The sequence below is a fragment of the Pseudomonas sp. MD330_10 genome (assembly GCF_042610415.1).
GTDB classification, from domain to species: domain Bacteria; phylum Pseudomonadota; class Gammaproteobacteria; order Pseudomonadales; family Pseudomonadaceae; genus Aquipseudomonas; species Aquipseudomonas rhodesiae.
The window spans coordinates 115344-230686 of sequence record NZ_JBHGZU010000009.1; the positions used below are offsets into that span (position 1 = coordinate 115344).

General features: G+C 61.8%; 98 protein-coding genes (1 of these 98 only partly in view). 41 read left to right on the forward strand and 57 right to left on the reverse strand.

Annotated features, from left to right (window positions below; all coding sequences use genetic code 11):
* From ACFZPT_RS16300 to ACFZPT_RS16335, 8 genes are all read left to right on the forward strand, one after another.
* A protein-coding gene (locus ACFZPT_RS16300; protein ID WP_379555466.1) for a rhomboid family intramembrane serine protease crosses the window boundary here: on the forward strand, positions 1-90 show its 3' portion. The gene continues 783 nt to the left of window position 1, outside the view; 90 of the gene's 873 nt are visible here — the last part of the coding sequence; its start codon lies beyond the left edge, outside the window; its stop codon occupies positions 88-90.
* A 13-nt stretch (positions 91-103) separates the two neighbouring features.
* Entirely contained in the window at positions 104-364 is a 261-nt protein-coding gene (locus ACFZPT_RS16305) for a YeaC family protein (protein WP_034097057.1), read from the forward strand.
* Positions 361-1191: a DUF2797 domain-containing protein gene (locus ACFZPT_RS16310; RefSeq protein ID WP_034113190.1), complete on the forward strand. Its 831-nt coding sequence runs from the start codon at positions 361-363 to the stop codon at positions 1189-1191. The genes ACFZPT_RS16305 and ACFZPT_RS16310 overlap by 4 nt, the downstream gene beginning before the upstream one ends.
* A 13-nt stretch (positions 1192-1204) precedes the next feature.
* Complete coding sequence (pepN, locus tag ACFZPT_RS16315; protein WP_034097059.1) at positions 1205-3862, forward strand: aminopeptidase N; 2658 nt, start codon at positions 1205-1207, stop codon at positions 3860-3862.
* 209 nt (positions 3863-4071) lie between these two features.
* Entirely contained in the window at positions 4072-4788 is a 717-nt protein-coding gene (locus tag ACFZPT_RS16320; protein ID WP_034097060.1) for a YafY family protein, read from the forward strand.
* A 52-nt stretch (positions 4789-4840) separates the two neighbouring features.
* Positions 4841-5176 carry a nuclear transport factor 2 family protein gene (locus ACFZPT_RS16325; protein ID WP_034097061.1) on the forward strand — a complete coding sequence of 112 codons (336 nt, stop codon included), beginning with the start codon at positions 4841-4843 and terminating at the stop codon, positions 5174-5176.
* Positions 5177-5191: 15 nt separating this feature from the next.
* A complete protein-coding gene (gene zapE / locus ACFZPT_RS16330) occupies positions 5192-6304 on the forward strand; it encodes a cell division protein ZapE (RefSeq protein ID WP_034113192.1) in 1113 nt (370 codons plus the stop codon).
* A gap of 164 nt (positions 6305-6468) precedes the next feature.
* A complete protein-coding gene (locus ACFZPT_RS16335) occupies positions 6469-6960 on the forward strand; it encodes a GNAT family N-acetyltransferase (protein ID WP_034097063.1) in 492 nt (163 codons plus the stop codon).
* An 88-nt stretch (positions 6961-7048) separates the two neighbouring features.
* Here the strand turns inward: ACFZPT_RS16335 and ACFZPT_RS16340 are convergent, their stop codons facing one another.
* From ACFZPT_RS16340 to ACFZPT_RS16355, 4 genes are all read right to left on the reverse strand, one after another.
* Positions 7049-7273, reverse strand: coding sequence for a hypothetical protein (locus ACFZPT_RS16340; RefSeq protein WP_034097064.1), 225 nt, complete (start codon positions 7271-7273; stop codon positions 7049-7051).
* Positions 7274-7416: 143 nt separating this feature from the next.
* Positions 7417-9645 (reverse strand): TonB-dependent siderophore receptor, encoded by a 2229-nt coding sequence (locus ACFZPT_RS16345; RefSeq protein ID WP_034113196.1) that lies wholly within the window; start codon positions 9643-9645, stop codon positions 7417-7419.
* A gap of 114 nt (positions 9646-9759) precedes the next feature.
* A complete protein-coding gene (locus tag ACFZPT_RS16350; RefSeq protein WP_034113199.1) occupies positions 9760-11517 on the reverse strand; it encodes a phosphoethanolamine transferase CptA in 1758 nt (585 codons plus the stop codon).
* A gap of 164 nt (positions 11518-11681) precedes the next feature.
* Positions 11682-11861: a DUF6026 family protein gene (locus tag ACFZPT_RS16355; RefSeq protein WP_256203854.1), complete on the reverse strand. Its 180-nt coding sequence runs from the start codon at positions 11859-11861 to the stop codon at positions 11682-11684.
* A gap of 271 nt (positions 11862-12132) precedes the next feature.
* On the opposite strand from ACFZPT_RS16355, the gene gnd reads away from it, so the two are divergent.
* Genes gnd through ACFZPT_RS16370 form a run of 3 tightly spaced genes read left to right on the forward strand, consistent with a single transcriptional unit; the run spans position 12133 to position 15466 of the window.
* Positions 12133-13116, forward strand: a complete 984-nt coding sequence (gene gnd / locus ACFZPT_RS16360; protein WP_034097067.1) for a phosphogluconate dehydrogenase (NAD(+)-dependent, decarboxylating) — start codon at positions 12133-12135, stop codon at positions 13114-13116.
* The gene (gene zwf, locus ACFZPT_RS16365; RefSeq protein WP_034113201.1) at positions 13113-14636 is read left to right on the forward strand and encodes a glucose-6-phosphate dehydrogenase; all 1524 of its coding nucleotides are present in this window, start codon (positions 13113-13115) and stop codon (positions 14634-14636) included. The genes gnd and zwf overlap by 4 nt, the downstream gene beginning before the upstream one ends.
* Entirely contained in the window at positions 14633-15466 is an 834-nt protein-coding gene (locus ACFZPT_RS16370) for a Cof-type HAD-IIB family hydrolase (protein ID WP_034097069.1), read from the forward strand. The genes zwf and ACFZPT_RS16370 overlap by 4 nt, the downstream gene beginning before the upstream one ends.
* A 60-nt stretch (positions 15467-15526) precedes the next feature.
* Here ACFZPT_RS16370 and ACFZPT_RS16375 read toward each other — a convergent pair whose 3' ends face one another.
* Positions 15527-15787 carry a hypothetical protein gene (locus tag ACFZPT_RS16375; RefSeq protein WP_034097070.1) on the reverse strand — a complete coding sequence of 87 codons (261 nt, stop codon included), beginning with the start codon at positions 15785-15787 and terminating at the stop codon, positions 15527-15529.
* A gap of 344 nt (positions 15788-16131) precedes the next feature.
* Here ACFZPT_RS16375 and ACFZPT_RS16380 point away from each other — a divergent pair, with 344 nt between their 5' ends.
* Entirely contained in the window at positions 16132-17454 is a 1323-nt protein-coding gene (locus ACFZPT_RS16380) for a sigma-54 dependent transcriptional regulator (protein ID WP_034097071.1), read from the forward strand.
* A gap of 65 nt (positions 17455-17519) precedes the next feature.
* Here ACFZPT_RS16380 and ACFZPT_RS16385 read toward each other — a convergent pair whose 3' ends face one another.
* The 7 genes from ACFZPT_RS16385 to ACFZPT_RS16415 form a co-directional block, all read right to left on the reverse strand.
* Complete coding sequence (locus tag ACFZPT_RS16385) at positions 17520-18818, reverse strand: hypothetical protein (protein ID WP_034097072.1); 1299 nt, start codon at positions 18816-18818, stop codon at positions 17520-17522.
* Between the two features lie 49 nt (positions 18819-18867).
* Positions 18868-19614 (reverse strand): hypothetical protein, encoded by a 747-nt coding sequence (locus ACFZPT_RS16390; protein ID WP_034113204.1) that lies wholly within the window; start codon positions 19612-19614, stop codon positions 18868-18870.
* A gap of 42 nt (positions 19615-19656) precedes the next feature.
* A complete protein-coding gene (locus ACFZPT_RS16395; RefSeq protein ID WP_034097074.1) occupies positions 19657-20337 on the reverse strand; it encodes a C39 family peptidase in 681 nt (226 codons plus the stop codon).
* Between the two features lie 60 nt (positions 20338-20397).
* Complete coding sequence (locus tag ACFZPT_RS16400; protein WP_034113206.1) at positions 20398-21141, reverse strand: hypothetical protein; 744 nt, start codon at positions 21139-21141, stop codon at positions 20398-20400.
* A 66-nt stretch (positions 21142-21207) separates the two neighbouring features.
* Entirely contained in the window at positions 21208-21756 is a 549-nt protein-coding gene (locus tag ACFZPT_RS16405; RefSeq protein ID WP_034097077.1) for a hypothetical protein, read from the reverse strand.
* Positions 21756-22205 carry a hypothetical protein gene (locus ACFZPT_RS16410; RefSeq protein WP_034097078.1) on the reverse strand — a complete coding sequence of 150 codons (450 nt, stop codon included), beginning with the start codon at positions 22203-22205 and terminating at the stop codon, positions 21756-21758. The genes ACFZPT_RS16405 and ACFZPT_RS16410 overlap by 1 nt, the downstream gene beginning before the upstream one ends.
* 328 nt (positions 22206-22533) lie before the next feature.
* Positions 22534-23529 carry a FecR family protein gene (locus ACFZPT_RS16415; protein WP_034113208.1) on the reverse strand — a complete coding sequence of 332 codons (996 nt, stop codon included), beginning with the start codon at positions 23527-23529 and terminating at the stop codon, positions 22534-22536.
* A gap of 153 nt (positions 23530-23682) precedes the next feature.
* Here ACFZPT_RS16415 and ACFZPT_RS16420 point away from each other — a divergent pair, with 153 nt between their 5' ends.
* On the forward strand, positions 23683-23952 hold the full coding sequence (locus ACFZPT_RS16420) for a PepSY domain-containing protein (RefSeq protein ID WP_034097081.1): 270 nt from the start codon (positions 23683-23685) through the stop codon (positions 23950-23952).
* A 21-nt stretch (positions 23953-23973) separates the two neighbouring features.
* On the opposite strand, the gene ACFZPT_RS16425 is transcribed toward ACFZPT_RS16420, so the two are convergent.
* Complete coding sequence (locus ACFZPT_RS16425; protein ID WP_099313240.1) at positions 23974-29136, reverse strand: dermonecrotic toxin domain-containing protein; 5163 nt, start codon at positions 29134-29136, stop codon at positions 23974-23976.
* A 169-nt stretch (positions 29137-29305) separates the two neighbouring features.
* Here ACFZPT_RS16425 and ACFZPT_RS16430 point away from each other — a divergent pair, with 169 nt between their 5' ends.
* Positions 29306-30340, forward strand: a complete 1035-nt coding sequence (locus ACFZPT_RS16430) for an Ldh family oxidoreductase (RefSeq protein WP_379555467.1) — start codon at positions 29306-29308, stop codon at positions 30338-30340.
* A 42-nt stretch (positions 30341-30382) separates the two neighbouring features.
* Here ACFZPT_RS16430 and ACFZPT_RS16435 read toward each other — a convergent pair whose 3' ends face one another.
* Positions 30383-30703: a YqjD family protein gene (locus tag ACFZPT_RS16435; RefSeq protein WP_034097086.1), complete on the reverse strand. Its 321-nt coding sequence runs from the start codon at positions 30701-30703 to the stop codon at positions 30383-30385.
* Positions 30704-30866: 163 nt separating this feature from the next.
* Here ACFZPT_RS16435 and ACFZPT_RS16440 point away from each other — a divergent pair, with 163 nt between their 5' ends.
* On the forward strand, positions 30867-31121 hold the full coding sequence (locus ACFZPT_RS16440; protein WP_003190904.1) for a hypothetical protein: 255 nt from the start codon (positions 30867-30869) through the stop codon (positions 31119-31121).
* Here the strand turns inward: ACFZPT_RS16440 and ACFZPT_RS16445 are convergent.
* Complete coding sequence (locus tag ACFZPT_RS16445; RefSeq protein ID WP_080758721.1) at positions 31114-32022, reverse strand: LysR family transcriptional regulator; 909 nt, start codon at positions 32020-32022, stop codon at positions 31114-31116. The genes ACFZPT_RS16440 and ACFZPT_RS16445 overlap by 8 nt on opposite strands.
* An 86-nt stretch (positions 32023-32108) precedes the next feature.
* Between ACFZPT_RS16445 and ACFZPT_RS16450 the strand changes: the two genes are divergently transcribed.
* Positions 32109-33035, forward strand: coding sequence for a carbon-nitrogen hydrolase family protein (locus tag ACFZPT_RS16450; RefSeq protein ID WP_099313239.1), 927 nt, complete (start codon positions 32109-32111; stop codon positions 33033-33035).
* A 180-nt stretch (positions 33036-33215) separates the two neighbouring features.
* Here ACFZPT_RS16450 and ACFZPT_RS16455 read toward each other — a convergent pair whose 3' ends face one another.
* Together ACFZPT_RS16455 and ACFZPT_RS16460 are read right to left on the reverse strand one after the other, a co-directional pair.
* Positions 33216-33677 (reverse strand): LEA type 2 family protein, encoded by a 462-nt coding sequence (locus ACFZPT_RS16455; protein ID WP_099313238.1) that lies wholly within the window; start codon positions 33675-33677, stop codon positions 33216-33218.
* 10 nt (positions 33678-33687) lie between these two features.
* Positions 33688-35115: a nucleobase:cation symporter-2 family protein gene (locus tag ACFZPT_RS16460; protein WP_034097093.1), complete on the reverse strand. Its 1428-nt coding sequence runs from the start codon at positions 35113-35115 to the stop codon at positions 33688-33690.
* Between the two features lie 233 nt (positions 35116-35348).
* Between ACFZPT_RS16460 and ACFZPT_RS16465 the strand changes: the two genes are divergently transcribed.
* Complete coding sequence (locus ACFZPT_RS16465) at positions 35349-36974, forward strand: methyl-accepting chemotaxis protein (RefSeq protein WP_034113216.1); 1626 nt, start codon at positions 35349-35351, stop codon at positions 36972-36974.
* 69 nt (positions 36975-37043) lie between these two features.
* Here the strand turns inward: ACFZPT_RS16465 and ACFZPT_RS16470 are convergent, their stop codons facing one another.
* The 10 genes from ACFZPT_RS16470 to ACFZPT_RS16515 form a co-directional block, all read right to left on the reverse strand.
* Complete coding sequence (locus ACFZPT_RS16470) at positions 37044-38021, reverse strand: D-glycerate dehydrogenase (RefSeq protein ID WP_034113217.1); 978 nt, start codon at positions 38019-38021, stop codon at positions 37044-37046.
* Positions 38018-39316, reverse strand: a complete 1299-nt coding sequence (locus ACFZPT_RS16475) for an MFS transporter (protein ID WP_034097098.1) — start codon at positions 39314-39316, stop codon at positions 38018-38020. The genes ACFZPT_RS16470 and ACFZPT_RS16475 overlap by 4 nt, the downstream gene beginning before the upstream one ends.
* Before the next feature lie 48 nt (positions 39317-39364).
* Positions 39365-40306 carry a sugar kinase gene (locus ACFZPT_RS16480; RefSeq protein ID WP_034113219.1) on the reverse strand — a complete coding sequence of 314 codons (942 nt, stop codon included), beginning with the start codon at positions 40304-40306 and terminating at the stop codon, positions 39365-39367.
* Positions 40299-41081, reverse strand: coding sequence for a sugar phosphate isomerase/epimerase (locus tag ACFZPT_RS16485; RefSeq protein WP_034113221.1), 783 nt, complete (start codon positions 41079-41081; stop codon positions 40299-40301). Before ACFZPT_RS16485 ends, ACFZPT_RS16480 begins: the two co-directional genes overlap by 8 nt.
* Before the next feature lie 46 nt (positions 41082-41127).
* Positions 41128-42147, reverse strand: coding sequence for a LacI family DNA-binding transcriptional regulator (locus ACFZPT_RS16490; RefSeq protein WP_099313246.1), 1020 nt, complete (start codon positions 42145-42147; stop codon positions 41128-41130).
* A gap of 109 nt (positions 42148-42256) precedes the next feature.
* The gene (locus tag ACFZPT_RS16495) at positions 42257-42856 is read right to left on the reverse strand and encodes a LysE family translocator (RefSeq protein WP_034113223.1); all 600 of its coding nucleotides are present in this window, start codon (positions 42854-42856) and stop codon (positions 42257-42259) included.
* Between the two features lie 54 nt (positions 42857-42910).
* Positions 42911-43750 carry an AraC family transcriptional regulator gene (locus ACFZPT_RS16500; protein WP_034097104.1) on the reverse strand — a complete coding sequence of 280 codons (840 nt, stop codon included), beginning with the start codon at positions 43748-43750 and terminating at the stop codon, positions 42911-42913.
* 70 nt (positions 43751-43820) lie between these two features.
* Positions 43821-44462: a DUF1345 domain-containing protein gene (locus ACFZPT_RS16505; RefSeq protein WP_034113225.1), complete on the reverse strand. Its 642-nt coding sequence runs from the start codon at positions 44460-44462 to the stop codon at positions 43821-43823.
* Between the two features lie 114 nt (positions 44463-44576).
* On the reverse strand, positions 44577-47669 hold the full coding sequence (locus ACFZPT_RS16510; RefSeq protein WP_034113227.1) for an efflux RND transporter permease subunit: 3093 nt from the start codon (positions 47667-47669) through the stop codon (positions 44577-44579).
* A gap of 2 nt (positions 47670-47671) precedes the next feature.
* Positions 47672-48826: an efflux RND transporter periplasmic adaptor subunit gene (locus ACFZPT_RS16515; protein WP_034113228.1), complete on the reverse strand. Its 1155-nt coding sequence runs from the start codon at positions 48824-48826 to the stop codon at positions 47672-47674.
* 228 nt (positions 48827-49054) lie between these two features.
* On the opposite strand from ACFZPT_RS16515, the gene ACFZPT_RS16520 reads away from it, so the two are divergent.
* The 4 genes from ACFZPT_RS16520 (at position 49055) to ACFZPT_RS16535 (ending at position 52779) form a co-directional block, all read left to right on the forward strand.
* Positions 49055-49756: a response regulator transcription factor gene (locus ACFZPT_RS16520; RefSeq protein ID WP_034097114.1), complete on the forward strand. Its 702-nt coding sequence runs from the start codon at positions 49055-49057 to the stop codon at positions 49754-49756.
* Between the two features lie 3 nt (positions 49757-49759).
* Positions 49760-51064: an ATP-binding protein gene (locus ACFZPT_RS16525; RefSeq protein ID WP_034097115.1), complete on the forward strand. Its 1305-nt coding sequence runs from the start codon at positions 49760-49762 to the stop codon at positions 51062-51064.
* Between the two features lie 66 nt (positions 51065-51130).
* Entirely contained in the window at positions 51131-51901 is a 771-nt protein-coding gene (locus ACFZPT_RS16530) for a class I SAM-dependent methyltransferase (protein ID WP_034097117.1), read from the forward strand.
* 92 nt (positions 51902-51993) lie between these two features.
* A complete protein-coding gene (locus tag ACFZPT_RS16535; RefSeq protein WP_034097119.1) occupies positions 51994-52779 on the forward strand; it encodes a sulfite exporter TauE/SafE family protein in 786 nt (261 codons plus the stop codon).
* Between the two features lie 45 nt (positions 52780-52824).
* On the opposite strand, the gene ACFZPT_RS16540 is transcribed toward ACFZPT_RS16535, so the two are convergent.
* Positions 52825-54063 (reverse strand): acyl-CoA dehydrogenase family protein, encoded by a 1239-nt coding sequence (locus ACFZPT_RS16540; protein ID WP_034113231.1) that lies wholly within the window; start codon positions 54061-54063, stop codon positions 52825-52827.
* 265 nt (positions 54064-54328) lie between these two features.
* On the opposite strand from ACFZPT_RS16540, the gene sfnG reads away from it, so the two are divergent.
* Complete coding sequence (gene sfnG / locus ACFZPT_RS16545) at positions 54329-55414, forward strand: dimethylsulfone monooxygenase SfnG (RefSeq protein WP_034113234.1); 1086 nt, start codon at positions 54329-54331, stop codon at positions 55412-55414.
* Positions 55415-55944: 530 nt separating this feature from the next.
* Here sfnG and map read toward each other — a convergent pair.
* Together map and ACFZPT_RS16555 are read right to left on the reverse strand one after the other, a co-directional pair.
* Positions 55945-56712 (reverse strand): type I methionyl aminopeptidase, encoded by a 768-nt coding sequence (gene map / locus ACFZPT_RS16550; RefSeq protein ID WP_034113279.1) that lies wholly within the window; start codon positions 56710-56712, stop codon positions 55945-55947.
* The gene (locus tag ACFZPT_RS16555; RefSeq protein ID WP_034097124.1) at positions 56712-56912 is read right to left on the reverse strand and encodes a ParD-like family protein; all 201 of its coding nucleotides are present in this window, start codon (positions 56910-56912) and stop codon (positions 56712-56714) included. The genes map and ACFZPT_RS16555 overlap by 1 nt, the downstream gene beginning before the upstream one ends.
* Before the next feature lie 272 nt (positions 56913-57184).
* Here ACFZPT_RS16555 and ilvA point away from each other — a divergent pair, with 272 nt between their 5' ends.
* On the forward strand, positions 57185-58213 hold the full coding sequence (ilvA, locus tag ACFZPT_RS16560; protein ID WP_080758722.1) for a threonine ammonia-lyase, biosynthetic: 1029 nt from the start codon (positions 57185-57187) through the stop codon (positions 58211-58213).
* A gap of 239 nt (positions 58214-58452) precedes the next feature.
* Positions 58453-58722, forward strand: coding sequence for a DUF1652 domain-containing protein (locus tag ACFZPT_RS16565; protein ID WP_034097126.1), 270 nt, complete (start codon positions 58453-58455; stop codon positions 58720-58722).
* Between the two features lie 96 nt (positions 58723-58818).
* On the opposite strand, the gene ACFZPT_RS16570 is transcribed toward ACFZPT_RS16565, so the two are convergent.
* The 9 genes from ACFZPT_RS16570 to ACFZPT_RS16610 all read right to left on the reverse strand — a co-directional run bounded on the left by ACFZPT_RS16570 (position 58819) and on the right by ACFZPT_RS16610 (position 69725).
* Positions 58819-59757 carry a carbohydrate kinase gene (locus ACFZPT_RS16570; protein WP_034113236.1) on the reverse strand — a complete coding sequence of 313 codons (939 nt, stop codon included), beginning with the start codon at positions 59755-59757 and terminating at the stop codon, positions 58819-58821.
* Positions 59758-59769: 12 nt separating this feature from the next.
* Positions 59770-61251 carry a xylulokinase gene (gene xylB / locus ACFZPT_RS16575; RefSeq protein ID WP_034097128.1) on the reverse strand — a complete coding sequence of 494 codons (1482 nt, stop codon included), beginning with the start codon at positions 61249-61251 and terminating at the stop codon, positions 59770-59772.
* A gap of 137 nt (positions 61252-61388) precedes the next feature.
* Positions 61389-62870, reverse strand: a complete 1482-nt coding sequence (locus tag ACFZPT_RS16580; RefSeq protein WP_034097130.1) for a mannitol dehydrogenase family protein — start codon at positions 62868-62870, stop codon at positions 61389-61391.
* An 18-nt stretch (positions 62871-62888) separates the two neighbouring features.
* The gene (locus tag ACFZPT_RS16585; protein WP_034097132.1) at positions 62889-63992 is read right to left on the reverse strand and encodes an ABC transporter ATP-binding protein; all 1104 of its coding nucleotides are present in this window, start codon (positions 63990-63992) and stop codon (positions 62889-62891) included.
* 22 nt (positions 63993-64014) lie between these two features.
* Positions 64015-64845 (reverse strand): carbohydrate ABC transporter permease, encoded by an 831-nt coding sequence (locus tag ACFZPT_RS16590; RefSeq protein ID WP_034097135.1) that lies wholly within the window; start codon positions 64843-64845, stop codon positions 64015-64017.
* 10 nt (positions 64846-64855) lie between these two features.
* Positions 64856-65746 (reverse strand): carbohydrate ABC transporter permease, encoded by an 891-nt coding sequence (locus ACFZPT_RS16595; protein WP_034113238.1) that lies wholly within the window; start codon positions 65744-65746, stop codon positions 64856-64858.
* 154 nt (positions 65747-65900) lie between these two features.
* Positions 65901-67223, reverse strand: coding sequence for a sugar ABC transporter substrate-binding protein (locus tag ACFZPT_RS16600; protein WP_034097138.1), 1323 nt, complete (start codon positions 67221-67223; stop codon positions 65901-65903).
* Positions 67224-67457: 234 nt separating this feature from the next.
* Positions 67458-68363: an AraC family transcriptional regulator gene (locus ACFZPT_RS16605; protein ID WP_034097140.1), complete on the reverse strand. Its 906-nt coding sequence runs from the start codon at positions 68361-68363 to the stop codon at positions 67458-67460.
* Between the two features lie 72 nt (positions 68364-68435).
* Positions 68436-69725: a glycosyltransferase gene (locus tag ACFZPT_RS16610; protein WP_034113241.1), complete on the reverse strand. Its 1290-nt coding sequence runs from the start codon at positions 69723-69725 to the stop codon at positions 68436-68438.
* A gap of 159 nt (positions 69726-69884) precedes the next feature.
* Here ACFZPT_RS16610 and tpx point away from each other — a divergent pair, with 159 nt between their 5' ends.
* The 7 genes from tpx to ACFZPT_RS16645 all read left to right on the forward strand — a co-directional run bounded on the left by tpx (position 69885) and on the right by ACFZPT_RS16645 (position 82640).
* On the forward strand, positions 69885-70385 hold the full coding sequence (gene tpx, locus ACFZPT_RS16615) for a thiol peroxidase (RefSeq protein ID WP_034097142.1): 501 nt from the start codon (positions 69885-69887) through the stop codon (positions 70383-70385).
* Between the two features lie 234 nt (positions 70386-70619).
* Complete coding sequence (locus tag ACFZPT_RS16620) at positions 70620-71918, forward strand: MdtA/MuxA family multidrug efflux RND transporter periplasmic adaptor subunit (protein ID WP_034113243.1); 1299 nt, start codon at positions 70620-70622, stop codon at positions 71916-71918.
* Entirely contained in the window at positions 71915-75016 is a 3102-nt protein-coding gene (locus ACFZPT_RS16625; protein WP_034113245.1) for an MdtB/MuxB family multidrug efflux RND transporter permease subunit, read from the forward strand. The genes ACFZPT_RS16620 and ACFZPT_RS16625 overlap by 4 nt, the downstream gene beginning before the upstream one ends.
* Entirely contained in the window at positions 75013-78120 is a 3108-nt protein-coding gene (locus ACFZPT_RS16630; RefSeq protein WP_034113247.1) for an efflux RND transporter permease subunit, read from the forward strand. Before ACFZPT_RS16625 ends, ACFZPT_RS16630 begins: the two co-directional genes overlap by 4 nt.
* Entirely contained in the window at positions 78117-79568 is a 1452-nt protein-coding gene (locus tag ACFZPT_RS16635) for an efflux transporter outer membrane subunit (protein WP_034113249.1), read from the forward strand. Before ACFZPT_RS16630 ends, ACFZPT_RS16635 begins: the two co-directional genes overlap by 4 nt.
* Positions 79569-79740: 172 nt before the next feature.
* Complete coding sequence (locus ACFZPT_RS16640; protein ID WP_034113251.1) at positions 79741-81837, forward strand: bifunctional diguanylate cyclase/phosphodiesterase; 2097 nt, start codon at positions 79741-79743, stop codon at positions 81835-81837.
* Between the two features lie 56 nt (positions 81838-81893).
* Positions 81894-82640, forward strand: coding sequence for an SDR family oxidoreductase (locus ACFZPT_RS16645; RefSeq protein WP_034113253.1), 747 nt, complete (start codon positions 81894-81896; stop codon positions 82638-82640).
* Positions 82641-82762: 122 nt separating this feature from the next.
* On the opposite strand, the gene mapR is transcribed toward ACFZPT_RS16645, so the two are convergent.
* From mapR to ACFZPT_RS16660, 3 genes are all read right to left on the reverse strand, one after another.
* Entirely contained in the window at positions 82763-84172 is a 1410-nt protein-coding gene (gene mapR, locus ACFZPT_RS16650) for a GntR family transcriptional regulator MpaR (protein ID WP_034097154.1), read from the reverse strand.
* A gap of 92 nt (positions 84173-84264) precedes the next feature.
* Positions 84265-85674, reverse strand: coding sequence for a cytochrome c oxidase accessory protein CcoG (ccoG, locus tag ACFZPT_RS16655; RefSeq protein ID WP_034113255.1), 1410 nt, complete (start codon positions 85672-85674; stop codon positions 84265-84267).
* 184 nt (positions 85675-85858) lie between these two features.
* Positions 85859-86098, reverse strand: coding sequence for a DUF3203 family protein (locus ACFZPT_RS16660; protein WP_034097156.1), 240 nt, complete (start codon positions 86096-86098; stop codon positions 85859-85861).
* Positions 86099-86220: 122 nt separating this feature from the next.
* Here ACFZPT_RS16660 and ACFZPT_RS16665 point away from each other — a divergent pair, with 122 nt between their 5' ends.
* On the forward strand, positions 86221-86718 hold the full coding sequence (locus ACFZPT_RS16665; protein WP_034097158.1) for an MgtC/SapB family protein: 498 nt from the start codon (positions 86221-86223) through the stop codon (positions 86716-86718).
* Between the two features lie 14 nt (positions 86719-86732).
* Here the strand turns inward: ACFZPT_RS16665 and ACFZPT_RS16670 are convergent, their stop codons facing one another.
* Both ACFZPT_RS16670 and ACFZPT_RS16675 read right to left on the reverse strand, forming a co-directional pair.
* Complete coding sequence (locus ACFZPT_RS16670; RefSeq protein ID WP_379555469.1) at positions 86733-87758, reverse strand: M10 family metallopeptidase C-terminal domain-containing protein; 1026 nt, start codon at positions 87756-87758, stop codon at positions 86733-86735.
* A 199-nt stretch (positions 87759-87957) separates the two neighbouring features.
* On the reverse strand, positions 87958-88116 hold the full coding sequence (locus ACFZPT_RS16675; RefSeq protein ID WP_167389888.1) for a hypothetical protein: 159 nt from the start codon (positions 88114-88116) through the stop codon (positions 87958-87960).
* 202 nt (positions 88117-88318) lie between these two features.
* On the opposite strand from ACFZPT_RS16675, the gene ACFZPT_RS16680 reads away from it, so the two are divergent.
* From ACFZPT_RS16680 to ACFZPT_RS16695, 4 genes are all read left to right on the forward strand, one after another.
* Positions 88319-90304 carry an alpha-1,4-glucan--maltose-1-phosphate maltosyltransferase gene (locus tag ACFZPT_RS16680; protein WP_034097159.1) on the forward strand — a complete coding sequence of 662 codons (1986 nt, stop codon included), beginning with the start codon at positions 88319-88321 and terminating at the stop codon, positions 90302-90304.
* A gap of 73 nt (positions 90305-90377) precedes the next feature.
* The gene (gene treS / locus ACFZPT_RS16685) at positions 90378-93725 is read left to right on the forward strand and encodes a maltose alpha-D-glucosyltransferase (RefSeq protein ID WP_034113258.1); all 3348 of its coding nucleotides are present in this window, start codon (positions 90378-90380) and stop codon (positions 93723-93725) included.
* Positions 93722-95953, forward strand: a complete 2232-nt coding sequence (glgB, locus tag ACFZPT_RS16690; RefSeq protein ID WP_034097162.1) for a 1,4-alpha-glucan branching protein GlgB — start codon at positions 93722-93724, stop codon at positions 95951-95953. Before treS ends, glgB begins: the two co-directional genes overlap by 4 nt.
* 139 nt (positions 95954-96092) lie before the next feature.
* On the forward strand, positions 96093-97259 hold the full coding sequence (locus tag ACFZPT_RS16695; RefSeq protein WP_034113260.1) for a diguanylate cyclase: 1167 nt from the start codon (positions 96093-96095) through the stop codon (positions 97257-97259).
* 8 nt (positions 97260-97267) lie between these two features.
* Here the strand turns inward: ACFZPT_RS16695 and ACFZPT_RS16700 are convergent, their stop codons facing one another.
* From ACFZPT_RS16700 to ACFZPT_RS16710, 3 genes are all read right to left on the reverse strand, one after another.
* The gene (locus ACFZPT_RS16700) at positions 97268-99454 is read right to left on the reverse strand and encodes a GAF domain-containing protein (RefSeq protein ID WP_379555470.1); all 2187 of its coding nucleotides are present in this window, start codon (positions 99452-99454) and stop codon (positions 97268-97270) included.
* Between the two features lie 159 nt (positions 99455-99613).
* Positions 99614-100471 (reverse strand): CAP domain-containing protein, encoded by an 858-nt coding sequence (locus tag ACFZPT_RS16705; protein WP_034097167.1) that lies wholly within the window; start codon positions 100469-100471, stop codon positions 99614-99616.
* A gap of 81 nt (positions 100472-100552) precedes the next feature.
* On the reverse strand, positions 100553-101761 hold the full coding sequence (locus ACFZPT_RS16710; RefSeq protein WP_034113264.1) for an MFS transporter: 1209 nt from the start codon (positions 101759-101761) through the stop codon (positions 100553-100555).
* A gap of 113 nt (positions 101762-101874) precedes the next feature.
* Here ACFZPT_RS16710 and ACFZPT_RS16715 point away from each other — a divergent pair, with 113 nt between their 5' ends.
* Both ACFZPT_RS16715 and ACFZPT_RS16720 read left to right on the forward strand, forming a co-directional pair.
* Complete coding sequence (locus ACFZPT_RS16715) at positions 101875-102756, forward strand: LysR family transcriptional regulator (RefSeq protein ID WP_034113266.1); 882 nt, start codon at positions 101875-101877, stop codon at positions 102754-102756.
* A 57-nt stretch (positions 102757-102813) separates the two neighbouring features.
* Positions 102814-103494, forward strand: coding sequence for a GNAT family N-acetyltransferase (locus tag ACFZPT_RS16720; RefSeq protein WP_034097172.1), 681 nt, complete (start codon positions 102814-102816; stop codon positions 103492-103494).
* Here ACFZPT_RS16720 and ACFZPT_RS16725 read toward each other — a convergent pair.
* On the reverse strand, positions 103475-104077 hold the full coding sequence (locus ACFZPT_RS16725) for a TetR/AcrR family transcriptional regulator (protein WP_099313237.1): 603 nt from the start codon (positions 104075-104077) through the stop codon (positions 103475-103477). The two genes, ACFZPT_RS16720 and ACFZPT_RS16725, sit on opposite strands and share 20 nt — an antisense overlap.
* Before the next feature lie 71 nt (positions 104078-104148).
* On the opposite strand from ACFZPT_RS16725, the gene ACFZPT_RS16730 reads away from it, so the two are divergent.
* Positions 104149-104748, forward strand: a complete 600-nt coding sequence (locus tag ACFZPT_RS16730) for an NAD(P)H-dependent oxidoreductase (RefSeq protein WP_034113271.1) — start codon at positions 104149-104151, stop codon at positions 104746-104748.
* Position 104749: 1 nt separating this feature from the next.
* Here ACFZPT_RS16730 and ACFZPT_RS16735 read toward each other — a convergent pair whose 3' ends face one another.
* From ACFZPT_RS16735 to ACFZPT_RS16745, 3 genes are all read right to left on the reverse strand, one after another.
* Positions 104750-105139 carry a hypothetical protein gene (locus ACFZPT_RS16735; protein ID WP_034113272.1) on the reverse strand — a complete coding sequence of 130 codons (390 nt, stop codon included), beginning with the start codon at positions 105137-105139 and terminating at the stop codon, positions 104750-104752.
* A gap of 31 nt (positions 105140-105170) precedes the next feature.
* Positions 105171-106427, reverse strand: coding sequence for a 3-phosphoshikimate 1-carboxyvinyltransferase (gene aroA / locus ACFZPT_RS16740; protein WP_034113274.1), 1257 nt, complete (start codon positions 106425-106427; stop codon positions 105171-105173).
* 91 nt (positions 106428-106518) lie between these two features.
* A complete protein-coding gene (locus tag ACFZPT_RS16745) occupies positions 106519-107073 on the reverse strand; it encodes a UPF0149 family protein (protein ID WP_034113276.1) in 555 nt (184 codons plus the stop codon).
* 185 nt (positions 107074-107258) lie between these two features.
* Here ACFZPT_RS16745 and ACFZPT_RS16750 point away from each other — a divergent pair, with 185 nt between their 5' ends.
* The gene (locus ACFZPT_RS16750) at positions 107259-108071 is read left to right on the forward strand and encodes a crotonase/enoyl-CoA hydratase family protein (protein WP_034113277.1); all 813 of its coding nucleotides are present in this window, start codon (positions 107259-107261) and stop codon (positions 108069-108071) included.
* 5 nt (positions 108072-108076) lie between these two features.
* On the forward strand, positions 108077-108910 hold the full coding sequence (gene nudC, locus ACFZPT_RS16755) for an NAD(+) diphosphatase (RefSeq protein ID WP_034097183.1): 834 nt from the start codon (positions 108077-108079) through the stop codon (positions 108908-108910).
* Here nudC and ACFZPT_RS16760 read toward each other — a convergent pair.
* The 6 genes from ACFZPT_RS16760 to ACFZPT_RS16785 all read right to left on the reverse strand — a co-directional run bounded on the left by ACFZPT_RS16760 (position 108878) and on the right by ACFZPT_RS16785 (position 115238).
* Positions 108878-109657: a TSUP family transporter gene (locus tag ACFZPT_RS16760; protein WP_034097184.1), complete on the reverse strand. Its 780-nt coding sequence runs from the start codon at positions 109655-109657 to the stop codon at positions 108878-108880. The two genes, nudC and ACFZPT_RS16760, sit on opposite strands and share 33 nt — an antisense overlap.
* A 171-nt stretch (positions 109658-109828) precedes the next feature.
* Positions 109829-110545: a phosphatidylcholine synthase gene (gene pcsA / locus ACFZPT_RS16765; RefSeq protein WP_034097185.1), complete on the reverse strand. Its 717-nt coding sequence runs from the start codon at positions 110543-110545 to the stop codon at positions 109829-109831.
* Positions 110546-110692: 147 nt separating this feature from the next.
* On the reverse strand, positions 110693-111607 hold the full coding sequence (locus ACFZPT_RS16770) for a class I SAM-dependent methyltransferase (RefSeq protein ID WP_034097186.1): 915 nt from the start codon (positions 111605-111607) through the stop codon (positions 110693-110695).
* Between the two features lie 93 nt (positions 111608-111700).
* Positions 111701-112189 carry a DUF1289 domain-containing protein gene (locus tag ACFZPT_RS16775; protein ID WP_034113278.1) on the reverse strand — a complete coding sequence of 163 codons (489 nt, stop codon included), beginning with the start codon at positions 112187-112189 and terminating at the stop codon, positions 111701-111703.
* A gap of 87 nt (positions 112190-112276) precedes the next feature.
* Positions 112277-113527: a ribonucleotide-diphosphate reductase subunit beta gene (locus ACFZPT_RS16780; protein WP_379555472.1), complete on the reverse strand. Its 1251-nt coding sequence runs from the start codon at positions 113525-113527 to the stop codon at positions 112277-112279.
* 292 nt (positions 113528-113819) lie between these two features.
* Positions 113820-115238: a PLP-dependent aminotransferase family protein gene (locus tag ACFZPT_RS16785; protein WP_034114937.1), complete on the reverse strand. Its 1419-nt coding sequence runs from the start codon at positions 115236-115238 to the stop codon at positions 113820-113822.
* Positions 115239-115343 lie beyond the last annotated feature (105 nt).

A 115343-nucleotide genomic window follows, 5' to 3' on the forward strand; every position in this document is an offset into this window, starting at 1 on the left:
AACGCGGCCCATGTGGGCGGGCTTGTGATCGGTTGCTTCACCGGCCTGCTGGGCGGGCTCTACAGCCGCCGTAAAACGCCAATTAATTAAAGGAAGAGCCTCCATGTCCTCTTTTGCTGAAATGATCGAAAACATCACCCCGGACATCTACCAGAGCCTCAAGCTCGCCGTGGAAATCGGTAAATGGTCCGACGGCCGCAAACTCACCGCCGAGCAGCGCGAGTTGTCGTTGCAGGCGATGATCGCCTGGGAAATCCAGAACCTGCCGGAAGACCAGCGCACCGGTTACATGGGCCCGCAGGAATGCCAGTCGAAGTCGACCACCGTGCCGAATATCCTGTTCAAGTCGGACGCGATCCATTGATTGAAATCGGTCGCGGTGCAGTCAGCAAAATGTCGGCGAAACTCGGTGAGCCGACCGTTCAATATGCGTTTCGTCTGGGCGATACCGAAGTGCCGGTCAACCCGTTGATTGGCACCCACGTGCGCCTGGAATACCTCGGTGCCATTCATTGCAGCCATTGCGGGCGCAAGACCAAGACCAGTTTCAGCCAGGGTTATTGCTACCCGTGCATGACCAAACTGGCTCAGTGCGACCTTTGCATCATGAGCCCCGAGCGCTGCCATTACGACGCCGGCACTTGCCGCGATCCGAGCTGGGGCGAGCAGTTCTGCATGACCGACCACGTGGTGTACCTGGCCAATTCCTCCGGGATCAAGGTCGGCATCACCCGCGCCACCCAGCTGCCGACGCGTTGGCTGGATCAGGGCGCCAGCCAAGCGTTACCGATCATGCGCGTGGCTACGCGCCAGCAGTCCGGGTTTGTCGAAGACTTGTTTCGCAGCCAGGTGGCCGATAAGACCAATTGGCGGGCATTGCTCAAGGGCGACGCGGTCAGCGTGAACCTCAAGCAGGTGCGCGACGAGCTATTCGCCGCCTGTGCCGAGGGCTTGCAGGGGTTGCAGGAACGCTTTGGCCTACAGGCCATCCAAACCATTGCCGACATCGAACCGATTGAAATCCGCTACCCGGTCGAGCAGTATCCGGCCAAGATTGTCAGCTTCAACCTGGACAAGAACCCAATTGCCGAAGGCACGCTGCTGGGGATCAAAGGCCAATACCTGATCTTCGACACAGGCGTTATCAATATTCGCAAGTACACGGCCTACCAGCTCGCCGTGCATCAGTAGAAGGATGCCCACCATGCGCACCGAACAACCCAAGATGATCTACCTCAAGGACTATCAGGCGCCGGACTACCTGATCGACGAGACGCACCTGACCTTCGAGTTGTTCGAGGACCACAGCCTGGTCCACGCGCAGTTGGTGATGCGCCGCAATCCCGAGCGCGGCGCCGGCCTGCCGCCGCTGGTGTTGGATGGGCAGCAACTGGAGCTGCTGAGCGTCAACCTGGGCGACAAGGAACTGACCGAGGCTGACTACCAGTTGACCGACAGCCACCTGACCCTGCACCCGACCCACGACAGCTTCACGCTCGACACCAGCGTGCGCATCCACCCGGAAACCAATACCGCGTTGGAAGGCCTGTACAAATCCGGCGGCATGTTCTGCACCCAATGCGAAGCCGAGGGCTTTCGTAAGATCACCTATTACCTCGACCGCCCGGACGTGATGAGCCGGTTCACCACCACGGTGATCGCCGAACAGCACAGCTACCCGGTGCTGCTCTCCAACGGCAACCCGATCGCCAGCGGCCCCGGTGAAGACGGCCGTCACTGGGCGACCTGGGAAGACCCATTCAAGAAACCTGCGTACCTGTTCGCCCTGGTGGCCGGCGACCTGTGGTGCGTCGAAGACAGCTTCACCACCATGACCCAGCGTGAAGTGGCGCTGCGCATCTACGTCGAGCCGGAAAACATCGACAAGTGCCAGCACGCCATGACCAGCCTGAAAAAATCCATGCGCTGGGACGAAGAAACCTACGGCCGCGAGTACGACCTCGACATCTTTATGATCGTGGCGGTCAATGACTTCAACATGGGCGCCATGGAGAACAAGGGCCTCAATATCTTCAACTCCAGCGCCGTGCTGGCCCGCGCCGAGACCGCCACCGACGCCGCGCACCAGCGGGTCGAAGCGATTGTCGCCCACGAGTATTTCCACAACTGGTCGGGCAACCGCGTGACCTGCCGCGACTGGTTCCAGCTGTCGCTCAAGGAAGGTTTCACGGTGTTCCGTGACTCGGGCTTCTCCGCCGATATGAACTCGGCCACGGTCAAGCGCATCCAGGATGTGGCCTACCTGCGCACTCACCAGTTCGCCGAAGACGCCGGCCCCATGGCTCACGCCGTGCGCCCGGACAGCTTTATCGAAATCTCCAACTTCTACACCCTGACCGTGTATGAAAAGGGTTCGGAAGTAGTCGGCATGATCCACACCTTGCTCGGGGCCGAAGGCTTCCGTAAGGGCAGCGACCTGTACTTCGAACGCCACGACGGCCAGGCCGTGACCTGCGATGACTTCATCAAGGCCATGGAAGACGCCAACAACGTGAATCTCAGCCAGTTCAAACGCTGGTACAGCCAGGCCGGCACGCCGCGCCTGGCGGTGAGCGAGTCCTACGATGCTGCCGCCCACACCTACAGCCTGACGTTCCGCCAGAGCTGCCCGCCGACTCCGGACAAGATGGAAAAACTTCCCTTCGTGATCCCGGTGGCACTGGGCTTGCTGGACGGCAAGGGCGCCGACCTGCCGCTGCGCCTGGCAGGCGAGGCCGCAGCCGCTGGCACCTCCCGCGTGCTGTCGGTGACGCAAGCCGAACAGACCTTTACCTTCGTCGATATCCCAGAGCAGCCATTGCCGTCGCTGCTGCGCGGCTTCTCGGCGCCGGTGAAGCTGAGCTTCCCCTACAGCCGTGATCAACTGATGTTCCTGATGCAGCACGACAGCGACGGCTTCAACCGTTGGGATGCCGGACAGCAACTGTCGGTGCAGGTGTTGCAGGAGCTGATCGGCCAGCATCAGGCAGGTCAGCCGCTGCAGTTGGATCAGCGTCTGATTGACGCGCTGCGCACGGTGCTGACGGACGAAACCCTCGACCAGGCCATGGTCGCGGAAATGCTCTCGTTGCCGAGCGAAGCCTATCTCACCGAGATCAGCGACGTGGCGGACGTGGACGCCATCCATGCCGCCCGCGAATTTGCGCGCAAGCAGCTGGCCGACCACTTGTTCGACACCCTGTGGCTGCGTTATCAGGCCAACCGCGAATTGTCGCGCCAGACCCCTTATGTGGCCTCGGCCGAACACTTTGCGCGACGTGCCTTGCAGAACATTGCGCTGTCCTACCTGATGCTCAGCGCCAAGTCCGAAGTGCTGGCGGCGACCCTGGAACAGTTCGACGCCTGCGACAACATGACTGAGCGGCTGACGGCGTTGGCGGTGCTGGTCAACTCGCCGTTCGAGGCGGAAAAAGCCCAGGCGCTGGCGGTGTTCGCCGAGAACTTCAAGGACAACCCGCTGGTCATGGACCAGTGGTTCAGCGTGCAGGCGGGCAGCACACTGCCGGGCGGGCTGGCGCGGGTCAAGGCGTTGATGGAGCACCCGGCGTTCACGATCAAGAACCCGAACAAGGTGCGTGCGCTGATCGGCGCCTTTGCCGGGCAGAACCTGATCAACTTCCACGCCGCGGACGGTTCCGGTTACCGCTTCCTGGCGGACCTGGTGATCCAGTTGAACGTCCTCAACCCTCAAATCGCGTCGCGCCAATTGGCACCGCTGACCCGCTGGCGCAAGTACGACAGCGCGCGCCAGGCGCTGATGAAGGCCGAGCTGGAGCGCATCCTCGCGTCCGGCGAGTTGTCCAGCGATGTGTACGAAGTGGTCAGCAAGAGCCTGGCGTAAGGGACCGGTGCGTTGTCATCCCCGTTCGCTCACCCCTTACTGAGATGAGCGGGCTTTTTTTGTGGTGAGCGGGCTTGCCCCGCGCCGGGCTGCGAAGCAGCCCTATCAAAACACCGCAACACCTCAGCAAACCGCAGGCATTTGCTACTGACAAGTTCTGTCAGTAGCAGGTGCTAAACTGCGGCATCTTTTCCCCCTGAGCCATCAACGTGTCCCGCACCACTCGTTTACTGACCTTGCTGCAGGCCCTGCGTGGGCGCAAGCGCCCGGTCACGGCGGCCGCGCTGGCGGCGCAGCTGGAGGTGTCCGAGCGCACGCTGTACCGCGACATCGCTGAGTTGACCGCGCTGGGCGCGCCGATTTTCGGCGAGGCCGGGGTAGGGTACGTGTTGCGCAGCGGCCTGTTCTTGCCGCCCTTGATGCTCAACGCCGAGGAAACCGAGGCGATCGTGCTGGGTTTGCGCTATGTGGATCAGCGTGGCGATGACGTGCTCAGTCGTGCCGCCGCCAACGCCTTGGCGAAAATCGCCGATGTGCTGGACCCTGCCGCTCAAGAAGCCTTGCGCAACCCGACCCTGTTGCCGGGTCCGCCGGGGTTCGGCTATCCGGAAAACCGCGTGCCGCTCAATGTGTTTCGCGAGGCGATCAGCCAGCAGAGCAAGCTGCACATCGATTACGCGGACGCCAGTCAAACCCAAAGCCAGCGCCTGATCTGGCCGCTGGCCCTGGGCTTTCTGAATGAGGTGCGGGTGGTCGTCGCCTGGTGCGAGTTACGCGGCGCCTATCGCACTTTTCGCACCGACCGCGTGGCCAGCGCCGAGGCCCGTGGAGAACGCTATCCGGGCCGCCGCAGTGACTGGTTGCGGGCCTGGCGCAAGCTGATGGAACAGGATGACAGCGGCCGTTTCACTCCTGACAAAAACTGACACAACGCTGGCTTAGCATGGCCTTACAAAATCAACCGACAGGAGTTGTGCCATGCCCCTTAACGAACTGGCCCCGGCCATCGCCACCTATATCGAAGCGACCAATAGCCGCGACATCTCGGTGGTGGCCCAATGTTTTGCCGAAGACGCCAACGTGTTCGATGAAGGCCAGCATCAGGTCGGCACCGCCGCCATTGCGCGCTGGATGGAGGACACGGCCCAGCGCTACCAGCCGCGGGTCGAAGTGCTTAAGGTGCAGCATCGCACGGGTAAGGTGCTGGTCAGCAACGTGGTAACCGGTAATTTTCCGGGCAGCCCGCTGGAGTTGCGCTACACCTTTCGCTTGAATGAGCAGGGAAAGATTTCACGCCTGGATATTTCCGTGTAGGTCATACTGGCGGGCATGACTTTCGACTCGCCTCTAGCGGCCTACCAACACGCCATCACCCAGCAGGGCTTTGTGACCGACGCCGCCCAGCGCCGCGCGGTCGAGGCCCTGCAAGCCTGCCATCAGGCCCTGCATCAGGGCTGCGCGCCGATCAACGGGGTTTACTTATGGGGCCCGGTGGGGCGCGGCAAAACCTGGCTGATGGACCAGTTCTATCAAAGCCTGGGTGTCCCCGCGCGGCGCCAGCATTTTCATCACTTTATGGGCTGGGTGCATCAGCGTCTGTTCCAATTGAGTGGCACACCCGACCCATTGCAGGCTCTGGCGCATGAGCTGAGTCGTGAGGTGCGAGTGCTGTGCTTCGATGAATTGTTCGTCAACGATATCGGCGATGCGATCATCCTGGGCCGTTTGTTCCAGGTCATGTTCGAGGCGGGTGTGGTGATGGTCTGCACCTCCAACCAGCCGCCCGATCAGTTGTATGCCGAGGGTTTCAACCGCGAGCGCTTCCTGCCGGGCATCGCCGCACTCAAGCGGCATATGCAGGTGGTGGCGGTGGACGGTGAAGAGGATCACCGTCTGCACCCTGGCGTCGGCCTGCAGCGTTACTGGGTCAACCAGCCGGAGGCGTTGGCCGAGGTATTTGGGCGTCTGGCCGAAGGGCAGCCGGTGGTCAGTGGGCCGATTGACGTCGGGCATCGCCGCATCCTCGCGGTGCGCGCCAGCGACCTTGTGCTGTGGTGCCGTTACGCCGATCTGTGTGAACAACCCTTGGCGGCGATGGACTTTATGCTGCTGTGCGATCGCTACAGCGCCATCCTGCTCGGCGAAGTCCCTGAGTTGAGCGCCCGCAAGCGGCCTGGCCGGATTGCCCGTGGCACCGAAGATGGTGCCCAGCGCGTGCTGGCCGGTGATCGCGAACTGCCGGCGTTGTCGGTGCACGATGACAGCGTGCGGCGTTTTATCGCCCTGGTGGATGAATGCTACGACCGCAAGGTGCCGCTGTTCATCGAAGCCCGCGTCCCGTTGGAGCGCCTTTACACCGAGGGCTACCTGGAATTTCCGTTCCGTCGAACCTTGAGCCGCTTGCGGGAAATGCAGCTACAGCGTTTCGGCGCGACCCCGTAGGAAAAGCCCCCGAAACCGTCCGGCAGACGCTTTTGATGGGTAAAACCTTCGCGCTTTCATGCGGGGATTTGTAGTTAATCTCCTTCATCTGCGGCTGATGCCGTGCGTACAATCGTGCCTCTCAAAGGGAGCTGATTCCCTTGTTGTTGCTATCGAGGACGGAAATGGACACCCCTGACATCCTGGTGCTGCAAGCCAGCTACACCAATCCCGTGCATGCCGAGGCGATCGCCACGTTACTCAACCATTACGCTGAAGACCCCATGGGTGGCGGCCATGGCCTGCCCGCTGACTTGCTGGAGCAACTGCCGGCGGAACTGGCCAAGCGGCCCCATGCATTCAGCGTGCTGGCATTTGTCGGCGGCGAGCCCGCAGGGTTGATCAACTGTTTTGAAGGGTTCTCCACGTTTGCCTGTCGACCGTTGGTCAATGTGCATGATGTGGCGGTGATGGAGCGTTTTCGCGGGTTGGGGTTGAGTCAGAAAATGCTGCAGAAGGTCGAGGAAATCGCCCGCCAGCGTGGCTGCTGCAAGATCACCCTGGAAGTACTTGAAGGCAATGCCGTGGCGCAGGCGGCTTATCGCAAGTTCGGCTTTGATGATGCGGTGTTTGATCCGGCCCATGGCCGCATGCTTTTTTGGAATAAACCGCTGTAATAAAAAAGGCGCCATTGAATGGCGCCAAGTTAACCATTGCCAAAGGAGCGAAATGACAAAGGGAGCTGCGGATTAACACCCGATTAAATTAACCCTTGGGTTGCTGTTCAATGCCAGATTGTTCGACAGGCGTGTTCTTCAAGTCTCTACCGTCAGCAGCTGCGGTTTGCTGTTGCAGAGGGCCGTGAGTCTGCTCCTGAATAAAGGCGAAGTTGTTGTAGAACTCCTTCGAGCGCTCTGAACCGCCCTCGGCAAAGGCTGCGGCGGAGGTCAACGTCATCAGGCTGGCGAGGATTAGGGTGGAAAGTTTCATGGTGGTGTTCCCATTAAGTGTGATCGGTATTCGCTCGCTCCCTGATCGAATGGATGGGGCAACTATGGGGGCGTGTCATTAAGTGGGAATTAACCTGAGGCACACCCGAAGTTAACTTTTTTTATTAACTTCAGGTGTCGAGATTAAAGCTTCCAGTCTAGGGCCAAGGTAACCGCGCGGGGGTCGCCCCAGTACACGCCGTTATAGAAACCGACGCGTTCGTAGTACTTCTGATCGAATAGATTGTTGATGTTCAACGATGCCGATAGATGCTCGTCGACTTGGTAGCGCGACATCAGGTTGACCACGGTGTAAGCCTGCTGCGTGATCTTGTCGCGGGTAGTGATCAGCTCGCCGTCGGCATTCCGTTCCCCCGTGGGCCGATTACCGAAATCGTAAATCTCGCTCTGCCAATTCACCGCGCCGCCCACGGTAAGCTTGCGCCATGCGCCTGGCAGGCGATAGGCGCTGGACACCTTCAGCAGGTTCAGGGGCTGGCCGGTGTTGTTGCGTGTGCCCGCGCCGTTCACCGAGTGGGTGTAGGTGTAACCCGCCGTGAGGTTCCAGTCCGGCATGATCTCGCCGGCAACCTCCAGCTCGAAGCCGTTGACCTTGTTGCCTTTGCCGCCGGACTTATAGTACTCCTCGCCGGTGGCCGGGTTCGGCGCCACCGAGTAGTCGCGTTCCGCGACGTTATCCTGGGTACTCCAGAAGTACGCGGCGGCCAGGTTCACGCGCTCATTGAGCACGCTGCCCTTGAGGCCGACTTCATAGTTGCTGCCCACCACCGGCTCCAGGTATTTCTTGTTGGCATCCCGCAGGCTTTGCGGTTTGAAGATATCGGTGTAGCTCGCGTAGACGGTGTACTCCGGCGTCAAGTCATAGAGCAGCCCGGCGTAGGGCGTCCACATATCGTTGTGGGTCTGGCGGGTCTTGTCGTTGGCGGTCAGTTGGTTGTTGGCATCGTAGCTCGGGGCCGCGCTTTCCAACTCCCAACTGCCGTAGCGACTGCCCAGTACGGCGTGCAGGCGCTCGGTCAGGCTCAGGCGGGTGGCCAGGTAACCGGCCTTTTGCTTTTTGCTGCTGTGTTCGCCCTTGAGGTCGGTGACCGTGTCGGTGAACTTGGGGATGCCGCCCATGTATTTCCAGTCTTCAATGGTGTAGTAGCTGTCATCCAGGCGGCTGCGCATAAACGGCGACACGTCGCGTTGGGCCGCTTCGCCGTAGCCCATCATCAGTGCATGTTCGCGCCCCAGCAGCGCATAACTGCCGGCCAGATTCAGGTCAACGGCTTCCATTCTCGAAGTGCCGCGCATATGGCTGGCCCAGGCGCTCATGCCGCTGCGGTCGTCGTTGGGGAAGCCCGCGCCGCCGTAGTACACCTTGCCGTCCGTGTCGCTTTGCCGATGGGTATAGGCGGCTTTCAGGTGCCAGTCGCCTGCCAGGCGATGATCCAGGGTCGCGAAAGTGGTTTTGTCGGTCAGCGGCCAGGAGCTCCAGTGCGCCGCCATATTGGTCGAGCGCGGCAGCCTGGCCTTTTCGCCCCGGCTGTTCCAGTATGGTACGGTGCCCCAGGAGGTGCCTTGAACCTGCTTGTCCTGGTAATCGAACCCCACGGCCAGCACGGTATCGTCTGACAGGTCACCTTCAAGAATGCCGTAGCCGACCGAGCGCTGCAGCGCATAGTTATCTCGGAACGACTGGCTGTCGCGGTAAGCCAGCACCGTGCGCCCGCGTAGGCGACCGTCGTACGCCAGCGGACCGCCGACGTCCAGGTAGCTGTAGTAATTGTCATGGCTGGCACCGCTGAGACCGGTTTTTGCCTGCCATTGGGCGGTTGGGCGCTTGCGCACCATGTTCACGGTGGCCGAAGGATCGCCCGCACCGGTGGTCAAGCCCGTTGCACCGCGTACCACTTCGATACGGTCGTAGATGATGGTGTCGGCGTCGGATTTCATATAGCCGAACGTATTGAGCATTCCGTCGATCTGGAAATTGCTGATGCCATAGCCACGGGAAGAATAGGCCACGCGGTCGGAGTCGTTGTGCTGCACGTTGATGCCGGTGGTCTGGCGCAGCACGTCGGTCAAGGTATTGAGGTTGAAGTCGTCCATCTGCTGGCGGGTGATTACCGAGATCGACTGCGGAGTGTCCTTGACGGACAGGTTCAGGCGCGTGGCGGTGTTCATCGAACCGGTGGTGTAGGACCCGGTGTGCTCGGTGGTGGCGCCGAGGCCATCCGCGGTGATGCTGGTGGCTTGCAACTCCAGCGGTGTTGGGTCGCTATCGGTTTCAGCCAGCAAGTCAGGACTCAGCAACAGGCCAAACACGCTGAGCGAAAAGGACATGGAACGGGTGAAGGGCGCGATCATCGCGGAAGACTCCTTGTCGTCTTTGCGGCCTTTTCGGTATGAAAAGGCCATGGCTCAAAGACGAAAGGAGCAGGGCAACTTTAGGCTTAAACGAGAATGATTGTTATCTTTCTGTTACAAGGCCGGTGTTTCCTGTAGCACCACTTCGGTGGTGGCGGCTTTCTTCGGCTTGATCAGGCTGAAGTCGATCAGCGGCTTTTGCTGGCGCTGATAGGGGTCGCCGATCAGCAGCGGGCGCGGTTTGAAGCTGTCACTCACCAGGCTTTTGCTGCGGTCCAGCTCAGTGGAGCTCAACCCGGCCAGATCGGCCCAGGTGTGAATCAACTGTGAGCTGCTGTAGGGCCGCTGCAGGTCACCGGCAAAATTCCAGCTGTGGCTTTCGCGCCATTTCGGCGAGGCGTAGGCCATGAACGGAATGGTGTACATCGGCGCCGTCGGCTTGCCTTCATTGCGGCCCAAAGTGCTGTGGCCGGCGGAGTCGAATACGTCTTCGCCATGGTCCGACAGGTACAGCAGGAAGCCGTTGGGGTCGGTCTTGGCGTAGTCCTTGATCAGGCTCGACACCACGAAGTCGTTGTACAGCACCGCATTGTCGTAGCTGTTGTAGGTCGGCAACTGATCGTCGCTGATGCTCGCAGGCACACCTTCACGGTCGGTGAACTTGTCGAAGCTGGGCGGGTAACGGTACTGGTAGCTCATGTGCGTGCCCAGCAGGTGCACCACGATGAACTTGCGCTCGGCCGGATCGGCCAGGGCCTTGGAAAACGGTGCCAATACATCGCCGTCGTACTGACGGGCGTTCTGGTTGCGGTTGTTGTTCAGGTACACCTGCTCGTCGGCCTGTTCGGAAAAGGTCGTGAGCATGGTGTTGCGCTTGGTCATGGTCTGCTGGTTGGTGATCCAGTAAGTCTTGTAGCCGGCCTGTTTCATCATGCTGACGATGGATGGCGTCTTGAGGTACAGGTCGGGGTTTTCTTCGTCGGCGAAGGTCAGGACCTGCTGCAACGCCTCGATGGTGTAGGGGCGTGGGGTGATGACATTGTCGAACACGGCCAATTGGTCGCGCAGCTTGTCCAGCTCTGGTGTGGTTGCGCGTGGATAGCCGTACAGGCTCATGCGCTGGCGGTTGGTCGATTCGCCGATGACGAGCACCAGTGTCGACGGCTGGCCGGCGGCGGCGTCCTTGAGGTTGGTCAGCGGCGGGATCTGGCTGGCGCTGTGCAGCATGCCCTGCATGTTGTCCAGTTGTTCGGTGTAACGGCGGTAGGCCACGATCATCTGCCAAGGTACGGCCGGCTCGATGCGGGTTTCGAAGCGGTCGATGCCGTCGGCCAAGGTCTCGCTACGGGCAATCTGCTTGACCAGCGGGTAGCCGACAATGGCCACCAGGATCGCGGTTGCCGCCAGTAACGCCTGGCCGCGCGGCAGGTAGACCGGGCGCACGCGGGTCCATAGGAAGATGGCTAAGGCAGTGTGGGCAATGAACGCCAGTACGATCCACCAGGCGAAGTACTGGGTGAGGTATTCACCGGCTTCGGAGATGTTCGACTCGAACATGATAAAGATGACGCTCTGGGAAAATTCCTGCTGATAAACGAAGAAATATCCCAGGCTGGCCATGGAACAGACCCACAGCACCACGCCGATCACGGCGGCGAGTACACGGGTCTGGCGTGGAAAGACCAGCATCGGCGCGAGCCACAGGGCGCTCATGAAAAAGGCTTGGCGAAACCCGCTGAAACCCGAGGTGCCGCTTAGTTGGATCAGCAGTTGGGTAATACCCGAGAAATACCAGAAAAACAGGAACAGCCAGCCAAGGCCAGCCCAATCAAAGCCTTTCGCAGACTTAGTGCTGCGTTTGAACATTGCCATCCGGCGCTCCAACCCAAGAGTTTTCCAGTTGACGCGCAGGGCTGCACGCAACACCGGCCACCCTGGTTTTAAGGGGCGGCCTTTGGGGGCGGGAGTATCGGGATGGGCGTGTGAAAACTTTGTGAGATTTTTGTAGGGGTTATCTTACAAAGCGGTGACAGGGCTCAGCAGAGTGCAGGTTGCGCGCCGGCCGGCTGATCCAGTTGAGCCTGGATGATGTACGAGCGCAGGCGCATGACTTCCTGCTGCAATTGTTCGCGCTCGTCTTTCAACTGACGCAACTCATCGCGACGGATATTGACGTAGAGAGTCTGGGGAGGGCGGGTCATCTGTGCTGTGCTCATTGCTTGCCTCGCAAATAGCCGGTGTGTCGCGGTGTGCCAGAACGCTTGAGTCGAGGTTCTCGGCATCAGTCGGAAGCAATTCTGAATTCTTTTTCACAGCAATGGAACTTTTTTATTTTTGGTGGTCGTGTGACTTTTGCCGCGATGATGGTGAAACGATGGCATCTTTTTTGGCATGAAACTACACGGATCCGCTCTGGACTAACCCTCATTAGCCTCATTGCGCTATAAACTATGTCACACATTTTTTAGTAGTTAGGAGCATCAGCACATGCAACTGGGGATTATCGGACTAGGCCGCATGGGCGGGAATATTGCACGGCGCCTGATGCTCAATGGGCATACCACCGTTGTTTACGACCGTAACGAAGCATTTGTCAAAGGCTTGAGCGAAGAGGGCGCCACTGGCGTTGCCGATCTCAAAGCCCTGGTCGCCGGGCTGCAGCAGCCTCGCGCCGTGTGGGTCATGTTGCCGGCGGGCGACCCCACCGAGAACACCATTCAAGAACTCAGTGAACTGCTGGACAGCGGCGACGTGATCATCGATGGCGGCAACACCAACTACAAGGATGACGTACGCCGCGCCAAGGCCCTGGCGGAAAAAGGTCTGCACTATGTCGACGTCGGCACTTCCGGCGGTGTCTGGGGCCTGGAACGCGGCTATTGCATGATGATTGGCGGCGATACCGAAACCGTGCAGCGTCTGGACCCGATTTTCGCCAGCCTGGCGCCAGGCCTGGGCACCATTCCGCGCACCAAGGACCGTTCCGCCGCCGCCGACCCGCGCGCCGAACACGGTTATATCCACGCTGGGCCGGCCGGTTCCGGGCACTTCGTCAAGATGATCCATAACGGCATCGAATACGGCATGATGCAGGCGTTCGCCGAGGGTTTCGACATTCTCAAAACCAAGAACTCGGAGAACTTGCCCGAAGATCAGCGTTTCGACCTGAATGTGGCCGATATCGCCGAAGTGTGGCGCCGTGGCAGCGTGGTGTCGTCGTGGTTGCTGGACTTGACCGCCGATGCCCTGGCCACCGACCCGAAACTCGACGGCTATTCCGGCTCCGTGGCCGACAGTGGCGAAGGCCGCTGGACTATCGAAGCGGCCATGGAACAAGCCGTGCCGGTGCCGGTGCTGTCCACCTCGTTGTTCGCCCGTTTCCGCTCGCGCCAGCAGAGCACTTACGGTGACAAGATGCTGTCGGCGATGCGCTTCGGCTTCGGTGGTCACGTGGAGACTTCCAAAAAATGACGGCTAACGGCAAAAAACTGAAGGCCGAACCCGCTCCACCTACCACTTTGTTCCTGTTTGGCGCCCATGGCGACTTGGTCAAGCGCCTGCTGATGCCGGCGCTGTACAACCTCAGTCGCGACGGGTTGCTGGGCGACGGCTTGCGCATCGTCGGGGTGGATCACAACGCTATCAGCGATGCCGACTTCGCCAAGAAACTCGAAGATTTCATTCGCACCGAAGCCGCGAGCAAGGTCAAAGGCAATGCCGAGAACGCGCTGGACCCGCAGTTGTGGGCTCAGTTGGCCAAAGGCATCAGCTACGTCGAGGGCGACTTCCTCGACGACAGCACCTACACCGACATCGGCAAGAAAATCGCCGAGAGCGGCACCGGCAATGCGGTGTTCTATTTGGCCACCGCGCCGCGTTTTTTCAGCGAGGTGGTGCAGCGGTTGGGCAGCGCCGGCTTGTTGACGGAAACTGACCACGGTTTCCGTCGCGTGGTCATCGAAAAACCGTTCGGTTCCGATCTGGCCACCGCCGAAGCGTTGAACGCGTGCCTGCTCAAGGTGATGAGCGAGAAGCAGATCTACCGCATCGACCATTACCTGGGCAAAGAAACGGTACAGAACATCCTGATCAGCCGTTTCTCCAACGTGCTGTTCGAAGCGTTCTGGAACAATCACTACATCGATCACGTGCAAATCACCGCCGCCGAAACCGTCGGCGTGGAGACGCGGGGTAACTTCTTCGAAAAAACTGGCACGTTGCGGGATATGGTGCCCAACCACCTGTTCCAGCTGTTGGCCATGGTCGCCATGGAGCCGCCAGCGGCGTTCGGCGCCGACGCGGTGCGCGGGGAAAAGGCCAAGGTGATTGGCGCGGTGCGCCCCTGGTCCCTGGAAGATGCACGGGCCAACTCGGTACGTGGCCAGTACACCGCTGGCGAGATCGGCGGCAAGGTATTGCCGGGTTACCGCGAAGAGGCCAACGTCGCGCCGGACAGCAGCACCGAGACCTTCGTGGCGCTCAAGGTGATGATCGACAACTGGCGCTGGGTCGGCGTGCCGTTCTACCTGCGCACCGGCAAGCGCATGAGTGTGCGCGATACCGAAATCGTGATCTGCTTCAAGCCGGCCCCCTATGCGCAGTTCCGCGATACCGACGTGGATGAACTCAAGCCTACCTACCTGAAAATCCAGATCCAGCCGAATGAAGGCATGTGGTTCGACCTGTTGGCGAAAAAGCCTGGGCCGACCCTGGATATGGCCAATATCCAATTGGGTTTCGCCTACAAGGACTTTTTCCAGATGCAACCGTCGACGGGGTACGAAACCCTGATCTACGACTGCATGACCGGCGACCAGACCTTGTTTCAGCGCGCCGACAACATTGAGAACGGCTGGCGCGCGGTGCAGCCATTCCTCGATGCGTGGAAGGAAGATGATGGCATACAGACTTACAAGGCAGGTGAAGATGGTCCGGCGGCGGCTGACACGCTGCTGGCCCGGGATGGTCGTACCTGGCACACACTCGGATGAGTGATGCCGCGATCCAACCCATCCGTTTTATCCTCAGCGACGTGGATGGCACGTTGCTGCATCCCGACCACAGCCTCAGCCAACGCACGGCCGATGCGGTTCGTGCCTTGCGTGACGCCGGTGTGCTGTTCAGCCTGGCCAGCGGGCGACCGCCCAAGGCCATGTTGCACCTGATTGAAACGTTCGGTATCGATGTTCCGGTGGCGGGCTTCAATGGCGGTACGTTGATCCATCCGGACGGCAGGGTTTTGATGGCTCATCACCTGCCTGCTGAAGCCGCGCTGATCGCCTTGGCGCTGTTTTCGGCCGAGTCGGAGGTGGAAGTCTGGATGTTTGCCGATGGCGATTGGCTGCGCCGTGGTTCGCCCGGCCCGATGGAACCGCGGGAAACCGCTGGGCTGGGTTATGGGCCGCAGGTGGTGGAGAGTTTTGAGCCCTATCTGGATCGGGTCGACAAGATTGTCGCTGCCAGCCTTAACACGCAACTGCTGGTTGAACTGGAGGCGCGTTTGCACCCCAAGGTCGAGGGGCTGGCGCAGGTTTCGCGGTCGCAGCCGGTTTATCTGGATGTGACGGCCATGCTGGCCAATAAAGGCGAGGCGTTAAAAACGTTGGCCGAGCATCTGGGCGTGGCGCTTGAGCACACTGCGGCCATCGGTGATGGCGGCAATGACCCGGCGATGTTTGAGGTGGCCGGGCTGGCGATTGCCATGGGCCAGGCGGAAGAAACCGTCAAACGTCGCGCCAATGTAGTGACGGGCACTAATATTGACGACGGTGCCGCAGAAGCTTTCGAGCGGTTTATTCTGCCGTCACACTCAATACGCTAGTTCAACGGCACAACTTACGATCACGCTTTGTATGGATCGAAAGTTGTGCCGTCGATTTATTTACTTAGGCATTGCCCAGGATTGCAACTGATAGCCGCTTTTATCCAGTTCGGCACGCGCCTGCAACAGCAGGTTTTCCAATTGCGCGGGATCGGTGTAGGCACTCGACGAGAGTTGCTTGCGGCCGATGCGGTTGTTGGTGCGGTCGACGACGCTGAGGCTGAGGGCGCCATTGCCATCGTGCCAGGCCACGCACTGAAAGGGCTGGAAGGCACGGTCTGCGATCAAAAGAGCTTCGTTGATGCGGAGCGGGGCGTTCATTGGGGTCTCTCTCTAAATGCCCAATCAAATGAGTGCCGTCGGTTGGGCGAGCCAGGCGGCGGGTTACTTGTACTGATGCGCGATGGCGGGGTGCGGGTCACATGTTAGAGCAACAAATTTCAACTTTCCGTGATTGAGGTCATGTAAGCGCCTGTTTTGAAAGCTGATTGAAAGTTTCCCCAGTCGGCAACTTTTTAATCGCTGAAGCAAGAAGATGGCTTTTTGCCCCGACTTATAGCGAAACGGTACAAGGCGCGCGTCAATATCTTGCTAGGGTTAGCACCAGTCGTTACAACTGGTTGTTTCTAAATAACTTTAACGATTTTTGACGCCAAGGATCAGTCATGGGTGTGCCTCTCGTCCAACGCCGTTTGCTTGTGGTCGATCCGTGCGATGACTGCCATGGACTGTTGCCCGGGCTGCGTACGGCGGGGTGGGAAGTGGACAGCTGTGCGCTGGAGGACGTGGGGGATCGCTCCTGCGATGTCGGCCTGCTGCGCTTGCAGCCCGAACACCTGAAGAGGCCCGAAGCGGTCAAGGAGCTGATCGGCCGCAGCGGCACTGAATGGATTGCCGTGCTCAGCCAGGATGTACTGCGCTTGCAGAATGTCGGCGACTTCGTTTGCGAGTGGTTTTTCGACTTCCATACGTTGCCGTTCGACGTCTCGCGGGTGCAGGTCACTCTGGGACGCGCATTCGGCATGGCGCGCTTGCGCGGTAAAGGCCACACACCGGTGGATGAGGGGCATGAACTGCTGGGCGATAGCCGGCCCATTCGTGAACTGCGCAAACTCTTATCCAAGCTGGCGCCCACGGAGTCCCCCGTCTTGATTCGCGGTGACAGCGGCACTGGCAAGGAGCTAGTGGCCAAAACCCTGCATCGTCAGTCCCAGCGCCATGCCAAGCCTTTCGTGGCGATCAACTGCGGTGCCATCCCTGAACACCTGATCCAGTCCGAACTGTTCGGCCATGAGAAAGGTGCGTTTACCGGCGCGCACCAGCGCAAGATCGGGCGTATCGAAGCGGCAAACGGCGGCACGCTGTTTCTCGATGAAATCGGCGACCTGCCGATGGAGCTGCAGGCCAACCTGCTGCGGTTTTTGCAGGAGAAGCACATCGAGCGCGTCGGCGGCAGCCAGCCGATCCCGGTGGATGTACGTGTGCTGGCGGCGACCCACGTCAATCTTGAAGCGGCGGTGGCCAAGGGCGCCTTCCGCGAGGATTTGTACTACCGCCTCAATGTGCTGCAGGTGGTCACCGCGCCGTTGCGCGAGCGCCATGGTGACGTGGCGATGCTGGCCAACCACTTTGCGCGTTTCTACAGCCAGGAAACCGGACGCCGCCCGCGCAGTTTCAGCGAAGATGCCCTGGCGGCTATGGCGCAGCATCCGTGGCCCGGCAATGTGCGTGAGTTGGCCAACCGGGTGCGCCGTGGCCTGGTGCTCGCCGAAGGGCGGCAGATCGAAGCCGTTGATCTGGGATTGCAGAGCGAGCAGGCAATCGCGCCACCCTTGGCTACACTCGAAGACTACAAGCACCGCGCCGAACGTCAGGCGCTGTGCGATGTGCTCAACCGTCATAGCGACAACTTGAGTGTCGCTGCCCGTGTGCTCGGCGTGTCCCGGCCTACGTTCTATCGGTTGCTGCACAAACACCAGATCCGCTAGGGCGGGTAAACCGAAAAGCCCCGCAACGACCCTTATCGTTGCGGGGCTTTTCCTTGTGCGTCTGGTTAGAAGTAGTACGGGAATTTCAGGCTGAAGGTGAAGTCCGGCGCATCGTCGGTCATACCGATCGCCAGGTTCGGCACGATCGTCAGGTTATCCGAGGCGGCAATGGTCATGCCCACGTTGAAGTAGCCGGCGTTGGCATCGCTGGAGACCACCGATTGCCAGTCCCCGCCATTGGGTTTGAGGCGACTTTTACGCTGGACCAGGTCAGACACCGAAAACGACATGCTCATTTTCTCATTCAGCGCGAACGCTACGCCCATGCCGACCTGGAAGCTGTCACCCAGGCTGACCTTGCCGCCGACCTTCTGGTTGACGTCGCTGCTGATGTCGTCGAACGAATCTTCGAAGTTGTGGGTGTAGGACAACGAGCCAAACAGCACGGCCGGATCGAAGGTCTTGACCAGGGAGATGCCCGGCGTGATCGACCAGACCCCGTTGCCGGTGGGCAGGCTTTCAGGTACGAACAAGTTGTCGTTGCCGGGTTGGTTGATGAGCTTGATGCCGAACGGTTCCTTGCCCGTCGGCGCCTTGACCCGTACCGACACCACCGCATCCGGCAGGGTGGGGGTCTCGTCGAGGAACTTGTAGGCCACACCGAAGTTGACGTCGCCGATGGTCGGGTCGCGGGTCACCGATGCTTCCGATGTTGCCGTGCCGTTGTTGCCTGCACCGGCCGATTGGTACGTCGATTCGCGGTACACCACCGGCACGTTAACGTCGAACTGCCAGCGGTTGTCGAGGTTGTAGCGGCCGGTCAGGTCCAGGGTCCAGTTGTCCGACTTGATGCGGTCGAGGTTGATATTGCCGAGGAAAATCGAGTCCAGGGCCAGGAACCCATTGAGGGTCAGTTGGCGCGCGTCGTAGCGAGCGTAGGTCACGCCGGTTTCGAAGCTGAACTTGCCATTGCCGAAGAAGCCACTAGCTTCGTTATAAAGGTTGCTGACACTTTGCGCAGGCGCCGAGTCGTCCTTGAGGGACTGCCCATAGGAACTGCCGCCGCCCGCGCCACCGGAGGCCGCAGCGGCGCCAGTGCCGGCCACGGTGGTGCCGCCTTTCTGGAAGTCGGCGGGGGATTTGGCCAGGCGTTTGGGCGCCGGCGTCGCCGGTTGGTCTTCGACCTGACGCACTCGCTGTTCCAGCACCGCCAGGGCCTTTTGCTGCACTTCGTAACGTTGCTTGAGTTCCAGGAGTTCTTGCTTGAGTGTTTCGATATCGGCATCTGGCGCGGCATACAACACGGATGCGGGCAAGAGCGTACTTAAACAGACCACCGCACGAAGCGATAACGATCGATGCATGAAATAAGCCGTCCTTTTTTAATGCGTAAGTGTCGAGGGTCAGCGTAGTTCAATAACCGAGCGTACGTAGGCCTTTGAGTTGGTCCAGGTTGCAATTCAACGCCGGGTTGTTCAGCCCGTTATTGCCCATCACGACGTTAAGTTGAGTGATGTTGTTGACGAAGTTGGTATTGCCGGTCAAGACAGTGCCTTGCAGCACCGTGCCACCGCCAATCTGCTGCAGGCTGTTGCCTTGGTTATGGTTGGCCTGGATCGCCATTTGCAGTCCACCGTTATTGGCCGACACGCTCACTTTGCCGGCCGCGCTGTCACCGGTCACGGTGCCGCCTGCCACCAGCACTTGCCCCGATTGCGCGAGATTGGCCGGCGCCAGGCCGTCCTGACTCACGGTGATCCCGACATTGTTGTTCGCGGTGTTGCCATCGCCGGCTGCGCGCACGCTTTGCGTCACACCCTGGCCGCTGCCCAGACCGGCGCCGCCGACGACATTGCCGGTACCGGTGCTCTGGCCGGTGCCGCTGCCCGCCGAGCCGGTGGTCTGCACATAAAATTGCGGGGTGATCGTGGTTTTATCGACCTGCATGCTGGCCTTGCCGGTGATGCTGTCGCCCATGGCATTGGTCCAGGTGCTGCTCATCACGATACCGAAGCTGATGATGCGCCCCGGCATTACATAACGACCGCGCAGGTCGGCCATTTCCGAGTCTTTCAATTCGATCGGTTTGAAACCCGATGACGCATAAGCGGGCATTGCGGCTGCCAGCCACACAACTGTCAGCCAACGGGAAGTGTTCATCTTCTGCTCCTGGAGCATCCTGGTCCCTTATGGCGCTTCTTATTAAAAGAAGTCGCTCTGGATAAAACCGAAATCCATCAATTCGGCGTCGCCCACGGGCCTGAACTCATTCAACTGGTTCTTGGCGGTCAGGGGGGTAGGGGGCGCGAGCAAGGCGTTGGTCTTGTCGTAACCTTCACCCAGTACGGCGAATACGATGCCATTCCAGCCTTTGACGAAGTCGTCGCGGGTGTAGCGCTTATGGCCCAGCACCGGGTCGCCGATGTAGACCCAGTCTTTGTCGGCACGCTGCATCACCACGAAGTGCTTGTAACCACGGATTTCCAGCAGCACCACAACCGGGATCTTCACGGTCAGCAGGGATTCCGGCGAGATCTTGTAGCCCCGCGCCCGCATGCCGATGCTTTCCAGGTAGCGCTTCATGTCCAGCATGGAAAAGCCCTGGGTGCGCACCAGGTCCTGATCGGCGTTGATCAGCATGCCTTTGATCACATGGTCTTCGTCGACGTCCAGCCAATAGCCCTGACGCAGGATGGTGGCGAGGGCGGCCGCGCCGCAGCTGAAATCGGTTTTCTGTTCCACCAGGTTGGCGAACCGGCGCTCGCGGATACTCTCGACCTTCTTGTAGATCACTGCACCGCCAGGCATGGCGGAGATCGCCATGGTGCCTGCCCAGGTCGGGCCGGTGAGGAGCATCAGCAGGGTGAGGGTCGCGAGGCGCATGATCGAAGTCCGGATGGACACTGGAATAGGAAAGGGCCTTGTTGCCAAGGCCCCGTTGGATCAGAAGCGCACGCCGCTGGCGCAGACGGTGCAACCTTGACCGATTGCCAGGCTGTTGCTGCCCTGGTTGCCGGAGCCGGATTGCAGGTTCACGCCCATGTTGCCGGAGTTGCGGTTAACCGAGTTGTCCAGGCTGGCGTTGTTGGACACATACTGAGGCTTGCCGCCATAGCCATAACCGTGGCTGGTGGCCGCAGCGTTGAGGTAGCTGTTACCGAGGGAGTTTTGCTCGGTATTGGCGGCAGCTGCGATGTTTTTGCCGTCGGCAGTGACGATCGCCAGGTTGTTTTTACCCTGGTTGCCTTGGCCGGCCTGACCGTTGTAACCCACGTTGCCGGAGTTACCGTTGATGGAGTTATCCAGAGACGCGTTGTTCTGGGTGCCTTTGTTGACGTAGGTGTTCAGCACGCTGTTCTGATTCACGTCGACCAGACCGAATACAGTGGCCGCATCGCTTTTGGCGCTGGAGATAGCGGCAGAGTTGTCAGCCTGGTTACCGCTGCCAGCTTGCGCGTTGACACCCGCGTTACCGCTGTTGCTGTTGACCGAATTATCGGCAGAGGCGTTATTTTCGGTCTTGGTATCGTCAAACTTGTTGCCGGCGCTGTTTTGAACGTCAGTGACCACAGCGGCAATAGTGCCGGTAGGTTGAGGCGCAGGGTGCCAGCCACCTGCTTGAGCAGCAGCAGCCATGAGCGCGGCGAGAGCGAAAACCAGAGGTTTCAGAGCCATTTGAGGTTTCATGGTGTTTCTCCTTGCTTCTATTAGTTGGTTAAGTGTTGGTACGGTCTTGCGAGTACTACCAAGTCGTTACTTGATAGTGATGCCCAGGGTGTTAGCCATTCGGTTCCCCACCCCGGCACTCTGGTTCACCTGAATCACTCCTCGGCTGCCTGTGAAGGCCTGGTCGCTGGTAACGACCAGGCGGCTGCCAGTGGTGGGGGTGAGCCCTGAGTCGGTTAATTGCGTCGTGTTCTGTTGCAACAAGACGCTGTCGTCGATGCTTTGCGGGCCAGGGTTGACGCTGATCCGCACGGCGTTGACGGTTTGGTTGTTGGCCCCGGCCGCCTGGTTGACGCCCAACATGCCGTTGCCATTGGTAAAAGAAGCGCCCTGAATCGCAGCCTTGGCGTTCAGAGACGGATCGACCTGACCGTCGAGCCGTTGGATATTCACGGTGGTGGCCTGGCCGCCGAGCGTGACGGCACGGTTATTGGCCTGTTGCTGCTGATTGCCCGCCGCTTGGTTGATCGAAAAGTTACCGCGGTAGTCTTTGCCGCTGTTGTTGATCACAGCGTTGTTGTCGGCCATGGCCGAGGCACTGCCCAGCAGGGCGAGCAAGAGCAAGGTACGGTTCATTATTTGCCCCCCATCATGTTGCCGAGGTTATTCAGAGGGGCCATGCCGCGTTGGATCGAGTCACTGATCTGTCCGCCCATGCTGCTGCCGCTGCCATGCCCGGCGGTGGCGCCGGTGCCGAGGGTAGACATGCTGTTCTGCGTGGCATGCACGCCGGTCAACGTGCTATCGATCTGGCTGGCGCGGGCGAAACTTGAACCGCTGCTGACACCGCTGATAGCCAGGTCACTGAGCTCGCCGGTGGCGCCAAGAACCTCTTGGGTGGGATTGGCATTGGCGGTGGTGGGGTAGGGGTCTTTACCGAAAGCGGCGCGACCGTACATGTGTGCCTGTACGTTGCGGCCCGTCACGATCACACCATCACCGGCAAAGGCTGGTGCACTGATGCCGAGGCTGAGTACACAGCTGGTCAGCAGTACCTTCATCGAGTGTTGTGTGAGTGTGTTCACGGCGGCATGTCCTTATTCTCAGCACTGACCCTAAACAGTGCTATGAGGAATAGAGCAGATGCCGTGCCGCTTTTTGAATTGTCTTGATATTCAATGGTTTGTGAATAACTAGAGGCGCGTCGACGTTGCCGGTGTCTCAGTGCTGAAACACCTGCCCTTCAAGCGCGTGCAGCCCGCTGTGCCACAAACGATTCACCCCTGTGTATCAGCGGCGTAACACCGCACATGACAAAAGCATGAACCCACGCTGTACACGGGCTTCAGGGCAGGCAGGTGTTTCAAAAATGGACACTGCGGGCGCGAACAGGCCCGCACGAATCGGCCGGGCTCAGCCTTTAGGGTTTTTACGCGGGATGGAATTGAGAACGGGGTTGCCGTCCTGGTTCTGCGTCAGATAGACCGGCAGTACCTTGGGCAGCGAGGGGATGAGGTTGTTGACCTCGGTGAGGTTGTAGATGCCGCCTATTCGAATCGCCCCGGTGCTGGCGTCGGCCAGCATCACCGGTTTGCTCAAGTAGCGGTTGATCAGCGGTAACGCGTCGACCAAGGCCAGGTTATCGAGGATCAGCTTGCCCTGGCGCCAGGCCAGTGCGCTGTCATTCGGGCTGAACGGCCTCACGCGCGGAGTGGCATCGCCCGCTTGGTAGCTGGCCTGCATGCCCGGAGTCAGGGGCACGCTACCATGCGTGGCATCGCTGGCGATCTGCACCGAGCCTTCGAGCAGCATCACGCGGACCTGATCGCCATATTTCCATACATTGAATTGGGTGCCTGTCACGCGCACCTGGCCTTCACCGGCGCGCACCACAAACGGATGGGCGCTGTCGTGGCTGACATTGAAAAACGCCTCGCCTTTCTTCAGCGTGACCCGGCGCTGATCCTTGTAGTTGCTATAGACCAGTTCGGTGCCCAGGTTCAGCTCTACCTGGCTGCCATCGCTCAAGGTCACCTGACGCAAGCCCTGGGTCGCCTCGAAACGTTCATAGGAATTGGGCAGCCACCCGGCCTGCCACCCGGTGAACGCCGCCAGCGGCAGGGCCGCCAGGCATAGCGCCGCCGCCACGGCATAACGACGTACGCGGCTGCGCGATTTGAACGCCAATACCGGTGCGGTGGGCGCGGTGCGCGGCAAGTGATCGGCGACGTCCCAGATTTCCAGCATCGCGGCGTATTCAAAGGCATGCAGGGGATGGGCGTCATGCCATTGTTGAAAAGCCTGACGTTCAGCCGGTGTGCAATCACCTGCATGCATGCGCATGCACCAGTGCGCTGCGGCATCGGTGATGGTGTCGTATTCGGCTTCTGAAACAGACTTTTCGGTCATTTACGCATCCTGATTTCCCACATTCTAACCTCCGCGGGCCGATGGGGAGAACAGCCATCATGGCGATTGCACATCAATTGGAACTTATTCTTATTTGCCAGTACCTAAAAATTTCAGGACACGCGTCCGTTATTCCCACTATGGAGTTCCGTTATGTTGAAGAAAACCTTAGTCGCCCTGTGTGCAACCTCCGCGCTGCTCAGTGCCGGTGCCGCCCTGGCCGATAAGCCGGGCGCAGGCTGGATCACTATCGAAAAGGCCATCGAAGTGGCCAAGACCAAGGCCGGCTACGTTGAAGTCTATGCCGCCGAAGCCGACGATAACGGCTACTGGGAAGTCAAAGGGCGCAAGTCTGACGGCACCGTGTATGAAGCGCGCATCGACGGCGCCTCGGGCAATATCCTGCGTGACCAGAAAGACTGACGTCTCGCGCCGGGAGCCGGTTCAGGCTCCCGCATCCAATTCCCTGCCGAGCTGGCTGATCAGGTAAGTCACCGAATCGGCGTTGGCCAAAATCGTATCGATTCGCTTGTTGGCGTCACTCATAAACACCGTCCGCGCATCGTCCAGGGTTCGCGTCCCGGTAGTACTCAACACCTTGTCCTTTTGCGGCGAAGTCCCACGACTGGCTCCAAAGTCTTCCCATTGCTGGGTGAACTCGTCCCACGTTCTGAACAGCATGGTGGCCGGGGTGAGTGTGGAGAGCGCGGTATCGCGCAAGTCGGCCAGATCCGTGTGCATTCGCCTGGCGCCACTGACGTTGAGGTTAATCAGGTCGTGGAACGGCCGCATGCTGTCGAGGTACGCCAGGTCTTCGGTCAAGGACTTGAGGTGGGTGATCTCGTGAATCAACGTGGTGGCGCGGGCATGGGCAGAGATGTTGAAGGGTGTCGTGAGGCGATTCTGATAGATGTCCAGCGGCGGATCGAAAAAGCGGTCCACCAGGTAGATTTTCTGTTCCCGGTCCTCGGGTAGCACAAAAGCGAAAGTGTTTTGCGGGCTGTAGCGATGGGTGCCGCAGACAAAGCGCTGGGAGTCCGGGCCGACCAGGGTATGGTTGATCAGCTCATCGAGCACTTCGTCGACGCGTCGCTCAATTCGTTGCACCTGCTCGCCGGTCAGCGTAACCACGCCGAACAACTCACTGAAGAACCGTCCCAGCCGGCTGCCGGGTTCGCGCAGCGGTGCAAAGTGCAGCAGGTTGCGTTTGCACGTCACCGCGTAATAGGTCGCGACGTTGAGCGCTTCGTCGATGCACTGGGCCTTCCAGCTCGACAGGGCGGCAATTTCGCGTATGCCCACCGCCTCGATATTGATAGCGTCGCGCTCCGCCGCCCAGGTTTGCATTTTGCCCGCGTAGCGGCTCAGGGTTTTGCCGTAGCGCGGATGATGGCGGTCCAGGTCCAGGGTCCATTCGCCCTGGGCGTTGGCTCGCACATAAGGGCCGTGCTGCTCGTCGCGGCTCAGGCGCCAGCGTTCCCCGGCTTTTCTCACCGAATACACCTTTCCCGCCAATGGCACGAAATGTGCGCGCGTGTCGTTGTCGGTGTACACGAAGGGTGGCGCGCTGCGCTCCAGGTCGCTCAGGGCAACCTGGTGATTTTCGAAGGCTTGCAGGGCGGTTCGCCCAGGTGCGGTCAGGTCCAGCTCGTCCAGGCTGGCGGCCACGGGGGCAGGGGCATCTAGCCAGTCGTCAAAGGGCAGCGGCTGTTCGCTGGGTGGAGTTGGCGGCAGCCACTGGTCCAGCGCTTTGCGTAAAGAGGCAAGCTCGGCCACGCCCGCGACAAAGGTTTTGAGCGAGTGCTGCCAACGGTGCTCCTGTAAGTCTTCGGCCGATGTTTTGAACAGTTGGTAGCTGCGCCACACCGTCAGCGGGTAGGTCAGTTTGCCCGCCATAAATTGCAGGCTCTTGGGAATGCCCTTGCTCAACAGGCTGGTCACCGCGTCCCAATGGGTCTTGCCTGACGCGCAAAACTGGCCGGCCAGCATCTGCAGCAGCAGCTGGGTATTGTCGTCGAACAGTCGGTTGAGCAGATTGCCGGCGATGGGCGAGTCACCCAGGCGGATGTCCGAGAGATCCGGGCGCCAGCGCTCACTCAGCAGATTGCGGTAAGTGGCTTGATGGGGCGCTTGCAACTGCCCGATCACCCATTCCTGTAGCGCCCCGGGGCTGGTGAATTCGTGCAGGAGCGCCGCCTCGCTGGGGAACTCTTTCAACAAATGTTTAGGGCTGTACGGTGCATACAGCACCAACGGCCCGGACGCGCCGGGCTTGGGGCCGATCAGGTAACAGCCCAATGCCTTGGCCTGACTGGCGCCGGCGGTGGCGATCAGCTCCAGCGGGCGGATCATCGCCGTGACCCCATGCACCGCCGCGCGGGCCACTGCGTCGGGCATGTCGAAGACTTGCCGGATAAAGCCCCAGGCCGTGGCGGACAGCCGTTCAGTGAGGGTTTGTTCATGGGCGTACTGCAACAATTGCCACGGCAGCTGCCGGCAGAATAGGCGGCGCCGCTCACGCGCGTCGTCGCTCTGCCCCTGGAGCAGGCCGCTCAACACTTGGCGGTACAGCGTTTTCAAATCCAGTTGTCGCACCAATTGCACGATGGCCGCGCCGTCGAGTGTCTCCGGCAGTGGGACGCTGGTGCGCGAGCGCGGGCGGATCGTCTCGGCGCGCAGATCGGGCAGGTGCCGCAACGCGAAGTCCGTCAGGGTCTGGGTGTGGCCTTCGAGGTCGATACGTCCGGGAATCAGCACGTGATCCGGGTTGTACACCTGGCCTGGGAACCGCGCGCCGAGCAGGGTTGAGAGGGTACTGAAGATGTGTTCGCGCATCGGCACGATGCTGTGCAGATAGTCCCGTTCGTCAGGCGCACTGACGCGATATTGCTCAAGCAGCTCGGCCTGCAGGATCTGTTCGTGGGGCCGCGCCATGCCCAGCCAGACTGGCAGCGCTTGTTGGTGGATCAGGGCGCGCGCCAGGGTGATCGACCTGGGCAGATTGGACGGAGTTTGACGCCTGATCAGCCGGTCCATGCAGTCCTGGAAGCGCGTGGCGCTGAGCCCCATCGCCAGCACCTGGTCGATTTCGTCGCGGGTGAAGTCGCTGTAGCTCTGCTGACGGTTGTGCAGCAGGTGTTCGTCGATTCGCTGCAAGGGCCCCAGGCGACAGGCCTGGTGAGGGATGCGCCGCGACACCGGCAGGTTCTCCAGCAGGGGCAGACGCTGCACGGGGTTTTGCAAGCGCTGTTCGAGCTTGTCGCGCAGGGCCTGGATCGACGCAAACGCCTCATAGCCACCCCGTGGGGTCCACAGCAGGGCGGTGCCCGAGTGGATGGGGTCGATGCCACCGCGCTCGGTCAGCACAAAGGCATTGGCCAGGGGCTGAGGCTCGGTAGCGGTGCCCAGGAACAGGCTCAGGCTGAACGCATCCGGAATAAACCCATTCAGGCCATGGCGGGTCAGCCGGCTCATGCCGTCGGCATTGAGGGCGCTATCGAGTAACGCCAGGGCAGGGGGCGGCAGGCTATGGTCCAGGCGCCTCAATTCGGTTTCGCCGCGCAGCCCCTGCAACATGCCCTGGCTCAGGTGCGCCCGGTTATTCTCCAGCAGCAAGTGGGGCAGGGTACGCAGGTCCCGTTGCGCGAACGTGCTGAGCACCTGTTCGATGACGGCGTTGAAACTGTCGATGGTCAGGTTGTGCAACTGGTAGGCCACGCCGGCGCTCTGTTCTGTGTAGAACCAGGTCAGGGCCGACTCGGTGAGCCGATCGGCTTGCCCGGCCAGACGCGCGATAAAGTACTCGACCATGCTCAATGACGTATGGGGCGCCCGCTCTTCACGCTCTGCAGCGGGGGTGACATAGGTGTTGAGATAGACGTGCTCGGCCTTGAGATCGAGCAGACGCTTGGCCAACTCGGTGTCCAGTGCATGGGCGACCAGGCTGCGCAAGGTCGGCTGCCGGTTACGTTCCAGCGCCATGGCCGCGTCCACCGCCTGCAAACGTTCCAGGTGCACCTTGGCCTTCTCCGATTGCACGGTAGTAGGGCGGCCATTGCCGCTGGTGATGGGGTGAAGGGTCCAGCGCCCATCGGCCTCCTGCTCCAGCAGCCGCGTGTCGAGCATGCTGCGCACGTCCAGTGCAGTGTCGAGCAGCGCGGCCAGGTCGATCACGCCGTTGCTGCGCCGATAGAGCCCCAAGGCATAGTCCAGATTGTCGGACTGCTTGGTGACAATGTCCTCGATCATTGCCTGGAACACATCGCCCGCGATGGGCTTGCCGGTCACTTGGATATGTTCCATGCCCACGAACGCACTGCGTTCATCCACCGACAGAAAGTGCAGCAGTTCGTCCTCGTGGCCCGCCGTTCTGAGCATCTGCAACAAGGCATCTTTGAGGTCGCTCAGGTTTTTGAGTACCTGCAACCCCCGCGATTGGGTGTAGAGGTAGGCCTGGCTATCGCTGATCATCAGCGTGCTGGCCAGCTCCACATAGTGTTGGAACGGGGCATGCACCCGGACCTTTTCTATCCTCAGATGGCTGGCATAGGCGCTACGCGCCGCCTGGTCGGGAAGGAACAGCGCACGCAGATCCAGGCTTTCCTGGCTGGACAGGACTAGGCCCTGCTGCTTGAACAGCAGATCGGCGCGAAACTTGTCGCTCATGACCCGCGCAAAAAAACGCAGGCGCGACTGACCGCGGTTGAAATCTTCATTCCAGTAGGTTTGCAGCAGGCTGTTCAACAGCTTCGAGAGGATGCCGCTGGTCTGTTCGACCACACTGTCCCAGCGCTGGTGGTCCTGGGCCCTCTGTTGCGCGGTGTGTGCGCTGTCGTCATGGCCCACATTGAAATACGTGTGAGTCTGGTTCGCCGGCCAGGCTTGCTTGACGTAAAACTGCAGCAGCGCATCGCGCAATGACTCGGAGGCCACCCAGCGACTCTCCTCCACAGGCGTGGGCTGGGTAAAAAAATTCACCCGCGTGTCGCGCTGGTCCAGGCCCGGAAAGTACGAGCGGGCCATGATGCCCAGCAGGGTGTCGAGCATGCCGCGCAGGTCGGGGAGCTTGCGCAGTTCCTCCAGCATCGCAGAGACGTTGTGTTGCTGGCCGGCCAGGATGGTTTGTTCCTGGTCTTGCATCACCGCGCCTGGAATCACCGCGCCCGTTGTCTTCAGCGGTTCTGTGCTGGGCAAGCCGTCGCGTTCGACAATCGCCAGAAATTGCAGGAGTTCAGCGCGCCGGCTTGGCTGCGTCAGGCGTTCATCCACCTTATGGAGCAGCGCGGCCCGGCTGTCGAACAGTTCCAGGCCGCCGTAGGGGGTAAACAGCACCGCTTTGTGGTCATCGGGTGTCGGGCTCATCATGAACACACCCGCCAGGGGCACGGGGGCGTGGTCGGGCCGGTTGACCGACAAGCGTTCGACGTGCATCGGGTAACGCTGCACGCTGGGGTCGATACGCGCGGTGTGGGTGGCGTAGTACAGCGTGTGCAGCCAATCGAGGTCTCTGACCGAGAACCCGAGCGCGCGCTCGCGGGGCGTGGGGGTCTTGCGTTTGACGTTTTGCAGGAACTCATCGAAGAAATACGGGGGCGTGAGGTTCGCCATGGTGCGCTCTCCAGCAAGGCGGCGGGATAAGGCTTCACGGTAGGCGGCGCGGCGGCGCGGATGGCGGTAGATAACTGGGGGCGCCCGTTGACAGCAGGCACATGGGGCGTTGTTTAATCGGAGGGCTGGATTCTTGTTGTCTCTTCCAATTATAAAATCGGAGCTACAGATGTCTGCCCAGTCCCCGATCGTCGACAGTCCCCATACCCTTATCGGCTTCACCGAACTGGTGGCGTTGCTGCACAGGGTGTTCGTCCAGCACGGCACGTCGCCGGAAGTGGCCGCGATCCTTGCGCACAATTGCGCCAGTGCCGAACGCGACGGCGCCCATAGCCACGGCATCTTCCGTATCCCCGGTTACCTCAGCACCCTGGCCAGCGGCTGGGTCGACGGCAAGGCCATTCCGGTGGTCACGGACGTGGCGTCCGGGTTTGTGCGGGTGGATGCCGGCAATGGGTTCGCCCAGCCGGCACTGGCGGCGGCCCGGCCACTGCTGGTGAGCAAGGCGCGCAGTGCCGGCATCGCCTTGCTGGCGATTCACAATTCCCATCACTTCGCGGCGCTGTGGCCGGACGTTGAGCCGTTCGCCGAAGAGGGGTTGGTGGCGCTGAGCGTGGTCAACAGCATGACCTGCGTGGTGCCCCACGGCGCCGATCGCCCGTTGTTCGGCACCAACCCTATTGCGTTCGCGGCGCCGCGCGCCGACGGCCCGCCGATTGTCTTCGACCTGGCCACCAGCGCCATCGCCCATGGCGACGTGCAGATCGCTGCGCGCAAGGGCGAACGTTTGCCGCCTGGCATGGGGGTGGACAGCCTCGGTCAGCCCACCACCGATCCCAAGGCCGTGCTGGAGGGCGGTGCGCTGTTGCCGTTCGGCGGGCACAAGGGCTCGGCCCTGTCGATGATGGTCGAGCTGCTGGCGGCTGCCCTGACCGGCGGGCACTTTTCCTTCGAATTCAACTGGGCCGATCACCCTGGCGCGCGTACGCCGTGGACCGGGCAACTGTTGATTGTTATCGACCCGAGCAAAACCGCCGGGCAAAGCTTTGCCGAGCGCAGCCAGGAACTGGTGCGGCAGATGCATGCCGTAGGGTTGCGGCGGTTACCGGGGGATCGGCGCCATTGCACACGGGCGAAGTCGCTGGGGCAGGGGGTTGAAGTGGAACTTCAGGCGTTGAATCAGTTGCGTGACTGGGCCAACTGACATTGAAACGCCGCTGCGTGGCAGCGGCGCGACGGGCGACGTTTAGTTGCGACGACCCAGCAACAGGCCAACCACCAGGCCAAAGCCGGCCGAGATGGCGACGGTCTGCCACGGGTGGCCACCAATATAGGTTTCGGTCGCGTCGACCATCGGTTGGGTGCGCTCACGTACGTTGGTCACGGAGTCCATGGCTTGTTTGAGCTTTAGGGCGACCTGCTCACGCAGGGTCTCTCCTTCTTCGCCCACCAGGTTGGCGCTGCTCTTGAGCAACTTGTCGGACTCTTCGATCAGCGCGGCGAGCTCACTGAAAGCTTGGTCCTTGATTTGGTCGGCGGCGGTTTGCGCGGCGGTTTTGCGGGCCATGGGGTGACTCCTTGCAAGTGAATGTAACAGTGAACAATGGAGTACCCGGCGCCCTTAAAAGTTGCTTTTTTTTTGCTGGGGCGCAGTGCCGGGCAAAATCCGAATCAGGAAATTTCGACCTACAGTGTAAGATGCCACCTATTTGTGCAGCAGGTAATTCAACATGAGCTTCAATCTCGCCAACAAGACCCTCGCCGAACGCGCCGAGCTGGAAGATGAAAAGTCGCGCCTCTACGACCTGTGGCAAACCAATCTGGGCAAGGCCAAGGGCGAAGCCGCGCGGTTGTTCGGCGAGCGCGCCAAGCGCAAGGGCAAATGGGCCGAGTGGGTCCGTGCGGAACTGGACGGCATGTCGCCGCCGGAGTTTTCCAACATGGTGCGCAGCGAAGTCAACAAACTGATGGCGGCGGCTAAGTAAAGCTCGCCACAATCGCTTCGCGGACTTTCAGCAACATCGGATCGAGCTGAGCCTGGGTGCGCCATCCCAGTTCCACCGGGTAGCGCGGCAGCGCCAACGGGCAGGTCAGCACGCGCAGGCCGGTCATCTCGGCGATGGCCTGCGCCGCATGCCCGGGGATGGTGGCAACGGCCTGGCTGCCCTTGAGCAAAAACGGCAGCGCGGCGAAGTGGCTGGTGGAGGCGCACACATGGCGGCTCAGCCCCTGCGCCGCCAGCCCCTCGTCGGTGATCCCGATAAACCCGCCGGACGACACCAGCACATGGGCGCGGCGAACGAACTCGTCCAGATCGATACTTCGCTGACCGGGCGCCAGGCTGTCCGGGTCCACCAGGCAGCGGTAATCCCCTTCGCCCAACACCTGTCGGCTTAACCGGCCCTGGGCAAAACCGCCGGCGGTGATCGCCAGGTCCAGTGTGCGGTCGAGCAGCGCGCCGGCGACAATCTGGCTATGGGTCTGGCGAAAGATCACGCGCAATTGCGGCAGGCGTTGTGCGATCTGCGTCATCAACCGACGGCCGTAGGCGATTTCAAAGTCATCGGATAAACCCACCACCACCGAACGCCCCAGGTACTGCTGATTGACCGGGTCGACCATGGCCAAGCTCTGACGGCAACGGTCCAGCGCTTCACTGATCACCGGTTTGAGTTGGTTGGCCCGCAACGTCGGCGCCAAGCCACGACCGGTGCGCACGAACAACGGGTCGCCGTACACCTGGCGCAAGCGCCGCAGCCCAGCGCTGATGGCCGATTGGGTCACGCCCAGGCGCAAGGCGGCGCGGCTGGCGCTGGACTCGTCATGGAGTGCTTCGAAGGTTTTGAGCAGGTTAAGATCGACCTGGGCGATATTCATTTGGCTCATATCATTCAGTACTGAAGTGGGCTTTATTCATGATCCGGGGTGGCGGGAGAATGGGCAACCCCCAGCCAATCATCGGAGTGAACGTTATGCCTATTTCTACCGTCGCGGCCTTGCAAATCGGCTCCCTACCGGGCGGCAAGGCCGACACCCTGGAACAGATCCTCGGTTATGAAGACCAGATCCGCCGCAGCGGCGCGCAATTGGTGGTGATGCCCGAGGCGCTGCTCGGTGGCTACCCCAAAGGCGAAGGGTTCGGCACACAACTGGGTTATCGCCTGCCCGAAGGGCGTGAAGCCTTCGCCCGTTATTTTGCCAATGCCATCGATGTACCTGGCGCGGAAACCGACGCCCTGGCCGGGTTGTCGGCGCGCACGGGCGCCAGCCTGGTGCTGGGCGTGATCGAGCGCAGCGGCAATACCTTGTACTGCACCGTACTGTATTTCGAACCCGCCGGCGGCCTGGTGGCCAAGCACCGCAAACTGATGCCTACCGGCACCGAGCGGCTGATCTGGGGCAAGGGCGATGGCTCCACCTTGCCGGTGATCGATGCCGCGGTGGGCCGTATCGGCGGCGCGGTGTGCTGGGAAAACATGATGCCGCTGCTGCGCACCGCGATGTACGCCAAGGGCGTGGAAGTCTGGTGCGCGCCCACCGTGGACGAGCGCGAGATGTGGCAGGTGAGCATGCGCCATGTAGCCCATGAAGGCCGCTGCTTCGTGGTCAGCGCCTGCCAGGTGCAGGCGTCGCCCGAAGCCCTTGGCGTGGAGATTGCCAACTGGCCTTCGGACCGCCCGTTGATCGCAGGCGGCAGCGTGATTGTCGGCCCCATGGGCGACATCCTGGCCGGGCCGCTGGTGGGCGAAGCGGGGCTGGTGACGGCGCAGATCGATACCGACGACCTGGTGCGCGCGCGGTATGACTACGACGTGGTGGGGCATTACGCACGGCCGGATGTGTTCGAGCTGGTGGTGGATGAACGCGCCAAACCCGGCGTGCGCTATATCACGGACTGAAGCAGTAGCGGGAAGGCTGGGGGGCTCGCCCCGATGGCGCAGAGCCAGCCAGTCGATATGTTGACTGCGCCACTGCCATCGGGAGCAAGCCCCCTCCCACAGGGGGGCTGTGTGCGTCCAAATTTGCCCATGGGCCAACATGTGGGAGGGGGCTTGCCCCCGATGACAGTGGCGCAGGCTTTACCACGTCGCGCCGTTAGGCATGTCCAACGTACCCCGGTCAACGAAGCGCATGGTGCCCAACAGCCCCCCGGCCAGTTTGCCCCGCAGCACATAGGGCAGGTTGTTCAAACTCTGGGTCTGACTCAGGCCCAGGGTTTGACGCAACACCGAAAATGCCGAGACGCTGACCGGCACCGTCAGAACGGTCTCGGAGAAGCGTGGGATGCTGCCGGCCTGGTCGCTCACACCTGAGGCCAACGGTCGGCCGTTGACTTCCAGATCGAGAGCCACACCGTTGTAGTCAATCGCCGTTTCGTTGGGGTTCTGCACCCGCAGTTTGACGGCGAAGCGCACTTCCAGGTCCTGGCTTTGCAGCGGTTCGATGCCCACCACGTTGATGTTCACCGGGTCGCGGTTCGGAAACAGCGCGCAGGCGCTCAGGGTCAGTAGCAGCAGCGATAGCACCATGAGCTTGCGCATGTGAGGTCTCCTAGTTCGTGACGTCCGGGTCTTGCATCACCTTGAGGGTAGAGGACTCCGGATCGAATTCATCTTCTTCCAGCTCTATGAACTCTTCGGGCAGGAAAATGTTCAGCAGGATGGCACAGAACGCTCCTACGGTGATTGGCGACTCGAAGATGTTATGCAGCGCCTTGGGCAACTCGCGCAGCACTTCCGGCACGGCGGCGACGCCCAGGCCCATGCCCAGGGAAATCGCCACGATCAGTACGTTGCGCCGGTGCAGGCCGGCTTCGGCGAGGATCTTGATACCGGCCACCGCCACGGTGCCGAACATGATCAGCGTGGCGCCGCCCAGCACCGGTTTGGGCATCAGTTGCAGCACCGCGCCGATCATGGGGAACAGCCCCAGCAGCACCAGCAGGCCGGCGATGAAGTACGCCACATAGCGGCTGGCCACGCCGGTCAGTTGGATCACCCCATTGTTCTGGGCAAAGGTCACCATCGGCAGGCTGTTGAACGTGGCGGCCATCGCCGAGTTGAGGCCGTCGGCCAGCAGGCCGGACTTGATGCGTTTGATATACAGCGGGCCCTTTACCGGCTGCTGGGAAATCATCGAGTTGGCTGTCAGGTCGCCGGCGGCTTCCAACGGCGAAATCAGGAAGATCACCGCCACTGGAATAAACGCCACCCAGTCGAACGAAAACCCGTACTTGAACGGCACCGGTACGCTGATCAACGGCACCTGGGGCAGCGCCGCCATATCGACGCGGCCCAGCCACCAGGCCACCACAAAGCCCAGGGTCAGCCCGATCACGATCGAACCCAGGCGCAGGAACGGGTTATTGAAGCGGTTGAGCACCACGATGGTCAGCAACACCAGGGCCGCCAGGCCCATATTGCCGGCCGCGCCGAGGTCGCTGGCGCCGAAGCCGCCGGCCATGTCGGTGACGGCCACCTTGATCAAGGACAGGCCCATCAAGGTGATGATGGTGCCGGTCACCACCGGGGTGATGAGTTTGCGCAGTTTGCCGATGAACTGGCTGAGCACCACTTCGATAAACGCTGCAAAGAAGCAGATGCCGAAGATCGTCGAGAGAATTTCATCGGTGCCGCCGCCGCGGGCCTTGACCATAAAACCGGCGCTGAGAATCACGCTGATAAACGAAAAACTGGTGCCTTGCAGGCACAGCAAGCCCGAGCCGATGGGGCCGAACGTACGCGCCTGGACAAAGGTGCCCAGGCCCGAGACGAACAGCGCCATGCTCACCAAGTACGGCACTTCGCTTTCCAGGCCGAGTACGCCGCCGACGATCAGGGTCGGGGTGATGATGCCGACAAAACTGGCCAGCACATGCTGCAGCGCAGCGAAGATCGCCGCGCTGAAGTGCGGACGGTCTTCCAGGCCGTAGATCAGGTCGGATTTATAGCGGGGGCGGGGGGCTTGAGCGTCAGACAAAATATGGGCTCGGGTCGGAAAAGGGAGGCGCAGGATGCCAGAAAGCGCCGATGCTCAGAAGTGTAAAAAAATATTTATAAGCGCCCTGCATAAAATCCCAATCCTTGCCGATACTGCTTACAGGCCCACCTATTAAAAACAACAGTGGCGTCCAAGGTCAGGCAGCGCGTTGCCGCTGATTGATCGTTTCGCGGCAGGGATTGCGCGCAGGCACTCACTTCGGGAACACGTCTATGTCGCTTCGTCATTTGAATATCGCCCCTCGCGCTTCGCTGGGTTTCGCCTTTATCGCGTTGTTAGTGGTGCTGTTGGGTGGGTTCGCGGCCAACCGTATGACCTTGATTCGTCAAGCATCGGTGGACATGAACACCAATCAACTGCCCAGTGTGACGTTCCTGGGGCAGGTGACCGAGAACGTGTTGCGCATGCGCATTCTGTCGTTTCGCGTATTGGTCAACCGCGAACCTGCGGCGCTCAAGGAAGCCGAAACCCGCATTGGAGTGTTGGTCGACAAGGCCAAAACGGCCCAGGCCGCCTACGCGGCTTTGCCTGCAGGGCCGGATGAAGCGGCGCTGTTCAAGACGTTCTCCAGCACGCTGGACACCTATCTGAAAGCCCAGGCCGATATGCTCAGCCTGTCCCGGGACGGCAAGGTCGAAGAAATGCGCACCCTGATCAACACCCGGATCAAGGACGGCACCGACCAGATGGGCGAGCAACTGAACAAACTGATTGCGATGAACGGCGCGGCGGCCAAGCAAGCCAATGATGTAGCGGGCCAGAGCTATAACAGCGCCATCACCGGCATCGTGGTGGTGTCGGTCGCCGCCGCGTTGTTGACGGTGCTGCTGGCCTGGCTGCTGACCCGCAGCATCGTCACGCCGCTGCGCAAAGCCGTGCAGGTAGCCGAGACCATCGCCGGCGGCAACCTCAGCAGCGTGATTGAGGACGACGGCAGGGACGAGCCGGCACGCCTGCTCGGCGCGTTGTCCACCATGCAGACCAACCTGCGCCAGACCATCCGCCATATCGCCGGTTCGGCCACTCAACTGGCCTCGGCGGCTGAAGAGTTGAGCGCGGTCACCGAAGAAGCCTCTCGCGGCCTGCAGCAACAGAACGACGAAATCGACCAGGCCGCCACGGCGGTCAATGAGATGACCGCCGCGGTGGAAGAAGTGGCGCGCAACGCGGTTTCTACTTCCGAAGCCTCGCGCCAGTCCAACCAGGCTGCGCGCGAAGGCCGCGATCGCGTGGTGCAAACCGTCGACGCGATCCAGACCATGACCCACGACGTGCAAAGCACCGCTGTGATGATCGAAGGTCTGGCCACCCAGGGGCGTGACATCGGTAAGGTGCTCGACGTGATCCGCGCGATTGCCGAGCAGACCAACCTGCTGGCCCTTAACGCCGCGATCGAAGCGGCCCGCGCCGGTGAGGCCGGGCGCGGTTTTGCGGTGGTGGCTGACGAAGTTCGGGCCTTGGCCCATCGCACCGCGCAGTCGACCCAGGAGATCGAGAAAATGGTCGCCGGCATCCAGAATGGCACCGGCGAGGCCGTGCAATCGATGCAGCAGAGCAATCAACGCACCCAGGACACCCTGGAAATGGCCCGCGCCGCCGGTGTTGCGCTGGAGCAGATCACCCAGTCCATCAGCCTGATCAACGAGCGCAATCTGGTAATCGCCAGCGCCTCGGAAGAACAGGCCCAGGTGTCCCGCGAAGTGGACCGCAACCTGGTCAATATCCGCGACCTGGCGTCCCAGTCCACCTCCGGCGCCAACCAGACCAGCGCCGCCAGCCATGAACTGTCGCGCCTGGCCGTGGACTTGAACGCGATGGTGGCCAAGTTCGTGATCTGACCCTGCCCGGTGGGAGGGGGCTCTACACCCCCTCTCATCAAAGCTGATCTGTGTTTGCCTTCAGTGTGCCTATTGCCTAAAGGCGGTCGGGTTGACCAGGTTTTTCGGCTTCTCGCCCGCCAGAGCGGCCAACAGATTATCCACCGCACAGGTGGCCATGGCCTCGCGCGTTTCGTGGGTCGCCGAGCCGATGTGGGGCGTGGCTACTACGTTGTTCAGCCGCAGCAGCGGCGAGCTGTGATCCAGCGGTTCCTTCTCGAACACATCCAGCCCCGCCGCGCGGATCGTGCGTTGCTGCAACGCCTCGATCAGCGCCGCTTCGTCCACCACTTTGCCGCGGGAAATATTGATAAAGATCGTGTCCGGGCCCATCAACGCGAACTGCTCGGCGCCGATCAGCTTTTCGGTCTCGGCGGTCAGCGGCAGGGTCAGGCAGACAAAATCGGCCTGTTGCAGCAAGTCTTCAAGGCTGCGGTACTGCGCGCCGAAGCGCTCTTCGACCCGTGGCTTGGGCGAGTGGCTGTGGTAGAGCACCGGCATGCCGAAGCCGAAATGCCCGCGCTGGGCCAGGGCTTCGCCGATGCGGCCCATGCCGATGATGCCAAGGGTCTTGCCGTGCACATCGCTGCCGAAATGCGCCGGGCCAATGTTCTTATGCCATTGCCCGGCGCGGACCATATCGGCCAGTTCCACCACGCGGCGGGCACTGGCCAGGATCAGCGCGAAGCCGGTGTCGGCGGTGGTTTCGGTGAGTACGTCCGGGGTGTTGCTGAGCAGGATGCCGCGTCGGGTGAGGTAGTCGATGTCGTAGTTGTCGACCCCCACCGAAACGCTGGCCACCGCTTCCAGTTGCGGCGCCAGGTCCAGCAACTGCGCGTCCAGGCGCAGGCTGGCACCGAGCAGGCCATTGGCGTTCGGCAGGGCGTCGCGCAGCTTGGCCAGGCCGGTGTCATCCAGAGCTTCGATCAGTGTGACGTCCACCTGCTCGTGCAGGCGCGCCATCAGCGGCGCGGAGAGTTTTTTGTACAGCACCACAGACTTTTTCATTGGGCTTTTACCTTCAATTCAAGGGGTGGCAATGGCGCGCGTTGACGGTCGCTGGCGCCGGGCTTGAGGAAAATCGTCAGCACCACCGACAGCATCAGCGCGCCGCTCATCAACAGGTACGAGGCGCCGGGCGAGCCAGTGCTGCTGTTGAGGTAACCCACCAGGTACGAGCCGCCGAACGAGCCGAGGGCGCCCATGCTGTTGATCAGCGCCATGGCGCCGCCGGCGACGTTGGCCGGCAGGATTTCCGGCACGATGGCGAAAAACGGGCCGTAAGGCGCATACATGCACGCCCCGGCAATCACCAGCAGGGTGTAGGACCACCAGAAATGTTCGGCACCGAGCACGTAGGAGGCATAGAACGCAATGGAGGCGATCAGCAGCGGTGGCCACACAAAGCGTTTACGTTTTTGCAGCTTGTCCGAGCCCCAGCTCACCAGCAGCATGCCGATCACCGCCGCCAGGTAAGGCAATGCCGACAGCCAGCCGGCCTCGACCATGTCCATCTGCAGACCTTTTTTGAGGATCGACGGCAGCCACAGCACAAACCCGTACACCCCGATGCTCCAGCAAAAGAACTGCAAGGCCAGGATGATCACCTTGGGCGAGCGGAAGGCTTCGGCGTAATTCTTCACTGCCTTGATGCCGACCTGTTCGGCGGCCAGGGCAGTTTCCAGTTCCTGCTTTTGCCCGTCGCTCAGCCAGTTGGCGTCCTTGGGACGTTCATCGGCCAGCTTCCACCAGATAAACGCCCACAGCACCGCCGGCAGGCCCTCGATGATAAACATCCAGCGCCAGCTGAAATGTTGAACCAGGTAGCCCGACACCACCGACATCCACAACATGGTCACCGGGTTGCCGAGGATCAAAAAGGTATTGGCCCGCGAGCGTTCGGCGCGGGTGAACCAGTGGCACAGGTACACCAGCATTGCCGGCATCACCGCCGCTTCCACCACGCCGAGCAGAAAGCGGATGGCGATCAGCATATAGGCGTTGGACACCACGCCGGTGAGGGTGGCAAGGCCGCCCCACAGGATCAGGCTGACAAAAATCAGTTTCTTGACGCTGCGCTTTTGCGCATAGATCGCCCCCGGCACCTGGAAGAAAAAGTAGCCGAGGAAGAACAGCGCTCCCAGCAGTGACGACATGCCGGGGGTGATCATCAGGTCTTCGGCCATCCCGGAGGCGGCGGCGAAGCCGTAGTTGGCGCGGTCCAGGTACGCCAGGCTGTAGGTGATAAACACGATAGGCATGATGTACCACCAGCGGCGGGTGGCGAGTTTCACGGTTTCCATGGGCTTGCTCCTGAGCTTGTTGTAGTTGTGGCAACAGGGTGTTGGGGATCAGGCGACGGATCGACCGAGCAGTTCGGCGCGGGTGGGCAGGCCTTCCATGTCGCCGCGACTTTGCACGGCGCGGCTGCCGACCCAATTGCCGCGACGCACGGCTTCGGGGAAGCTGAGTTTTTCCAGCAGGGCACTGATCATGCCCACGGCAAAACCGTCGCCGGCACCCACGGTGTCGACGACTTTTTCCACCGGCACGGCGGCGATAAAGCCCTGGTCCAGCTGGGTGCGGTAGTAGGCACCGTCCGCACCGAGCTTGATCGCCACGGCTTCGGCACCCTGGTCGAGGTAGAACGCGGCAATGTCGGCCGGGTCATCGAAACCGGTGAGCAGACGACCTTCGCCCAGGCCCGGCAAAACCCAGTCGGCCAGGCCGGCGAGGGCGTTGATCTCGGCAATCATCTGCGCCTGGCTGGCCCACAGCGACGGGCGCAGGTTGGGATCGAACGACACGCTGTGCCCGGCTTGGCGCATTTGCGTCATTAGCGCGCGGGACAGCTCGCCGGTGGCTGCGGATAACGCTGGCGGGATCCCGGTGGCATGCAGATGGCGGGCCTGTAGCAGCGCGGGGCTGATGTCGGCGACGGACAGATGGCTGGCGGCGGAGCCCTTGCGGAAATATTCCACCTGGGGATCGGCACCGGCTTCTTCGCGGGATTTGAATTGAAACCCGGTGGGGTGCAGCGGGTCGACGGCCACGTGCCGGCAGTCCAAGCCTTCGCGGCTGAGGGTCTCCACCACAAAGCGGCCCAGGGAATCATCGCCCACCCGGCTCAGCCAGGCCACGTTGAAGCCCAGCCGCGACAGGCCGATGGCGACGTTGCTGTCGGCCCCGGCGATGCGTTTATGAAACTGGCTGACCTGGGCCAGGTCGCCGGTCTGTTCGGCGACGAACATCGCCATGGTTTCCCCAAACGACAACACATCGATCTCAGACATGGGCGTTCTCCGCGAGAGGTTGGCCAAGCACGGCGAGGCTGGCGACCTGGCGTGCGGTGACATCGAGCAGGTCGTCGCCGTGCAGCGGAAATTCCACTGCCCGTGTAATGCCTTGAGTCATGTGGGAGAGCAGTTGTTCCCACTGATGCAAATCGGTGGCGCCAGGCGGCAGCGCCACCAGCTTGCCGTCCGCGCGACGGCTCACGGCCTTGCAGTGCAGGTAGTCCACATGCCGGCCCAGCAGGCGCGCGGCGGTGAGGGCGGACTGGTCCTGCCATTGCCAGTTGCCGATATCGAAGGTCATTTTGATTGGCAGACCCAAGCGTTCGACTTCGCTGAAAAAGCGTTGCATGGGTTCGATACGGCCGCCGTGCAGGGTCTGGTCGTTTTCCACCAACAGGTGCACCGGGTGACGCCGCAGCAGTGCGTGCAGGCTTTCCAGGTCGTTGGTGTCGGTGAAGTAGCCCAAGGAGACTTTCAGCCAGCGCGCGCCGAAGGCCTGGGCGCGATCCAGCGTCGCGCTCAGTTCAGCATTCGGCTGGGCGCGACCGGCGACCCACAGTTCCAGCGGTGATGAAAACACCGCTTCCAGGCCCTGTGCCGCGACGGCCTGGGCCAGCTCGGCGGGTTGCTCGACGGTCAGCAGTTCTTCACGCCACTCGATGCGCTGGGCACCGGCCTGGGCCAGCAATTGGACGAAACTCAACTGGCCTTGCTGGCGCACCAGCTCAGCGCCGTAGCTGGAGAGGCTGATGGAAACGGGGTATGTGTGCATTGTTTTGTCCCTCTGAAACCGGTTTCATTTTTGTTCAAAAAAACACTCATCCCTGCCGGCGCGTGGTGGAGCCGCGGATGATGAGTTGGGGCAGGAAATCCAGGGTGCGGGTCGGCTCGGTGTCGCCGCGCAAGCGCTTGAGTAGGCAGTCGAACGCGCTGGCGCCGATGGCCTCGGTGGGTTGGGCGAGGGCGGTGATGCCGTTGCCTACCAGCGGGTACCAGTCCAGGTCATCCAGGGCGATCAGGCCGATGTCGTCAAATAGGTGGCAGCGCAAATTCTTGAGCGCGCGGGTGCAGGCCAGCGCGGCAACGCCGTTGGCGCAGAACAACGCCTTGGGGCCCGGCGTGGCGAGAAAATTGCGCAGGTGGGTTTCAAGGGCGTCGTCCAGCTCCAGCACGGCGCCACTCAACGCCGGGCGGCGAGCGATCTCGGCTTTGAAACTGGCCAGGCGCTCCAGGCGCGAGCTGGTGCCGTCGGTGGCTTCGCTGACCAGCAGCAAGTCGCGGTAGCCCTGTTGTTCCAGGTGTTCCACCGCCATGCGCACCGCCGCCGGGTTGTCCAGCCCCACCAGGTCGCTGTGCAGCGGCTCGACCTTGCGGTCCACCAGCACCAGGGGCATTTCCCGTTGCAATTCCAGCAGTTGGTCGAGGTGATGGCCGAGGGTGTTCACGATCAGGCCTTCGATGTTGTACGAGCGTAGGGCCGCCAGGTGCTGGCGTTCCTGTTCATCGTCGCGGTCGGTGTTGCACACCACCAGGCTGTAGCCGTGCTGGCGGCAGGCGGTTTCGACGCCGTGCATCACCGCAATGGAATAGGGGTTACGGATATCCGCCACCAGCATACCGATCAGGCGCGTGCGGCCACGTTTAAGGCCGCGGGCCATCTGGTTGGGACGGTAACCGAGTTGTTCGATGGCTTGCTCGATGCGCAGGGCGATCGCATCGGAGAGCAGGGCGCGGTCTTCGCCGATAAAACGCGAGACGCTGGCTTTGGACACGCCGGCGTGCCGGGCAACATCAAGCATGGTCACGCGACTGCGTTGGGCGGCGGAAAAAGTGTTCACGGTCATCGACCTTCTATTTTTATTGGAATGACTGAAACCGGTTTCAGGAAACCACTAAAGTACGAAAGTCGTCAAGAAGTTGTAGGACACCGTCGGATGGCCGGCGTGCTCAGATCCACACACTCAGCCATGTCGCACTCAACAAGAACAACGCCATGCCACGGTTGAGCCGCTGCATCGCCAGCCCCGAACCGAGCACCCGCGCAGAACCAGCGCCCAGCAAGGCCCAGACACCGAGGCAGGGGATCGAGATCAGAAAAAACACCAGAGACAGGTAGATCACCTGGCTCTGGCGCTCAACGCCATTACCGGCGAACACGCTGACCACCGCCAGGGCCATCATCCAGGTTTTGGGGTTGACCACTTGCAGGCCGGCGGCGCCGATCAGGCCCAAGGGTTTCTGGCTGGCGTCCACTTCGACACCTTGGGGCGGTGCGCGGTAAATTTTCCAGGCCAGGTAGCTCAGCCACGCCACCCCGGCCCATTGCATGACGGCTTGCAGCTTGGGGGCCTGTGTCAGCGACTGGCCGACCCCCGAACCCACCACCAGCACAAGCCCCGCCGCGCCGGCGCATGCGCCGAGAATGATCGGCAGCGCGGCTTTGATGCCGTAACGCGCGCTGTTGCTCAGCACCAGGATATTGGTGGGCCCCGGGGTGATGGACGCGACAAAGGCAAACAGCATGAACGGCAGTAAGGTGGACAACATGGCAAGTGACTCAGATAAACCCGATTAAGGATTCGATGTTCACCAGTTGGGGCGTTATCTGTCTGGAAGAATTGTGCAGCGCTTGCGGTACGCCGCCGGTGTCAGGCCATAGGCGCGCACAAACCAGCGGCCCAGGTGGCTTTGGTCGGCAAAGCCCAGGGTAATCGCCACATCGGCCGGCAGTTCCCCCTTGGCCAACAAGTGCCGCGCACGCGCCAGGCGCAGTTGTACCAGGTAGGCATGGGGCGGCAGGCCGAACGCGCTCTTGAAGGCGCGGCTCAAGCGAAAGCGGTCAACCCCGCAGGCCAGTGCCAGCTCGTCCATGCCCACGTCGTGGTGCAGATGAGCATGCAGGTATTCCCGGGCCTTGTGTGCCACCCATGGCAGGCGCGGGTCCTCGCCATAGCGTCGGCGCCAGTGCAATTGGCCGGTGAGGCGTTCGAGCAATTGATCCATAGCGCGCTGACGCACGATACGCAGTTCGCCGCTATGCAGGGTGCGGAAGGCCTGGCTGGTGGCGAGGGCCAGGCGCGGATCGTCGGCCAAGGTGCTGGCAAACCCCAGCTGGCTGTTGATCGGTGCTTCTTCGAACACCGCGCTGACTTCCCGTGTCAGCCATTGCGGGTCGAGGTAGAGCATGTGGTAGGTGAACCCGTCCGCCGTAGGCGCGTCGCCGTCATGCAGCTCGCCGGGCTCCACCAGGAACACCTGGCCCGGCACGCTGTTGTGACGGGCGCGGCGGCAATTGAATTGCTGCACGCCTTGCTCGGTGACGCCGATCAAGTAGCTGTCATGCCAGTGGGGGTCATAGGCGTGGCCCTCGAAATGCGCGCGCAGCGTTTCGATGCCGGTGTCGGCGTCCTGGGCCAGGTCGATCCAATTGTGCGCGGCCATATCCCCCTCGGCGACGATAAAACCCCATTAGCGCCCCTCGCGGTGTGAGCGTCTAGAAGGTTTGTGCAGCCTAGCCGAAGAGGCCGGCGGCGATGTTGATCGAAAACCCCAGGATCGCCGTGTTGAACAAGAAACCGATCAGCGATTGCCCCAACACCACTTTGCGCATGGCTCGGGTCGCCACGCCCACGTCGGAGGTTTGTACGGCCACGCCGATGGTGAAGGAGAAGTACAGAAAGTCCCAGTAGTTGGGCGTGAGCAAGCCCTCGGCAAAGCGCAACGCCGGTTCCTTGCCGGTCCAGGTGTAATACAGGCGGGCGTAATGCACGCTGAAAATCACCCCGATCAGCAACCACGAGCCGATCACTGTCAACCCGGTAAACCCGTAGTGCAGCAGGCGCTCCGAGGTGGCCAGGTCTTTGCTGCCTACCAGCTCGAACGTGATGGTGGCCAGACTGGCGATGGCGGCGATGCACACCGTGAACAGCACCAGCCCGGCGTTCTCGTCCTCTACCTCGGCGATGCGCTTGACGTCCTCGGCCTTGGCTCGGCTGGTCAACCACAGCATCAGCAGCAGGTAGGTCCACACCCCGGCGTTCCAGCCAATCAGGATTTTGCTGACCAGGCTGTCGGCTGGCGCCAGGATGCCTACGGCAAGGCCAAGGACGGCGGCGGCGGAGAGACGCGGATGGGTGCGGGCAAGGAAGGGCATGGCGCTCACGATTCGGGGGAATAGTGAGCAACATAGGTTGAGCAGCTGCAGGCTGCAAGCTTCAAGCGGCAAGCTGAAGCAAGGGTGCTCTGGCTGGCCGCTTGAAGCTGACAGTCAGCGACTGCGCTTGCGCACCAGCTTCATCACCACCACAAAGAACACCGGCACAAACACCACCGCCAATGTCGCAGTGATCATGCCGCCGATCACCCCTGTACCAATCGCCTGCTGGCTCGCCGAGCTGGCCCCGGTGGCAATCGCCAGCGGCACCACGCCGAGGATGAAGGCCAGCGAGGTCATGATGATCGGCCGCAACCGCAGGCGCGCGGCCTTGAGGGTGGCGTCGATCAGGTCTTCGCCCTGGTCATACAGTTCCTTGGCGAATTCGATGATCAGGATCGCGTTCTTCGCCGACAGGCCGATGATGGTGATCAGGCCCACCTTGAAAAACACATCGTTGGGCATGCCGCGCAAGCTCACCGCCAGTACCGCGCCGAGCACGCCCAGCGGCACGACCAGCAATACCGAGGTCGGGATCGACCAGCTTTCATACAGCGCCGCCAGGCACAGGAACACGATCAGCAGCGACAGCCCCAGCAGTATCGGCGCCTGTGAGCCGGACAAGCGTTCCTGCAGCGACAGGCCGGTCCATTCCTGGCCCAGGCCCGCCGGGAGTTGGCCGACCAGGCGCTGGATCTCGGTCATCGCTTCACCGGTGCTGTAGCCTGGCGCCGCCTCGCCGGAAATCGCGATGGCCGGGTAGCCGTTGTAGCGCGTCAACTGCGCCGGGCCTTGGGTCCATTTGGCCTGCACGAAGGCGGACAGTGGCACCATCTTGCCGGCGTCGTTGCGTACGTGGATCTTCAGCAGGTCCTCGACCTGGCTGCGCCGGTCGCCTTCGGCTTGCACCACTACGCGCTGCATGCGGCCTTGGTTGGGGAAGTCGTTGACATAGGCCGAGCCAATCGCCGACGACAGCACATTGCCCACCTCGGCGAAGGACACCCCCAGCGCGTTGGCTTGTTTGCGGTCGACTTCCAACTGCACCTGGGGCGCCTCGGCCAGGGCGCTTTCGCGCACATTGGCCAGGATCGGGCTTTTCTCCGCCAGGGCCAGCAGTTCGGTGCGCGCCGCCATCAATGCCGCATGGCCGACGCCGCCGCGATCCTGTAGGCGGAACTCGAAACCGCTGGAGGTGCCCAGGCCATCCACGGGCGGCGGCAGGACCGAGTAGGCAATCGCATCTTTAAGCTCGCTGAACGCGCCATTGGCACGCTCGGCAATCGCGGCGGCGGCATCCTCGCTGCTGCGCTCCGACCAGTCCTTGAGCGTGGTAAACGCCAGCGCTGCGTTCTGCCCGGAGCCGGAGAAACTGAAGCCCATAATCATGGTGGTATCGCCCACCCCCGGCTCGCCGGCGTTGTGCGCTTCGATCTGCTCGGCCACCTGCACCGTGCGGTTCTTGCTGGCGCCCGGCGGCAGTTGGATATCGGTGATGGTGTAACCCTGGTCTTCCACCGGTAGGAACGAGGAGGGCAGCCGCGTGAACAATAGCCCCAGGCCCGCCAGCAGCACCAGATAGATCAGCAGGTAGCGGCCGCTGCGCTTGAGGGCGTAGGCCACCCAGCCGGTATAGCGCTCGGTGAGCCGCTCGAAACGCTGGTTGAACCAACCGAAGAAGCCGCCTTTGGCATGGTGCTCGCCCTTGGCGATCGGCTTGAGCAAGGTGGCGCACAGGGCCGGGGTCAAGGTCAGGGCGAGAAACGCCGAGAACAGAATCGAGGTGGCCATCGACAGTGAAAATTGCTGATAGATCACCCCCACGGACCCGGCCATGAACGCCATCGGCAGGAACACCGCCACCAGCACCAGGGTAATGCCGATGATCGCGCCGGTGATCTGCCCCATGGCCTTGCGCGTCGCTTCCTTGGGCGGCAGGCCCTCGGTGACCATGATCCGTTCGACGTTCTCCACCACCACGATGGCATCGTCCACCAGGATACCGATGGCCAACACCATGCCGAACATGGTCAGCACGTTGATCGAGAAACCCAGCAGCAACATGGTGGCGAAGGTGCCCATCAGCGCGATCGGCACCACCAGGGTCGGGATCAGCGTGTAGCGCACGTTCTGCAGGAACAGGAACATCACCGCGAACACCAGCGCCATGGCCTCCAGCAGGGTGTAGACCACCTTGGTGATCGAGACTTTGACGAAAGGCGAGGTGTCGTACGGGATCTTGTATTCCACATTGGCCGGGAAATAGCGCGACAGCTCGTCCATCTTCGCCCGCACCAGGGTCGCGGTATTCAGCGCATTGGCGCCCGGTGACAGTTGCACACTCACGGCGGTGGAGGGCTTGCCATTCAGGCGCGTGGAGAACTGGTATTCCTGGCTGCCGATTTCCACCCGCGCCACATCGCCGATGCGCACGGTGGAACCGTCCGGGTTGGCCTTGAGCACGATGTCGGCGAATTCCGCCGGGGTCGACAACTGGCCTTTGACCAGGATCGCGGCGGTGATTTCCTGGGTATTGGTGCCCGGCAAGTCACCGATGCTGCCGGCCGAGACCTGGGCGTTCTGCGCAGCAATGGCGGCATTCACGTCGGCCGGGGTGAGGTTGAAACCGATCAGCTTCTGCGGGTCGATCCAGATGCGCATAGCGCGCTCGGCCCCGTACAGCTGGGCCTTGCCCACCCCGTCCAGGCGCTTGAGTTCGTTCATCACGTTGCGCGCCAGGTAATCGCTGAGCGCAACGTCATCGAGCTTGCCGTCGTTGGAGGTGAGGGTCACCAGCAGCAGGAAGCCCGCGGAGACTTTTTCCACCTGCAGGCCCTGCTGAGTCACGGCCTGGGGCAAGCGCGGCTCCACGGCTTTGAGGCGGTTCTGCACATCCACCTGGGCCATCTCCGGGTTGGTGCCGGGTTGGAAGGTGGCCGTGATCGTCGCCGACCCCAGGCTGCTCTGGGACTCGAAATACAACAGGTGATCGGCGCCGTTGAGTTCCTGCTCGATCAGGCTTACGACGCTCTCATCCAGGGTCTGCGCCGAGGCACCGGGGTACACCGCGTAAATTTCGACTTTCGGCGGCGCAACGTTCGGGTATTGCGCCACTGGCAACTGAGGGATGGCCAATAGGCCGGCCAACAGAATGAACAGCGCTACCACCCAGGCGAAGATCGGGCGGTCGATAAAGAACTGCGGCATGCTCAGGAATCCTTGTTGGTCAGCTTGGCTGGGCTGTCGTCCACCTGGACTTTCTCACCGGGCCGCGCGTGTTGCAGGCCTTCCACGATGATGCGGTCACCGGGTTTGAGGCCTTGGCTGACCACCCAGCGATCACCGATCACCGCGCCCAGCTCCACCGGTTGCTGGCTGACGGTCTGTTCGGCGTCCAGCAGTAGCACCATGGGGACGCCGGCGCTGTCGCGGGTGATGGCGCGCTGCGGCACGCTCAGGCCCTGGGTATCGACTGCCTGCTCCAGGCGTACGCGCACGAAGCTGCCGGGCAGCAGGTCGAGGTCCGGGTTGGGGAACTCGCTGCGCAGAACGATTTGCCCGGTGCCTGGGTCGACGCTGATTTCAGCGAACAGTAATTTGCCTGGCAGCGGGTAGAGGCTGCCGTCGTCCTGGATCAACGTGGCCTTGGCCTGGTCCTGACCGACCTGCTTCAGGCTGCCGGCGCGGAAGGCGCGGCGCAGGTCGTTCAGCTCGCGGGTGGATTGGGTGAGGTCGGCGTGGATCGGGTCCAGTTGCTGGATGATCGCCAGCGGTGTGGCCTCGTTCTGGCCGACCAGGGCGCCTTCGGTGACCAACGCCCGGCCGATGCGCCCTGAAATCGGCGCGGTGACGGTGGCGTAGCCGAGGTTGAGCTTGGCGCGTTCAACGGCGGCTTTATTGGCGGCGACTTCGGCGTTGGTCTGGCGCACGGCGGCGCGGGCGTTGTCGTAGTCCTGGCCGCTGATGGCGTTGCCTTCCACCAACTGGCTGTAGCGCTGCTCTTGCAGGCGCGCCTGGAACGCGTTGGCCTCGGCCTTGCTCAGGTTGGCCTTGGCGCTGTCCAGATCGGCCTTGAAGGGGGCCGGGTCGATGCGAAACAACACGTCGCCCTGTTTGACGTCATGGCCCTCCTTGAACACCCGCTGCAGCACCACGCCGGCTACCCGCGCGCGCACTTCGGCAATGCGTGGCGCGGCGATGCGCCCGCTCAATTCGCTGCTGATGGACAGGGGCTTGGCTTGCAAGGTCTCGATGCGAACCTTGGCCAGGGGGATTTCCGGCGCTTCGGCGGCCGACTGGTCACAGGCACTCAGTGCCAGCGTCAGGGCCAGCAGGCAAAACGGCGCAAACAGATTCTTCGACATGCTCTTATCCCAATAATGACTGGCGCATCCTAAAGTCACCGGCGCCTCGGTGCTGTGAAGCTGTGTAGCAGGTGTGTGAAGAAATGTAAGGTGCGGCGCGCGAGGCACCGAGGGCGTATATCCTTGCACAATCTTGCAACCACTAAGTATCCAATGCAGGAGGGCGTTTGCACCCTCCGGCATTGGGTGTGTGTACGACACATCACTGTATTTTCTGGAAACACCTTCATGCCCAACATCCTCCTGGTCGAAGACGACGCCGCGCTCTCCGAGCTGATTGCCAGCTACCTGGAGCGCAACGGCTACCACGTCAACGTGCTCAGTCGTGGCGATCTGGTGCAGGAACGCGCGCGCCGTGATCCCCCGGACCTGGTAATCCTCGACCTGATGCTGCCCGGGCTTGATGGCCTGCAGGTGTGCCGCCTGCTGCGCGCCGACTCGGCCTGTCTGCCGATCCTGATGCTCACCGCCCGCGACGACAGCCACGATCAGGTACTTGGCCTGGAAATGGGCGCCGATGACTACGTCACCAAACCCTGCGAACCCCGCGTGCTGCTGGCACGGGTGCGCACCTTGCTGCGCCGCAGCAGTTTGTCCGAACCCCAGGTGGCCAATGATCAGATCCTGATGGGCAACCTGTGCATCGACCTGTCGGAGCGCACCGTGACCTGGCGCGACCAGGCCGTGGAGCTGTCCAGCGGCGAATACAACCTGCTGGTGGTGCTGGCGCGGCACGCCGGCGAGGTGCTCAGCCGCGACCAGATCCTGCAGCGCCTGCGCGGTATTGAGTTCAACGGCACCGATCGCTCGGTGGACGTGGCCATCTCCAAGCTGCGGCGCAAGTTCGACGACCATGCCGGCGAAGCGCGCAAGATCAAAACGGTATGGGGCAAGGGTTACTTGTTCAGCCGTTCCGAGTGGGAATGCTGACCCATGTTGCGCGTGCTGATTCGCCTCTTTTTGATCACTATCGTTACCTATAGCGCCGCGATCTACCTGATTCCCAAGCTGGTGATCCAACTGTTTGAACACCGCTACCTGAATTACAACATCGAGCAGACCCGCGGCCAGCAACACCTGATCGTCAAGCAATACCAGCGCGCGCCGGTGGAGCGTTGGTCTCAGGTAACCGAGCAGCTGGGGCGGGAGTTTGCGCCGCTGCATGTGCAACTGCTGCTGCGTCAGGACGCCAGTTATACCCTCGAAGAAGCGCGCTTGCTGGAGCAGGGCAAACCGGTGGTGCGCCTGGGCGAGTGGGGCTGGATGGAAGAGATCAGCTCGCCGATCAACGATCAGTTTGTGGTCAAGCTGACCATCCCGCCGGACCCGCTGGACATGAACTTGCTGTACTGGGCCATCAACGTGTTGATTGTCGCCGCGCTGCTGGTGTGCCTGCTGACCTGGCTGCGCCCGCACTGGCGCGACCTTGAGCGCTTGAAAAGCACCGCCGCGCAGTTGGGCCAGGGCAATCTGACAGAGCGCACGGGAATCTCGGCCCGTTCCAGTATCGGCAGCCTGGCCGCGGTGTTCGACACCATGGCCGACGACATCGAGCACCTGCTCAACCAGCAGCGCGACCTGCTCAACGCGGTCTCCCATGAACTGCGCACGCCCCTCACGCGTCTGGACTTCGGCCTGGCCCTGGCGCTGTCCGAAGACCTGCCCCAGGCCAGCCGCGAACGTCTGCAAGGCCTGGTGGCGCATATCCGCGAGCTGGACGAGTTGGTGCTGGAATTGTTGTCCTACAGCCGTTTGCAGAACCCGTCGCAACTGCCGGAGCGGGTGGACGTGGTGCTCGATGAATTTATCGACAGCGTGCTAGGCAGCGTCGATGACGAACTGGAAAACCCCGAGATCGTCATCGATGTGGCGCTCGATTGTGCCGTCGAGCGCTTCAGTCTCGACCCACGCCTCACCGCCCGCGCGTTGCAGAACCTGCTGCGCAACGCCACGCGCTACTGCGAAAAACGCATCCAGGTGGGCGTCAAGGTATGCCCCAAGGGCTGTGAGATCTGGGTAGACGATGACGGCATCGGCATTCCGCTGGAGCAGCGCGAGCGCATCTTCGAACCCTTCTACCGTCTCGACCGCAGCCGCGACCGTGCCACTGGCGGCTTTGGTCTGGGCCTGGCGATCAGCCGGCGTGCGCTGGAGGCTCAGGGCGGGACGTTGACCGCCCAGGCTTCACCGCTGGGCGGCGCGCGGTTTCGGGTGTGGTTGCCCAGCAGCGCGAGCTGATCGGCCTGCAAGCAGGCGGGCAAAAGAGCATACTGTGGCCCCGTTTTACCCGAGGAGAGATTGACCATGACCGCCGTTCACGCGTCTGCTCAACTAGGTTTCTCAACCCAGGCCGCCACTTACGCCCAGGGGCGACCGGATTACCCCCGCCAGCTCACGGGCTGGCTCAGCGAGACGCTGGGGGTTACCGGCCAGTCGACGGTGGTCGACCTAGGCGCCGGCACCGGCAAGTTCACCCGCTTGCTCAGTAGCCTGGCGCCGACGCTTATCGCCGTGGAACCCGTGGCGCAGATGGGCGAGCAACTGCTCAAGGCATTGCCCGGTGTACGTCTGGTTTCCGGTACCGCCGACGCCATGCCCCTGGACACTGCAAGTGCCGACGTCGTCGTGTGCGCGCAGGCCTTCCACTGGTTCGCCACACAGGCGGCATTGGCGCAAATTCACCGTGTTCTCAAGCCCGATGGGCGCCTGGGCCTGGTGTGGAATGTGCGCGACGAGTCGGTGGACTGGGTGGCGGCGATCACCGAGATCATCACGCCTTATGAAGGCGACACACCACGGTTCCATACCGGCCGTTGGCGTGATGCCTTTCGCGGCGAGTATTTCTCCATGCCCGAACTGACCTGTTTTGCCTACCAGCACGTAGGCAGCCCCCAGGAAGTGATCATTGATCGCTTCCTCTCGGTGAGTTTCATTGCGGCGCTGCCGGACCCGCAAAAGGCCAGCGTCACCGCGCAACTGCGCACCCTGATCGACACCCATCCCGACCTGCGCGGGCGTGAGACCGTAGCGTTTCCTTACCAGACGCAGGCTTACGTGTGTCACCGGCTGGCGTAAAAGGCATAAAGTCAGATCATATTGGTATAAGTGGTTATAAGAAAAATCGCTATCCTGCGGCCAGTAATTTATATGGCCGCAGGTAGCTGTTAATGGAAGTGGGTAACTTTGGTTTTGTCATTGCCGGCCTGATCGTGGGTTTTATCGTCGGTATGACCGGCGTCGGCGGCGGTTCGTTGATGACGCCGATCCTGTTGTGGTTCGGTATCAACCCGGCCACGGCCGTAGGCACCGACCTGCTGTACGCCGCTATCACCAAGTCCGGCGGCGTGCTGGTGCACAGCAAGAACAAGAACATCGACTGGACCATCACCGGCTGGCTCACCCTCGGCAGTGTGCCCGCCGTGCTCCTGACCCTGTGGTTCCTGGCCACTTTGCACACCGACCCCAGCGCAATGAACGCGGTGATCAAGCAGGCCCTCGGCGTGGTGCTGCTGCTGACCGCTTTGGCGATTCTGTTCAAGAAAACCCTGTTGGCTTTCGCCCAGCGTCATGCCGGCGACAGCTACCACATGAACCCGCGCAACCTGAATGCCTTGACCGTGCTTACCGGCGCGATCCTCGGCACCATGGTCGCCCTGACCTCCATTGGCGCCGGCGCCCTGGGCACCGTGGCGCTGTTTATCCTCTATCCGTTCCTGGCCACGCGCCGACTGGTGGGCACCGAAATCGCCCACGCCGTGCCGCTGACCCTGGTGGCGGGCCTGGGCCATGCCGGTATGGGCAATATGGACTGGCACCTGCTGGGCTTTCTGCTGATGGGCTCGCTGCCGGGGATCTACATCGGCAGCCACATGACCGGCAAGATCCCGGACGGTGTATTGCGCCCGTGCCTGGCGGTAATGTTGATGGCCGTCGGTTACAAATTGGCGTTCTGAGGTGGGAGGGGCAAGCGCCTCCCACAGGGTTCGCCCCATTCTGTTTTAGTCTTTCGCCGGGCCATTGCCGATCTGCCAAACGAACGGCGGTTCGGTGCCATTGATCACCCAATCCCCCACGATCCGCGCCTTGTAGATCACCGGGTTGTGCGAGGACACGGTCCGCGCGTTGCGCCAATGCCGGTCCAAACCCTTGCCTTGGCGCACATCCGAAGCCCCCAGCGCATTGAACAGTTCGCTGGTGGCCCGCTGAATCAATTCCGACACCACCACCTGCGCCGTGGCCGATTCGATTTCGGCCGCCACATTGGCCTCGCGCTCGGCCACTTCATCCCCGCCGAACCGCGCCAGGTACGCTCGTTGCGCCGGCTCCGCAGCCTTCAACGCGCTGGCTTCGGCGGCATACACCAGGGCGGCGACTTCGCCCACCACCTGCTGAATCTGCGCGTCCTGGCTGACATGGGCCGCATTGCCGTGGCTGTAGATGCGCTTGCGGCTGCGTACGTGCTGCGCCACGTCCTTGAGCGCGGCGCGGCCGATCCCGGCGAGACTGGCCAGCAACACCAGTTGATAAAACGCCGTCTGGTATTTGAAGCGGGTGGCAAAGTCGATGAGGTTTTCCGTCTCCACCACGGCATTGGTAAAGCGCGACGTGCCGCTGCCGGTGGTGCGTTGGCCAAAGCCGTCCCAGTCATCGCTGTGCACCACCCCAGGCTGGCGCGCGCGGGTGGCGGCAATCACGTCGCCGCCGGTGTCGCTGCGTTGGGCGTACACATCAATCCAGTCGGCGAAAATGCTGCCGGTGCTGTAGAACTTTTCGCCGTTGAGCGCCCACTGATCACCGTTCGGTGTGACTTGGGTGATCACCTCGCCGATAGCCACTGCGCCGATTTCGGTCCAGGCGCAGCCGACGATGTCGCCGTCGACGAAGCGCTTGAACCACAGGTCACGGCCGGCGCCGGGCGCGGCATTCAGGCGGTCTTCGACAAAGGCAAAGTGCCCGCGCAGGGCCTGGGGCACGTTGGAGTCGGCTTCGGCCAGTTCGATCAGCAGCGCGAACAACTGCGGCAGCGAGGCGCCGCCACCCCCGTATTCCACCGGCACGCGTACGGCGCCAAAACCGGCCTCTTTGAGCCATTGGATCGGCGCGTGGGGCAGGGTGCGGGTGTTTTCCCGTTCCAGCGCGCCCTCGGCGATGCGTTGGAAAATCGGGCGAAAGCGCGCCGCCAGGGCGGCATAGTCGGCGCCGGTAGCCAGCGGATTGATGATGTGGTGTTCGGTCATGGGACGGTCCTGGGCAGTGATCGGTGCAAGGGCAATTGCACACTCCGTGCCGGGCGCCGAGCCCAGTGTTTACGGGGTTTGGAGGGTTAGAACTGTTGCCCTGGCAACAGCGATCCGACAAAACGGCGCGAAGCCCGACACTGGCCGCCAAGGGATCCCCGCCCGTAATATCCCGCGCAACCGCCCTGGCTCGGGGGCTTTGCCCAGGCTGGCACGCTTGCTGCTCAACCCTTCGGTACATCCCTTTTGTGCGAGGTACCGTTCGATGAGTCAGCAAGCCGTGAAATTTGCCTATTGGGTGCCCAACGTCAGCGGTGGGCTGGTGGTCAGCAAGATCGAGCAACGCACCCACTGGGGCATCGACTACAACCGCAAACTGGCGCAACTGGCCGAGGCGGCCGGCTTCGAGTACGGCCTGACCCAGATCCGCTTCACCGCCGGTTACGGCGCCGAGAACCAGCATGAGTCCGTGGCGTTCAGCCATGCCCTGTTGGCCGCGACCACCCAACTCAAGGTTATCGCCGCGATCCTGCCCGGGCCCTGGCAGCCGGCGCTGGCGGCCAAGCAGCTGGCGACCATCGACCAACTCACCAACGGCCGCATCGCGGTGAATATCGTCAGCGGCTGGTTCAAGGGCGAGTTTCAAGCCATCGGTGAGCCTTGGCTGGAGCACGATGAGCGCTATCGCCGCTCCGAAGAATTCATCCGTGCGCTCAAAGGCATCTGGACCCAGGACGATTTCACCTTCAAGGGCGACTTCTACCGCTTCAACAACTACACCCTCAAGCCCAAGCCGCTGGGCCGGCCGGAAGTGTTCCAGGGCGGCAGCTCGCGGGCCGCGCGGGATATGGCCGCGCGGGTGTCGGATTGGTATTTCACCAATGGCAATACCCCGGAAGGTATCAAGGCCCAGGTCGACGACATCCGCACCAAGGCTGCGGCGAACAACCATTCGGTCAAGATCGGCGTGAATGCCTTTGTGATTGCCCGCGACACAGAGGAAGAAGCCCGCGCCGTGCTGGCCGAAATCATCGACAAAGCCGACCCGCAAGCGGTGAACGCCTTCGGTGACGCCGCCAAACAAGCCGGCAAGGCCTCGCCCGAAGGCGAGGGCAACTGGGCCAAGTCCAGTTTTGAAGACCTGGTGCAGTATAACGACGGCTTCAAGACCAACCTGATCGGCACGCCGCAACAAATCGCCGAACGCATCGTCGCGCTCAAGGCCGTGGGCGTGGACCTGGTGCTGGCGGGCTTTCTGCACTTCCAGGAAGAAGTGGAGTACTTCGGCAAGCGGGTATTGCCGCTGGTGCGCGAATTGGAGGCCAAGGCAGGGATCAGGCAGGTGGCGTGAGGACCAACGGGGCCGCTTCGCAGCCCAGCGCGGGGCAAGCCCGCTCACCACATGGCTGGGTGTCAGCCTCTGAGAGTTGTGTAGGCATCCCCAATGAGCATCGGTATCTACATATCTCCGGTAGAAACATAACCTGAGCATATGAGCTTTTTGTGGTGAGCGGGCTGGCCCCGCGCCGGGCCGCGCAGCGGCCCTTTCTCCAGACGCTGCGGTGTGCCTGGCATAAACGGTTGTCAGGTCTTGGGGCCGCTTCGCAGCCCAGCGCAGGGCAAGCCCGCTCACCACATGGCTGGGTGTCAGCCTCTGAGAGTTGTGTAGGCATCGCCGATGAGCATCGGTATCTACACATCTCCGGTAGAAACATCACCTGAGCACATGAGCTTTTTGTGGTGAGCGGGCTTGCCCCGCGCCGGGAAGCGCAGCGGCCCTTTCTCCAGTCACTGCGGTGTGCCTGGCATAAACAGTCGTCAGGTCTTGGGGCCGCTTCGCAGCCCAGCGCAGGGCAAGCCTGCTCGCCACATGGCTGGGTTTCAGCCTCTGAGAGTGGGCGGTCGCTGGAGGGTCAGGACTTCGTAGCCGTCGGCCGTCACCGCCACGGTGTGTTCCCATTGCACCGACAGGCTGTTGTCTTTGGTGACGACCGTCCAGCCGTCCTTGAGGCTGCGCACTTTGGCGCTGCCCTGGTTGAGCATCGGTTCGACGGTAAACACCATACCTTCGCGTAGCTCCAGCCCGGTGCCGGGGCGGCCGAAGTGCAGAATCTGTGGTTCTTCGTGCATCTGCCGGCCGATGCCATGGCCGCAGTATTCGCGCACCACACTGTAGCCATTGGCTTGGGCGTGGCTTTGGATGGCATGGCCGATATCGCCCAGGCGCGCCCCAGGTTTGACCTGGCGGATACCGGCCCACATTGCCTCGAAGGTCATCTCCACCAGGCGCTGGGCTTTGGGCGCGACAGTGCCGATCATATACATCTTGCTGGCGTCGGCGATAAAGCCGCCTTTTTCCAGGGTGATGTCGATATTGACGATGTCGCCGTCCTTGAGCACGTCCTTGGCGCTGGGCATGCCGTGGCACACCACTTCGTTGATTGAGGTGTTGATGCTGAACGGGTAGTCGTACTGGCCGAGGCTGGCGGGGCGGGCCTGCAAGTCGTTGCGGATAAACGCTTCGACGGCGGCGTCCAGCTCCAGGGTCGAGCGACCGGCGGCGACGAAGCCGTCGAGCATGTCGAACACTTGGGCCAGTAGGCGACCGGATTCGCGCATCACAGCCAGTTGGGCGGCGGTCTTGATCATCATTCACGCCCTCGGATCAATTCGGGTTTGTCCAGCAACAGTTTGTTGATTAAGTCGTTGTAGGTCAGGGTGGGGTTCAGTTCGGCGAGCAGGCCGACTTTGATCCAGAATTCGGCCTGAGCGTTGATGGAGCGGTCCATCCTCGCGCTGGCTAGGCGTAATTGTTCGTGCAGTTGGTCGGTGATCTTGACGATGCCCATGGTGTTCACTGTGTAGGGTGGATATACAAAGCGTATATGTTTCGTATATTCGGCGTAAACCCCAGTTGCAAAATCCCACAAGCCGATTGACGGGTCACACGGTAGGCGGTTAGTTTCGTTTCATGACATTTCATACCTGCCTTCGCCAGCCAAGCATTATTACCGCCATTCCTCAGTTGGCGGGATAGCGCACGGCTGTACCCAAACCCGCCCTAGAGGCGGGTTTTGTTTTTCCGTCTCCCGGGCCCAGCACACACCGCCAGGAGACACCGATGAGTACCCCCACAGCCCCCGCGACGTCCGATACACGTTTGCTTGAGCACTATGTAAAAAAGATCCTCGCCGCGCCGGTCTATGACTTGGCCGTGCGCACGCCGTTACAAGCGGCCCCGGCGCTGTCGGCGTTGCTCGGCAACCAGGTGCTGCTCAAGCGCGAAGACCTGCAGCCGACCTTTTCCTTCAAGGTGCGCGGTGCCTACAACAAATTGGTACAACTTTGCGACGCGCAACGCGCTCAAGGGGTGATCACCGCTTCAGCGGGCAACCACGCCCAGGGCGTAGCACTGGCGGCGCGGGAACTGGGGATCAAGGCGCGGATCGTGATGCCTTGCAGCACGCCGGATTTAAAGGTGCAGGGCGTGCGCTCCCGAGGCGCCGAGGCGGTGCTGCATGGGCCGAGTTTTCCGTTTGCCCTGGCCCATGCGCTGGCCTTGGCCGAGGCCAGCGGTGGCACCTTTGTCTCGCCCTTCGACGACCCGGATGTGATCGCCGGTCAAGGCACGGTAGGGATGGAGATCCTGCGCCAGCAACAGGGCCCGCTACACGCGATCTTCGTGCCGGTGGGTGGCGGCGGGCTGATCGCGGGCATCGCGGCGTATGTCAAATACCTGCGGCCCGAGGTGCGCATCATCGGGGTCGAAGCCGAAGGCTCCAGTTGTTTGCTGGCGGCGTTACGTGCCGGCGAACGGGTGGTATTGCCCAGCGTCGATGGGTTTGCCGACGGCACCGCGGTGGCGCAGATCGGCGCCTACGGTTTTGAAATATGCCGCGACTGGGTGGACGACGTCATCACCGTGAGCAACGACGAACTGTGCAGCGCCATCAAACTGATCTACGACGATACCCGCTCCATCACCGAGCCATCCGGTGCGTTGGCGGTGGCGGGAATGCGCAGGTTTGTCGGCCAACGCCGAGTGCAGGGGCAGACTCTGGTAGCGGTCAATTCCGGGGCGAATATCAACTTTGATAGTTTGCGATATGTTGCTGACAGAGTCGGTGCCCAGTTAGCCGTTCAAGCTTAAACCGCCGGTTAAACGTTTAATCCATGCTATTCGCCGATATTTTAAACAGCGGCGAAAAGTTCAAGTTTTAGTTATATAAAACCCAGGGTCGCTTATGAGGAAAGGTTACAACGCAACTCGATTTTGCCGGGTACGCTTGCTCAGTGAAGGCGTCTTCCAAGGCTGGTAAGGCGTCACAGGCGTATGCCTGGCATAAACACAACAATCTGTTGGCAGTCTATAAAAAGGAGAGGTTGACCATGCTTTCGGAACTTGAATTACGCAGCATTATTGAAGGAAGTTTCCTGCCTAAACGGTGCGAATGCACCAAAGCCGAAGATGCTTCGCTGACGATCAAGGTGTATGACGACCGCGACCGTGACCGGGTGGACTTGGAAGTCAAAGGCATCAATGCAGACAAGCTCGACAGCAGTCGCGCCATTTGCAATCTGATCACCGGGTTGCGTGAAGACCTCAAGCACACCCATGCACCTGTACTGCAACGCGCCGGGTCGCGCGGCTACTACTAAGCCGTCGTCTGCGGTTGAACCACCGAAGACCTCTGGGCCTGGATTAACGCCAGGCCCAAAACGGTGGTATGTCCTTGCGCAATTCCCCCTATGCCTTCAACCCAATTGCTGGCGATACGGTAGATCCGGACCGGTCTTGGTGCAGGTTAATGCCGCTGCGCGAATGGCAAAGCCGAGCATCGCGTTAATCTGCTCGCGGCTGAGCTGTTGCAGACCCGCCACCGAATCCAATTGATGCTCCGTCAGCCAAGCAATCAATGCCGCCTGGAAGGTATCGCCGGCGCCCACTGTGTCGGCCATCACAACGTCCACCGCTGGTTGCGACCAGTTGCCATGCTGGCGACTGAATACGCTGGCGCCATCGCCGCTGCGGGTGAGGAACACCAACTGGCAACGGTGCTGCAACCAGCCCTGCAGAACGCTTTCCGGTGATTGGCCGGGGTAGAGCAGGTGCAGGTCTTCGTCGCTGACCTTGATCAAGTCGGCATGCTTGACCAGTTCCGCTACGCGGTCGCGCCACAGTTGGATATCCGGCTGCGGGTTGAGGCGCACGTTGGGGTCGAGGCTGATCAGGCGCTTGCCGCTTTCACGCTGGACCAGGCTCAGCAGGGTGTCGCCAATCGGTTGCACCACCAGCGAGAACGAACCCACATGCAGCCCGCGCACGTTATCGCCCAGCTGCGGCAGGTGACTCACCTGCAATTGGCGGTCGGCGCAGCCTTCGCCGCGAAAGCTGTACTGCGGTGAGCCGTTGGCGCCCACGGCGACCATCGCCAGGGTGGTCGGCGCGGCGAATTCCACCAGGTAATCCTCGCTGACGCCTTCATCCCGCAGCACTTGCAGCAGGCGCCGGCCAAGAAAATCGCTGGAAAGCCCCCCGAACAGGCCGGCCTCGATGCCCAGGCGACGCAGGCCCACGGCTACGTTGAACGGTGAACCGCCGGCAATCGCCGTGTAGTTGACCTTCGACGCCTTGCCGCTGGCGTCTTCCTCGCTGAAGAAATCGAACAGCGCTTCACCACACACCAGATACATAATTGCTCGCTCTTAAAGGGTTGCCACGAGCTGCTGATAGCGCTCGTAAGCCTGTTGATAGGCGCTGACATGGGCTGCCACCGGCACGGTACGGCTGGCCGGGTCGACGCTCACGCATCTGTCGCAGAGGCTGGCCAGGGATTCGCCGGTCTGGCTCCACGCCGCCTGGATCGCCGCGCCCAGGGCGGCGGCTTCGCTTTGTTCGGTGCAGACCACTTCGGTGTGCATGATATCCGCGACCATCTGCCGCCACACCGGGCTTTTCGAACCGCCGCCGATCAAGCGGATGCTCTGGCTTTGTAGGCCGGTCTGGCGCAGCAGGTCGAGGCCGTAGCGCAGGCCGAAGGTCGTGCCCTCGACCACCGCGCGGCACAGGTTGGCGCGGGTCAGGTTGGTCATGGTCAGCCCATGCAGGCTGCCGGTGGCGTGGGGCAGGGCGGGTACGCGTTCGCCGTTGAGAAACGGCAGCATGCTCACGCCGTCGGCGCCGATGGGCGCGCGTTCGACCAAGGCATTGAAGGCAGGCAGGTCCAGCTCGAACAGCTCGCGGATCACCCCGGTGGCGTTGGTCAGGTTCATGGTGCAGATCAACGGCAACCAGCCGCCGCTGGACGAGCAGAACGTCGCCACCGAGGCCTGGGGGCTGACGTTGGGCTGGTCGGCAAAGGCATACACGGTGCCGGACGAGCCCAGGCTCATGGTTATCACCCCCGGCGCGATATTGCCGGTGCCGATGGCGCCCATCATATTGTCGCCGCCGCCGCTGGAGACCACGGCGTTGGGGTTGATGCCCAGACGTTCGGCGATGGCCGGCAGGATAGTGCCCACGCTTTGATCGGCCTCGATCAACGGCGGCAGGGCCCGCTCCAGGCGGCCGCTCGGGTCGATGTGCCGCAGCAGAGCCGTATCCCATTCACGATTGCGCACATTGAAGTAACCGGTGCCCGACGCATCGCCATACTCGGCGACGGCGCGGCCGGTGAGCCAGTAGTTGAGGTAATCGTGGGGCAGCAGGATATGGGCGATGCGGGCGAAGAGGTCCGGGTGTTGTTCGCGGGTCCACAGCAGTTTGGAGACGGTGTAGCCGGGTGCAATGGCCACGCCCAGGCGTTCCAGGGAGCCACGCTCGCCGCCGAGGTGGGCCAACAAGCGGTCGTTCTCGGCGGCGGTTTCGGTATCGCACCATAGCTTGGCCGGGCGCAGCACCTGGCCGTGCTCATCCAGCAGCACCAGCCCATGCTGCTGGCCGGATACGCCAATGCCGAGGATGTCCTGGCCGTCGACGCCGGCCTGTTGCAGGGCGCGATGGGTGGCTTCGGTGAACGCGTCCAGCCATTCCTGGGTGTGCTGTTCGCGGCGGCCATTGGCAGCGCTGATCAGGGTGTGGGCCGCCGCGCCGAGGCCCAGTACCTTGCCGCTGCTCGCGTCGAGGACGATAGCCTTGGTGCCCTGGGTGCCGCAGTCGATGCCGAGGAACAGGTTTTGCTGGGTCATGAGGGGGTGCTCAGCATTATTGTTGGAAGTTAAATGCTATCCCAATGTGGGAGGTGGCTTGCCCCCGATAAGGGGAGGTCAGTTGATGAATCAGTTGACTGACCCAGCGCCATCGGGGGCAAGCTCCCTTCCACATTTCAAGCCGGTTTTTTCAGTAACTGCTGCAGGGTTTTGGTCACACCGTTATCCCGCAAGCTGACAAAACACCGTTCGAACGCTGCCACAAACGCAGGCGAATTGGGAATAGCCGTGCCGAAAATCTCTTCCACCCCCAGCAGGCGCACGCTGATCAGCGCATCGTCAGTTACCAGGCTCTGACAGAACGCTGCGCGCGGGTCGGGAATGTTGTAGCGTGCGCCGTTCTCATCCACACCTTTGAGATACAGGGCCCAGGCGGCCACTACCAGCGCCGCGCGCTCGGTCTCGCGGCCATCGGCAATCAGACGGTTGACGGTCGGCACAGTGAACTTGGGAAACTTCGACGAGCCATCCGAACAGACCCGTTCCAACTGGTCGGCGATGGCCTGGTTGGAGAAGCGATCCACCAGGGTCTGCTTGTATTCGGTCAGGTCGATGCCCGGCACCGGCGCCAGGTTCGGTGTGACGTCCAGGTCCATATAGGCGCGCATATAGGCCACGAACAACGGGTCGTTCATGGTTTCGTGGACAAACCGGTAGCCCTTGAGAAAGCCCAGGTAGGTCAGGGCCAGGTGGCTGCCATTGAGCAGGCCGATTTTCATTTCTTCGTAAGGGGTAACGTCATCGGTGAACTGCACGCCGACCTTTTCCCAGGCCGGTCGGCCGTTGACGAACTTGTCCTCCAGCACCCACTGCACAAACGGCTCGCACACCACCGGCCAGGCATCGTCGATGCCGTGTTCGTCATGCAGTTGCAGACGGTGCGCGGTGCTGGTCATGGGGGTAATGCGGTCGACCATGGCATTGGGGAAGCTCACATTGGCGGCGATCCAGTCATGCAGCTCGGCATCGCGCAGGGCGGCGAAGGCCAGCAGCGCCTTGCGTGTGACCGCGCCGTTGTGCGGCAGGTTATCGCAGGACATCACCGTGAAGGCCGGCGTGCCGGCGGCGCGGCGCTGGGTCAGCGCGGCGCAGATAAAGCCGAACACGGTTGTCGGCGCTTGCGGATGTGCCAGGTCATGCTGGATCTGCGGCAGGTGCGCCATGAATTCGCCGGTGCTGTCGTCGATGCAATAGCCGCCTTCGGTGATGGTCAGCGAAACGATGCGAATCGCGGGCTCGGCCAATTTGTCGATCAGCGCCTGGGCGCCGTCTTCGGCCAGCAGCATGTCGCTGATCGAACCGATCACGCGCACTTCGGTGTCGTCGGTGTCGCCCAGTTCGTACAGGGTGAATAGAAAGTCCTGGCCGGCCAGGTCGTCGCGGGCCTTGCGGTCTTCGGCGCGCAGGCCGACGCCGCAGATGCTCCAGTCCAGGCCCTCGCCGGTATTCATCAGCGCATCGGTGTAATACGCCTGGTGTGCGCGATGAAAGCCGCCGACGCCGATATGGGCAATACCCTGGGAGGTGCTGGCAATGGCGTAGGCCGGCACTTGGATCTCACGCGGCAGTTGGGTGAGGTTCTGTTTATTCAGCTTCATAGCGTAATACTCGCGAAATCAGGCGGCGGCGCGCAGTGGGCGGGCCACGGCGTTGCCATCGGTGTCGAACAGGTGGCAGTGCGTCGGGTCCAGGTGCAGTTGCAGCGTCTCGCCATACTGGCTGGCCATATCGCCACGGATACGCATGGTCAACGGCTCGCCGTTGGCGGTGATGACGTGGCAGAACGTGTCGCTGCCCAGGCGCTCGCCGACATCGGCGGTCACCGTCAGGCTGGTTTGCCCCGGCGTGGCGATTTCCAGGTGTTCCGGACGAATGCCCAGGGTCACCGCGCTGCCGACGCTCAGGCTGGCGCCGCTCAACGGCAACGTGACCAATGTCCCGGCGTCCAGCTGCACGTCGCAGTCCTGGCCGCTGACCCGGCTGACCTGGCCTTTGAGGAAGCCCATCTTCGGCGTACCCAAAAAGCCCGCCACGAACAGGTTGGCCGGCTGGTGATACAGCTCCAGGGGCGAGCCGACCTGTTCGATGCGGCCACTGTTAAGCACCACGACTTTGTCGGCCAGGGTCATTGCTTCGACCTGGTCGTGGGTCACGTAGATCATGGTCGCTTGCAGCTCTTTATGCAGGCGCGCCAGCTCCAGGCGCATCTGCACGCGCAGGGCGGCGTCGAGGTTGGACAGCGGTTCGTCGAACAGGAAGATCTTGGGGTTGCGCACAATGGCCCGGCCGATGGCCACACGCTGGCGCTGGCCGCCGGAGAGTTGCTTGGGCTTGCGCTCCAGCAGCGGGCCCAGTTCGAGGATGCGCGCCGCTTCGCTGACTTTGCTCTCCACCAGTTTCTTATCGACACCGGCCAGGTCGAGGGCGAACGACATGTTCTTGCGCACGCTCATGTGCGGGTACAAAGCATAGGTCTGGAACACCATCGCCAGGTCGCGCTTGGCCGGGGTCACTTCGGTGATGTCGCGCCCGTCCAGTTCGATAGTGCCGTCGCTCACCTCTTCCAGGCCGGCGATCAGGCGCAGCAAGGTGGATTTGCCGCAGCCTGATGGGCCGACGAAGACTACGAACTCTTTGTCATTCACTTCCAGGTCGATGCCTTTGATGATCGAGAAACCTTCGAAGCCTTTTTGCAGATTCTTGATTTTCAGGTTGGCCATGACGGGCCTCCGCTAGGAATTATTATTTAACTGCACCGAAGGACAGACCGCGCACCAGCTGTTTCTGGCTGATCCAACCAAAGATCAGGATCGGCGCGCAGGCCAGGGTCGAAACGGCGGACAATTTGGCCCAGAACAAGCCTTCGGGGCTGGAGTAAGAGGCGATCAGCGCGGTCAATGGCGCGGCGCTGGACGAGGTCAGGTTCAACGACCAGAACGCTTCGTTCCAGCACAGGATCAGCGACAGCAGCACGGTGGACGCCAGGCCGCCCTTGGCAATCGGCAGCAGCACGCGGACCATTTCCTGCCACAGGCTGGCACCGTCCAAGCGCGCGGCTTCGAGGATGTCCTTGGGGATGTCTTTGAAGTAGGTGTAGACCATCCACACCACGATCGGCAGGTTGATCAGGGTGTAGATAATGATCAGCGCGATGCGCGTATCCAGCAGGCCGAAGCTTTTGGCCAGCAGGTAGATCGGCATCAGCACGCCCACCGGCGGCAGCATCTTGGTCGACAGCATCCACAGCAGCGTGCGTTTGGTGCGCTGGGTTTCGTAGAACGCCATGGAGTAGGCCGCGGGCACCGAGATCAGCAGGCACAGCGCGGTGGCGCTGAAGGAAATCAGCACCGAGTTCCATGCATAGCTGAAGTAGTTGCTGCGCTCGTTGATGTGCAGGTAGTTCTCCAGGGTCGGCGTGAAGATGAACTGCGGTGGCGTGGCGAACGCGTCGATTTCGGTCTTGAAGCTGGTGAGCACCATCCAGAAGATCGGGAAGAAAATCACGATCGCGATGGCCCAGGCCAGGGTGCCGAGCAGCAGGCTTTGCAGGCGACGGGATTGTTGAAGCGTCATGGCGCGGCCCTCAAGGCTTGTCAGTCAGGTTTTTGCCGATCATCCGCACCAGGATGATCGCCGCGATATTGGCGATGACCACGGCGATCAAGCCGCCGGCCGAGGCCATGCCCACGTCGAACTGCACCAGTGCCTGGTTGTAGATCAGGTACGCGAGGTTGGTCGAGGCGTAGCCCGGGCCACCGTTGGTGGTGGTGAAGATTTCCGCGAACACCGAGAGCAAAAAGATGGTTTCGATCATCACCACTACGGCAATCGGCCGCGCCAGGTGCGGCAGGGTCAGGTGCCAGAAGATCGCGATGGCGCCGGCACCGTCCAGGCGCGCGGCTTCCTTTTGTTCCTGGTCGAGGGACTGCATGGCGGTCATCAGCAACAGGATCGCGAAGGGCAGCCATTGCCACGACACAATGATGATGATCGACAGCAACGGGTAGTGCGCCAGCCAGTCCACCGGCTCGGCGCCGAACAGTTTCCACACGGCGGCGAGCACCCCGGACACCGGGTGGAAAATCAGGTTTTTCCAGATCAGCGCACCGACGGTGGGCATGATGAAAAACGGTGAAATCAGCAGCACCCGCACCAGGCCGCGACCGAAGAACTCACTGGCCTCCAGCAGCGCACTGATCAACACGCCGAACACCACGCTGATCAACAGCACACTGCCGACCAGCAGCAGGGTATTGGTGGCGCCGGGCAGGAAGCCGGAGTCGGTGATGAAGTAGGTGAAATTCTCCAGCCCCACGAATTCATTCTCGCCGGGGTAGAGCAGGTTGTAGCGAATCAGCGAAAAGTACAGGGTCATGCCCAGCGGCACGATCATCCATAGCAACAGTAGGACAACCGAGGGGCTGACGAGAAACCAGCCGGGGTTGGCCAGGCGGTTTTTGGCAGGTGTATTCATGGTAATTAACGCCAGTGCGGAGCAAGGATCGGAGTGCGGTCACTGTGGGAGGGGGCTTGCTCCCGACAGCGGAGTGTCAGTCGATTAATCAGTTGGCTGATCCACTGCTATCGGGGGCAAGCCCTCTCCCACCTTGACGGTGGTGAGGCTCAGGTTACTTGGGGTAACCGGCCCGCTTCATTTCCCGCTCGGTGGTGGTCTGCGCCGCAGTCAATGCTGCATCAACCGTCTGCTGACCGGTCAGCGCACCGGAGAAGAACTTACCGACCTGGGTACCAATCGCCTGGAACTCAGGAATGGTCACCAGCTGGATCCCGATATACGGCACCGGTTTGAGCGTCGGCTTGGTCGGATCGGCAACTTTCAACGATTCCAGCGTGACCTTGGCGAACGGCGCAGCCTTCATGTACTCATCGCTGTAGGTCGATGTGCGCGTACCTGGCGGTACGTTGGCGATGCCATCGGTCTTGGCCACCAACTGGCTGTATTCCTTGGACGTGGCCCAACTGGTGAATACTTTGGCGGCGTCCTTGGCCTTGGAACTGGTCGGGATCGCCAGGGACCAGGAGTACAGCCACGACGTGCCTTTGTCCGTGGTTTCATGGGGCGCGAAGGTGAAACCGACGTGGTCGGCCACTTTGCTTTGGGTTTTGTCGGTGACGAACGAGCCGGCGACGCTGGCGTCGACCCAGATCGCGCACTTGCCGCTGTTGAATAGCGCAAGGTTTTCGTTGAAGCCGTTGCTGGACGCCCCCGGCGGACCGGATTTCTTCATGTTGTCGACGTAGAAATTCAGCGCGTTCTTCCATTCCGGGCCATTGAATTCAGGCTGCCATTTTTCATCGAACCAGCGCGCACCGTAGCCGTTGGCCAGGGTGGTGATCAGCGCCATATTCTCGCCCCAACCGGCTTTGCCGCGCAGGCACAGGCCGTATTGCTCTTTGCTCTTGTCGGTGAGTTTGCTGGCGAATTCGCCGATCTGGCTCCAGGTCGGGTGCTCAGGCATGGTCAGCCCGGCATCCTTGAACAGGTCGGTGCGGTAATAGGTGATCGAGCTCTCGGCATAGAACGGCAGGGCGTACAGCGAACCCTTGACGGACAAACCGTCACGCACCGAAGGGAACACATCGTCGAGGTCGTAGGACGCCGGCAAGTCCTTCATCGGCTCCAGCCAACCCTTGGCGCCCCAGAGTGCGGCTTCGTACATGCCGATGGTCAAGACATCGAACTGCCCACCCTGGGTGGCGATGTCGGTGGTCAGGCGTTGGCGCAGCACGTTTTCTTCGAGCACCACCCAGTTCAGCTTGATCTCCGGATGCTCGGCCTCGAAGGTTTTCGAGAGCTTCTGCATACGGATCATGTCGCTGTTGTTGACGGTGGCAATGGTCAGGGTCTGCGCGCCAAGGCTGACGGCGCTGAGGGTCATACATGCAGTCATACACGTAGAGGCAAGCAGAGCTTTTGCTGGGAACTTCATCGCGCACTCCATTTCCGCGCCCAGGGGCTACGGAAGGACAGTTATTGTTGTTGTGTCTTCCTACAGAGAGTCAGGAAGAGTGTGCGTTGATTACAGCCTTCAATTGGCGGTGTGACAAATCCTTGGGAACACTGGGACTGATACTTTTTTGCACTCAGCAAGATCGTTCCACGCCCCGCGTGGGAACGATCAGTGCAGTACTTAACCTCTATATCAGCCAGTGAAAAATCACTCTCAGGCCAGGTTCTGCTCGGTCAAGCGTTGTACCGCCAGTCGCCGGTAATGGGACGGGGTCATGCCCTTGAGCTGTTGAAAGCGTCGATTGAAGTTGGAGATGTTATTGAAGCCCGACTCAAAGCACACATCCGTCACGGCCTTATCGCCATCGGCCAGCAGCTCGCAGGACTTGCTGATGCGCAACCGATTGACGAATTCGATAAACGTGCGCCCGGTGGCCTGTTTGAACACGCGGGAAAAGTAAGTGGGTTTCATGCCCAGGTGTTCGGCCACTTCTTCCAGCGGCAACTCCCGTGCGTAGTGGGCGAAGATGTAGTCCACCGCGCGGTTGGTGCGGTCGATGCTGTGCTCGTCGGCCGTTTGCGGTGCTGTCACCCCCGACAGCAGTTGGTAGTCGTCACACGCGCTCAACACGTCCAGCAGGATAAAGAAATGCCCCAGGCGCGCCATGCCCTGGGCGTCCTCGATGCGCTGCATCAAGGTCACGGCCTGGGCGATGGTGTGCTTGCAGCGAAACTCGATACCCGACTGCGCACGCTCCAGCAGCGGCGCGAGGTTTTTGAGTTCGGCGAAAATGTGGCTGCCCTGTTCAAGCAGTTCATCGGTGAAGTTCACCAACATGTCGCGCTTGGGCACCACTTCGTCTTCCTCCACCTGGCTGATCCAGTTGTGGGGCAGATTGGGGCCGGTGAGGAACAGGCTTTCCGGGTAGAAGTTGCCAATGTAGTCGCCGATAAACACCTTGCCGGAGCTGGCGACGATCAGGTGCAGTTCGTATTCCTTGTGGAAATGCCAGCGCACCAGCGGGCAGGGGAAGCCATGCTGGCGATAGATGATGGACAGACCGTTGTGATCGTCCATCAACTCGTAGGAAGGGTCGGTGATGCGCGTTGCTCGGGTCATGCTGCCGTCGCTTTATTGTGGTTGCTGCGTAGGATAATGCCCCCTGGCGCACCTCCTCGCCAACGTCTGTGTTTACCCGTTGCGGTTTTTCGCCTCGATCCACTGCGCCATGTACTGGGTACTCTTGTGGGCGTGGTGGCGCAACATGCTGCCGGTGAAGTTATCTCGGCGATGGGCCGTGAGGCGGCTGCGGCACTGTTGCAGGCACTCGATCAGCGCCGGGCCGTGGATCTGTTGGGCGTAACGCCGAGCCAGCAGGTGGCGCCCGTGTTCCTGTGCCTTCGTCCAACGGTCGCGGTCCTGATACAACGCCACGGCGGCAGCGGCCAGAGCCTCGGCATCGGCCGCGATGGCTCCCGGCCAGGGCTGTTCATCGCCCATGGCTTCGGCGCCGATCGGTGTGGTGACATTCGGCGTGCCGCACAGCATGGCATCGGCCAGCTTGCCCTTGATTCCGGCGCCAAAGCGCAACGGCGCCAAGCAGATACGCGCGGCGCTCATCACGCGCAGGGCATCCTCGGCCCAGTTCATGACATGAAAGCCCTGAGCCGGGTTGTGCAGGGCAGTGGCCTTGGGCGGCGTATAGGCCCCGTAGATATGCAGCTGGGCCCCTGGCAATTGCTGGCGGATGCGTGGCCACAGGCTGTTCTTCATCCACAGCACCGCATCCCAGTTGGGCGCATGGCGGAAGTTGCCGATGCTGAGGAAGTGTGCACGCTCTTCAAACGACGCAAACGCCTCGCTCGGCGGCGTCAGCATCAGCGGGCACCAGTGGAGCAAGGCGGCCGGCACCTTGAATTGTTCGGTGAGCAGGCGGATTTCCACATCGGAAATCATCAGGCTGATATCACAACGGTAAATTGCTGCGATCTCGCGCTTGGCCAGGTCGGTGTTGGCCATGTGCTGGAATTCTTCGGTCAAGGCCGGGGCGAACAGCGCGGTGAAGTCATCGCTATCGGGCTCGATTTTGAGGTGTTCCTTTAGGCGCTGATGGCGGGCGTCGCGCAGGCTTTGCAGGTCGGAGGTTTCCAGCACGCGCAGGGCATTCGGGCAGTGTTTTTCGACGCGCCAACCGAACTGTTCTTCCATCATGAAACGGTCGAACAGCACGATATCCGGGGCCAGTTCGCGGACAAAGTCATCGAAACTGCTGTTATTCAGCTCGATGGCGCACTCGGCGATACCCAGCGCCGCCAGGTCGGCCTTATGTTCGCCGAGCGCGGCGGGGCTGCTGAAGGTGATGTCCCAACCTTGTGTCAGAAAAGTTTCGAGAATCTGCATCATATGCCCGCCCGCGGCCGAGGAGCGCGGCTCCGGCCAGACGTAACCAATGACCAGGACTCGGGTAGCAGGCGGCTTCATCGACAACGGTTTCCTTGCAGGGCAGGGCGAAAGGCGCGCAATTAAACCACAACCGGCGACATGACAATTTGTGTCTGGCGGTAGGTGGTCATCGTACTTTGTGGTTAACTTCCGCCTCTCGCATTCGTTTAAACCAAACCCAGCATAAGGATTCCGTTCATGGCTCAAGTCACCCTCAAAGGCAACCCTGTCCAGGTTGAAGGCGAACTGCCGAAAGTTGGCGCCAAGGCCCACGACTTCACCCTGACCGCCGGCGATCTGTCGGACGCAACCCTGGCGACCTACGCCGGCAAGCGCAAAGTGCTGAATATCTTCCCAAGCGTCGACACCCCAACCTGCGCCACTTCGGTGCGTAAGTTCAACGCTCAGGCCAGCTCGCTGAACAACGCCGTGGTGCTGTGCATCTCCACCGACCTGCCATTCGCCCAGGCGCGCTTCTGCGGTGCCGAAGGCCTGGAAAACGTGAAAAGCCTGTCGGACTTCCGTGATTCGGATTTCGCGGTTGATTACGGTGTTTCCATCGCCGACGGCCCGCTCAAAGGCTTGACCGCCCGCGCGGTGGTCGTGCTGGACGAGAACGACACCGTGCTGCACAGCGAGCTGGTATCGGAAATCGGCCAGGAGCCGAACTACGAAGCTGCCCTGGCAGTATTGAAGTAACTGTTTCGGCGCATTGCTGTCGTTTTGCAGTAACACGCTTGATACATGATTGCGGCCTGGCCTAGTCCAGGCCGTTTTCATTTGTGCTTCAAATGCTTAGCTGGAATAGGCCGATGGACTAAGATCCTCAAGTCACATGTTGTAAGCCCAAGGTAAATAGCCGGTAAAGGCGCTTTTCTAAATGCGCCCCAGTGCTTATCTTTCAGCCTCCCAAAGAAGAAGCTCTCGCGCCCAATGGTTGATCACTCCATGCAATCCTCCCCCCGTCACTCCCGTCGCTGGCTGTTTGGCCTGCTTGTGCTGCTGGTTATCGCCGGCCTGTGCTGGAAATTCTGGCCAAGCGGCGCGGCCCATAAAGACGCACCGGCCGGGCACACCGGCAAAACCGGTATGGCGCGCCCGGGCTTCGGCGGCTCTACCGGTCCGGTGCCGGTGCGTGTGGCGCCGGTGGTGCAGGGGGAATTCCCGGTCTACTACAAGGCGCTGGGCACGGTTACCGCGCTCAATACCATCAATGTGCGCAGCCGAGTGGGCGGGGAGCTGGTGAAAATAGCCTTTGAAGAAGGGCAAATGGTCAAGGCCGGCGATCTGCTCGCCGAGATCGACCCGCGCAGCTACCAGAACGCCTTGCTCCAAGCCCAGGGCACCTTGCTGCAGAACCAGGCCCAGTTGAAGAACGCCCAGGTCGACGTGCAGCGCTATCGTGACCTGTATGCCCAGGACAGCATCGCCAAACAGACCCTGGACACCGCCGAAGCGCTGGTCCTGCAATACCAGGGCACGGTCAAGACAAACCAGGGTGCGGTGGATGACGCCAAGCTCAACCTCGAATTCACCAAGATCCGCGCGCCCATCAGTGGCCGTGTGGGCTTGCGCCAGCTCGATGTGGGTAACCTGGTGGCGGCCAACGACACCACCGCCCTGGCTGTGATCACCCAGACCCAGCCGATCAGCGTGGCCTTCACCTTGCCGGAAAACACCCTGGACACGGTCCTGACCCGTTACCACGCCGGCAATAAATTGCCTGTGGAAGCCTGGGACCGTGGCGATGCGAAAATTCAGGCCACCGGCGTACTGCAAAGCCTGGATAACCAGATCGACGTCACCACGGGCACCCTGAAATTCAAGGCGCGCTTCGATAACAAGGACCAGGCGCTGTTCCCCAACCAGTTCGTCAATGTGCACCTGCTGGCCGACACTTTGCACAACGTGGTGCTCGCGCCCTCGGCGGCCATTCAGTTCGGCAACAACGGCACCTTCGTCTACAAGCTCGATGGCGACAAGAAGGTTAAGGTCCAGCCGTTGGTGGTGGGCGACTCCGACGGCGACAACACTGTGATCAAGCAGGGCCTGGTCGCCGGCGACCGGGTGGTGCTGGAAGGCACCGACCGCCTCAAGGACGGCAGTGAAGTGGACGTGGTCAACGACAGCAGCGAAGTGCCGACCACGCCGACCGAACACCTGCAAGGCAAGCCTGCGGCCAAAGGGGAGACCGGCAGCACCGCCGGCAAGGCGCAAAAGGTCGGTTCATGAACCTGTCGCGGCTGTTTATTCTTCGCCCGGTCGCTACCACCCTGAGCATGCTGGCCATTGTCCTGGCCGGCATCATTGCGTACCGCTTGCTGCCGGTGTCGGCCTTGCCCCAGGTGGACTACCCGACCATCCGCGTAATGACCCTGTACCCCGGCGCCAGCCCGGATGTGATGACCAGCGCGGTCACCGCGCCCCTGGAGCGCCAGTTCGGGCAAATGCCCGGCCTGACCCAGATGGCCTCCACCAGCTCCGGCGGCGCCTCGGTGCTGACCCTGCGCTTCAACCTCGACATCAATATGGACGTGGCCGAGCAACAGGTGCAGGCCGCGATCAACGCCGCCACCAACCTGCTGCCCAAGGACCTGCCGGCGCCGCCGGTGTACAACAAGGTCAACCCGGCGGACACCCCGGTACTGACCCTGGCCATCACCTCCAAGACCATGCTGCTGCCCAAGCTCAATGACCTGGTCGATACGCGCATGGCGCAGAAAATCGCGCAGATCAGCGGCGTCGGCATGGTCAGCATCGCCGGCGGTCAGCGCCAGGCCGTGCGCATCAAGGTCAACCCCGAGGCCCTGGCGGCCAATGGTTTGAACCTCTCGGACGTGCGCACCTTGATCGCCGCGTCCAACGTCAACCAGCCCAAGGGCAACTTCGACGGCCCCACGCGGGTTTCGATGCTCGATGCCAACGACCAGTTAGTCTCGCCCCAGCAATACGCCGAACTGATCCTGGCCTACAACAATGGCGCGCCGCTGCGTCTCAAGGACGTTGCGCAGATCGTCGACGGCGCCGAGAACGAGCGCCTGGCCGCCTGGGCCAACCAGAACCAGGCCGTGCTGCTCAATATCCAGCGCCAGCCGGGTGCCAACGTGATCGAGGTGGTCGACCGCATCAAGGCGCTGCTGCCGAGTATCACCGATAACCTACCGGCCGGCCTCGACGTCACCGTGCTCACCGACCGCACCCAGACCATCCGCGCGTCGGTCAAGGACGTGCAGCACGAACTGCTGATCGCCATTGCCCTGGTGGTGATGGTGACATTCCTGTTCCTGCGGCGTGTCAGTGCCACGATCATCCCGTCCATCGCCGTGCCGCTGTCCCTGGTGGGCACCTTCGGCGTGATGTACCTGGCGGGCTTCTCCATCAACAACCTGACGCTGATGGCCCTGACCATTGCCACCGGCTTCGTGGTGGACGATGCCATCGTGATGCTGGAGAACATTTCCCGCTATATCGAGGAGGGCGAAACGCCCCTCGCCGCCGCGCTCAAGGGCGCCAAGCAGATCGGTTTCACTCTGATTTCCCTGACGCTGTCGCTGATCGCGGTGCTGATCCCGCTGCTGTTCATGGCCGATGTGGTTGGGCGCTTGTTCCGCGAGTTCGCCATCACCCTGGCGGTGGCGATCCTGATTTCCCTGGTGGTGTCCCTGACTCTCACGCCGATGATGTGCGCGCGCCTGCTCAAGCGTGAGCCCAAGGAAGAAGAACAGGGCCGTTTCTATAAGGCCAGCGGCGCCTGGATCGACTGGTTGATCGAAGGCTACGGGCGCAAGTTGCAATGGGTGCTCAAGCACCAACCGCTGACCCTGCTGGTGGCCATCGCCACCCTCGGCCTGACCGTGGTGCTGTACCTGGTGGTGCCCAAGGGGTTTTTCCCGGTGCAGGACACCGGCGTGATCCAGGGCATTTCCGAAGCGCCCCAGTCGATTTCCTTTGCGGCGATGAGCCAGCGTCAGCAGGAGTTGGCCAAGATCATCCTCGCCGACCCGGCGGTGGAAAGCCTGTCGTCCTATATCGGCGTGGATGGCGACAACGCCACACTCAACAGCGGCCGCTTGCTGATCAACCTCAAGCCCCACGGCCTGCGCGACCTCAGCGCGGCCCAGGTGATCACGCGTCTGCAACCGCAAATCGACAAGCTGGTGGGCATTCGCTTGTTTATGCAGCCGGTGCAGGACCTGACCATCGAAGACCGCGTCAGTCGCACCCAGTATCAGTTCAGCATGTCATCGCCGGATGCCGAGTTGCTGGCGTTGTGGAGCGACAAACTGGTACACGCCCTCAGCCAGTTGCCGGAACTCACCGATGTGGCCAGCGACCTGCAGGACAAGGGCCTGCAGGTATACCTGGTGATCGACCGCGATGCCGCCTCGCGCCTGGGCGTCAGCGTCTCGAACATCACCGACGCGCTGTATGACGCCTTCGGCCAGCGGCAGATCTCGACCATCTACACCCAGGCCAGCCAGTACCGCGTGGTGTTGCAGGCCCAATCCGGCGAAACCCTCGGGCCGGACGCGCTGAACCAGATCTACGTCAAAACCACCGACGGCGGCCAAGTGCGCTTGTCGAGCCTGGCCAAGGTGGAACAGCGCCAGGCCCAGCTGGCCGTGGCGCACATCGGCCAGTTCCCAGCGGTGATGATGTCGTTCAACCTCGCACCCGGCGTGGCGCTGGGCAAGGGCGTGGAACTGATCAACCAGACGCAGAAAGACATCGGCATGCCGGTGGGCGTGCAGACCCAGTTCCAGGGCGCGGCCCAGGCGTTTGAAGCCTCGTTGTCGAGTACCTTGCTGCTGATCCTGGCGGCGGTGGTCACCATGTACATCGTGTTGGGGGTGCTCTACGAGAGCTACATCCACCCGATCACCATTCTGTCCACGTTGCCCTCTGCGGCGGTTGGGGCTTTGTTGGCGTTGCTGCTCAGCGGCAATGACCTGGGCATGATCGCGATCATCGGCATCATTTTGTTGATCGGTATCGTCAAAAAGAACGCGATCATGATGATCGACTTCGCCCTCGACGCCGAACGCAATCAGGGCCTGGACCCGCAGACCGCGATCTATCAGGCGGCGCTGCTGCGTTTCCGGCCGATCCTGATGACCACCCTGGCCGCGCTGTTCGGCGCCGTGCCGTTGATGCTGGCCAGCGGTTCCGGCGCGGAGCTGCGCCAACCCTTGGGCTTGGTGATGGTCGGCGGGCTGCTGGTCAGCCAGGTGCTGACGCTGTTCACCACCCCGGTGATCTACCTGTATTTCGATCGCCTCGGCCGACGCTGGCGCAAAGAACCCCAGAGCCTGGAGCCGGTTGAGTCATGAACCTGTCCGGACCGTTCATTCGCCGGCCGGTAGCCACCATGCTGCTGAGCCTGGCGATCATGTTGCTCGGCGGAGTGAGCTTCAACCTGCTGCCGGTATCGCCGTTGCCGCAGATCGACTTCCCGGTGATCGTGGTGTCGGCCAGCCTGCCTGGCGCGAGCCCCGAGGTGATGGCGTCCACCGTGGCCACGCCCTTGGAGCGTTCGTTCGGCTCGATTGCCGGCATCACCACCATGAGCAGCAGTTCCAGTCAGGGCTCGACCCGGGTGATTCTGGCCTTCGACTCCGACCGCGATATCAACGGCGCGGCGCGTGAAGTGCAGGCGGCCATCAACGCCTCGCGTAATCTGCTGCCCAGCGGCATGCGCAGCATGCCCACCTACAAGAAGATCAACCCGTCCCAAGCGCCGATCATGGTGCTGTCGCTGACCTCGGACGTGTTGCAGAAGGGCCAGCTCTACGATCTGGCCTCCACCATCTTGTCCCAGAGCCTGTCCCAGGTGCCGGGCGTGGGTGAAGTGCAGATCGGCGGCAGCTCCTTGCCGGCGGTGCGCATTGAACTCGAACCCAAGGCTCTCGATCAGTACGGCGTGGCCCTGGACGATGTGCGCAACACCATCGCCAATGCCAACCAGCGCCGGCCCAAGGGCTCGCTGGAAGACAGCGAGCGCAACTGGCAGATCCAAGCCAACGACCAATTGGAAAAGGCCAAGGACTACGAGCCGCTGCTGATTCGCTACCAGAACGGCGCAGCCTTGCGCCTGGGGGATGTGGCCAAGATCAGCGACGGCGTGGAAGACCGCTACAACAGCGGTTTCTTCAACAACGATGCGGCGGTGTTGCTGGTGATCAACCGCCAGTCCGGGGCCAACATTATCGAGACCGTGCGCCAGATCAAGGCGCAATTACCGGCGTTGCAGGCGGTGCTGCCGTCCAGCGTCAAGCTCAGCCTGGCCATGGACCGCTCGCCGGTGATCACCGCCACCCTGCACGAAGCGGAGATGACCCTGCTGATCGCGGTGGGGCTGGTGATCCTGGTGGTGTACCTGTTCCTCGGCAATTTCCGCGCTTCGCTGATCCCGACCCTGGCGGTGCCGGTGTCGCTGGTGGGCACCTTTGCGGTGATGTACCTGTACGGGTTCTCGTTGAACAACTTCTCGTTGATGGCGTTGATCCTGGCCACTGGCCTGGTGGTGGACGATGCCATCGTGGTGCTGGAGAACATCTCCCGGCACATCGATGAAGGCGTGCCGCCGATGAAGGCGGCGTACCTGGGGGCCCAGGAAGTCGGGTTTACCTTGTTGTCGATGAACGTGTCGCTGGTGGCGGTGTTCCTGTCGATCCTGTTTATGGGCGGGATCGTCACCAACCTGTTCCGCGAGTTTTCCATCACCTTGTCGGCGGCGATCATCGTCTCGCTGGTGGTGTCGTTGACCCTGACGCCGATGCTCTGCGCCCGTTGGCTCAAGCCCCATGTCAAAGGCCATATGACCGGTTTGCAACGCTGGAGCCACAGGATCAACGAGCGCATGGTCGCCGGCTACGCCCGCAGCCTGGACTGGGTGCTGCGCCACCGGCGCCTGACCTTGCTCAGCCTGTTGCTGACCATCGGCGTCAACGTGGCGTTGTATATCGTGGTGCCGAAAACCTTTATGCCGCAGCAGGACACCGGGCAGTTGATCGGCTTTGTGCGCGGCGATGACGGCCTGTCGTTCAGCGTGATGCAGCCGAAGATGGAAATTTTCCGTCAGGCGGTGCTCAAGGACCCGGCGGTGCTCAGCGTCGCCGGCTTTATCGGTGGCAACAACGGCACCAACAACGCGGTGATGCTGGTGCGGCTCAAACCCATCAAAGAGCGCAAAGTCTCGGCCCAGGCGGTGATCGAGCGTCTGCGCAAGAACGTGCCACCGGTGCCGGGCGGGCGCCTGTTCCTGATGGCCGACCAGGACCTGCAATTCGGCGGCAGCCGCGACCAGACCAGCGCACAGTATTCCTACATCCTGCAAAGCGGCGACCTGGCCGCGTTGCGTCTGTGGTACCCGAAAGTGGTTGCCGCATTGCGTGAATTACCGGAGCTGACCGCCATCGACGCGCGCGAAGGCCGTGGTGCGGCGCAAGTGACACTGATCGTCGACCGTGATCAGGCCAAGCGCCTGGGTATCGACATGAACATGGTCACGGGGGTGCTGAACAACGCCTACAGTCAGCGGCAGATTTCCACGATCTACGACAGCCTCAACCAGTACCAGGTGGTGATGGAGGTCAACCCCAAATATGCCCAAGATCCGATCACCCTGAACCAGATGCAGGTGATTACGGCCGACGGTGCGCGGGTGCCGTTGTCCACCATCGCCCATTACGAAAACAGCCTGGCGGACGACCGCGTCAGTCATGAGGGCCAGTTTGCCTCGGAAAACATTGCGTTCGACATCGCCCCCGGGTTCACGGTAGAGCAGGGTACGGCCGCCATTGAGCGGGCGATCGCCAAGGTGGGGCTGCCGGAAGATGTGATTGCCAAAATGGCCGGCACCGCCGATGCCTTTGCGGCGACGCAGAAGGGTCAACCCTTCATGATTCTTGGCGCGCTGGTGGCGGTCTATTTGGTGCTGGGGATTCTGTACGAAAGCTATATTCACCCGTTGACCATCCTGTCGACCTTGCCCTCGGCTGGCGTCGGCGCGCTGCTGTCGATCTACCTGCTGGGCGGCGAATTCAGCCTCATCTCGTTATTGGGGCTGTTTCTGCTGATCGGGGTGGTGAAGAAAAACGCGATCCTGATGATCGACCTGGCGCTGCAACTGGAACGCCATGACGGCATGAGCCCGCTGGAATCGATCCGCAGCGCCTGCCTGTTGCGCCTGCGGCCGATCCTGATGACCACCCTGGCGGCGATTCTCGGTGCTTTGCCGTTGCTGCTCGGCGCCGGCGACGGTGCGGAAATGCGCCAACCGTTGGGCCTTACCATCATTGGCGGCCTGGTGTTCAGCCAGATCCTGACTCTTTACACCACCCCGGTGGTTTACCTTTACCTCGACCGCGCGCGCCATCGCTTCAATGCCTGGCGCGGCGTGCGGACCGATGCCGCCCTGGACACTGCGCTATGACCGATTCAACCCACGCCCCCCAAAAACTGTTGGCAGCGGCACTCTGCGGTCTGATGCTCAGCGCTTGCGCCATTGGCCCGGATTACCAGCGCCCGGAGGTCATCGAGCCCGCGCAGTTCAAGCAAGCCCAAGGCTGGCGTCAGGCCACGCCGAGCGACGCGCTGGCCCGCGGCGCCTGGTGGGAATTGTATGGCGACCGTCAGCTCAACGACTTGGTCGCGCGGCTCAATAATGCCAACCAGACCGTGGCTCAGGCCGAGGCACGTTTTCGCCAGGCCCAGGCGTTGGTGCGCAGCTCGCGCGGTGCGTTCTACCCCAGCGTCGACCTCAGCGTGGGCAAGACCCGCGCCAGCCAGGGCACCGGCAGCAGCAGTGCCAGCCTCAGCAGTTCCAGCAGCGGCATCCGCGACACCCTCAACGCGCAATTGGGCGTGAGCTGGGAGGCGGATGTCTGGGGCAAGTTGCGTCGTGGCCTGGAGGCCAACGAGGCCAGCGCCGAAGCCAGCTCGGCGGACCTGGCCGCGATGCGCCTGAGCCAGCAATCGGAACTGGTACAAAGCTACCTGCAACTGCGGGTGATGGATGAACAGACGCGGCTGTTGCAAGCCACCCTGGACACCTATCAACGCTCCCTGCAAATGACCGAAAACCAGTATCGCGCTGGCGTGTCCGGCAAGGACGCGGTGGCCCAGGCGCAAACCCAGCTCAAGACCACCCAGGCCAGCCTGATCGACCTGATCTGGCAGCGCGCCCAACTGGAAAACGCCATTGCGGTGCTGATCGGCGAGGCGCCGGCCAACTTCAGCCTGGCGGTGAGCAAGGACATTCCGCAGCTGCCACAGATCCCGGTAGGCCTGCCGTCGCAGCTGTTGGAGCGCCGCCCGGACATTGCTTCGGCCGAGCGCGCGGTGATCGCCGCCAATGCCAATATCGGCGTGGCCAAGGCCGCGTACTACCCGGACCTGACCCTGAGCCTGGCCGGTGGCTATTCCAGCAGCACTTATGCCGACTGGATCAGCCTGCCCAACCGCTTCTGGTCAGTGGGGCCGAAACTGGCCATGACCCTGTTCGACGGTGGCCAGCGCTCGGCGGAGGTCGACCGCACCGTGGCGTCCTACGACGAAACCGTGGCCAAGTACCGCCAGACCGTACTGGACGGTTTCCGCGAAGTGGAAAACTACATGGTGCAACTCAAGGTGCTGGAGGACGAAGCGGCGGTCAGCAACGAAGCATTGGCGGCGGCGCGCGAGTCGCTGCGCCTGACCGAGAACCAGTACAAAGCGGGGCTGATAGCCTACCTGGACGTGGTCACCGTACAGGCCACCGCCCTGAGCAACGAACGCAGCGTGTTGACCTTGCTGCAATCGCGCCTGGTCGCCAGTGTGCAACTGATCGCCGCCTTGGGCGGGGGCTGGGACGGGCAAACCCAAATCAGCGCCAACAACTAGAAGAGTGCGGGCGTGCAAGCGCTCGATGGCGATGTTGAGCCGGTGGATTGACGTCAAAAAGCCCATGATGGCCTTGTGATAATTATTCAACTGCCGCCGAATATTTATCGCTACAATCCGCCGCTTTGCCACTCGGTACGGGCGTTCCAGCTCGTAGCTCGCGAGACTCAGCATGCTTATCGGTAGCTATACCCCTTCGTTGGTCGTGATCTCGCTGTTCGTTGCGATTCTGGCTTCCTACACCGCACTCGACCTGGCCGGCCGCATCGCGACCGCCCAGGGACGGGCCGTCTACCTGTGGATAGTCGGAGGCGCGTTGGCGATGGGGGTGGGGGTGTGGTCGATGCACTTTATCGGCATGCTCGCGTTGCGCTTGCCGTTTGCCCTGGGGTTCGATGTGGGCATCACTGCGTTGTCGCTGTTGATCGCCGTATTGTCCAGCGGCTTTGCCTTGTGGCTGGTCAGCCAGACCCGGTTGCCCGCCTGGCAACTGCTATTCGGCGCGTTGGTGATGGGGGCCGGTATCAGCTGCATGCACTACACCGGCATGGCGGCCATGCGTATGACCCCCGACATCGACTACGACCCCACGTTGTTCGGTGCCTCGTTGATGATCGCCGTGGCGGCGTCGGGCGCGGCCTTGCTGATTGCGTTCAACCTGCGGCGCAACACCCCGCGTGTACGCCTGCTCCGAGGTGGTGCTGCGGTGGTGATGGGCGTTGCCATTGTCGGCATGCACTACACCGCAATGGCGGCCGCCAGCTTTGCCGATGACAGCTACTGCGGCGCCGCCCTGGACGGGTTGAGCGGAAATGGCCTGGATAACTTGGTGCTGGTCACCACCCTGGCAGTGCTGGCCATCGCTTTGCTGACTTCGTTGCTCGACGCGCGCCTGGAAGCCCGCACCGCGGTGCTCGCCGATTCGCTCACTCAGGCCAACCAGGAACTGTCCCACCTGGCCTTGCATGACATGCTCACCGGTCTGCCCAATCGCAGCCTGCTCGCCGACCGCATTCAGCAGGCCATGCAGGCGGTGCAGGAGCAGGGCGGTTGTTTTGCGCTGATGTTTATCGACCTGGATGGCTTCAAACCGGTCAACGATGCCTTTGGTCATCATCTGGGCGACCAATTGCTGCGCGAAGTGGGCTTGCGCCTGCGCGAGGATCTGCGCAGCCACGACACCCTGGCGCGTATCGGTGGTGACGAGTTTGTACTGTTGGTGCAACTGAACCAGCCGGACGATGCCCTCGGCCTGGCCGAGCGCCAGGTACAACTGACCAACAGGGCGTTCCTGGTGGCCGAGCATGAGCTGAAAATCTCCGCCAGCGTCGGTATCGCACTGTTCCCCGGCAACGGCGCCACGCCCCAGGAATTGTTGATGAACGCCGACGCCGCCATGTACCACGCCAAGGGCTTGGGCAAGAACGGCTACAGCTTTTTCGATGTGTCGATGAACACCAACGCGCGCAAGCAACTGCAACTGTTGCAGGACTTGCGCAATGCCGTGGAGCAACAGCAGTTTCGCTTGTACTACCAGCCTAAGTTCGATGCGGCCAGCGGCATTGCGGTGGGCGCCGAGGCGCTATTGCGCTGGGAGCATCCGCAGCAGGGCCTGTTGATGCCGGCGACGTTTATTGAACTGGCGGAGAAAACCGGGCTGATCATCCCCATCGGCGAATGGGTGCTCAATGAAGCTTGCCGCCAGATGCGCCTGTGGTACGTGCAGGGGTATGAAGAATGGCGCATCGCCGTGAATCTTTCTGCGTTGCAGTTCTGCCATGCCGGGCTGGTCAACAGCGTCGCCGCCGCGCTTGAACGCCACCAGTTGCCGGCTAACAGCCTGACCCTGGAAATCACCGAAACCACGGCCATGCGCGATGCCGACGCGAGCATGAAGGTGTTGCAGCAGCTATCGGACATGGGCGTGGACCTGTCCATCGATGATTTCGGCACCGGTTACTCCAGCTTGATGTACCTCAAGCGCTTGCCGGCCAACGAACTTAAAATCGACCGTGGCTTCGTGCGCGATCTGGAGCACGATGGCGACGATGCCGCTATCGTGTCGGCCATCGTCGCCCTCGGCCAGGCCCTTGGGCTGCGCATTGTGGCCGAAGGCGTGGAAACCGATAAACAGCAGGATTTTCTAACGCGCCTGGGTTGTAACTCGCTGCAAGGTTATCTGTTGGGTCTTCCACTGCCGGCCGAGGGTTTTATGGCTAATATCCGCCGCGCCGAAGAGGCGGCCGCTCCTGACAAGGTCAGTGAGTGACGGTTATTCTTGACGCGACCCATTAAACCTACAGGTAGAAACAGGAGACACCAGGCATGGACAAAGTCGTCATCATCACCGGGGGCAGTCGCGGGATTGGCGCCGAGACGGCCTTGCTGGCTGCGCGTCAGGGCTACCGTATTTGCATCAATTATCAGGCCGACGACGAGGCCGCCCACCGCGTGCTGGAACAGGTACGCGCCCTCGGCGCCGAGGCGATTGCGGTGCGCGCTGACGTAAGTATCGAAGACGAAGTGATCGCGCTGTTCCACCGTGTCGACACCGAATTGGGCCGGGTCACTGCGCTGGTGAACAACGCCGGCACCGTGGGGCATAAATCCCGGGTGGATGAGATGTCGGAGTTTCGCATCCTGAAAATGCTCAAGACCAACGTGCTCGGCCCGATTCTGTGTGCCAAGCATGCGCTGTTGCGCATGTCGCCCCGGCATGGCGGGCAGGGCGGCAGTATCGTCAATGTGTCATCGGTAGCGGCACGCCTGGGTTCGCCAGGTGAGTATGTCGACTATGCCGCCTCCAAGGGCGCGCTCGACACCTTCACCATTGGCCTGTCGAAAGAAGTTGCCGGCGAAGGTATCCGCGTCAATGCGGTGCGCCCGGGTTATATCTACACCGACTTTCATGCCCTGAGCGGCGATCCGGACCGGGTCAGCAAACTGGAGTCTGGCATCCCCATGGCCCGTGGCGGCCGCCCGGATGAAGTGGCCGAAGCGATTATCTGGTTGCTGTCGGACAAGGCGTCCTATGCCACCGGCACGTTTCTGGATTTGGGCGGCGGGCGCTAGGGATGCAGTGCCCGAACCGACGCCATCGGGGGCGAGCCCCCTCCCACACTTGAGAGTACTCACAGCTCAAAATGTGGGAGGGGGCTTGCCCCCGATGGCGTCAGAAAGCGCAACACCATCACTTAGAACGACCGCACAATCCGCCCCAACGTTTCCATAGCTTTCTCGGACGCCTCGGTCCACGGGCTGCCGTAGTTCAGGCGAATACAATTTCTGAAACGTTGAGTCGCCGAGAAAATCGGCCCCGGCGCAATGCTGATGCCTTGGGCCAGGGCCATCTGGAATAGCTTCAGCGAATCGGTCTGCTCGGGCAGTTCCAGCCACAGGAAATACCCGCCGGCGGGTTGGCTGACGCGGGTTTGCGCGGGGAAGTAGCGGCCAATGGCGGCCAGCATGGCGCTTTGCTGTTCTTCCAAGGCATAGCGCAATTTGCGCAGGTGCCGGTCGTAGCCGCCGTGTTGCAGGTAGTCGGCAATTGCCGCTTGGGCCGGCATCGACGGGCACAACGAGGTCATCAGCTTCAAACGTTCGACTTTCTGCGCATAGCGCCCGGCCGCGACCCAGCCCACGCGATAACCCGGTGCAAGGCTCTTGGCGAACGAGCCGCAGTGCATCACCAGGCCCTCGGTGTCGAACGCCTTGGCCGGTTTGGGCGCGTGCTGCCCGTAGTACAACTCGGCGTACACATCGTCTTCGATCAAGGGCACCTGATGGCCGCGCAACAGTTCCACCAGCGCTTGTTTCTTGGCTTCAGGCAGGGTGGCGCCCATGGGGTTCTGGAAGCTGGTCATGGTCCAACAGGCCTTGATCGGGTAGCGCTCCAGGCTTTGCGCCAGGGCATTGAGATCGATGCCGTCGCGTGGGTGCACCGGGATCTCCACCGCCTTGAGTTTTAAACGTTCCAAGACCTGCAAGCAGGCATAAAACGCCGGAGCCTCGATGGCCACCAAATCGCCTGGCTCGGTCACGGCCTGCAGGCACAGGTTCAGCGCTTCCAGGGCGCCGTTGGTGATCAGCAACTCTTCCATAGGCAGCATCAGGCCGCCGACCATATAGCGCAGGGCAATTTGCCGGCGCAGTTGTGGGTTGCCCGGCGACATGTCAGTGACCACCATGCGCGGGTCCATCTCACGGCTGGCGCTGGCCAGGGAACGGGCCAGACGCGGCAACGGGAACAGCATCGGGCTGGGGAACGCCGAACCGAAGGGCACGGTGGTGGGGTCCTTGATCGAGTCGAGCACCGAAAACACCAGCTCGCTCACATCCACCTCGGTGGATTCGTGTACCTGTTCGCTCACCACCGGTTCGGAAAACGGGCTCGGCGCATGGGTGTTGACGAAGTAACCGGAGCGCGGCCGCGCGCGGATCAGCCCGCGGCGCTCCAGCAGGTAATACGCCTGGAACACCGTGGAGGGGCTGACGCCGTAGGTCTGGCTCGCGTAGCGCACCGACGGCACGCGTTGGCCGGGGCCGAGGACGCCGGAGCGGATCAGTTCAGCGATGTCGTCGGCGAATTTTTCGTAGCGTTTCATGGCGGCCTTAAACACAGGTTTTTGTATGAGAGATACCATCGGGGGCAAGCCCCCTCACACATTGGGCTTTCATCGTTTTCGATAGCCAAGTATCAGCGGTTGAGCGGTGCGACGAAGCGGCTCTCGGCCTCGCTGTACACCCACGGCTCGTCCACATCCGTCACTTTGAAGCGCAGTGTCTGCGAACTGCTCGCCGGTTTACCCGCCAGCAGTGCCACCGACACCGGTACATCCACGATTTCCCCTGGCGCCAGGCTGATCCCGGTCTTGCCTTGCAATTGGAAACCTTCGGCCTCTACCAGCTCCAGCCGATAATCCTGGCGCTGCTGGGTCTTGTTGATGACCTTGAGACTGTAGATGTTTTCAATCAAGCCCTGGCTGTTTTCGCGAAACATGCCCCGGTCCTTGGTCACGTCCAGCGACACCATCGGCCGTTGCACCAAGGCCACCACCAGCGCGGCGATCATAACCAGCAGCACGGCACTGTAGCCGATCAGTCGCGGCCTTAGCAGGTGAGTCTTGCCGCCTTGCAGTTGATGTTCGCTGGTGTAGCGCACCAAACCGCGCGCGTAGCCCATCTTGTCCATGATCGAATCGCAGGCATCGACACACGCCGCGCAGCCGATGCACTCCATTTGCAGGCCGTCGCGGATGTCGATGCCGGTCGGGCACACCTGCACGCACAGCTGGCAATCGATGCAATCGCCCAGGCCGACGTCGGCGGGTTTGACCTCGCGTTTGCGCGGCCCACGATGTTCGCCACGGGCGGCGTCGTAAGAGATGGTGAGGGTGTCTTTATCGAACATCACACTCTGGAACCGTGCGTAAGGGCACATGTGCATGCACACCGCTTCGCGCAACCAACCGGCATTGAGGTAGGTGGCGGCGGTGAAAAACAGCACCCAGAACAGGCTGACGCCGCCCATTTGCCAGGTCAGCAGTTCCGCCGCGAGGGGGCGAATGGGGGTGAAGTAACCGACAAATGTCAGCCCGGTCAGCACGCTGATGCCCAGCCACAGCGTGTGCTTGGCCGAGCGCCGCGCCAGCTTGTTGAGGCTCCATGGCGCCGCTTGCAGCTTGATGCGTTGGTTGCGTTCGCCCTCGGTGACCTTTTCACACCACATAAACAGCCAGGTGAACGAGCTTTGCGGGCAGGTGTAGCCGCACCAGACGCGGCCGGCGAAGACCGTAATGGCAAACAGGCCGAAGGCACAGATGATCAACAGCGCCGACAACAGGATGAAGTCCTGGGGCCAGAACGTCGCGCCGAAGATGTGGAACTTGCTTTCAGCCAAGTCCCACAGCACGGCTTGCCGACCGCCCCAGTTCAGCCACACGGTGCCGAAAAAGGCCAGGAACAGAAAGCCTGCGCCCAGCACACGCAAGGTGCGGAACAAGCCGGTGAAACTGCGGGTATGGATCAGAGTGTCGCTGGATTTGGCCTTCACCTTCTTTGGGTGCACGGGCTCAAAGATTTCCACGGTGGGGATTCGTTCGCTCATGGTCGTTCGCTCATCAGCCTCCATCAGGCCAATGGACTATGCGCGGCGAGCTGTTTGCATAACAGACTCAGCTATGACGATAAAAACCGGATCAGATTGCTTGCAGCTGCGGCCCTGCGACATTGTGCTGCACCCCGTCGCCTTCGGGGTGCAGGCTTGTGCTGTGTCAATAGATACAGATCAGTCAAATCGCCGAATCCGGCGTGGTGACCTTCTTGTGCTGACGCCCATCGATGGCGCCGGCCACGGTGAGGGCATCGGCTTCCTGCTCGGTGATGTAGACACGCTCGGCGCCCACGTCCACATAGGACATGGCTCTGGGGACGTCAGTGCTGACGGTGACTTCAGCGGCGGGCAGGCTGTATTCCCGGCCCTCATCGTTGACCTTGAAGAAACAGGTGCGGTTTTCGATACGGATTGGCATGGCGCTCTCCTTTTTATCAGGCTGATAAACGTTAGGGCGCATGCACAGGCGCGGTGTTCCAGGCAACTGACTGACGGTCGCCGTTGTCAATCCATTATCCATCTCAACAAAGGACAGGGTTTATGGACGCTTGGTGGCACGAAGTATGGGTGACCCTGCAGGCCGAATTCGCCGATCTCGGCGATGCCAGACAGCTCACGCAGATCACCGTGCGCCTGCTGATCGCTGCGCTGCTGGGCGGGATCCTCGGTTTTGAACGGGAGCACAAGGGCAAGGCCGCCGGGGTGCGCACCCATATGCTGGTGGCGATGGGCGCGGCGCTGTTTGTATTGGTGCCGCAGATGTCCGGCAACCAGGCCGATGCCATGAGCCGGGTAGTGCAGGGGGTGATTGCCGGGATTGGTTTCCTCGGCGCCGGGACCATTCTTAAAGGTAAGGAAGACGAAGAGGGTCAGCACGTCAAAGGCTTGACCACCGCCGCCGGGCTATGGATGACCGCCGCCATCGGTGTGGCGGCGGGCATGGGGCGTGAATCCACGGCGGTGTTGAGTACGTTGCTGGCGCTGGTGGTGTTCAGCGTAATGCCTAGGATCATCAAGTGGTTGGATAAGGATGCCTGACCCTATGCGGCGTCTCAGGACACGATATCGCTGTACCGCACCTGACCGAAAACCTTAAGCACAAACGGCGGCTCGCCCGGGTGGCCGGAAACGGCGATCACGCTGGTGCCGGTGCTGGGCAGGTAGTGGATCTGCATTTCGGCGCTGGCCCCGGAGAAACGTTCGACCCTTTGCAGCGGTTTGTTCAATTGGTTGCGAATACCCGACAGGTCCAGTTTGTCGCCGGCCATGAATCCTGAGATCTCGCGAGGCGCATCAAGTCGCGAATCACTGAGCGCATTGAAGCGATAGGTGTTGCGCTGGCGAGTGAGACGCTCGGCTACCTGCGCAGTGGCGGACGCAGGTTCGGGGGTGCGCAACGCGGAGAGCTTTTCTTTGCTCAGAGAGCCGCCGATATCGTACAGCGTGCGGACGCTGGCTTCCCTGGCGGACTGGTCGCGTTTCATGGCGTCTATGTGCTTGCGCGACATGTTGTAGTCCTTGAGGATTTCGTCAGTCCCGAGGCCGCCGTCGTAGATTTTTCCAAGGTTTTCCAGATGATGCAGCTTCATTTGGTCGATCAATTCCTGTTCCGCATCGTTGCTGGCTGACTGCTGGGTCTCGGTGAGGACTTGTTTGCCGAGGCGTTGCCTGAGGCCTTCAAGGGTGGCGGCGTTCGTTGAGGCATTAGGGCCGCCCAACATCGTGCGCATATTGGCCGGTGTCAACAGCGCGCGGGTGCGCGCGATGAGGGCGCGGGAGGACTCTGCATCGGGATCGCGCACCATCTGGTTGATGTTGTCTTGGGTCAACGCGGTGTTGAGGTCACTGAGGTCTTCAGTGAGCTTTGCCTCCGGCGCCGAGGGCAATGCAGGGCCGGGTGCGGTCGCCGCCGGGGAGGGGCGTGTTGGTTCCGGTGGCTTGGCCGAGGCGGACCACCTCGGGCCTGACGTGAGTAACGCATTCAGGCGCTCGGGCGTGAGCTGGGCGGGCGAGGCGCTGGCGTGCGCGGGTTGGGAGGCAGTAGGGCGGTTAGCCCACTGTGGGGGGATGGTCAACATAAGGTGTCCTCGCGTGAAAGGTTTAAGGGCCCTATTCCAAGGAACTGGATTGGGCGCCTGCGCGCGAACGAGTTTAGGTATGAACCCCACAGTCGGTTTTAGGCTTTTTTTCTAGGATATGTAGGACGTATCAGAGATATGTGTGGTCCGCTCAATTGGCTGGGCGCCTCTTGAGCGAACCTCAAAACCTGCTCGTGGTTTAGACGATGACCGGTGGCATGGTCTTCGGCGGTTCTTCGACCGCGGGTGGCTCGTTATCCGGCGGCTCCTGCTCCGGAACCGTCGGGGGTTCCGTAGGGGGCAGGGTCGGCTGGTCGATATTCGGGTCCGGGGTTTCAGCCGGGATCGGGATATTCATCGGTGTGGCCTCCTTTGTGCTTTGCTCTAGCGGTGGACATTCCCACGGGGCATTTGATTCCCGCTCAATGGCGGCATATCCACCTGAACTTTTAACCCAGGCACAGGCTCGGACCTTATGCGTCGACGCTCAGGGAGAGTGCTGGCGTATTGGATTCGGATCTAGCAAAGGGCGTCCACTGGGCGTAAGGGGAAGATGCTCGATGACTGCTGAAACACAGGTTCCAGACACTGCCGTACTGCCGCTGTCCCAGGCACTGCTATTGCCCCGGATCGCGATCGAAAGCACCAGCCCCGTGATTGACGGCGGCGAATTCGCGGTCAAGGCGGTGATAGGCCAGCGCATTAATGTCACCAGCAAAGTGTTTGCCGATGGCCATGACAAATTGGCCGTATTGATCCGCTGGCGCCCGCTGCGCGACGAAAGCTGGCACAGCGTGGTCATGACCGATGTTGGCAACAACGGTTGGGAAGGCGCGTTCACGGTGGCCCATCAGGGGCCTCATGAATACTGCATCGAAGCCTGGATCGATACCTTCGCCAGCTTCTGCTACGAATTGCGCAAAAAACACGAAGCCGGCGTACCGGTCAGCCTGGAGTTGCAGGAAGGCCGCAGCCTGGTGCTGCAAGCCGCCGAGCGTAGCGACAACGAGCTGCGCGACCGCCTGATGTTGTTGCACCACGAACTGTCCGGCCTGCTGGAAACCGAGCAGGTGGCGTTGTTTCTGCACGAAGACAGTGCGCATCTGATGACCCAGGCCGACCACCGCGCCTACCTGAGCATCAGCACGGTGTACCCGATTGACGTCGAGCGCGAACGTGCGCAGTTCGCCAGCTGGTACGAGTTGTTTCCCCGTTCGATCACCGATGATCCGGCACGCCACGGCACCTTTAACGATGTACACGCGCGGCTGTCGATGATCCACGACATGGGCTTCGATGTGCTGTACTTCCCGCCGATCCACCCCATCGGCCGTAGCCATCGCAAAGGCCGGAACAACTCGCTCACCGCCGGCCCGGACGACCCCGGCAGCCCGTACGCCATCGGCAGCGAGGAGGGCGGTCACGAAGCCATTCACCCGCAGTTGGGCAGCCGCGATGACTTCCGCCGCCTGGTCAAGGCCGCCGCTGACCATGGCTTGGAGATCGCGCTGGACTTTGCCATTCAATGTTCCCAGGACCATCCGTGGCTCAAGGAGCATCCGGGCTGGTTCAACTGGCGCCCGGACGGCACGATCAAATACGCGGAAAACCCGCCGAAGAAATATCAGGACATCGTCAACGTCGACTTTTATGCCGCCGATGCGATCCCTGGCCTGTGGACCGAGCTGCGCGACATCGTGGTTGGCTGGGTGGAAGAGGGCGTGAAGACCTTTCGCGTCGACAACCCCCACACCAAACCGCTGCCTTTCTGGCAATGGCTGATCAGCGATGTGCGTTCCAAGTACCCTGAGGTGATCTTCCTCGCCGAAGCCTTTACCACTCCGGCAATGATGGCGCGCCTGGGCAAGGTCGGCTATTCCCAGAGCTACACCTACTTCACCTGGCGCAATACCAAGGCTGAGTTGAGCGAGTATTTCACCCAGCTCAACCAGTCACCGTGGCGCGAGTGCTACCGCCCGAACTTTTTCGTCAACACGCCGGACATCAACCCCGCGTTCCTGCATCAATCCGGGCGCCCGGGCTTTTTGATCCGTGCCGCGCTGGCGACCATGGGCTCGGGCCTGTGGGGTATGTATTCCGGGTTTGAACTGTGCGAAGCCGCGCCGGTGCCGGGCAAAGAGGAATACCTGGACTCGGAGAAATACGAGATCCGCCCCCGCGACTTCACTGCGCCCGGCAACATCATTGCCGAGATCGCCCAGCTCAACCGCATCCGCCGCCAGAACCCGGCGCTGCATACGCACTTGGGCTTGAAGATCTACAACGCGTGGAACGACAACATCCTCTACTTCGGCAAGCGCAGCGAGGACGGCAGCAACTTCATTCTGGTGGCGGTCAACCTGGACCCTTTTAACGCCCAGGAAGCTCATTTCGAACTGCCCTTGTGGGAGATGGGCCTGCCGGACGATGCCCAAACCCAGGGCGAAGACCTGATGAACGGCCATCGTTGGACCTGGTACGGCAAGACCCAGTGGACGCGCCTGGAACCGCAGATGCCGTTCGGGATCTGGCGCATTACCACCTGATGGGGAAGAGGGGGCTAACCCCCCCCTCCGACATTGAGTCTGCACGATTTATCGAGTGTTTCAGGAGTGTCCAATGGCGAAGAAACCCAAGGCTGCCACCTTTATCAAAGACCCGCTCTGGTACAAGGACGCGGTGATCTATCAGGTTCACGTCAAATCCTTTTTCGACTCCAATAATGACGGTATCGGCGATTTTCCTGGGTTGATCGCCAAGCTCGACTACATCGCCGACCTGGGCGTGAACACCATCTGGCTGCTGCCGTTCTACCCGTCACCACGCCGCGACGACGGCTATGACATCGCCGACTATCGCGGCGTCCACAGCGACTACGGCACCATGGCCGACGCCAAGCGCTTTATCGCCGAAGCACACAAACGTGGCCTGCGAGTGATCACCGAACTGGTGATCAACCATACATCCGACCAGCACCCCTGGTTCCAGCGCGCACGCAAGGCCAAGCCCGGTTCGGCGGCGCGGGATTTCTATGTGTGGTCCGATGACGACCAGAAGTACGACGGCACCCGCATCATTTTCCTCGACACCGAAAAATCCAACTGGACCTGGGACCCGGTCGCCGGCCAGTACTTCTGGCATCGCTTTTATTCCCACCAGCCCGACCTCAACTTCGATAACCCGCAGGTCATGAAAGCGGTGCTCGAAGTGATGCGCTACTGGCTGGACATGGGCATCGACGGCCTGCGCCTGGACGCCATCCCGTACCTGATCGAGCGCGACGGCACCAACAACGAGAACCTTGAAGAAACCCACGGGGTGCTCAAGCAAATTCGTGCCGAGATTGACGCCAATTACCCCGACCGCATGCTGCTGGCCGAAGCCAACCAGTGGCCGGAAGACACCCAACTGTATTTCGGTGACAAGAAGGGCGATGACGGCGACGAATGCCATATGGCCTTTCACTTCCCGTTGATGCCGCGCATGTACATGGCCCTGGCCCAGGAAGATCGCTTTCCCATCACCGATATCTTGCGCCAGACCCCGGAGATCCCCGCCAATTGCCAATGGGCGATCTTCCTGCGCAACCACGATGAATTGACCTTGGAAATGGTTACCGACAAAGAGCGCGACTACCTGTGGAATTACTACGCCGCCGACCGTCGCGCGCGGATCAACCTGGGTATCCGCCGCCGTCTGGCGCCGCTGCTGGAGCGTGACCGTCGCCGCGTAGAGTTGCTCAACAGCCTGCTGCTGTCGATGCCGGGTACGCCCACCTTGTACTACGGCGATGAAATCGGCATGGGCGACAACATCTACCTGGGCGACCGTGATGGCGTGCGCACACCGATGCAGTGGTCCATCGACCGCAACGGCGGTTTCTCCCGCGCCGATCCGGCCAGCCTGGTGCTGCCGCCGATCATGGACCCGCTCTACGGCTACCAGTCGGTGAATGTGGAAACCCAGACCCAGGACCCGCACTCATTGCTCAACTGGACCCGGCGCATGCTCGCAGTGCGCAAGCAGTCCAAAGCGTTCGGTCGCGGCAGCCTGAAAATGCTCTCGCCGGCCAATCGGCGCATTCTGGCTTATACCCGCGAATACACCGGTGCCGATGGCCGCACGGAGATCATTTTGTGCGTGGCCAACGTGTCGCGTAGCGCCCAGGCGGCCGAGCTGGACCTTTCGTCCTTTGCCGGCATGGTTCCCGTGGAGATGCTCGGCGGCAATGCCTTCCCGCCTATTGGTCAGCTGAATTTCCTGCTGACCCTGGCGCCTTACGGTTTCTATTGGTTTGTGCTGGCGGCGGAAAACCAGATGCCCAGCTGGCATGTGGAACCGGCGCAAAGCATGCCCGACTTCACCACATTGGTATTGAAAAAACGCATGGAAGAACTGCTCGAAGCACCTTGCCGCACCACCCTGGAACAAACCTCACTGCCCGCCTGGCTGCCCAAGCGGCGCTGGTTCGCCGGCAAGGACACAGCCATCGATAGCGTGCGGATTGCCTATGGCGTGCGGTTCGGCGACGCCGAGCATCCAGTGTTGCTCAGCGAACTGGAAGTGAGTGCCGGTGGGCAGGTCAGTCGTTATCAGTTGCCGTTCGGCTTCCTCGGCGAAGACCAGCTCACCAGCGCCTTGCCCCAGCAACTGGCTATGGCCCGCGTACGCCGAGCGCGCCAGGTGGGTTTGGTGACTGACGCGTTCAGCCTTGAGCCTTTTATTCGCGCGGTGATCCAGGGCCTGCAAGCTGGCACGCGTTTGGCCAGCAGCGACGGCGAGTTGCGCTTCGACGCCACCGAACACTTGGCTGCGTTGCAACTGAACGACGAGTCCCCGGTGCGTTATCTGTCCGCCGAGCAGTCCAACAGCTCGGTGGTGGTGGGTGAGAGCCTGGTGCTCAAGTTGATCCGTAAAGTCAGCGCCGGTGTGCATCCGGAACTGGAGATGAGCGCGTACCTCACCGCAGCCGGTTACGCCAATATCTCGCCGTTGATGGGCGCAGTGGTGCGTCATGACAGCGAGGGCCAGGACAATCTGCTGATGATAGCCCAGGGCTACCTGAGCAATCAGGGCGATGCCTGGACGTGGACCCAGAACAATCTGGAACGGGCAATCCGCGACGAACTGGCCGAAGCCCTGTCCGAACAGGAACAGCACTACAACGCCTTGGGTGAGCTGGCCGATTTCGCCGCGCTGCTCGGCCAGCGCCTGGGGGAAATGCACCAAGTGCTGGGTGCCACCACCGCCAATAAAGACTTCAAGCCCGAAGTCACCGGTGTCAAAGACACCCAGGCTTGGGCCAAGGATGTGGGCGCGCAGATCACCCGCGCGCTGCAACTGCTGGAACTGCATCAAACCCAATTGAACCCTGCCGATCAGGCGCTGGTCAGTGAATTGCTGGCGCAGAAAAAAGCCATTGCCGCCCATGTGAACGGCCTGGCGAAGGCCACCTTGGGCGGCTTGCGCATTCGCGTCCATGGCGATCTGCACCTTGGGCAGGTTCTGGTGGTCAAGGGCGATGCCTATTTGATCGACTTCGAAGGCGAGCCGGCGCGACCGCTGCATGAGCGACGGGGCAAGCACAGCCCGTACAAAGATGTCAGCGGGGTGCTGCGTTCTTTCGACTATGCAGCGGCCATGGCCTTGAATCTGCAAGGCGTGGATCAGTCGCCGCAAGCCGAGCAGGCACGCCGACGGGTTACCGAGCGCTATGTGAAGGAGGCGCGCCAGGCATTTATCCAGGCTTATCAGCAAGCTACGTCTACACTGGCGCATGACTGGCAGGATGCCAACGGCCAGGACGCCGCGCTGACGTTGTTCAGCCTGGAGAAGGCTGCGTATGAAGTGGCCTACGAAGCGGAAAACCGCCCGACCTGGTTGCCGGTGCCCCTGCAAGGGCTGCACGGCCTGCTGAGCGGGCTTACACCTATATCCAAAACTGCACGCGGTGGGGAGACGTCATGAGCTATACACATAAAGAACCGCTGCAGCCTAAGTTGACTGCAATGCCGGCGTCCAAGGACGTCGAAGCGCTGGTGCGCGCCGAGCACCACGACCCGTTTTCGATTCTCGGTCCCCATGACGACGAGCAGGGCGGCCAATTCATTCGCGCGTTCCTGCCCGAGGCGTTGAGCGTGCAGGTGTTGAGCCGCGATGGCGGCGAAACCCTCGGTAGCCTCGACGCGACCCAAGTGCCGGGTTTGTTTGTCGGGCACTTTGCGACGCGCCAGCCTTACTTATTGAAGATCCAGTGGGCCGGCGGTGAGCAGATCACCGAAGATCCCTACAGCTTTAGCCAATTGCTGCTGGGCGAGATGGATCTGTACCTGTTCGCCGAGGGCAATCACCGCGACCTGGGCAGTTGCCTGGGCGCTCAGGTCACCAGCGTCGACGGCGTGCAGGGCGTGCGTTTTGCCGTGTGGGCGCCAAACGCACGGCGTGTGTCGGTGGTGGGCGACTTCAATATTTGGGACGGCCGTCGGCATCCGATGCGCCTGCGCCATCCTTCCGGTGTGTGGGAGATCTTTATCCCACGCCTGCAACCGGGTGCCGCTTACAAATACGAGATTCTCGGCGCCCACGGCATTTTGCCGCTCAAGGCCGACCCTATGGCGCTGGCCACCCAACTGCCACCGGACACCGCCTCGAAAGTCGCTGCGCCGTTGCAAGTTGACTGGCAGGACCACGATTGGATGCAGGCTCGCGCCGACAAGCAGAAGTCCACCGCGCCGTTGTCGATCTATGAGCTGCACGTCGGCTCCTGGCAATGCGAGCTGGACGAGGCGGGTGAAGTGGCCCGCCAGTACGGTTGGCGCGAATTGGCCGAGCGCTTGATTCCCTATGTGCAGCAACTGGGCTTCACTCATATCGAGCTGATGCCGATCATGGAACACCCATTTGGAGGGTCCTGGGGGTATCAGGCCCTGTCGCAGTTCGCCCCAAGTGCGCGCTTCGGCTCGCCCGAAGACTTTGCCTACTTCGTCAACGCCTGCCATCAGGCCGATATCGGTGTGATCCTCGACTGGGTGCCGGCGCACTTTCCCACGGATACTCACGGCCTGGCTCAGTTCGACGGCACCGCGCTGTACGAATACGCCAACCCGCTGGAAGGCTTCCATCAGGACTGGGATACGCTGATCTACAACCTGGGCCGCACCGAGGTGCACGGCTTTATGCTGGCCTCAGCACTGCACTGGCTCAAGCACTTCCATGTCGATGGCCTGCGGGTGGATGCGGTGGCATCGATGCTCTACCGCGACTATTCGCGCAAAGCCGGCGAATGGGTGCCTAACCGCCATGGCGGTCGCGAGAACTTGGAAGCCATCGATTTTCTGCGCCATTTGAACGATGTGGTGGCGCTGGAGGCGCCGGGCGCCCTGGTGATCGCTGAAGAATCCACCGCCTGGCCCGGTGTCAGCCAGCCAACCCAGCAAGGCGGCCTGGGCTTCAACTACAAATGGAACATGGGCTGGATGCACGATTCGCTGCATTACATCCAGCAGGACCCGGTGTACCGCGCCCATCACCACAACGAGCTGAGTTTCGGCCTGGTGTATGCCTGGTCCGAGCGGTTTATCCTGCCGATCTCCCACGATGAAGTGGTGCACGGCAAACATTCGTTGATCGACAAAATGCCCGGCGACCGTTGGCAGAAGTTCGCCAACCTGCGCGCCTACCTGGCGTTTATGTGGATGCACCCGGGTAAGAAATTGCTGTTTATGGGCTGCGAATTCGGCCAGTGGCGCGAGTGGAACCACGACCAGCAACTGGACTGGTACTTGCTGCAATACCAGGAACACCAAGGTGTGCAAAAACTGGTGGGCGACTTGAACCGCCTGTACCGCGAAGAACCGGCCCTGCATGAACAGGACGACGCGCCCCAGGGCTTCCAATGGCTGATCGGTGACGATGCGATCAACAGCGTCTACGCCTGGCTGCGCTGGAGCAAGGACGGCAAACCGGTGCTGGTGGTGGCCAACTTTACCCCGGTGCCTCGCGAACAATACGCCGTGGGTGTGCCGTTTGCCGGGCGCTGGAGCGAGGTGATCAACACTGACGCCGACACTTACGCCGGCTCCAACTTCGGCAACGGTGGTGAAGTGTTCACCCAGGAGGAGCCGCGTCACGGGCAGCCGGTGTCGCTGTCGTTGAATCTGCCGCCGCTGGGCGTGCTGATTCTGCGCCCGGACTGAGCATAAGCTGCTGGCGAGTGGGGGGCGATCTGCAATGATCGCCCTTTGCCGTTATGTCTGGCGTGGTTTGGCATCGCCCCTCAAACAACCGCTCTAACTAGGCCGATTCAGTTGTTCAGATTGCTGGCAGGATGCCACAATGGCGCCTTTGTCGCGGCAGTCGGATCAGGCGAATTTCATGAATGGCCTTGGGCGTGGGCAGGACCGGGATGACACTATCGAAGAGCAGGTGCGCACGGATCGTCTGCACCAGCTGTTCCGGCAGTCATTCGCGGCGATTTTGGGCAGTTACCTGGCCGCCGCCATGCTCTGCTGGCTGTGCTGGGACCGTCTTGATCAGCGCATCATGCTGGTCTGGCTGGTGACGCTGGGCGTTTCGTCACTGCTGCGCATCAAGATGTTCATGGAATGGTTCCGTTGCCCCTACAGCGAGCGCACGCCGGAGCGCTGGGAACGGCGTTACTGGATTACGCTGGTGCTCTCGGCCAGCATCTGGGGAGGCGGCGCATTTGCGCTGATTCCCACCGATGACCGGCTGTCCCAGGTGTTGGTCATGCTATTTACCGTGGGCATGTCAGTCAGCGCGGTGTCGTGTTATTCGGCTTATCGCGCCATGACCGTGGCGTCCATCAGCCTAGTGCTGATGCCGTGCACCCTCTGGCTGTTGTGGCAGCCCTCGTCAATGCAAGTAGGGATTGCTATCGCGGTCCTGGTGTTTTCCACCTTTGTGTTCAGCGCCACGCGCAAATTGTCCGGGGCCCTGGAGAAGGCCTTTCGCCTGACCCGGCAAATGGAGCGTGCCCACTCCATCTCTACCCGCGCCGCACAAACCGATGAATTGACCGGGCTGATGAACCGCCGTGCATTTTTCGAGCGTGCCCAGGTGCTGTACGCGCAATGCCGACACAACCAGCAACCGTTGTGTGCGCTGATGATGGACATGGATCACTTCAAACAGATCAACGACACCTACGGCCACCAGGCCGGCGATCAGGTGTTGCGCCAGATCGGCGGGGTGATCAGTGCCTCGTTCCGTCAGACCGACGTGTATGGCCGGCTGGGCGGCGAAGAATTTGCGGTGTTGCTGCCCAATACGTCCTTGGAAACCGCGCGTGCGATTGCCGAACAACTGATCAAGGCGATTTCCGGGTTGGCCGCCGAGCCGGTCAAGGGCTTGTCGGCCAGTCTCGGTGTAGCCTCCACCCATGATCACGACCAAGACCTGCACGGCCTGATGAACATGGCGGATAAAGCGCTGTATCGGGCCAAGGCCCAGGGACGTAACCAGGTGGCGCTGGCGGAGTAAGGCGCCTCTTAGTCCCGGAGTATCGCCTTGATCAGTACCCGTGAGACCTGATCGGCCGAGTAGGGCTTGGGCAGGAATTCAAAGCCTTCGTAGCCACTGTCAGCCAGCTCCTCGCTGTAGCCGGAGGTCAATACCACCGGCAGGTCGGCGCGACGTTGGCGCAGCTCCTTGGCCATGGCCACGCCGGTCATGCCAGGCATCACCACGTCCGAAAAAACCGCATCGGAGGCCAACGCCTGCGGACCCGCCAGGCGCAGGGCGTGTTCGGCATCGGTAGCCCACGTGGTCTGGTAGCCCAGATCCTGCAGGATCTGGCTGGCAAAGCGCCCCACCTCCAGATTGTCTTCCACGATCAGCACATGGCACTGCGTGGTGTCATGGACAGGCGTCGGTTCGTCCTGTGGGCGGTGTTGTGTCGAGTCCTGGGCCGCGACCTGCGGCAGGTACAGGGTAAATACCGAGCCCTGGCCCAGGGTGCTGGCTACATCGATATTGCCTCCCGACTGCTTGGCGAAGCCGAATACTTGGGACAGCCCCAGCCCCGTGCCTTTGCCCACGGCCTTGGTGGTAAAAAACGGTTCGAAAATGCGCTCGACGGTGTCGCCGGGAATGCCGGGGCCGGTGTCGGCCAGGGCAATGGCGATATGCGGCTGGCGCGAACCGGCCTCGCCGCGTATGCGCGGCAGGGGCTGTTGACCGGTCAGCCGCAAGGTGAGGGTGCCGTGGCCGTCCATGGCGTCCCGCGCATTGAGGGCGATGTTGATCAGTGCGGTTTCGAACTGGCTTGAATCTATCCGCGCAAAACACGGCTGCGTCGGTAACTCCACCCGTACCTGGATGCGCGCACCGGTGACGCTTTCGAGCATTTCGCCGATATTTTGCACGCGCTGGCCGACGTCGAAGACTTCCGGGTTCAGCGGCTGGCGCCGGGCGAAGGCGAGCAACTGGCTGGTCAACTTGCTGGCGCGCTCGACGGTGTCCGAGACCGCGCTCATGTAACGCTGGCGGCGTTCTTCAGAGAGCCCTGGCTGGCGCAGAAAATCCACCGAGGAACGGATGATGGTCAGCAGGTTATTGAAGTCGTGGGCCACACCCCCGGTTAATTGGCCGATGGCTTCCAGCTTCTGCGATTGGCGCAGGGCGGCTTCGGTCTGGGCCAGCGCCAGGGTGCGCTCTTCGACGCGCTGCTCCAGGGTGGTGTTGAGTTCGGCGTAGGCGGCCAGGCCGGCGCGCACATCGGCGTCGGCACGCACGCGCTCGATATAGGCCCAGGAGCGCTCGGTGACTTCCCGCAGCACCGCCAGGTCGTAGTGCGACCACGGCCGCGCAACTTTGTCATGCACGGCCATCAGGGCGGTAAGACGGCCGTTGCGGATCAGCGGCATGCAGATGGTGGCGGTCACCCCCAGCGTCTGGAATTGCTCGGCCTCGTGGGGCGGCAGTTCGCGCAAGTTGTTGTGGATCACCAGCGGCTCACCGGCGCGTAGGCACTTAACCGCGCGTTCGCCAAACGCCGCTAGGCTATAACGACCGATAATGCTCGGCGAGCCGGGGGCGGTCCAGTTGTCGCGGATGGTGAAGCCGTCTTCATCGGCATCCATATCGGCGTAGGCGCAATTGCTCACCTGCAAGTGCTCGGCCAGCAGGCGAGTGGTGTCAGTCATGATCGCCTGGGCGTCGTTGGCGTTGGCCACCGCGTTGCCGATGGCGTCCAGCAACGCCAGGCGGCGCGCGTGAAACACCGTGGCGGTGGTTTCGGTGACGGTATCGAGCATGCCGACCACTTTGCCTCGCGGATCGCGGATCGGGCTGTAGCAGAACGTGAAATACGCCTGTTCCGGTGCGGGCCCGCGTTCGATTACCAGCGGGAAATTCTCGATATAGGTGGCATGCCCTTCGAAGGCCGCGCTGGCGATGGGCCGCACTTCGTCCCACACCTCGCTCCAGATTTCGCTGAACGGACGGCCCAGAGCGTAGGGCTTGTTACCCAGGATCGGAATAAACGCATCGTTGTAGAGCGTGATCAGTTGTGGCCCCCAGACGATTGCCTGAGGGAAACTCGACGCGAAACACAGCGCAACGGTGGTCTTCAAGACATCTGGCCACTGCTCCAATGGCCCCAGGGGCGTACTTGCCCAATCATGCTGACGAACCTGTTCGGCCATGTCGCTGCTGCTTTGCAGCCAATTCATCATTGGGGTCACACCTTGTTTGCCACAGTCTGTCGTCGCCTGGAGTGCCCAGGCTGCCAAGCTACAGACCGGAATGCCCGCCGCCAGTTCAGCGGATTATCCACGAGATGGCATTTTGATGCTCTATTCGTTTGAGGGGCGACGAGGGCGGTCAACCACCCTCTATTGCTGCGGAGTGCCGAACATGGCGGTCCAATAGATGCCCGCATCGCTCTTGGGGTCCATGGCATAGGCCGCGCCCAGTTCGCGAAACTGCGGGTTCATCAGGTTGGCGCAATGGCCGGGGCTGGCGAGCCAGCCGTCCACCACCTTGCGCGGAGTATCCAGGCCGGCGGCGATGTTTTCCCCAATGGATTTGGCGGTATAGCCGGCCAGTTCCGCACGGTCACCTGGGGTTCTGCCCTCATGGTCCAGATGATCGAAGAAGTTGCCGTTGGCCATGTTGCGCGTGTGGCCGTTGGCTGCGGCGGCCAGGGTGTCGTTCCAGGCCAGCGGGGTGGTGGCGGTAAACGCTTGGGTGCCGCACTGGTGCGCTTGAGCGCGGGCGGCATTGACCAGACTGAGCAATTGCTTGCCTTCGGTCTGCCAGTCGCCCCGGCCGCTGGACAGCAGCGGGCGCGCCAGCACGATGCGCCAGTCCTGGCCCGTGTTGCTCACGCCGATGTCGACGTATTGCGGGTCCAGCACCACCCGGCAGAAGCTCTCGCTTACTGCCTTCATGGCCGCAGCGGCATCCTTGGGCCCGGACAGGCTGATGGCCTGCACATTCACCATCGGGTACGCAGCCCGCGCCAGCGCCTGCTGCAGGTCGCCGGCGTTATTGGCTGGCAGCACCAGGCGCGCGTCGCTGGTCAGCGGCGGCAACTCCTGGGAACCCTGATCGCCGCAGCGTTGCACCTGGCTGCGGTAGGCATTGATCTGTTGTACCAACTGACTTTCTTCATTCGCCATCGCGCTGGCGCAGAACACCGTACTGGCGGCCAGCGTCGTAAGACCCATCATCAATGACAGAACGCGCATGGGCGTTACCCTTGAGCTTGAAAGTGCCCATGATGCGCGAAGTAACCCGGTCCGGCGCAACGCCTTTTTTGTTTTTTTGCCTCAACGGGTGTTCAGCGGCGGCGTAACGCTGGCAATGCGGCAAACTGCCATCGCAGCGGCCAGAACGATCAGCCCCACCGCGACGCGGAACGTGACGTGCAGTCCATGGGTGACAGATTCAGGCGTGGCGTGGATGACATCCGGACTGGCCCAGGTGAATACCGCGCCCAATGCTGAGGTGCCGAGGATCAGGCCCAGGTTGCGTGACAGGTTGAGCAGGCCCGAGACCGTGCCGCGGCGGGAGGCGTCCACGTCGCTCATCACCGCGGTGTTGTTGGCGGCTTGGAACAGGCTGTAGCCGCAGGTCAGAATCACCAGCGCGCCCAGATAAGCCATCAGCCCCGACGCCAGGGACAGCAGCAGCGCGCCGCCCAGCAATGTGCTTAGCCCGACCAGTGTGACGCGGCGGCTGCCCAGGCGGTCGGTCAGGCGTCCGGCCGGCACGCCGGTGAGCGCGGCGACACCCGGCCCTACAGCCATTGCCAGGCCCATCCATTCAGGCGCGAGGCCCAGGCCGCGAGACAGGTAAAACGGCCCGACCACGAAGGTGGCCATGATCACCGCCGACACCAGCGCGCTCATGGCCAGGCCGGCGCGTAATGGCGCGGCTTTCAAGGGCGACCACAGGCTGCCGGGTACGCGTGCGTGCGGCAGATCCACCGGCAGATAGCGCCAGGCCAGGGCGGCGGCCAATACCCCCAGGGGCGTGCCCACCATAAACAACGCGTGCCAACCCCATAGGCTGAGCAACACGCCGCCGACACTGGGGCCCATCGCCGTACCGAGTGCCGACATGGTGCCCAGCAGGCCCATGACTCGGCCGATACGCTCCTTGGATACGGTATCGCCCACCAGACCCATGGCCATGGCCATCATGCTTGCCGCGCCGAGGCCTTGCAGCACACGCGCGGCGATCAAGCCATTCAATGAGGGGGCAACGCCGCACACGGTGCTCGCCACCGCGAACAGCAACAGCCCAGCAATCAACACCCGACGGCGCCCCAGGCGATCACCCAAACGACCCGCACTGACGATCACCGCCGTGATGCCCAGCAGGTACGCCAGCACCGCCCACTGCACCGCCGGGAACGCTGCATTGAAGGTCTGTGCCAGCGTCGGCAGGCCGACGTTGGCGATGCTGGTGCCCAGCGAGGCCAGCAGCATGGACAAGCACAGGCTGACTAGAGCACCGCGCGAAGAGATGGGCATGGGGAACTCCTTGACTGAAGGTGACTGACAGAACTCTACGGCCTGGCCTAACATGGCGGAAGACGCATGGATTGCATTAAATACCTGCATAAAACGCCTTCTTGGGAGCGCTGATGCCTGATCTGAACCTGTTGATCACCCTGGACGTGCTGCTCGCCGAGGGTAGCGTGGAACGTGCGGCCAAGCGCCTGCACTTGAGCCCTTCGGCCATGAGCCGGGCCTTGGCGCGTCTGCGGCACACCACGGGCGATCCGTTGTTGGTGCGTGCCGGTCGTGGCTTGGTGCCGACGCCTCATGCGTTGGCGTTGCGCGAGCAGGTCAGCCGCTTGGTGCAGGAGGCCCAGGCGGCCCTGCGCCCGGCGCAAGCGGTGGACATGGCCCAGGTCGAGCGCACCTTTACGTTGCGCACCAGCGAAGAGTTCATCGAGTGTTTCGGCGCCGCGTTGCTCCGGCGTATCGCTCAAGAAGCGCCGGACGTGCGTCTGCGTCTGCTGAGTAAAACCGACAAGGACACTGCACCGCTGCGCGACGCCCGTGTGGATCTGGACATCGGCGTGGTCGACCCCAGCGCCGGCCCCGAGGTGCTGACCCAGGCGCTGTTCCGCGATCGCTTGGTGGGCGTGGTGCGCAACGGCCATCCCCTCAGTCGCGGCACGGTCAGCCTGCGGCGCTACGCCGAAGGCCAACACCTCTATGTGTCGCGGCGAGGCCAGGACCGTGGCCAGATCGACGATGCCCTGCAAGCCCTGGGCGTTACGCGGCAGATCCACACCATAGTCGCCGGGTTCGCCACTGCCATCGCCCTGGCACGGGACACCGACCTGATAGCCAGCGTCCCCGAACGCTATATTGCCCAGCGCAACGAGCTGTTCTGCTTTGAACTGCCGCTGAGCCTGCCCACCTTCAGCGTAGCCATGCTTTGGCACCCGCGACTGGACGCGGACCCGGCCCACCGCTGGCTGCGCGGCTGCCTGCGTGAGGTGTGCGGGCCATGAACCGGGTGTAACAGGTACAATCGCCGCTGCCTTGAAGCCCAACCCCCAGGAATGTGCATGTTCAGCCTTACCCGTTACACCACGCCGTGCCCCGAGCCTATCAATGGTCAGATCCTGCAGATGGTGGTGGACAACCTCACCGATATCAGCAGCGTCGCGCTGCCCCCCAGCAACCTGCTGTACAACATCTACCAATACGCCATCGGCTTCGAGGTGCACTTGTATCTGGAGGCGCTGAACGGTGAGAAGGGCATTGCGGTCGAGCTGGTGGTGGCGACGGATGCCCAGGACCCGGAACAGGTCATTGGGTTTCTGTTGTGTTTACCGGTCAAGGATGACCCCGAGGCCTGCGGCATTCCCTTTATGGCCGTGCAGGCCGGTTCGCGGCGCCACGGGGTAGGGCGCGCCATGATGCAGGACGTGCTGGCTCGCTACCCCCATGCGGAGCTGGCTTGCTCGGTGGAAAAGGTGCCGGCCTTCGAGGCCATGGGGTTCCAGGTGCGCGGCGCACGCGATACCCAGGTGCTGATGAACACGCGTAACTACGGCACCGACGGGCTGATGGGCGTGCTGGACGTGGCCGCGATCTACCGCTCCCTTGAGGTGCAGCAGATCCATACCTACCTGCTGCAACGGCACGGCAAACGCGCGATGGTCGACGCCGAGCGCCAGCGCGACCGCCACTTGGATCAGCTGGCGCGCAAGGTGCAGGCGTTCGTCACGGGCGAGCGCGGTTAATCATCGCTGCAATGATCGCCTGCAATTCCTGCTGTGCTTCTTCACGGCTGACCTCGCCATTGGCCGCTGCGTGGGACAACGCTTCGGCCGCCCCGAGCATGGCCCTCAAGCCGGCTTGAGGCACTGTGCCGGAGGGGGCGAAGGGCGCCAGAGCATCGCGGCATTTGTCGAGGAAGATCGCTTCGTACTTGCGCTTGAGGGTTTCCAGTTCCGGGGAGCTGTTCAAGGCCGCGATCACGCCTGGGATTTCCCGCCCCTGCAATAGCACACAATCGATGTAGCACGCGGCAATCACCCCAGCGCGGCCTTCCAGGGTAGCGTCGCTGGTGCCGAGTGCGTCGACAAACGCTTGGTTCTGGCGCGCGTCGAAATCTTCGTACAGCGCCGCCAGTAACCCCGCACGGGTGACAAAATGGTCGTAGACCACCGGCTTGGTGACGCCCGCCAGTTCTGCCACACGGCCCAGGGTCAGGGCATCGGTGCCTTCATCGCGCACCAGCTGCCAGGCCACCTCCAATAATTGTTGCAGGCGATCTTCACGGGACAGACGACGGCGGGGTGCAGGAGATTCGTGGCTTGACATGCTTATATACCAAAAGTAACTTACTGTTCGTAACTTAAGCCCAGAGCCTAAACTGAACCGGAGTGAATGTCATGCACGCACTGATCGTTGTCGCCCATCACGACCCACAATCCCTGACCCACAGCATTGCCGCCGAGGTTGCCCATGGCCTGCGCCTATCGGATCACACCTCTGAAATCGCCGACCTCGCCGCCGAGGGCTTCGACCCGCGTTACAGCGCTGCCGACCATCGGGTGCATCGCGAACGCGCCGCACCACCGGCCGATGTGCTGGACGAACAGGCCCGCATCGACCGCGCCGATGCGTTGGTTCTGGTGTTTCCCATTTATTGGTGGTCGATGCCCGGCCTGCTCAAGGGTTGGATTGACCGTGTATTCGTCAACGGTTGGGCCATCGACTACGGCCCGGACACCTCGGTGGTGAAAAAACTCGGGCATTTACACGTGCACCTGCTGGCGCTTGGCGCGGCGGACTTCAGCGCGTACGAACGGCATGGTTATGCCCAATCGATGCACACGCAGATTGACTACGGCATCTTTGATTACTGTGGCGCGAAGGTGCTCACGTCCGACCTGCTACTGGACTCGGAAAGCGGCAGCGCAGAGGCCCATTTGAGCACCGCGAGAACCGTGGGCCAGGGGCTGTTCAAGGCCGAAACGGTGGCGGGCTGACTTACCCGTCGCGAAACAGGTCGTGGGCGTCCAGCAGGCGGTAGGCGATCTCCGGGCGTTTTTCCATGCCCCGTCGAATCGCCGCCGGAATCGCTTGGCGGGTTTTGCGACATAGCCCGGGCAGGTCGTCGATGACGATCTGAATGCCGCGCATGCTTTTGACTTCGGTGTGGCCCGGCGCGATGTGTACGCGGATGCCCAGCAGTTCGTACATGCGTTGTTGCATGCGTTCCAGGTCTTGCAGGTTTTGCAGGTTTTCCAGGCGTTCGAGCAGGCGTTTCTCTTCCTGGCGGGTCAGGCCGAGGATGCGCAGGTCCGCGTCGGGCGCTTGCAGCAATTGCTCGCGCTCGCATACGCAGGCGCCGGGTGGGCAGGGTTGGCGAATGTTCATGTTCAGTCCTCCCCATTCCGGCGCGCCGGGCTCAATAGGTCAGCGCGACACCCAGGCTGCTCAAGGCCTTCCAGTAGTCGGGATAGGTCTTGGCCACGCAGTCCGGGTCCTGGATGCGAATGCCCGCCACCTTCAAGCCGGCCAGGGCAAAGCACATGGCGATGCGATGGTCGGCGTGGGTGTCGATCAGCGCGGTGCAGGCGGTGCCGGCCAACGCCGGGTCGCTGGCCACCAGCAGGTCGTCGCCTTCGATGGTCGCCAGGCCGGGGCGGATTTGATTCAGGCCGTCATGCAGCGCCTGCACCCGGTCACATTCCTTGACGCGCAGGTTGGCCAGTTCGGTAAAGCGTACCGGGGTGTTGTTGAACGCCGCCAGCACTGCCAGGGTGGGGATCGCGTCCTGCATCTGCGAGCCCACCACGATGGCCTGCATGTCAGGGAACTGGGCGATCACCGCCTGCGCCTTGGCGTCCGGCTGGGTGAAATCCTGGGCCGCTACACCGATGTCGATACAGCCGCCGGTCAACACTTCTGCGGCCCACAGGTAGGTGGCGGCGGAGGCGTCGGGTTCGATCAGGTAGTCATGGGCGGTGTAGCCGGTGGGGGCGACGCGCCAGGTGGTGTCGTCAACGGCATCGACCTGCGCTCCGAAGGCGCGCATGCAGTCCAGGGTCAGGTCCACATAGCCACGGGCGCCGATGTCCTTGCCGGTCAGCGCCACTTCAATCGGCGCTTCACCGCAGGCGGCAAGCATCAGCAGGGCCGATACGTATTGGCTGGACAGCCCGCCGTCGATCTCGAAGCGCTTGGCCTGCACCTTGCCCGTGCCGTGCACGGTGACTGGCGGGCAGCCGCTCGGGCTGTCGACCTGGATGCCGTTCTGCCCGAGGGTGGCCAGCAGCGGGCCAATGGGGCGCTTGCGCATGTAGTCGTCGCCATCGAGCACCACGGTGCCTTGCACGGTGGCCACGGCGGCGGTGAGAAAGCGCATGGCGGTGCCGGCGTTGCCGAGGAACAGCGGTTGCGCCGGCAACTGCAACTTGCCCTGACCGGTGACCACGAACGTGGTGTCGTCCGGCTCCTCAATGGTCACGCCCATCTGGCGCAGGGCCACCGACATGTGGCGGGTATCGTCGCTTTTCAGTGCACCACTCAAACGGCTGGTGCCCTTGGCCAGGGCCGCCAGCAGCAATGCACGGTTGGTAATGGATTTGGAGCCGGGGGGCGCGACCTTGCCGATGAGCGGGGCGTTGGGCGGTGTAACGGTCACGGTTTTCTGCGAACTCAAGGTACAAGGCTCCTGATTCAAGGCAAGGTGGCACGGAGTGGCCGACGGGGCGGACCCGAATAATCGGGCATTGATGCCGTGCTGTCGAGGCTTAGCGCTGGCTCGACCAGTAATCATGCAACGCCCGCGCCGCCGGTTCGATCTGGCCGGCGCGCTGCTGGTGGGCCTGGATATCCAGGTCGGCGGGCAATTCAAAGTTGTCCTGTTCGGCGCACCAGGAGATTTTCTCCAGGTTCGCTGCCTGTTCCGTCGGCAGCGGCGGCCAGTTACCGATGGCAGCACCACGGATGTAGCCGAAGCACCATTCTTCAGCCAGGGTCACCGTCTGTGCCCGATGCTCGGTTTCGTCGAAGCGCGGCGTGAAGCCCGGGGCGTCGCCGGCCAGTTGCGCCGCCAGGGTGTTGAGGTAGCGCACGCACAGCTCCAGAAACTGCTGCGCCTCGTCGGCGCTTTCCCACTCGGGGTTCTGGCCGCCCCAGATCGCCGGGAACCACTCGGCGATGTCTACCGGCGCCGGGCCGGAGACCAGCGCGGTGAAGTAGCCGTCGAGTTCGGCCACGTTCAACACGGAGTGGTCATCGCCGTACTTGAGCAGGGTGTCTTCCAGGGCGGCGAAATCGGCGGGGGCGAGGGGCTGGGCGTGCATGGGCATATCCTTTAAACGTCGAACGCCGCGCACTGCGCGGCTCAAAGCACGAAGGATGGCGTGTGCGCGGGGTTTTATCCAGCCTCTTTTCCATCCCGCTGGCCAGTCCCGCTTTTGGCCGATGCGCCGTCGCGCACCCTTGTTATAGTCTGGGCCTTCTCCTTCGCCAGTCAGGGATCATGGCCATGTCCGAATACCAAGCCTTTGTCGTCGAACTCAACGGCAACATTGCCCATGTGCAGATCAACCGCCCGGAAAAAATCAACGCGATGAATGCCGCGTTCTGGACCGAGATCATCGACATTTTCCAATGGATCGACGACACCGATGCCGTGCGCGCCGTGGTGCTCAGCGGTGCCGGCAAGCATTTTTCCTCCGGTATCGACCTGATGATGCTGGCCTCGGTGGCCAATGACCTGGGCAAGGACGTGGGCCGCAACGCGCGCTTGCTGCGGCGCAAGATTCTCGAACTGCAAGCTTCGTTCAATGCCGTGGACAATTGCCGCAAGCCAGTGTTGGCGGCGATCCAGGGCTATTGCATCGGTGGCGCCATCGACCTGATCAGTGCCTGTGACATGCGCTATGCCGCCGAAAACGCGCAGTTCTCCATCAAGGAAATCGATATCGGCATGGCCGCTGACGTCGGCACGCTGCAACGCCTGCCGCGCATCATCGGCGACGGTATGCTGCGCGAACTGGCTTACACCGGGCGCATGTTCGGCGCAGAAGAGGCGCGAAGCATCGGCCTGGTCAACCGTGTGTATGCCGATCACGACAGCCTGTTGGCCGGCGTGCTGGAGATCGCTCGGGACATCGCGGCCAAGTCGCCGATTGCCGTGACCGGCACCAAGGCAATGATCAGCTATATGCGTGACCATACGGTCAATGACGGGCTGGAATACGTTGCCACCTGGAACTCGGCTATGTTGCAATCCAACGACCTGCGTGTGGCCATCGCGGCCCATATGAGCAAGCAGACACCCGAATTCGTGGATTGATAGACATGACCCCAGGCTGGATTACCACAACGCTTCTGGACAACGACACCCCTGGCGGCTGGGCTGTCGCCCGCAGCCGCGAAGGCTTTTTACATGACGCCAATGGCCCGCTGTTTCCGCGGGAGTGGCTCAAGCGTCAGGACCTTTCGGTGTTCGCCGAACACGGTATCGGCCACCTCGACGGCGAGCCGGTGTACCTGCTTGAGCTAAACGCCCCCAGCGATGTGCTCGGCTGCAGTTGGCAGGGCTTGCGCGGTTTTATGCTGCAAGGTGATCACACCCTGTACAAAGTGCTGGGTTACGCCGCGCAGATCGGCACCTGGGCCCGCGAGCACCGCTTTTGCGGCAGCTGCGGCCTGGCCATGGTGCAAGTGCCACGCGAACGGGCAATGTATTGCCAGGCGTGCGACCTACGCAGTTACCCGCGCATCTCGCCGAGCATGATCGTGCTGGTGACTCGTGGCGACGAAATCCTGCTGGCCCGTTCGCCGCGCTTTGTGACCGGGGTCTACAGCACGTTGGCCGGGTTTGCCGAGCCGGGGGAGTCGGCCGAAGACTGCCTGATTCGCGAGGTGCGCGAGGAAGTGCAGGTGGAGGTACAGAATATCCAGTACATGGGCAGCCAGTGCTGGCCGTTCCCCCATTCGATGATGCTCGGCTTCCATGCCGAATATGCCGGTGGCGACATCGTGCCCCAGGCCGACGAGATCGAGGACGCGCAGTGGTTCAACATCCATGACCTGCCGCCGTTGCCGGCGTCGCGTTCGATTGCGCGCTACCTGATCGACCTCTATGTGGCGCGCCGCTTAGGCCACGCTGAACCAGTGCTGCCAGGCTAAGCGCACGGTCAGGCCGAGGACCACGGTGATAAACACCGGACGAATGAATTTGGCGCCGCCGCTGATCGCGCTGCGAGCGCCAAAGAAGGCCCCGCCCATCACCGAAATCCCCATCGCCAGGCCGACTATCCAGTCCACCGAACCGTTGAAGATAAACACCGACAGCGCTGCCGCGTTGCTGACGAAGTTCATGCTGCGCGCCACACCGCTGGCCTTGACCAGGTCGATGGGGTGCAGCAGCAGGGTGCTGACGGTCCAGAACGCCCCGGTGCCCGGGCCTGCTACGCCATCGTAGAAGCCCAGGCCGAAGCCTTGGGTGGCCTGCCACTTTTTCTTGATCGGCGCGTCGACGTCCAGCGGCGCCTTGGGCGTGCCGCCGAACAGCAGGTAAAGGCCGCAGGCGAATACGATCACCGGCAGCATTTTGTTCAAGGCCTCGGCTGGCAGGTAGTGGGCGACCACCGCACCGGCCAGCGCGCCCACCAGCGTGCCGACGATGGCGTGCATCCATTGACGCGGGTGAAACAGCTTGCGGCGGTAAAACGTGAAACTGGCGGTGGCCGAGCCGAACGTGGAACTGAGCTTGTTGGTGCCCAGCACCAAGTGCGGCGGCATGCCGGCGGTGAGCAGCGCCGGGGTGGTCAACAGCCCGCCACCGCCGGCGATGGCATCAATAAAACCGGCAATAAAGGCCACGATGGCGAGGATGGCGAGGGTGGTGAGGTCAACGCTGAGTTCGAAGGGCATGGGCAGGGCTTATGGTTGGCAGGGCGCTATGCGGAAGGTCGCCATCTTACCTGCCGAATGTATGCAGAACCAACTGTGGGAGGGTGCCTACCCCCCGATTGCGGTGTATCAGTGACAGATAAGCTGACTGACACATCGCCATCGGGGGGCAGCCCCATCCCACCTATTTGGCTATTTGTGGGTGCCCAGCCACTCCAGCGCGGTGCGCCAGATGCAAATCCCCAGAAAGTACGCCGACATCAGCGACCACAAGCCGAATGTCCACGGATTGGTGTTGGGATAATCCACGACCATCAAAAAGCTGCACAGCAACCAGATGGTGGTCACCGCGATATTGATCGGCATAAAGCGCTTGACCCGAAACGGGTGCAGAAACTTCATCGGCGTGACGGTCAGCAGGGCCAAACCGATGACCGTCAGCAAGGTGACCCACGCGTCCGGCTGGATGATGTACACGCACAGGGCTACCACGTTCCAGGCGGCGGGGAAGCCGACGAAGTAGTTGTCCTTGCTTTTCATATTGACGTTGCAGAAGCAGAACAAGGACGACACCAGGATCACCGACACGGTAAACAGATGGGTGAACTCCGGCAGGTCGATGTAGCGGTAGATAAACAGCGCGGGGATAAACACGTAGGTGAGGTAATCGATCACCAAATCCAGCACCGAACCGTCGAAGCTCGGCAGCACCGTGCTGACATTGACGCGCCGCGCCAGGGAGCCATCGAGGCCATCCACCACCAGCGCCAGGCCCAGCCACAGCAGGCAAGCCTTAGGCGAGTTTTCCAGCAGGGCCAGGGTGGCCAGGAAGGCCAGGACCACACCGGTGGCGGTAAAGCCGTGGGCGCCCCAGGCTTTGATTCTGGCTACATGCAGGGTCGATATCACGGGCGGTTCTCCAAAGGTGGAACGGGGCAGCCGACAACGTGACGCGGTCGAGTCTGGCCGGGGAATGCAGGTATCGACCGGGAAGGGGGGGATAAGGTTCACCGCCCGGCGTCTTGCTTAGGGTAGCAAGCGTAGGACGTTTCGGCATCAGCCCTGGCGAAACACCAGGGCTTTGAGGCCACTTTGTGGGTCGACGTCGGGAAATTCCGGCGGGTTCGCCAGGCGCTGTACGAAATGCAGCCCCGGCGCTTCGCGGGTCACGCCATCGATCAGGAAGTCTTCGCCGAAGGCCGGATCGTTCATGCACGCCAGCACCGTGCCCTGAGCGGTCAGCAGTTCCGGCAGGCGTCGCAGCACGCGCTGATAGTCCTTGGTCAGCAGAAAACTGCCTTTCTGGAACGATGGCGGGTCGATGATCACCAGATCATAGGGGCCGTTGTTGATCACTTTTGCCCAGGATTTGAACAGGTCATGGCCAAGAAACGTGACGCCGCTCAGGTCATGGCCGTTGAGCCGATGATTATCGCGGCCACGGCTCAGGGCGCCGCGCGCCATGTCCAGATTCACCACATGCTCGGCACCGCCTTCGATGGCCGCCACGGAAAAGCCGCAGGTGTAGGCAAACAGATTGAGCACGCGCTGGCCCTTGGCCTGTTCGCGCACCCATTGGCGCCCGTAGCGCATATCGAGGAACAACCCGGTGTTCTGCTTTTTACCCAGGTCGATCAGGTAACGCAGGCCGCCCTCGGTGATGATCCGCTCGTCGATCGCTTGCCCCACCAGCCATTCGGTGGTGCTTTGTGGCAAGTAACGGTGTTGCAGGGCAACCGTGTGCGCGCTGAACTCGCTTTGCAGCAGCTGTTTCAGGGCTTCCAGCTGTGCCGCCTGCGGCTCCTTGAATAACGAGACCAGCAGCACGCCTTGCAGCCAATCCACCGTCAGTTGCTCCAGGCCCGGCCAGCAACGGCCACGGCCGTGGAACAGGCGTCGGGTTTCACTGGGCGGGTTGGCCAGGGCCGTCAGCAGGTGAGCGTGGAGGGTAGCGAGTGCGTCTGGGGTCATCGTTGAGCATCGGGTTGTTGAGCGGGCGGCATTTTAACCACACGCGAGGATTGGAGCGGTATGAAGTGACACACAACGGCCTGAATTTGAGCGCTATAAGGCGGCAATCAGAACAGGCCCAAAGGCGTCCTTGAGGAAATTCGGCGCGATATATCGCTGGTAATGCGCCTCGGACAACAGGAAAAACTCCCGATCAATGGCATCGCGCAAATCCGCCAGATGGCGTTCGCGAAACTCCGGCAACAGCGCCAGACCGTAAGCATCCAGGCGGGAGATCACCCGCGCACCGCGCGCGATCAACTGATACGCCCAGCAATATGGCGACTGCTGGGGCATAAAACGGATCTGGCGGTCCTGCAACTGCTGACGCAAGCGTTCGGGGTCGAACACTTCCAACTTGCTGGCCATCACCTGCACCAGCAACTGCTCCAGACGCTGCCACACCGCGCGCTTTTCCTCGGCGTTGTAGCCATTCCACTGGATCACTTCATGGTGATAACGCTTGCAACCCCGGCAGACCAGGTCACCGTACACGGTGGAGCACAGGCCGACGCAGGGGGTCTTGATGGTTTGGTTAGGCATAAAAGGCTATTAGCAAAGTCTGTAGCGCCCCGCGGCGCCCATGTTGGGGCGGGCAAGCCCGCTCCCACATTGATGCGTGTTCGTGGATCAGTCCCAGCTCAGCGCACCGCCGGTCTGGTACTCGATCACGCGGGTTTCGAAGAAGTTTTTCTCTTTCTTCAAGTCCATGATCTCGCTCATCCATGGGAACGGGTTGGTGGTCCCCGGATACTCTTCCTTCAAGCCAATCTGCGACAGGCGACGATTGGCGATGAACTTGAGGTAATCCTCCATCATCGCTGCGTTCATGCCGAGAACACCGCGCGGCATGGTGTCGCGCGCGTATTCGATCTCCAGTTGGGTCCCTTGCAGGATCATCTGGGTCGCTTCTTCCTTCATCTCGGCATCCCACAGGTGTGGGTTTTCGATTTTGATCTGGTTGATCACGTCGATACCGAAGTTCAGGTGCATCGATTCGTCGCGCAGGATGTATTGGAACTGCTCGGCCACGCCGGTCATTTTATTGCGGCGGCCCATGGAGAGGATCTGGGTGAAGCCGCAATAGAAGAAGATGCCTTCCAGTACGCAGTAGTAGGCGACCAGGTTGCGCAGCAGTTCTTTGTCGGTGTCGACGGTGCCGGTTTCGAACTTCGGATCGGAGATCGAACGGGTGTACTTCAGGCCCCAGGCGGCTTTCTTCGCCACCGATGGGATCTCGCGGTACATGTTGAAGATCTCGCCTTCATCCATGGCCAACGATTCGATGCAGTACTGGTAGGCGTGGGTGTGGATCGCTTCTTCGAAGGCCTGGCGCAGGATGTACTGGCGGCACTCCGGGTTGGTGATCAGGCGGTACACGGCCAGCACCAGGTTGTTGGCGACCAACGAATCGGCAGTGGAGAAGAAGCCCAGGTTACGCATGACGATGCGGCGTTCGTCGTCGGTAAGGCCTTCGGGGTTTTTCCACAGCGCGATGTCGGCGGTCATGTTGACCTCTTGCGGCATCCAGTGGTTGGCGCAGCCGTCGAGGTACTTTTGCCAGGCCCAGTCGTACTTGAAGGGCACCAGTTGGTTGAGGTCGGCGCGGCAGTTGATCATGCGCTTTTCGTCGACAGCGACGCGGGCGGAGGCGCCTTCGAGTTCGGCGAGGCCTTCGGCGATGTCGAGTTTGTCCAGGGCGGCCTTGGCGCGCACGATGGCGGCGGAGTCATTGGCGGTGACGGCGCGGGCTTCAATGGCGGCGGCGGCGCCGGCACCGTCGAGGCGGTCCATGTTGGCTTCGGTGGCGTGGCCGGCGTTGGCGCCTTTGATCACCGCTGGGCCGGTGTCTTCGTTGTCGACTTCATCCCAACTCAGCATCGAAATATTCCTTCCTGGTCTGGTCTGACGGGGGTGGGCCCGTCCAAAAATTAGATGATTTGCAGGCTTCAAGGCATTGAAATACTGCGCAGAGTGTGGTCGGTGAACACCGATGTCGCACACTATGTAGTGGTCTGTTTTGTTTGTGGGCACACTATATGGTGTGTAACAGGCTTGGTCAAACCCGCCAAGCAGGATACGTCGTCGCATGCTTGTAAAGGGCTGGGCGCATCGCCTGACGGCTGCACGAGGACACGACGAAGCAAAAAATCGACGTATAGCCTAGGCCGCATCAGTCGCCAGACTTGCCGGCACCCTCACGCAGCAGGGCTTCGAAGACACGCTGCACGCGCGCGTCGTCGCTGTGGGCCACATTAAAGCGCATCGAATCGCGATGGATCGTGTCGTAGCCGAATAACGCCCCCGGTGCCAGCACCATGCTGCGTTTCAACGCCTCCTGGGCCAGCAGTTCGCCGTTCACTCCCGGCGGCAGGCGTGCCCAAATAAACATGCCGCCTTCATAGGCCATCGGCAGTTCACAACCACAACGCCTGAGCCATTGCTCCACGCGACCACCGGCCTCCATCAGCCGTTGCACCATGCGTTTGCGGTGCTTGGCGTAGCTGCCTTCGCTGAGCATGCGGTAGACGATCTGCTCGAACAGCTCCGAGGTCACGCCGCCGCTCATCAACTTCATATTGGTCAGGTTGGCCGCCAATTGCGGCGCGGCCACCACGTAGCTGACGCGGGTGTTGGCGCTGAGGATCTTGGAAAACCCCGACAGGTAAGTCACCTGCTCAAGACCGGCGAGGCTGGCCAGGCGTGGCGGTGGGTTGGGGTGCAAGTCACCGTAGAGGTCGTCTTCGACAATATGGCAGTGGTAATGCTGGGTCAGCTGCAGCAGGCGGAACGCTTGGCTCGGGCTGAACGAATGGCCGGTGGGGTTATGCAGCACGCTGGTGGTCAGGTACAGGTTGGGACGGTGTTCGGCCAGCAGCTGTTCCAGAGCGGTAAAGTCGAAACCGTCCGGGCGACGCTGGATGGTCACCACCTTGACCCCATGCAGCGCCAAATTGGCGTGGAAGTTGAAATAACACGGGGCATCCAGCAACACCGTATCGCCGGGGCGCGCCAGCAGGCGCATAAGCATGTCCAAGCCTTGCACGGTGTTAGGGGTGGTGATGATTTGCTCCACCGGCACCGACAATCCGTCACCGTGCAACTTGTGTTGCAGGGCCTGGCGCAGCGGTAGTAGACCGGCTGGCGTACCCAGCCCGGCGATGCGCAGCGACGGCGCGCGCACCACGCTGCGCATGGCCTGGCGGAGCGCGTCGCTGTTCAACCACGCTTCGGGCAAATGGCCGCCGCCGGGGCGCAGGTCGCCGTCGGTGGTCACCAGCGGGCGACGCAAGACGCTGAGCAGGTCCTGGGGCAGTAGGTCGACCCAGGTCGACGACGCTGGCCGCGTGCTGCCCATCGCCACAAAGTAGCCGCGGCCCTGGCTGGAGGTCAGCAGGTTGCGGCCGCGCAGACGGTCGAGGGCTTCGTTGAGGGTGAATTTGCTGACGCTCAGGGTCTGGGTCAACTCGCGCACCGACGGCAATTTGCTACCCGGTGCCCATTCGCCGTTTTCAATAGCCTGGCTGAACGCTTCGACGATCTGCTGCACCTTCGGCGTGCCGTCCACAAAGGCGATGGCGGATACAAACATAAACCTTCCTTGTCTTTGCTGGTGCTTTTACCGGTGAAGTGAGGCCGGATTAGGCATCACTTTACCTGCCTGGTGCAACGTAGCTCCTCTAGACTGCCGGCCACC

Excerpts from the sequence above, each read along its gene's own strand:
- ACFZPT_RS16305 (WP_034097057.1), top strand. The coding sequence starts at position 104 with ATGTCCTCTTTTGCTGAAATGATCGAAAACATCACCCCGGACATCTAC.
- pepN (WP_034097059.1), top strand. The coding sequence starts at position 1,205 with ATGCGCACCGAACAACCCAAGATGATCTACCTCAAGGACTATCAGGCG.
- ACFZPT_RS16325 (WP_034097061.1), top strand. The coding sequence starts at position 4,841 with ATGCCCCTTAACGAACTGGCCCCGGCCATCGCCACCTATATCGAAGCG.
- zapE (WP_034113192.1), top strand. The coding sequence starts at position 5,192 with ATGACTTTCGACTCGCCTCTAGCGGCCTACCAACACGCCATCACCCAG.
- ACFZPT_RS16335 (WP_034097063.1), top strand. The coding sequence starts at position 6,469 with ATGGACACCCCTGACATCCTGGTGCTGCAAGCCAGCTACACCAATCCC.
- ACFZPT_RS16340 (WP_034097064.1), bottom strand. The coding sequence starts at position 7,273 with ATGAAACTTTCCACCCTAATCCTCGCCAGCCTGATGACGTTGACCTCC.
- ACFZPT_RS16345 (WP_034113196.1), bottom strand. The coding sequence starts at position 9,645 with ATGATCGCGCCCTTCACCCGTTCCATGTCCTTTTCGCTCAGCGTGTTT.
- ACFZPT_RS16350 (WP_034113199.1), bottom strand. The coding sequence starts at position 11,517 with ATGGCAATGTTCAAACGCAGCACTAAGTCTGCGAAAGGCTTTGATTGG.
- ACFZPT_RS16355 (WP_256203854.1), bottom strand. The coding sequence starts at position 11,861 with ATGAGCACAGCACAGATGACCCGCCCTCCCCAGACTCTCTACGTCAAT.
- gnd (WP_034097067.1), top strand. The coding sequence starts at position 12,133 with ATGCAACTGGGGATTATCGGACTAGGCCGCATGGGCGGGAATATTGCA.
- zwf (WP_034113201.1), top strand. The coding sequence starts at position 13,113 with ATGACGGCTAACGGCAAAAAACTGAAGGCCGAACCCGCTCCACCTACC.
- ACFZPT_RS16370 (WP_034097069.1), top strand. The coding sequence starts at position 14,633 with ATGAGTGATGCCGCGATCCAACCCATCCGTTTTATCCTCAGCGACGTG.
- ACFZPT_RS16375 (WP_034097070.1), bottom strand. The coding sequence starts at position 15,787 with ATGAACGCCCCGCTCCGCATCAACGAAGCTCTTTTGATCGCAGACCGT.
- ACFZPT_RS16380 (WP_034097071.1), top strand. The coding sequence starts at position 16,132 with ATGGGTGTGCCTCTCGTCCAACGCCGTTTGCTTGTGGTCGATCCGTGC.
- ACFZPT_RS16385 (WP_034097072.1), bottom strand. The coding sequence starts at position 18,818 with ATGCATCGATCGTTATCGCTTCGTGCGGTGGTCTGTTTAAGTACGCTC.
- ACFZPT_RS16390 (WP_034113204.1), bottom strand. The coding sequence starts at position 19,614 with ATGAACACTTCCCGTTGGCTGACAGTTGTGTGGCTGGCAGCCGCAATG.
- ACFZPT_RS16395 (WP_034097074.1), bottom strand. The coding sequence starts at position 20,337 with ATGCGCCTCGCGACCCTCACCCTGCTGATGCTCCTCACCGGCCCGACC.
- ACFZPT_RS16400 (WP_034113206.1), bottom strand. The coding sequence starts at position 21,141 with ATGAAACCTCAAATGGCTCTGAAACCTCTGGTTTTCGCTCTCGCCGCG.
- ACFZPT_RS16405 (WP_034097077.1), bottom strand. The coding sequence starts at position 21,756 with ATGAACCGTACCTTGCTCTTGCTCGCCCTGCTGGGCAGTGCCTCGGCC.
- ACFZPT_RS16415 (WP_034113208.1), bottom strand. The coding sequence starts at position 23,529 with ATGACCGAAAAGTCTGTTTCAGAAGCCGAATACGACACCATCACCGAT.
- ACFZPT_RS16420 (WP_034097081.1), top strand. The coding sequence starts at position 23,683 with ATGTTGAAGAAAACCTTAGTCGCCCTGTGTGCAACCTCCGCGCTGCTC.
- ACFZPT_RS16425 (WP_099313240.1), bottom strand. The coding sequence starts at position 29,136 with ATGGCGAACCTCACGCCCCCGTATTTCTTCGATGAGTTCCTGCAAAAC.
- ACFZPT_RS16430 (WP_379555467.1), top strand. The coding sequence starts at position 29,306 with ATGTCTGCCCAGTCCCCGATCGTCGACAGTCCCCATACCCTTATCGGC.
- ACFZPT_RS16435 (WP_034097086.1), bottom strand. The coding sequence starts at position 30,703 with ATGGCCCGCAAAACCGCCGCGCAAACCGCCGCCGACCAAATCAAGGAC.
- ACFZPT_RS16440 (WP_003190904.1), top strand. The coding sequence starts at position 30,867 with ATGAGCTTCAATCTCGCCAACAAGACCCTCGCCGAACGCGCCGAGCTG.
- ACFZPT_RS16445 (WP_080758721.1), bottom strand. The coding sequence starts at position 32,022 with ATGAGCCAAATGAATATCGCCCAGGTCGATCTTAACCTGCTCAAAACC.
- ACFZPT_RS16450 (WP_099313239.1), top strand. The coding sequence starts at position 32,109 with ATGCCTATTTCTACCGTCGCGGCCTTGCAAATCGGCTCCCTACCGGGC.
- ACFZPT_RS16455 (WP_099313238.1), bottom strand. The coding sequence starts at position 33,677 with ATGCGCAAGCTCATGGTGCTATCGCTGCTGCTACTGACCCTGAGCGCC.
- ACFZPT_RS16465 (WP_034113216.1), top strand. The coding sequence starts at position 35,349 with ATGTCGCTTCGTCATTTGAATATCGCCCCTCGCGCTTCGCTGGGTTTC.
- ACFZPT_RS16470 (WP_034113217.1), bottom strand. The coding sequence starts at position 38,021 with ATGAAAAAGTCTGTGGTGCTGTACAAAAAACTCTCCGCGCCGCTGATG.
- ACFZPT_RS16475 (WP_034097098.1), bottom strand. The coding sequence starts at position 39,316 with ATGGAAACCGTGAAACTCGCCACCCGCCGCTGGTGGTACATCATGCCT.
- ACFZPT_RS16480 (WP_034113219.1), bottom strand. The coding sequence starts at position 40,306 with ATGTCTGAGATCGATGTGTTGTCGTTTGGGGAAACCATGGCGATGTTC.
- ACFZPT_RS16485 (WP_034113221.1), bottom strand. The coding sequence starts at position 41,081 with ATGCACACATACCCCGTTTCCATCAGCCTCTCCAGCTACGGCGCTGAG.
- ACFZPT_RS16495 (WP_034113223.1), bottom strand. The coding sequence starts at position 42,856 with ATGTTGTCCACCTTACTGCCGTTCATGCTGTTTGCCTTTGTCGCGTCC.
- ACFZPT_RS16500 (WP_034097104.1), bottom strand. The coding sequence starts at position 43,750 with ATGGCCGCGCACAATTGGATCGACCTGGCCCAGGACGCCGACACCGGC.
- ACFZPT_RS16505 (WP_034113225.1), bottom strand. The coding sequence starts at position 44,462 with ATGCCCTTCCTTGCCCGCACCCATCCGCGTCTCTCCGCCGCCGCCGTC.
- ACFZPT_RS16510 (WP_034113227.1), bottom strand. The coding sequence starts at position 47,669 with ATGCCGCAGTTCTTTATCGACCGCCCGATCTTCGCCTGGGTGGTAGCG.
- ACFZPT_RS16515 (WP_034113228.1), bottom strand. The coding sequence starts at position 48,826 with ATGTCGAAGAATCTGTTTGCGCCGTTTTGCCTGCTGGCCCTGACGCTG.
- ACFZPT_RS16520 (WP_034097114.1), top strand. The coding sequence starts at position 49,055 with ATGCCCAACATCCTCCTGGTCGAAGACGACGCCGCGCTCTCCGAGCTG.
- ACFZPT_RS16525 (WP_034097115.1), top strand. The coding sequence starts at position 49,760 with ATGTTGCGCGTGCTGATTCGCCTCTTTTTGATCACTATCGTTACCTAT.
- ACFZPT_RS16530 (WP_034097117.1), top strand. The coding sequence starts at position 51,131 with ATGACCGCCGTTCACGCGTCTGCTCAACTAGGTTTCTCAACCCAGGCC.
- ACFZPT_RS16535 (WP_034097119.1), top strand. The coding sequence starts at position 51,994 with ATGGAAGTGGGTAACTTTGGTTTTGTCATTGCCGGCCTGATCGTGGGT.
- ACFZPT_RS16540 (WP_034113231.1), bottom strand. The coding sequence starts at position 54,063 with ATGACCGAACACCACATCATCAATCCGCTGGCTACCGGCGCCGACTAT.
- sfnG (WP_034113234.1), top strand. The coding sequence starts at position 54,329 with ATGAGTCAGCAAGCCGTGAAATTTGCCTATTGGGTGCCCAACGTCAGC.
- map (WP_034113279.1), bottom strand. The coding sequence starts at position 56,712 with ATGATCAAGACCGCCGCCCAACTGGCTGTGATGCGCGAATCCGGTCGC.
- ACFZPT_RS16555 (WP_034097124.1), bottom strand. The coding sequence starts at position 56,912 with ATGGGCATCGTCAAGATCACCGACCAACTGCACGAACAATTACGCCTA.
- ilvA (WP_080758722.1), top strand. The coding sequence starts at position 57,185 with ATGAGTACCCCCACAGCCCCCGCGACGTCCGATACACGTTTGCTTGAG.
- ACFZPT_RS16565 (WP_034097126.1), top strand. The coding sequence starts at position 58,453 with ATGCTTTCGGAACTTGAATTACGCAGCATTATTGAAGGAAGTTTCCTG.
- ACFZPT_RS16570 (WP_034113236.1), bottom strand. The coding sequence starts at position 59,757 with ATGTATCTGGTGTGTGGTGAAGCGCTGTTCGATTTCTTCAGCGAGGAA.
- xylB (WP_034097128.1), bottom strand. The coding sequence starts at position 61,251 with ATGACCCAGCAAAACCTGTTCCTCGGCATCGACTGCGGCACCCAGGGC.
- ACFZPT_RS16580 (WP_034097130.1), bottom strand. The coding sequence starts at position 62,870 with ATGAAGCTGAATAAACAGAACCTCACCCAACTGCCGCGTGAGATCCAA.
- ACFZPT_RS16585 (WP_034097132.1), bottom strand. The coding sequence starts at position 63,992 with ATGGCCAACCTGAAAATCAAGAATCTGCAAAAAGGCTTCGAAGGTTTC.
- ACFZPT_RS16590 (WP_034097135.1), bottom strand. The coding sequence starts at position 64,845 with ATGACGCTTCAACAATCCCGTCGCCTGCAAAGCCTGCTGCTCGGCACC.
- ACFZPT_RS16595 (WP_034113238.1), bottom strand. The coding sequence starts at position 65,746 with ATGAATACACCTGCCAAAAACCGCCTGGCCAACCCCGGCTGGTTTCTC.
- ACFZPT_RS16600 (WP_034097138.1), bottom strand. The coding sequence starts at position 67,223 with ATGAAGTTCCCAGCAAAAGCTCTGCTTGCCTCTACGTGTATGACTGCA.
- ACFZPT_RS16605 (WP_034097140.1), bottom strand. The coding sequence starts at position 68,363 with ATGACCCGAGCAACGCGCATCACCGACCCTTCCTACGAGTTGATGGAC.
- ACFZPT_RS16610 (WP_034113241.1), bottom strand. The coding sequence starts at position 69,725 with ATGAAGCCGCCTGCTACCCGAGTCCTGGTCATTGGTTACGTCTGGCCG.
- tpx (WP_034097142.1), top strand. The coding sequence starts at position 69,885 with ATGGCTCAAGTCACCCTCAAAGGCAACCCTGTCCAGGTTGAAGGCGAA.
- ACFZPT_RS16620 (WP_034113243.1), top strand. The coding sequence starts at position 70,620 with ATGGTTGATCACTCCATGCAATCCTCCCCCCGTCACTCCCGTCGCTGG.
- ACFZPT_RS16625 (WP_034113245.1), top strand. The coding sequence starts at position 71,915 with ATGAACCTGTCGCGGCTGTTTATTCTTCGCCCGGTCGCTACCACCCTG.
- ACFZPT_RS16630 (WP_034113247.1), top strand. The coding sequence starts at position 75,013 with ATGAACCTGTCCGGACCGTTCATTCGCCGGCCGGTAGCCACCATGCTG.
- ACFZPT_RS16635 (WP_034113249.1), top strand. The coding sequence starts at position 78,117 with ATGACCGATTCAACCCACGCCCCCCAAAAACTGTTGGCAGCGGCACTC.
- ACFZPT_RS16640 (WP_034113251.1), top strand. The coding sequence starts at position 79,741 with ATGCTTATCGGTAGCTATACCCCTTCGTTGGTCGTGATCTCGCTGTTC.
- ACFZPT_RS16645 (WP_034113253.1), top strand. The coding sequence starts at position 81,894 with ATGGACAAAGTCGTCATCATCACCGGGGGCAGTCGCGGGATTGGCGCC.
- mapR (WP_034097154.1), bottom strand. The coding sequence starts at position 84,172 with ATGAAACGCTACGAAAAATTCGCCGACGACATCGCTGAACTGATCCGC.
- ccoG (WP_034113255.1), bottom strand. The coding sequence starts at position 85,674 with ATGAGCGAACGAATCCCCACCGTGGAAATCTTTGAGCCCGTGCACCCA.
- ACFZPT_RS16660 (WP_034097156.1), bottom strand. The coding sequence starts at position 86,098 with ATGCCAATCCGTATCGAAAACCGCACCTGTTTCTTCAAGGTCAACGAT.
- ACFZPT_RS16665 (WP_034097158.1), top strand. The coding sequence starts at position 86,221 with ATGGACGCTTGGTGGCACGAAGTATGGGTGACCCTGCAGGCCGAATTC.
- ACFZPT_RS16670 (WP_379555469.1), bottom strand. The coding sequence starts at position 87,758 with ATGTTGACCATCCCCCCACAGTGGGCTAACCGCCCTACTGCCTCCCAA.
- ACFZPT_RS16675 (WP_167389888.1), bottom strand. The coding sequence starts at position 88,116 with ATGAATATCCCGATCCCGGCTGAAACCCCGGACCCGAATATCGACCAG.
- ACFZPT_RS16680 (WP_034097159.1), top strand. The coding sequence starts at position 88,319 with ATGACTGCTGAAACACAGGTTCCAGACACTGCCGTACTGCCGCTGTCC.
- treS (WP_034113258.1), top strand. The coding sequence starts at position 90,378 with ATGGCGAAGAAACCCAAGGCTGCCACCTTTATCAAAGACCCGCTCTGG.
- glgB (WP_034097162.1), top strand. The coding sequence starts at position 93,722 with ATGAGCTATACACATAAAGAACCGCTGCAGCCTAAGTTGACTGCAATG.
- ACFZPT_RS16695 (WP_034113260.1), top strand. The coding sequence starts at position 96,093 with ATGGCGCCTTTGTCGCGGCAGTCGGATCAGGCGAATTTCATGAATGGC.
- ACFZPT_RS16700 (WP_379555470.1), bottom strand. The coding sequence starts at position 99,454 with ATGATGAATTGGCTGCAAAGCAGCAGCGACATGGCCGAACAGGTTCGT.
- ACFZPT_RS16705 (WP_034097167.1), bottom strand. The coding sequence starts at position 100,471 with ATGCGCGTTCTGTCATTGATGATGGGTCTTACGACGCTGGCCGCCAGT.
- ACFZPT_RS16710 (WP_034113264.1), bottom strand. The coding sequence starts at position 101,761 with ATGCCCATCTCTTCGCGCGGTGCTCTAGTCAGCCTGTGCTTGTCCATG.
- ACFZPT_RS16715 (WP_034113266.1), top strand. The coding sequence starts at position 101,875 with ATGCCTGATCTGAACCTGTTGATCACCCTGGACGTGCTGCTCGCCGAG.
- ACFZPT_RS16720 (WP_034097172.1), top strand. The coding sequence starts at position 102,814 with ATGTTCAGCCTTACCCGTTACACCACGCCGTGCCCCGAGCCTATCAAT.
- ACFZPT_RS16725 (WP_099313237.1), bottom strand. The coding sequence starts at position 104,077 with ATGTCAAGCCACGAATCTCCTGCACCCCGCCGTCGTCTGTCCCGTGAA.
- ACFZPT_RS16730 (WP_034113271.1), top strand. The coding sequence starts at position 104,149 with ATGCACGCACTGATCGTTGTCGCCCATCACGACCCACAATCCCTGACC.
- ACFZPT_RS16735 (WP_034113272.1), bottom strand. The coding sequence starts at position 105,139 with ATGAACATTCGCCAACCCTGCCCACCCGGCGCCTGCGTATGCGAGCGC.
- ACFZPT_RS16745 (WP_034113276.1), bottom strand. The coding sequence starts at position 107,073 with ATGCACGCCCAGCCCCTCGCCCCCGCCGATTTCGCCGCCCTGGAAGAC.
- ACFZPT_RS16750 (WP_034113277.1), top strand. The coding sequence starts at position 107,259 with ATGTCCGAATACCAAGCCTTTGTCGTCGAACTCAACGGCAACATTGCC.
- nudC (WP_034097183.1), top strand. The coding sequence starts at position 108,077 with ATGACCCCAGGCTGGATTACCACAACGCTTCTGGACAACGACACCCCT.
- ACFZPT_RS16760 (WP_034097184.1), bottom strand. The coding sequence starts at position 109,657 with ATGCCCTTCGAACTCAGCGTTGACCTCACCACCCTCGCCATCCTCGCC.
- ACFZPT_RS16770 (WP_034097186.1), bottom strand. The coding sequence starts at position 111,607 with ATGACCCCAGACGCACTCGCTACCCTCCACGCTCACCTGCTGACGGCC.
- ACFZPT_RS16775 (WP_034113278.1), bottom strand. The coding sequence starts at position 112,189 with ATGCCTAACCAAACCATCAAGACCCCCTGCGTCGGCCTGTGCTCCACC.
- ACFZPT_RS16780 (WP_379555472.1), bottom strand. The coding sequence starts at position 113,527 with ATGCTGAGTTGGGATGAAGTCGACAACGAAGACACCGGCCCAGCGGTG.
- ACFZPT_RS16785 (WP_034114937.1), bottom strand. The coding sequence starts at position 115,238 with ATGTTTGTATCCGCCATCGCCTTTGTGGACGGCACGCCGAAGGTGCAG.